General features: G+C 72.5%; 103 protein-coding genes and 1 pseudogene (1 of these 104 only partly in view). 55 read left to right on the top strand and 49 right to left on the bottom strand.

All coding sequences use genetic code 11. From position 1 onward, the window contains the following. The 5 genes from AMK25_RS14270 to AMK25_RS14250 form a co-directional block, all read left to right on the top strand. On the top strand, window positions 1-1,262 hold the 3' portion of the coding sequence (locus AMK25_RS14270) for a peptide ABC transporter substrate-binding protein (protein ID WP_073828867.1). Its footprint begins 382 nt before the window's first position; only the last 1,262 of its 1,644 coding nucleotides appear in the window; the start codon falls outside the window, past its left edge; it ends in the stop codon at window positions 1,260-1,262. Between the two features lie 147 nt (window positions 1,263-1,409). Beyond that, window positions 1,410-2,336: an ABC transporter permease gene (locus AMK25_RS14265; RefSeq protein WP_013288523.1), complete on the top strand. Its 927-nt coding sequence runs from the start codon at window positions 1,410-1,412 to the stop codon at window positions 2,334-2,336. Window positions 2,337-2,411: 75 nt separating this feature from the next. After that, the gene (locus tag AMK25_RS14260; protein ID WP_073828866.1) at window positions 2,412-3,395 is read left to right on the top strand and encodes an ABC transporter permease; all 984 of its coding nucleotides are present in this window, start codon (window positions 2,412-2,414) and stop codon (window positions 3,393-3,395) included. A gap of 25 nt (window positions 3,396-3,420) precedes the next feature. Further along, window positions 3,421-4,449, top strand: coding sequence for an ABC transporter ATP-binding protein (locus AMK25_RS14255; protein WP_073828865.1), 1,029 nt, complete (start codon window positions 3,421-3,423; stop codon window positions 4,447-4,449). Beyond that, window positions 4,442-5,458 carry an ABC transporter ATP-binding protein gene (locus AMK25_RS14250; RefSeq protein ID WP_073828864.1) on the top strand — a complete coding sequence of 339 codons (1,017 nt, stop codon included), beginning with the start codon at window positions 4,442-4,444 and terminating at the stop codon, window positions 5,456-5,458. The genes AMK25_RS14255 and AMK25_RS14250 overlap by 8 nt, the downstream gene beginning before the upstream one ends. Before the next feature lie 85 nt (window positions 5,459-5,543). On the opposite strand, the gene AMK25_RS14245 is transcribed toward AMK25_RS14250, so the two are convergent. Beyond that, entirely contained in the window at window positions 5,544-5,897 is a 354-nt protein-coding gene (locus AMK25_RS14245) for a chorismate mutase (RefSeq protein ID WP_073828863.1), read from the bottom strand. 286 nt (window positions 5,898-6,183) lie between these two features. Between AMK25_RS14245 and pcrA the strand changes: the two genes are divergently transcribed. Beyond that, on the top strand, window positions 6,184-8,577 hold the full coding sequence (pcrA, locus tag AMK25_RS14240; RefSeq protein ID WP_073828862.1) for a DNA helicase PcrA: 2,394 nt from the start codon (window positions 6,184-6,186) through the stop codon (window positions 8,575-8,577). Window positions 8,578-8,640: 63 nt separating this feature from the next. Here the strand turns inward: pcrA and AMK25_RS14235 are convergent, their stop codons facing one another. Beyond that, window positions 8,641-9,402 (bottom strand): M23 family metallopeptidase, encoded by a 762-nt coding sequence (locus AMK25_RS14235; RefSeq protein ID WP_198937521.1) that lies wholly within the window; start codon window positions 9,400-9,402, stop codon window positions 8,641-8,643. Window positions 9,403-9,661: 259 nt separating this feature from the next. Next, window positions 9,662-10,372 (bottom strand): M23 family metallopeptidase, encoded by a 711-nt coding sequence (locus AMK25_RS14230; protein ID WP_030501513.1) that lies wholly within the window; start codon window positions 10,370-10,372, stop codon window positions 9,662-9,664. Between the two features lie 403 nt (window positions 10,373-10,775). Between AMK25_RS14230 and AMK25_RS14225 the strand changes: the two genes are divergently transcribed. The 3 genes from AMK25_RS14225 (at window position 10,776) to sucD (ending at window position 13,700) form a co-directional block, all read left to right on the top strand. Further along, window positions 10,776-11,180, top strand: a complete 405-nt coding sequence (locus tag AMK25_RS14225; RefSeq protein WP_073828860.1) for a cobalamin B12-binding domain-containing protein — start codon at window positions 10,776-10,778, stop codon at window positions 11,178-11,180. A 451-nt stretch (window positions 11,181-11,631) separates the two neighbouring features. Continuing rightward, a complete protein-coding gene (gene sucC / locus AMK25_RS14220) occupies window positions 11,632-12,810 on the top strand; it encodes an ADP-forming succinate--CoA ligase subunit beta (protein WP_073828859.1) in 1,179 nt (392 codons plus the stop codon). Window positions 12,811-12,812: 2 nt separating this feature from the next. After that, window positions 12,813-13,700 (top strand): succinate--CoA ligase subunit alpha, encoded by an 888-nt coding sequence (sucD, locus tag AMK25_RS14215; protein ID WP_073828858.1) that lies wholly within the window; start codon window positions 12,813-12,815, stop codon window positions 13,698-13,700. A 58-nt stretch (window positions 13,701-13,758) separates the two neighbouring features. Here sucD and AMK25_RS14210 read toward each other — a convergent pair whose 3' ends face one another. Beyond that, complete coding sequence (locus AMK25_RS14210) at window positions 13,759-14,028, bottom strand: hypothetical protein (RefSeq protein ID WP_030501509.1); 270 nt, start codon at window positions 14,026-14,028, stop codon at window positions 13,759-13,761. A gap of 158 nt (window positions 14,029-14,186) precedes the next feature. On the opposite strand from AMK25_RS14210, the gene AMK25_RS14205 reads away from it, so the two are divergent. Continuing rightward, window positions 14,187-15,512, top strand: coding sequence for a cell division protein PerM (locus tag AMK25_RS14205; protein WP_073828857.1), 1,326 nt, complete (start codon window positions 14,187-14,189; stop codon window positions 15,510-15,512). A 77-nt stretch (window positions 15,513-15,589) separates the two neighbouring features. Here the strand turns inward: AMK25_RS14205 and AMK25_RS14200 are convergent, their stop codons facing one another. Next, window positions 15,590-16,135 carry a DUF4190 domain-containing protein gene (locus tag AMK25_RS14200; RefSeq protein WP_073828856.1) on the bottom strand — a complete coding sequence of 182 codons (546 nt, stop codon included), beginning with the start codon at window positions 16,133-16,135 and terminating at the stop codon, window positions 15,590-15,592. A 34-nt stretch (window positions 16,136-16,169) separates the two neighbouring features. Then, window positions 16,170-16,466 (bottom strand): CD225/dispanin family protein, encoded by a 297-nt coding sequence (locus AMK25_RS14195; RefSeq protein WP_073828855.1) that lies wholly within the window; start codon window positions 16,464-16,466, stop codon window positions 16,170-16,172. 181 nt (window positions 16,467-16,647) lie between these two features. On the opposite strand from AMK25_RS14195, the gene purN reads away from it, so the two are divergent. From purN to AMK25_RS14180, 3 genes are all read left to right on the top strand, one after another. Then, on the top strand, window positions 16,648-17,268 hold the full coding sequence (purN, locus tag AMK25_RS14190) for a phosphoribosylglycinamide formyltransferase (protein ID WP_073828854.1): 621 nt from the start codon (window positions 16,648-16,650) through the stop codon (window positions 17,266-17,268). After that, window positions 17,265-18,839 (top strand): bifunctional phosphoribosylaminoimidazolecarboxamide formyltransferase/IMP cyclohydrolase, encoded by a 1,575-nt coding sequence (gene purH, locus AMK25_RS14185; protein ID WP_073828853.1) that lies wholly within the window; start codon window positions 17,265-17,267, stop codon window positions 18,837-18,839. The genes purN and purH overlap by 4 nt, the downstream gene beginning before the upstream one ends. Window positions 18,840-18,990: 151 nt before the next feature. Next, window positions 18,991-19,374 (top strand): hypothetical protein, encoded by a 384-nt coding sequence (locus AMK25_RS14180; RefSeq protein ID WP_073828852.1) that lies wholly within the window; start codon window positions 18,991-18,993, stop codon window positions 19,372-19,374. Between the two features lie 205 nt (window positions 19,375-19,579). Here AMK25_RS14180 and AMK25_RS14175 read toward each other — a convergent pair whose 3' ends face one another. The 5 genes from AMK25_RS14175 to AMK25_RS14155 form a co-directional block, all read right to left on the bottom strand. Further along, window positions 19,580-20,608, bottom strand: a complete 1,029-nt coding sequence (locus AMK25_RS14175) for an ABC transporter ATP-binding protein (RefSeq protein ID WP_073828851.1) — start codon at window positions 20,606-20,608, stop codon at window positions 19,580-19,582. Then, on the bottom strand, window positions 20,592-21,629 hold the full coding sequence (locus AMK25_RS14170) for an ABC transporter ATP-binding protein (RefSeq protein ID WP_073828850.1): 1,038 nt from the start codon (window positions 21,627-21,629) through the stop codon (window positions 20,592-20,594). Before AMK25_RS14170 ends, AMK25_RS14175 begins: the two co-directional genes overlap by 17 nt. Before the next feature lie 6 nt (window positions 21,630-21,635). Beyond that, complete coding sequence (locus AMK25_RS14165) at window positions 21,636-22,592, bottom strand: ABC transporter permease (RefSeq protein ID WP_073828849.1); 957 nt, start codon at window positions 22,590-22,592, stop codon at window positions 21,636-21,638. After that, on the bottom strand, window positions 22,585-23,523 hold the full coding sequence (locus AMK25_RS14160) for an ABC transporter permease (protein WP_073828848.1): 939 nt from the start codon (window positions 23,521-23,523) through the stop codon (window positions 22,585-22,587). The genes AMK25_RS14165 and AMK25_RS14160 overlap by 8 nt, the downstream gene beginning before the upstream one ends. 89 nt (window positions 23,524-23,612) lie before the next feature. Then, entirely contained in the window at window positions 23,613-25,211 is a 1,599-nt protein-coding gene (locus tag AMK25_RS14155) for a peptide ABC transporter substrate-binding protein (RefSeq protein WP_073828847.1), read from the bottom strand. A 390-nt stretch (window positions 25,212-25,601) separates the two neighbouring features. On the opposite strand from AMK25_RS14155, the gene AMK25_RS14150 reads away from it, so the two are divergent. Both AMK25_RS14150 and AMK25_RS14145 read left to right on the top strand, forming a co-directional pair. Beyond that, a complete protein-coding gene (locus tag AMK25_RS14150; protein ID WP_073828846.1) occupies window positions 25,602-26,465 on the top strand; it encodes a bifunctional methylenetetrahydrofolate dehydrogenase/methenyltetrahydrofolate cyclohydrolase in 864 nt (287 codons plus the stop codon). A 98-nt stretch (window positions 26,466-26,563) separates the two neighbouring features. Next, the gene (locus tag AMK25_RS14145; RefSeq protein WP_073828845.1) at window positions 26,564-27,514 is read left to right on the top strand and encodes a malate dehydrogenase; all 951 of its coding nucleotides are present in this window, start codon (window positions 26,564-26,566) and stop codon (window positions 27,512-27,514) included. A gap of 111 nt (window positions 27,515-27,625) precedes the next feature. Here AMK25_RS14145 and AMK25_RS14140 read toward each other — a convergent pair whose 3' ends face one another. Then, window positions 27,626-28,435, bottom strand: a complete 810-nt coding sequence (locus AMK25_RS14140) for an MBL fold metallo-hydrolase (RefSeq protein WP_073828844.1) — start codon at window positions 28,433-28,435, stop codon at window positions 27,626-27,628. Window positions 28,436-28,574: 139 nt separating this feature from the next. Between AMK25_RS14140 and AMK25_RS14135 the strand changes: the two genes are divergently transcribed. Beyond that, a complete protein-coding gene (locus AMK25_RS14135) occupies window positions 28,575-29,792 on the top strand; it encodes an NADP-dependent isocitrate dehydrogenase (RefSeq protein WP_073828843.1) in 1,218 nt (405 codons plus the stop codon). A gap of 313 nt (window positions 29,793-30,105) precedes the next feature. On the opposite strand, the gene galT is transcribed toward AMK25_RS14135, so the two are convergent. The 4 genes from galT to AMK25_RS14115 form a co-directional block, all read right to left on the bottom strand. Continuing rightward, window positions 30,106-31,179, bottom strand: coding sequence for a galactose-1-phosphate uridylyltransferase (gene galT / locus AMK25_RS14130; protein ID WP_073828842.1), 1,074 nt, complete (start codon window positions 31,177-31,179; stop codon window positions 30,106-30,108). Beyond that, a complete protein-coding gene (locus tag AMK25_RS14125; protein WP_073828841.1) occupies window positions 31,176-31,964 on the bottom strand; it encodes a DeoR/GlpR family DNA-binding transcription regulator in 789 nt (262 codons plus the stop codon). The genes galT and AMK25_RS14125 overlap by 4 nt, the downstream gene beginning before the upstream one ends. A 166-nt stretch (window positions 31,965-32,130) precedes the next feature. After that, on the bottom strand, window positions 32,131-33,660 hold the full coding sequence (gene cysC / locus AMK25_RS14120; protein WP_073828840.1) for an adenylyl-sulfate kinase: 1,530 nt from the start codon (window positions 33,658-33,660) through the stop codon (window positions 32,131-32,133). Window positions 33,661-33,790: 130 nt separating this feature from the next. After that, the gene (locus AMK25_RS14115) at window positions 33,791-35,338 is read right to left on the bottom strand and encodes a glycosyltransferase family 2 protein (protein ID WP_073828839.1); all 1,548 of its coding nucleotides are present in this window, start codon (window positions 35,336-35,338) and stop codon (window positions 33,791-33,793) included. A 185-nt stretch (window positions 35,339-35,523) separates the two neighbouring features. Here AMK25_RS14115 and AMK25_RS14110 point away from each other — a divergent pair, with 185 nt between their 5' ends. The 5 genes from AMK25_RS14110 (at window position 35,524) to AMK25_RS14090 (ending at window position 39,562) form a co-directional block, all read left to right on the top strand. Beyond that, window positions 35,524-36,438 (top strand): ABC transporter ATP-binding protein, encoded by a 915-nt coding sequence (locus AMK25_RS14110; RefSeq protein ID WP_073828838.1) that lies wholly within the window; start codon window positions 35,524-35,526, stop codon window positions 36,436-36,438. Beyond that, complete coding sequence (locus AMK25_RS14105; protein WP_073828837.1) at window positions 36,431-37,309, top strand: ABC transporter permease; 879 nt, start codon at window positions 36,431-36,433, stop codon at window positions 37,307-37,309. Before AMK25_RS14110 ends, AMK25_RS14105 begins: the two co-directional genes overlap by 8 nt. Then, window positions 37,306-38,265, top strand: a complete 960-nt coding sequence (locus tag AMK25_RS14100; RefSeq protein WP_073828836.1) for an ABC transporter ATP-binding protein — start codon at window positions 37,306-37,308, stop codon at window positions 38,263-38,265. Before AMK25_RS14105 ends, AMK25_RS14100 begins: the two co-directional genes overlap by 4 nt. Continuing rightward, on the top strand, window positions 38,265-38,975 hold the full coding sequence (locus AMK25_RS14095; RefSeq protein ID WP_073828835.1) for an ABC transporter permease: 711 nt from the start codon (window positions 38,265-38,267) through the stop codon (window positions 38,973-38,975). Before AMK25_RS14100 ends, AMK25_RS14095 begins: the two co-directional genes overlap by 1 nt. A gap of 149 nt (window positions 38,976-39,124) precedes the next feature. After that, window positions 39,125-39,562 carry a hypothetical protein gene (locus AMK25_RS14090; RefSeq protein ID WP_198937543.1) on the top strand — a complete coding sequence of 146 codons (438 nt, stop codon included), beginning with the start codon at window positions 39,125-39,127 and terminating at the stop codon, window positions 39,560-39,562. Window positions 39,563-39,671: 109 nt separating this feature from the next. Here AMK25_RS14090 and valS read toward each other — a convergent pair whose 3' ends face one another. From valS to AMK25_RS14065, 5 genes are all read right to left on the bottom strand, one after another. Further along, on the bottom strand, window positions 39,672-42,236 hold the full coding sequence (gene valS, locus AMK25_RS14085) for a valine--tRNA ligase (RefSeq protein ID WP_073828834.1): 2,565 nt from the start codon (window positions 42,234-42,236) through the stop codon (window positions 39,672-39,674). Between the two features lie 80 nt (window positions 42,237-42,316). Beyond that, window positions 42,317-44,149, bottom strand: coding sequence for an ABC transporter ATP-binding protein (locus AMK25_RS14080; protein WP_241826381.1), 1,833 nt, complete (start codon window positions 44,147-44,149; stop codon window positions 42,317-42,319). A gap of 137 nt (window positions 44,150-44,286) precedes the next feature. Further along, window positions 44,287-46,107: an ABC transporter ATP-binding protein gene (locus tag AMK25_RS14075; RefSeq protein ID WP_073828832.1), complete on the bottom strand. Its 1,821-nt coding sequence runs from the start codon at window positions 46,105-46,107 to the stop codon at window positions 44,287-44,289. Window positions 46,108-46,144: 37 nt separating this feature from the next. Beyond that, window positions 46,145-46,657, bottom strand: a complete 513-nt coding sequence (locus AMK25_RS14070) for a methylated-DNA--[protein]-cysteine S-methyltransferase (protein ID WP_073828831.1) — start codon at window positions 46,655-46,657, stop codon at window positions 46,145-46,147. Further along, entirely contained in the window at window positions 46,654-48,105 is a 1,452-nt protein-coding gene (locus AMK25_RS14065) for an AlkA N-terminal domain-containing protein (RefSeq protein WP_073828830.1), read from the bottom strand. Before AMK25_RS14065 ends, AMK25_RS14070 begins: the two co-directional genes overlap by 4 nt. A gap of 243 nt (window positions 48,106-48,348) precedes the next feature. Between AMK25_RS14065 and AMK25_RS32720 the strand changes: the two genes are divergently transcribed. Continuing rightward, window positions 48,349-48,813, top strand: a complete 465-nt coding sequence (locus AMK25_RS32720) for a hypothetical protein (protein WP_241826359.1) — start codon at window positions 48,349-48,351, stop codon at window positions 48,811-48,813. 176 nt (window positions 48,814-48,989) lie between these two features. Here AMK25_RS32720 and AMK25_RS32715 read toward each other — a convergent pair. Further along, a pseudogene (locus AMK25_RS32715) lies at window positions 48,990-49,763 on the bottom strand (EamA family transporter); the annotation flags it as partial. A 91-nt stretch (window positions 49,764-49,854) separates the two neighbouring features. On the opposite strand from AMK25_RS32715, the gene AMK25_RS14055 reads away from it, so the two are divergent. The 4 genes from AMK25_RS14055 (at window position 49,855) to AMK25_RS14040 (ending at window position 52,898) form a co-directional block, all read left to right on the top strand. Further along, a complete protein-coding gene (locus AMK25_RS14055) occupies window positions 49,855-50,361 on the top strand; it encodes a MarR family winged helix-turn-helix transcriptional regulator (protein ID WP_073828828.1) in 507 nt (168 codons plus the stop codon). A gap of 30 nt (window positions 50,362-50,391) precedes the next feature. Then, a complete protein-coding gene (locus AMK25_RS14050) occupies window positions 50,392-51,138 on the top strand; it encodes a peptidase E (RefSeq protein WP_073828827.1) in 747 nt (248 codons plus the stop codon). Window positions 51,139-51,196: 58 nt separating this feature from the next. Then, window positions 51,197-52,282 carry a redox-regulated ATPase YchF gene (gene ychF / locus AMK25_RS14045; protein ID WP_073828826.1) on the top strand — a complete coding sequence of 362 codons (1,086 nt, stop codon included), beginning with the start codon at window positions 51,197-51,199 and terminating at the stop codon, window positions 52,280-52,282. Window positions 52,283-52,379: 97 nt separating this feature from the next. Next, complete coding sequence (locus tag AMK25_RS14040; RefSeq protein ID WP_073829334.1) at window positions 52,380-52,898, top strand: HAD domain-containing protein; 519 nt, start codon at window positions 52,380-52,382, stop codon at window positions 52,896-52,898. A 27-nt stretch (window positions 52,899-52,925) separates the two neighbouring features. Here AMK25_RS14040 and AMK25_RS14035 read toward each other — a convergent pair whose 3' ends face one another. Continuing rightward, window positions 52,926-53,420 carry a hypothetical protein gene (locus tag AMK25_RS14035; protein WP_073828825.1) on the bottom strand — a complete coding sequence of 165 codons (495 nt, stop codon included), beginning with the start codon at window positions 53,418-53,420 and terminating at the stop codon, window positions 52,926-52,928. A gap of 54 nt (window positions 53,421-53,474) precedes the next feature. Further along, a complete protein-coding gene (locus AMK25_RS14030) occupies window positions 53,475-53,987 on the bottom strand; it encodes a hypothetical protein (RefSeq protein WP_143194736.1) in 513 nt (170 codons plus the stop codon). A gap of 204 nt (window positions 53,988-54,191) precedes the next feature. On the opposite strand from AMK25_RS14030, the gene AMK25_RS14025 reads away from it, so the two are divergent. Further along, entirely contained in the window at window positions 54,192-54,437 is a 246-nt protein-coding gene (locus AMK25_RS14025) for a hypothetical protein (protein ID WP_073828823.1), read from the top strand. Next, window positions 54,427-54,765: a hypothetical protein gene (locus AMK25_RS14020; RefSeq protein ID WP_143194735.1), complete on the top strand. Its 339-nt coding sequence runs from the start codon at window positions 54,427-54,429 to the stop codon at window positions 54,763-54,765. The genes AMK25_RS14025 and AMK25_RS14020 overlap by 11 nt, the downstream gene beginning before the upstream one ends. Before the next feature lie 25 nt (window positions 54,766-54,790). Here the strand turns inward: AMK25_RS14020 and AMK25_RS14015 are convergent, their stop codons facing one another. The 10 genes from AMK25_RS14015 to AMK25_RS13970 all read right to left on the bottom strand — a co-directional run bounded on the left by AMK25_RS14015 (window position 54,791) and on the right by AMK25_RS13970 (window position 61,162). Further along, a complete protein-coding gene (locus AMK25_RS14015) occupies window positions 54,791-55,240 on the bottom strand; it encodes an NUDIX domain-containing protein (RefSeq protein WP_083664724.1) in 450 nt (149 codons plus the stop codon). A gap of 6 nt (window positions 55,241-55,246) precedes the next feature. Then, on the bottom strand, window positions 55,247-55,966 hold the full coding sequence (locus tag AMK25_RS14010; protein WP_073828821.1) for a DinB family protein: 720 nt from the start codon (window positions 55,964-55,966) through the stop codon (window positions 55,247-55,249). Between the two features lie 143 nt (window positions 55,967-56,109). Then, the gene (locus AMK25_RS14005; protein ID WP_073828820.1) at window positions 56,110-56,805 is read right to left on the bottom strand and encodes an ABC transporter permease; all 696 of its coding nucleotides are present in this window, start codon (window positions 56,803-56,805) and stop codon (window positions 56,110-56,112) included. Then, window positions 56,802-57,680 carry an ATP-binding cassette domain-containing protein gene (locus AMK25_RS14000; protein ID WP_073828819.1) on the bottom strand — a complete coding sequence of 293 codons (879 nt, stop codon included), beginning with the start codon at window positions 57,678-57,680 and terminating at the stop codon, window positions 56,802-56,804. The genes AMK25_RS14005 and AMK25_RS14000 overlap by 4 nt, the downstream gene beginning before the upstream one ends. After that, window positions 57,677-58,036 (bottom strand): GntR family transcriptional regulator, encoded by a 360-nt coding sequence (locus tag AMK25_RS13995; protein ID WP_043328406.1) that lies wholly within the window; start codon window positions 58,034-58,036, stop codon window positions 57,677-57,679. Before AMK25_RS13995 ends, AMK25_RS14000 begins: the two co-directional genes overlap by 4 nt. A gap of 166 nt (window positions 58,037-58,202) precedes the next feature. Beyond that, the gene (locus tag AMK25_RS13990) at window positions 58,203-58,697 is read right to left on the bottom strand and encodes a GNAT family N-acetyltransferase (protein WP_073828818.1); all 495 of its coding nucleotides are present in this window, start codon (window positions 58,695-58,697) and stop codon (window positions 58,203-58,205) included. A gap of 87 nt (window positions 58,698-58,784) precedes the next feature. Continuing rightward, window positions 58,785-59,516, bottom strand: coding sequence for a class I SAM-dependent methyltransferase (locus AMK25_RS13985; RefSeq protein WP_073828817.1), 732 nt, complete (start codon window positions 59,514-59,516; stop codon window positions 58,785-58,787). Window positions 59,517-59,722: 206 nt separating this feature from the next. Beyond that, window positions 59,723-60,436, bottom strand: a complete 714-nt coding sequence (locus AMK25_RS13980; RefSeq protein ID WP_073828816.1) for a SanA/YdcF family protein — start codon at window positions 60,434-60,436, stop codon at window positions 59,723-59,725. 23 nt (window positions 60,437-60,459) lie between these two features. Then, window positions 60,460-60,822 carry a PH domain-containing protein gene (locus tag AMK25_RS13975; RefSeq protein WP_018784695.1) on the bottom strand — a complete coding sequence of 121 codons (363 nt, stop codon included), beginning with the start codon at window positions 60,820-60,822 and terminating at the stop codon, window positions 60,460-60,462. A gap of 31 nt (window positions 60,823-60,853) precedes the next feature. After that, window positions 60,854-61,162, bottom strand: coding sequence for a 4a-hydroxytetrahydrobiopterin dehydratase (locus AMK25_RS13970; protein ID WP_073828815.1), 309 nt, complete (start codon window positions 61,160-61,162; stop codon window positions 60,854-60,856). 184 nt (window positions 61,163-61,346) lie between these two features. On the opposite strand from AMK25_RS13970, the gene AMK25_RS13965 reads away from it, so the two are divergent. Continuing rightward, window positions 61,347-61,787 (top strand): (deoxy)nucleoside triphosphate pyrophosphohydrolase, encoded by a 441-nt coding sequence (locus AMK25_RS13965; protein ID WP_073828814.1) that lies wholly within the window; start codon window positions 61,347-61,349, stop codon window positions 61,785-61,787. A 101-nt stretch (window positions 61,788-61,888) separates the two neighbouring features. Here AMK25_RS13965 and AMK25_RS13960 read toward each other — a convergent pair whose 3' ends face one another. From AMK25_RS13960 to AMK25_RS13940, 5 genes are all read right to left on the bottom strand, one after another. After that, a complete protein-coding gene (locus AMK25_RS13960) occupies window positions 61,889-62,998 on the bottom strand; it encodes a succinate dehydrogenase/fumarate reductase iron-sulfur subunit (RefSeq protein ID WP_073828813.1) in 1,110 nt (369 codons plus the stop codon). Then, window positions 62,998-64,911: a fumarate reductase/succinate dehydrogenase flavoprotein subunit gene (locus AMK25_RS13955; RefSeq protein ID WP_073828812.1), complete on the bottom strand. Its 1,914-nt coding sequence runs from the start codon at window positions 64,909-64,911 to the stop codon at window positions 62,998-63,000. The genes AMK25_RS13960 and AMK25_RS13955 overlap by 1 nt, the downstream gene beginning before the upstream one ends. Window positions 64,912-64,921: 10 nt before the next feature. Then, window positions 64,922-65,743 (bottom strand): hypothetical protein, encoded by an 822-nt coding sequence (locus AMK25_RS13950; RefSeq protein ID WP_073828811.1) that lies wholly within the window; start codon window positions 65,741-65,743, stop codon window positions 64,922-64,924. Window positions 65,744-65,972: 229 nt separating this feature from the next. Next, window positions 65,973-67,382 (bottom strand): TldD/PmbA family protein, encoded by a 1,410-nt coding sequence (locus AMK25_RS13945; RefSeq protein WP_073828810.1) that lies wholly within the window; start codon window positions 67,380-67,382, stop codon window positions 65,973-65,975. A gap of 76 nt (window positions 67,383-67,458) precedes the next feature. Further along, the gene (locus tag AMK25_RS13940; protein WP_073828809.1) at window positions 67,459-68,895 is read right to left on the bottom strand and encodes a TldD/PmbA family protein; all 1,437 of its coding nucleotides are present in this window, start codon (window positions 68,893-68,895) and stop codon (window positions 67,459-67,461) included. Between the two features lie 198 nt (window positions 68,896-69,093). Between AMK25_RS13940 and AMK25_RS13935 the strand changes: the two genes are divergently transcribed. From AMK25_RS13935 to AMK25_RS13910, 6 genes are all read left to right on the top strand, one after another. Continuing rightward, entirely contained in the window at window positions 69,094-70,671 is a 1,578-nt protein-coding gene (locus AMK25_RS13935) for a hypothetical protein (RefSeq protein ID WP_073828808.1), read from the top strand. Window positions 70,672-70,860: 189 nt separating this feature from the next. Continuing rightward, window positions 70,861-71,964: an ABC transporter ATP-binding protein gene (locus AMK25_RS13930; protein WP_073828807.1), complete on the top strand. Its 1,104-nt coding sequence runs from the start codon at window positions 70,861-70,863 to the stop codon at window positions 71,962-71,964. Continuing rightward, the gene (locus tag AMK25_RS13925) at window positions 71,961-72,983 is read left to right on the top strand and encodes an ABC transporter ATP-binding protein (protein WP_073828806.1); all 1,023 of its coding nucleotides are present in this window, start codon (window positions 71,961-71,963) and stop codon (window positions 72,981-72,983) included. Before AMK25_RS13930 ends, AMK25_RS13925 begins: the two co-directional genes overlap by 4 nt. Further along, complete coding sequence (locus tag AMK25_RS13920) at window positions 72,980-73,984, top strand: ABC transporter permease (RefSeq protein ID WP_073828805.1); 1,005 nt, start codon at window positions 72,980-72,982, stop codon at window positions 73,982-73,984. Before AMK25_RS13925 ends, AMK25_RS13920 begins: the two co-directional genes overlap by 4 nt. A 13-nt stretch (window positions 73,985-73,997) precedes the next feature. Beyond that, window positions 73,998-74,984 (top strand): ABC transporter permease, encoded by a 987-nt coding sequence (locus AMK25_RS13915; protein ID WP_073828804.1) that lies wholly within the window; start codon window positions 73,998-74,000, stop codon window positions 74,982-74,984. A 107-nt stretch (window positions 74,985-75,091) separates the two neighbouring features. Next, a complete protein-coding gene (locus tag AMK25_RS13910) occupies window positions 75,092-76,837 on the top strand; it encodes an ABC transporter substrate-binding protein (RefSeq protein ID WP_073828803.1) in 1,746 nt (581 codons plus the stop codon). Between the two features lie 94 nt (window positions 76,838-76,931). On the opposite strand, the gene AMK25_RS13905 is transcribed toward AMK25_RS13910, so the two are convergent. Beyond that, window positions 76,932-79,076: a prolyl oligopeptidase family serine peptidase gene (locus AMK25_RS13905; RefSeq protein ID WP_073828802.1), complete on the bottom strand. Its 2,145-nt coding sequence runs from the start codon at window positions 79,074-79,076 to the stop codon at window positions 76,932-76,934. An 85-nt stretch (window positions 79,077-79,161) separates the two neighbouring features. On the opposite strand from AMK25_RS13905, the gene mshB reads away from it, so the two are divergent. From mshB to AMK25_RS13890, 3 genes are all read left to right on the top strand, one after another. Continuing rightward, window positions 79,162-80,085, top strand: coding sequence for an N-acetyl-1-D-myo-inositol-2-amino-2-deoxy-alpha-D-glucopyranoside deacetylase (gene mshB, locus AMK25_RS13900; RefSeq protein ID WP_198937520.1), 924 nt, complete (start codon window positions 79,162-79,164; stop codon window positions 80,083-80,085). Continuing rightward, window positions 80,082-80,576: a hypothetical protein gene (locus AMK25_RS13895; protein ID WP_073828800.1), complete on the top strand. Its 495-nt coding sequence runs from the start codon at window positions 80,082-80,084 to the stop codon at window positions 80,574-80,576. Before mshB ends, AMK25_RS13895 begins: the two co-directional genes overlap by 4 nt. 85 nt (window positions 80,577-80,661) lie before the next feature. Continuing rightward, the gene (locus tag AMK25_RS13890; RefSeq protein WP_073828799.1) at window positions 80,662-81,126 is read left to right on the top strand and encodes a hypothetical protein; all 465 of its coding nucleotides are present in this window, start codon (window positions 80,662-80,664) and stop codon (window positions 81,124-81,126) included. Window positions 81,127-81,141: 15 nt separating this feature from the next. Here the strand turns inward: AMK25_RS13890 and AMK25_RS13885 are convergent, their stop codons facing one another. Then, window positions 81,142-82,176: a GNAT family N-acetyltransferase gene (locus AMK25_RS13885; protein WP_073828798.1), complete on the bottom strand. Its 1,035-nt coding sequence runs from the start codon at window positions 82,174-82,176 to the stop codon at window positions 81,142-81,144. 78 nt (window positions 82,177-82,254) lie between these two features. Between AMK25_RS13885 and fdxA the strand changes: the two genes are divergently transcribed. The 5 genes from fdxA to AMK25_RS13860 are packed head-to-tail and all read left to right on the top strand — an operon-like array spanning window position 82,255 to window position 86,002. Further along, window positions 82,255-82,581 (top strand): ferredoxin, encoded by a 327-nt coding sequence (fdxA, locus tag AMK25_RS32710; protein WP_007464872.1) that lies wholly within the window; start codon window positions 82,255-82,257, stop codon window positions 82,579-82,581. Beyond that, entirely contained in the window at window positions 82,578-83,687 is a 1,110-nt protein-coding gene (dapC, locus tag AMK25_RS13875) for a succinyldiaminopimelate transaminase (protein ID WP_083664744.1), read from the top strand. Before fdxA ends, dapC begins: the two co-directional genes overlap by 4 nt. Before the next feature lies 1 nt (window position 83,688). Beyond that, complete coding sequence (locus tag AMK25_RS13870) at window positions 83,689-84,705, top strand: prephenate dehydrogenase (protein ID WP_073828796.1); 1,017 nt, start codon at window positions 83,689-83,691, stop codon at window positions 84,703-84,705. A 5-nt stretch (window positions 84,706-84,710) separates the two neighbouring features. After that, window positions 84,711-85,355 (top strand): SIMPL domain-containing protein, encoded by a 645-nt coding sequence (locus AMK25_RS13865; protein ID WP_073828795.1) that lies wholly within the window; start codon window positions 84,711-84,713, stop codon window positions 85,353-85,355. After that, window positions 85,355-86,002 (top strand): nucleoside/nucleotide kinase family protein, encoded by a 648-nt coding sequence (locus AMK25_RS13860; protein ID WP_073828794.1) that lies wholly within the window; start codon window positions 85,355-85,357, stop codon window positions 86,000-86,002. The genes AMK25_RS13865 and AMK25_RS13860 overlap by 1 nt, the downstream gene beginning before the upstream one ends. 6 nt (window positions 86,003-86,008) lie before the next feature. On the opposite strand, the gene AMK25_RS13855 is transcribed toward AMK25_RS13860, so the two are convergent. Both AMK25_RS13855 and AMK25_RS13850 read right to left on the bottom strand, forming a co-directional pair. Beyond that, a complete protein-coding gene (locus AMK25_RS13855; protein ID WP_073828793.1) occupies window positions 86,009-88,594 on the bottom strand; it encodes a hypothetical protein in 2,586 nt (861 codons plus the stop codon). A gap of 82 nt (window positions 88,595-88,676) precedes the next feature. After that, window positions 88,677-89,243, bottom strand: a complete 567-nt coding sequence (locus AMK25_RS13850) for a sugar O-acetyltransferase (protein WP_073828792.1) — start codon at window positions 89,241-89,243, stop codon at window positions 88,677-88,679. A 176-nt stretch (window positions 89,244-89,419) separates the two neighbouring features. On the opposite strand from AMK25_RS13850, the gene AMK25_RS13845 reads away from it, so the two are divergent. Then, window positions 89,420-92,734: a S8 family serine peptidase gene (locus AMK25_RS13845; RefSeq protein ID WP_241826358.1), complete on the top strand. Its 3,315-nt coding sequence runs from the start codon at window positions 89,420-89,422 to the stop codon at window positions 92,732-92,734. Between the two features lie 53 nt (window positions 92,735-92,787). Here AMK25_RS13845 and dapD read toward each other — a convergent pair whose 3' ends face one another. Then, window positions 92,788-93,747, bottom strand: coding sequence for a 2,3,4,5-tetrahydropyridine-2,6-dicarboxylate N-succinyltransferase (gene dapD, locus AMK25_RS13840; RefSeq protein WP_073828790.1), 960 nt, complete (start codon window positions 93,745-93,747; stop codon window positions 92,788-92,790). Between the two features lie 104 nt (window positions 93,748-93,851). Between dapD and dapE the strand changes: the two genes are divergently transcribed. Next, window positions 93,852-94,925 carry a succinyl-diaminopimelate desuccinylase gene (gene dapE, locus AMK25_RS13835; RefSeq protein WP_073828789.1) on the top strand — a complete coding sequence of 358 codons (1,074 nt, stop codon included), beginning with the start codon at window positions 93,852-93,854 and terminating at the stop codon, window positions 94,923-94,925. A gap of 48 nt (window positions 94,926-94,973) precedes the next feature. Here dapE and AMK25_RS32410 read toward each other — a convergent pair whose 3' ends face one another. Next, window positions 94,974-95,135 (bottom strand): hypothetical protein, encoded by a 162-nt coding sequence (locus tag AMK25_RS32410; protein ID WP_166457212.1) that lies wholly within the window; start codon window positions 95,133-95,135, stop codon window positions 94,974-94,976. Between the two features lie 154 nt (window positions 95,136-95,289). Between AMK25_RS32410 and AMK25_RS13830 the strand changes: the two genes are divergently transcribed. The 7 genes from AMK25_RS13830 to AMK25_RS13800 all read left to right on the top strand — a co-directional run bounded on the left by AMK25_RS13830 (window position 95,290) and on the right by AMK25_RS13800 (window position 106,654). Then, window positions 95,290-96,171: a TIGR00730 family Rossman fold protein gene (locus tag AMK25_RS13830; RefSeq protein WP_073828788.1), complete on the top strand. Its 882-nt coding sequence runs from the start codon at window positions 95,290-95,292 to the stop codon at window positions 96,169-96,171. A 2-nt stretch (window positions 96,172-96,173) separates the two neighbouring features. Then, a complete protein-coding gene (locus AMK25_RS13825) occupies window positions 96,174-96,719 on the top strand; it encodes a TIGR00730 family Rossman fold protein (protein ID WP_073828787.1) in 546 nt (181 codons plus the stop codon). A gap of 896 nt (window positions 96,720-97,615) precedes the next feature. After that, window positions 97,616-100,936 (top strand): ATP-dependent helicase, encoded by a 3,321-nt coding sequence (locus AMK25_RS13820; RefSeq protein ID WP_443189915.1) that lies wholly within the window; start codon window positions 97,616-97,618, stop codon window positions 100,934-100,936. Further along, on the top strand, window positions 100,933-104,337 hold the full coding sequence (locus AMK25_RS13815) for an ATP-dependent helicase (RefSeq protein WP_073828786.1): 3,405 nt from the start codon (window positions 100,933-100,935) through the stop codon (window positions 104,335-104,337). Before AMK25_RS13820 ends, AMK25_RS13815 begins: the two co-directional genes overlap by 4 nt. A 204-nt stretch (window positions 104,338-104,541) precedes the next feature. Further along, entirely contained in the window at window positions 104,542-104,745 is a 204-nt protein-coding gene (cspE, locus tag AMK25_RS13810; RefSeq protein WP_013288421.1) for a transcription antiterminator/RNA stability regulator CspE, read from the top strand. A gap of 177 nt (window positions 104,746-104,922) precedes the next feature. Beyond that, a complete protein-coding gene (locus AMK25_RS13805) occupies window positions 104,923-106,176 on the top strand; it encodes a DEAD/DEAH box helicase (protein ID WP_073828785.1) in 1,254 nt (417 codons plus the stop codon). A gap of 292 nt (window positions 106,177-106,468) precedes the next feature. Next, window positions 106,469-106,654 carry a hypothetical protein gene (locus tag AMK25_RS13800; RefSeq protein WP_073828784.1) on the top strand — a complete coding sequence of 62 codons (186 nt, stop codon included), beginning with the start codon at window positions 106,469-106,471 and terminating at the stop codon, window positions 106,652-106,654. 158 nt (window positions 106,655-106,812) lie between these two features. Here the strand turns inward: AMK25_RS13800 and AMK25_RS13795 are convergent, their stop codons facing one another. Genes AMK25_RS13795 through AMK25_RS13780 form a run of 4 tightly spaced genes read right to left on the bottom strand, consistent with a single transcriptional unit; the run spans window position 106,813 to window position 109,972 of the window. Then, window positions 106,813-107,256, bottom strand: a complete 444-nt coding sequence (locus AMK25_RS13795) for an RrF2 family transcriptional regulator (protein ID WP_073828783.1) — start codon at window positions 107,254-107,256, stop codon at window positions 106,813-106,815. A 4-nt stretch (window positions 107,257-107,260) separates the two neighbouring features. Further along, complete coding sequence (locus tag AMK25_RS13790) at window positions 107,261-108,145, bottom strand: ABC transporter permease (RefSeq protein WP_073828782.1); 885 nt, start codon at window positions 108,143-108,145, stop codon at window positions 107,261-107,263. After that, window positions 108,135-108,914: an ABC transporter ATP-binding protein gene (locus AMK25_RS13785; protein ID WP_073828781.1), complete on the bottom strand. Its 780-nt coding sequence runs from the start codon at window positions 108,912-108,914 to the stop codon at window positions 108,135-108,137. The genes AMK25_RS13790 and AMK25_RS13785 overlap by 11 nt, the downstream gene beginning before the upstream one ends. After that, entirely contained in the window at window positions 108,911-109,972 is a 1,062-nt protein-coding gene (locus tag AMK25_RS13780) for an ABC transporter substrate-binding protein (protein ID WP_073828780.1), read from the bottom strand. The genes AMK25_RS13785 and AMK25_RS13780 overlap by 4 nt, the downstream gene beginning before the upstream one ends. A gap of 229 nt (window positions 109,973-110,201) precedes the next feature. On the opposite strand from AMK25_RS13780, the gene AMK25_RS13775 reads away from it, so the two are divergent. Genes AMK25_RS13775 through nudC form a run of 3 tightly spaced genes read left to right on the top strand, consistent with a single transcriptional unit; the run spans window position 110,202 to window position 113,796 of the window. Then, window positions 110,202-111,512 (top strand): M16 family metallopeptidase, encoded by a 1,311-nt coding sequence (locus AMK25_RS13775; RefSeq protein WP_073828779.1) that lies wholly within the window; start codon window positions 110,202-110,204, stop codon window positions 111,510-111,512. Beyond that, the gene (locus AMK25_RS13770; protein WP_073828778.1) at window positions 111,509-112,852 is read left to right on the top strand and encodes a M16 family metallopeptidase; all 1,344 of its coding nucleotides are present in this window, start codon (window positions 111,509-111,511) and stop codon (window positions 112,850-112,852) included. Before AMK25_RS13775 ends, AMK25_RS13770 begins: the two co-directional genes overlap by 4 nt. Further along, window positions 112,849-113,796, top strand: a complete 948-nt coding sequence (gene nudC, locus AMK25_RS13765) for an NAD(+) diphosphatase (RefSeq protein WP_073828777.1) — start codon at window positions 112,849-112,851, stop codon at window positions 113,794-113,796. Before AMK25_RS13770 ends, nudC begins: the two co-directional genes overlap by 4 nt. Window positions 113,797-113,920 lie beyond the last annotated feature (124 nt).

Below are 113,920 nucleotides of genomic sequence, written 5' to 3'. Positions count from 1 at the left end.
CGGCGTACGGCCCGAACGGCGCGCAGAACGCCTCCTTCTTCTCCGACATCCAGGGCTTCGACGAGGTCTACACCGAGGACCCGGACGGCCCGGACGGCCCGCAGAAGGCTCCGGACCCGGCCAAGAAGGACATGTCCGGCCTCAAGGTCGTCGACGACTGGAACTTCGAGGTCACGCTGAACGCGCCGACCGCCGTGTTCCCGACCAAGCTCGGCTACAGCGCCTTCGTGCCGCTGCCGGACGCCTTCTTCTCCACCACCCCGGCGGAGTTCGGCAAGAAGCCGATCGGTAACGGCCCGGTCAAGCTCGTCTCCTGGCAGGACGACGTCGAGATCAAGCTGACCCGCTTCGACGACTACAGCCTGCGCGACAAGATGAAGGTCAAGGACGTCACCGTCAAGATCTACCAGGACGACACGGCGGCCTACAACGACCTGCTCGCCGGCAACCTGGACTTCCAGCAGCAGGTTCCGGTCTCCGCGCTGGCCGGTGAGAAGTGGAAGACCGACCTGGGCGAGCGGGCGATGTCCTCGACCACCCCGTCGACCGGCATCATCGCCTTCCCGATCTACGACAAGCGCTTCCAGAACCCGAAGCTGCGCAAGGCGATCTCGCTGTCCATCGACCGGCAGGCGATCACCGACAAGATCTTCTTCGGTACCCGTAAGCCGGCCGACAGCTGGGCCAACCCGCTGACCCCGGGCGCCGAGCCGGGCAACTGCACCGCTTGCAAGTTCGACGTGGCCGAGGCCAAGAAGCTGTACGCCGAGTCCGGTGGCTTCAAGGGCAAGCTGACCCTGTCGTACAACGCGGACGCCAGCCACAAGGAGTGGATGGAGGCCGTCGCCCAGCAGATCAAGACCAACCTGGGCATCGACGCGGTCGCCGTCGGCGTGCCGACCTTCGCGGTCTTCCGCGCCAACATCAACGCCTACAAGATGACCGGCGCGTACCGGGCCGGCTGGCAGCAGGACTACCCGGACGTGGAGAACTGGATCAACCCGCTCTACGTCACCGGTGGTTCCTCGAACGACGGCAAGTACAGCAACACGCAGGTGGACGCCCTCTCGAAGGAGGCCACCGCGGCCCCCAGCATCGAGGAGGCCCACAAGAAGTTCGCTGAGGCCGTCAAGCTGATCGACCAGGACGTTCCGTCGATGCCGATCTACTTCGGTGGCCAGCAGTCCGGCCACTCGGAGAAGATCAAGAAGCTGGAGCTGACCAACGTCGGCGAGCTCGACATCACCTCGGTCGAGCTCTGATCCGAACGCTCTGACCCCGGGTCGGGCTCGCCTACCGGTGAGCCCGACCCGGGGCCGTTCCGCGAGGGGGTGTACAACGAACCCCTCGCAAACGTTGTCGCCGCCGCGCCGGCCCGCCCCGGCGCTCCCTGTCTGGAGGACCACCCCATGGGCCGTTATCTCTTGAGACGGCTGCTGCAACTCGTGCCGGTGTTCATCGGTACGACGTTCCTGATCTACTGGCTCGTCTGGTCAGTACCCGGTGACCCCTTCGCCGGCAAGTGCGGCGACCGCGGTTGCCCGCCGAACTACCGCGCCATGATGACCGAGAAGTACAACCTCGACGAGTCGATCTGGGTGCAGTACGCCAGCTACATGAAGAACCTTCTGCAGGGTGACTTCGGTATCACGTTCGGCGGTCGCGAGATCAGCGACATCATCGCCACGTCGTACCCGAACACCCTGAAGCTGGCGGTGGTCGCCCTCGCCATCGAGGCCGTGATCGGTCTCGGCGCCGGCATCCTCACCGGCCTGCGGCGCAACGGCTTCCTGGACAACCTGGTCCTGGTCTCCACCCTCTTCCTGATCGCCCTCCCGGTCTTCGTCATCGGCTTCGTGCTGCAGTGGCTGCTCGGCGTGAAGTGGGGCATCATCAACCCGACCGTGTCCAACGAGATGCGGTTCAGTGAACTGATCGTGCCGGGCTTCGTGCTCGGAAGCGCATCGATGGCGTACATCGCCCGGGTGGCGCGTACGAGCATCGCCGAGAACCGGCGTGCCGACTACGTCCGCACCGCGATCGCCAAGGGCCTCCCGATGCGCCGCGTGGTCGGCGTGCACCTGCTGCGCAACTCGCTCATCCCGGTGGTCACCCTGCTCGGCACCGACCTCGGCGCGCTGATGGGTGGCGCGATCGTGACGGAGGGCATCTTCGGCATCAACGGCATCGGCCGGCAGGTGCTCCGCTCGATCGTCACCAAGGAGAGCGCTACCGTTGTCGGCATCGTCGTGGTGTTGGTGCTCGTCTATCTCATCATGAACCTGGTGGTGGACCTGCTCTACGCCGCCCTCGACCCGAGGATCCGCTATGAGTGACGGCCGCAGCGTACGAAACGTCCCAGCAGTCTGCGCGGGCAACCACGCCCGTGCCGAGCGCAGCGAGGTACGGGCATGAGTGACCCGAATACCGCGTCGATCGTGTCGACGCCGCCCGCGACCATGCCCACCGAGGCGGGGTCGGGCGCGCCCACCAACGCGGGCCTGCCGGAGAGCGCGAAGCAGAACAAGCCGCGTGGCCTGCTCGGTGACGCCTGGATCGACCTGCGCCGCAAGCCGCTGTTCTGGATCTCGGCGACGATCATCCTGGTCTTCCTCGTGATGGCGGCCTTCCCGTGGCTGTTCACCTCCGGCGACGCGGTGAACGGCTCGCTGGACCGCAGCCGGGTCGAGCCGTCGTCGGCCGCCTGGTTCGGCTACGACGTGCAGGGCCGCGACGTCTACGCCCGGGTCATCTACGGCGCCCGCGCCTCGATCGTGGTGGCAGTGGTCTCCACCCTCCTGACGCTGCTGGTCGGCGGCACGATGGGCATCATCGCCGGCTACCGCGGCGGCTGGGTGGACGCGCTGCTGTCCCGTGTCGCGGACATCTTCTTCGGCCTGCCGTTCGTGCTCGGCTCGATCGTCATCCTGACCACGTTCAACGGGTCCGGCAGCGACAACGGCGAGTGGACGATCATGGGTCTGGTCATTCTGTCCCTGAGCGTGCTGAGCTGGCCGGTGGTGATGCGGCTGATGCGGTCCTCGGTGCTCTCCACCAAGGAGGCCGACTACATCGTCGCGGCCCGCGCGCTCGGCGCCAGCACCGGCCGGATCATCCTCAAGCACCTACTGCCGAACTGCCTGGCCCCGCTTCTGGTCTACGGCACGATCATGGTCGGCTCGTTCATCGGCGCGGAGGCCACGCTCTCGTTCCTGGGCATCGGCCTGAAGAGCCCGGTCGTCTCCTGGGGCATCATGATCAGCGAGGCGCAGAACTACATCCGGGTCTCGCCCTACCTGCTGTTCTTCCCCGCCGCGTTCCTCGTCGCCGCCGTGCTGAGCTTCGTCATGCTCGGCGAGGCGGTCCGCGAGGCCCTCGACCCGAAGCTCCGATAGGGGAACTGAGTTGTCCGACATTCTCGTGTCCGAGCAGTCCTCGCCGGGCGCCGACGGATCCGGCCGCCCCTCGGGCCGGCTGCTCGAGGTCGACGACCTTCGGGTGGAGTTCCGTACCCGGGACGGCGTCGCCAAGGTCATCAACGGAGTCACGTACCACGTCGAGGCGGGGGAGACCCTCGCCGTGCTCGGCGAATCGGGCTCCGGCAAGAGCGTCACCGCGCAGACCATCATGGGCATCCTGGACACCCCGCCCGGGTTCGTCACCGGTGGCCAGGTGCGCTTCCACGGCAAGGACATGCTCACCATGTCCCCCGAGCAGCGGCGGCGGATCCGGGGCGAGGGCATCGCCATGATCTTCCAGGACTCGCTCTCGGCCCTCAACCCGGTTTTCACGGTCGGCTTCCAGATCGCCGAGCAGTTCCGCATCCGGCGCGGCATGAGCCGCTCGGACGCCAAGAAGCGCGCGATCGAGATGCTCGACCAGGTGAAGATCCCCAACGCCAAGGGCCGGTTCAGCAACTACCCGCACCAGTTCTCCGGCGGTATGCGGCAGCGCGCCATGATCGCCATGTCGCTGGCGCTGGACCCCGAGGTGCTGATCGCCGACGAGCCGACCACCGCCCTGGACGTGACGGTGCAGGCCCAGATCATGGACCTGCTCGGTGAGCTCCAGCGGGAACGGCAGATGGGCATGATCCTGATCACCCACGACCTCGGCGTGGTCGCCGACGTCGCGGACCGGATCGCGGTCATGTACGCCGGCCGGATCGTCGAGGAAGCCGACGTCTACGACCTGTACCGCAAGCCGGGACACCCGTACACGCTCGGCCTGCTCAACTCGATCCCTCGGATGGACGAGAAGGGGCAGGAGCTCCGCACGATCAAGGGCCTCCCGCCGAACCTGATGAACATCCCGCCGGGCTGCGCGTTCAACCCGCGTTGCCCGATGGCGCAGCCGGTGTGCCGGGAGAAGGTCCCGCCGCTGCTGCAACTGGGCAACGGCCGGGCCAGCGCCTGCCACTTCGCCGAGGAACTGGTGAACCGTGACTGAGAACATCATCGAGGTTCGTGACCTGGTCAAGCACTACCCCGTGACCCGGGGCGTGGTGTTCAAGAAGACCATCGGCCAGGTCAAGGCGGTCGACGGAGTCTCCTTCGACCTCAAGGCCGGCGAGACGCTCGGCGTGGTCGGCGAGTCCGGCTGCGGCAAGTCGACGCTGGCCCGCGTGCTGATGAACCTGGAGAAGCCGACCGCCGGTCAGGTGCTCTACAAGGGCCAGGACATCTCCAAGCTCTCCGGTGGCGCGCTGCGGCGACTGCGCCGGCAGATCCAGCTGGTGATGCAGGACCCGTACACCTCGCTCAACCCCCGGATGACTGTGGGTGACCTGATCGGCGAGCCGTTCGAGATCCACCCCGAGGTGGCTCCGCGCGGCAGCCGGCGCACCAAGGTCAAGGAGCTGCTCGACCTGGTCGGCCTCAACCCGGAGCACATCAACCGGTACCCGCACCAGTTCTCCGGCGGCCAGCGGCAGCGCATCGGCATCGCCCGGGCGCTGGCGCTGCGGCCCGAGGTGATCGTCTGCGACGAGCCGGTGTCGGCGCTCGACGTCTCCATCCAGGCGCAGGTGATGAACCTGCTGGAGAAGCTCCAGGGCGAGTTCGGTCTCTCGTACGTCTTCATCGCCCACGACCTGTCGGTGGTGCGTCACCTCTCCGACCGGGTCGCGGTGATGTACCTGGGCAAGATGGTGGAGATCGGCACCGAGGACGAGATCTACGAGCGGCCGACCCACCCGTACACCCAGGCGCTGCTGTCGGCGGTGCCGGTGCCGGACCCGACCGTGCGCGAGAGCAAGGCGATCATCCGGCTCCAGGGCGACGTCCCCTCGCCGATCAGCCCGCCCTCGGGCTGCCGGTTCCGGACCCGGTGCTGGAAGGCGCAGGACGTCTGCGCCCAGGAGGTGCCGCTGCTCCAGATCCGGCCGGGCTCGGATCACCCGAGCGCCTGCCACTTCGCGGAGAAGCGGGAGATCGTCGTCACCCACGACGCGGCCTGACCCGAACCGGACCGCCTGCCGGCGTCAGCTCGACGCCGGCAGGCGGTTCGTCGTCTCCGGGCGCGTCACGGCGTCTCCGCGCACGTCACAGCGGGCCACGGCCGGCGCGCAGCAGCAGGAGCGCGAGCTGGGTGCCGTCGGCGCCGAGTTCGGCGCGGAACCGCTCCAGGATCTCCCGTTCGCGGGACAGCACGAGCCGGGTCCCACCGGAGGCCATCCGGGTCGCGCCGACCTCCTGGGAGAGCGCGGCCCGCTCCTGCCAGAGCGCGATGAGGGTGCTGTCGATCTCGTCGATCCGCCGCCGGATCTCGCCGATCCGCTCGGCCGCCGCCGCGTCGTCGGTGCCGGTACGGGCCGCCGCGGCGCCGGTCGGATCGGCGTCGGCCGGCCGGCCGTTGCGCGCCAGGCTGCCGCTGGACTCCACCACGTCAGTCATCATCGTCGTCCCTCTCGGGGCTCGGGCCCGGTACCCGGATCCCGGGACGAAAACGCCCCGGGCTCGGGGAGCCCGGGGCGTTTCGTAGGTCTGTGATCAGGCGCGACCCACGGCTGCCGGACTCCCGGTGCCGTAGTAAAAGTAGAAGCGCTGATCGAACACGTCGTCGAGTATGCCGACCACCCGGGCGGGCGCGCAAGAAGACGCACCAACAGGTGAGACGTGCCGCCGCGCGCCGACCGGCCGCGGGCGGGGAAGTGTCCGGCCGGCGGCATAGACTCGGGCTGCGATGCATCCTCTCTTCGACATCCCCGCGTCCCCGCCCGCGCCGGAGTCCCGGCCGACCCCGCCGCGCCGCCCCGGGGCCGCCGGGTCGGACCCGCAGGCCCTCCTCGACGGCCTGAACGGCCCCCAGCGGGACGCGGTGACCCACGCCGGCTCCCCGCTGCTCATCGTGGCCGGCGCCGGCTCCGGCAAGACCCGGGTGCTGACCAACCGGATCGCCTACCTGCTCGCCGCCCGGGACGTGCACCCCGGCGAGATCATCGCGATCACCTTCACCAACAAGGCCGCCGGTGAGATGAAGGAACGGGTGGCCGCGCTGGTCGGCCCGCGCGCCCGGATGATGTGGGTGTCGACGTTCCACTCGGCGTGCGTACGCATCCTGCGGGCCGAGCACGAGCACGCCGGCCTGAAGTCGACGTTCTCGATCTACGACGCGGACGACTCGCGCCGGCTGATGCAGATGGTCGCCCGCGAGCTGGACCTGGACCCGAAGCGCTACCCGGCCCGGGGCCTGGCCGCCCAGGTGTCGAACCTGAAGAACGAGCTGGTCGACCCGGAGGAGTTCGCCGGCCGGGCCAAGGGGCCGAACGAGCGGGCGCTTGCCGAGGCGTACACGCTCTACCAGCGGCGGCTGCGCGAGGCCCACGCGCTGGACTTCGACGACCTGATCATGACCACGGTGCACCTGCTCCAGTCGCACCCGCACGTGGCGGAGAGCTACCGGCGGCGGTTCCGGCACGTGCTCGTCGACGAATACCAGGACACCAACCACGCCCAGTACGTGCTGATCAAGGAGCTGGTCTCCGGGACCGAGGGGATCCCGCCGGCCGAACTCTGCGTGGTCGGCGACGCCGACCAGTCGATCTACGCGTTCCGCGGCGCGACCATCCGCAACATCCTGGAGTTCGAGCGGGACTTCACCGACGCCCGCACCATCCTGCTGGAGCAGAACTACCGCTCGACCCAGACCATCCTCAACGCGGCGAACGCGGTCATCGACCGCAACACCTCCCGCAAGCCGAAGCGGCTGTGGAGCGACGCCGGGTCCGGCGAGCAGATCGTCGGGTACGTCGCCGACACCGAGCACGCCGAGGCGGACTGGGTGGCCCGGGAGATCGACCGGCTGGTCGACGACGGCGAGACCCGCCCGGGCGACGTGGCGGTCTTCTACCGCACCAACGCCATGTCACGCGTGTTCGAGGAGGTGTTCATCCGGGTCGGTCTGCCCTACAAGGTGGTCGGCGGGGTGCGCTTCTACGAGCGCAAGGAGGTCCGCGACGCGCTCGCGTACCTGCGCGCGGTGGTGAACGACGACGACACGGTCAGCCTGCGGCGGGTCCTCAACACGCCGCGCCGGGGCATCGGCGAGCGGGCCGAGGCGTGCGTGGAGGCGCTGGCCGCGCGGGACCGCATCTCCTTCGGGGCCGCGCTGCGCCGGGCCAAGGACGCGCCCGGCATCTCCACCCGGGCGGCGAACGGCATCGCCGAGTTCGTCGCGCTGCTCGACGCGGCGCGGGAACTGGCCGACACCGGCACGCCGGAGGAGGTGCTGGAGGCGGTGCTGACCCGCTCGGGCTACCTGGCCGAGTTGGAGGAGAGCCTCGACCCGCAGGACGCCGGCCGGGTGGACAACCTCCAGGAGCTGGTGAGCGTCGCCCGGGAGTACACCGAACGGATCGAGGCGCTCGGCGCCGACGACGAGCGGGCCACCCTGGCCGGGTTCCTGGAGCAGGTGGCGCTCGTCGCCGACGCCGACCAGATCCCCTCCGACGACCCGGACCACCAGGGCGTTGTCACGCTGATGACGCTGCACACCGCGAAGGGCCTGGAGTTCCCGGTGGTCTTCCTGACCGGCCTGGAGGACGGCGTCTTCCCGCACCTGCGGTCGCTCGGCGACACCCGCGAGCTGGAGGAGGAGCGGCGGCTGGCGTACGTCGGCATCACCCGGGCCCGTCAGCGCCTCTACCTGTCCCGCGCGGTCACCCGGTCGGCGTGGGGCGCGCCCGCGTACAACCCGCCGTCGCGGTTCCTGGAGGAGTTGCCGCCGGAGCTGGTCCGCTGGGAGCGCACCGAGGGGTCGTACACCTCGTGGGGTGGCGGGGGCGGCGGCGTCGGCGGCCGGGCGGACCGCCTGGGCCGCGGCGGCTTCGCCGGCGGCACGCCGAAGGCGACCGAGCTGGCGAAGCGGCTGGGCGTGGACGCCAGCCGCCTGTCCACGGCGAGCGAGCTGAAGCAGGCCCCGAAGGTCTCGGCCGGGGACCGGGTCAACCACCAGCGGTACGGCCTGGGCCGGGTGCTGGCGGTGGAGGGGGCCGGTCCGGGCGCCCGGGCCCAGATCGACTTCGGCGACCAGACCATGTGGCTGGTGCTGCGGCACGCGCCCATCGACAAGCTCTGAGCGTGAGCGGGCCCGGTCCGGCTTGTGGCCGGACCGGGCCCTCCTCCTCCTGCCGTGGCGCGGTCAGCAGGCCACGTCGATGCCCCGCGCGCGCAGGAACGGAGCCGGGTCGATCTGGTTCCACATGGCACCCTGGTGCACCTCGAAGTGCAGGTGCGGGCCGGTGGAGTCGCCGGTGGAGCCCTCGTAGCCGATGACCTGACCGGCCTTGACCTTGTCGCCCACGGCGACGGCGAGCCGGCTCTGGTGGGCGTAGTGGGTCAGGTAGCCGTTGTGGTGGTCGATGAAGACCGAGATGCCGTAGCCGTCGCCCACGTCGCCGGCCTTGACCACGGTGCCCGCCGCGGCGGCGTGGATCGGGGTGCCGGCCGGCATGGCGAAGTCGATACCGGCGTGCTGGGTGCCCCAGCGGGGCCCGTAGCAGGACGTGATGCCGGCGCCCTTCATGGGGATGACCCAGGCCGGCTTCTTCGCCACTGTCGTCTTCTTGGGCTTGGGCTTGGGCTTGGGCTTCGCGGTCGCCGACTTCCTCGGCGCCGGGGTGGTCGCGCTCGGGCTCGGCGACGGGCTGGCCGGGACGGCGGACGGGGTGAGCGGCTCGCGGGCCGAACGGTCGGCGCGGGCCGCGTCGTCGACGCGGGCCTGTACGCCGAGGTCGACGGCGGCGGGCGTCGGTGCGGAGCGGTCGGCGACGGTGACCACGCCGCCGATGCCGAGGCCGAGCAGGGCCACCGCGCCGGTGACCACGTATGCGGTGCGCCGGGCGCGGCGTGGGCGCCGGTGCCGGGCGGGAGCGTTGTCCGGGGTGGGGCTGCTGTGCTGCACGGGATCCTTCACCAGTCGAGGGGCACGTGACCACGAAATACTGGTGTCGGCGCAGGTGGCGGCGGGTATCGGGTGGCCGGGGCAAGGGGCGCCGGGCGTCGCCTCGTGCCCGGTTCCCGACCGGACGGGCGGTTCCGCGGCGAAGACGATCACCGATGGCTGTGGTCCCGCTCACACCGGCGGGTGTGACGTGGCAGACTTCGGCCAAACGAAACCGCCCGGATCGTGTGATCCGGGCGGTGACGGGGCGTACTGAGCGTCAGGAGGCGGCTACGTCGCCGTAGATCGCTTCGATTTCGAGCTGGATGTCCACTCCGCGCTCCTTGAGGAACGCCACCGGGTCCTGCGGCTGGCCCTTGACATGGATCTCAAGGTGCAGGTGGGAGCCGTAGGAGTGGCCGGTGTTGCCGACCAGGCCGAGCTGGTCGCCGGCCTTCACCTCCTGGCCCTCCTTGACCGACACGGCGGAGGAGTGGCCGTAGATGGCCTCGGTGCCGTCGGAGTGCTTCACGATCACCGCGTAGCCGTAGCCGCCGAACCAGCCGGCCTTGGTGACAGTGCCGGCGTGGACCGCCTTGTAGGGCGTGCCCTCCGGCGCGACCAGGTCGATGCCGGTGTGCAGCTTGCCCCAGCGCACGCCGTAGGGGGACTTGAAGTCGTAGCCGTGCAGTGGCAGGAGCCAGGGGTCCTGCTCGGTGATCTTGCTGTCGGTGCGGTCGGACCGGGACGCGCGGTCGGCGCTGTCGGCACGGGCCGCGGCGTCCTGGCTGGCGACCGAGGCCTGCCGGAGCTCGTCGAGGACCGAGGGGTTGACGCTCTTGGCGTCGGGCAGGGCGTTCGCGCCGATGGCGACGATGCCGGCGCCGACGAATGCGGTGGTGACCACCGCCGCGTAGCGGCTCCGCGGGGGGGTGGGCACGCGGCGGCGGCCGCGATAGCGATCGGGCTCAGACGACAGGCGCTGGCGCACGCACACCCTCCGTTGTCGGGGATCCGATGCGACTCCGGACCGTTCGGTGAAGCTCGGTTGAACCTCCGGTGTCGCGTCGTCACCCGTCCGTGGACCTGATGACAACCGTGGACACGTTAGCCAACCGCCACTCCTGTCACAAGCCGAAGCGCCGAACTGGCGTTTCTTTATGTCCGTTTCCATCCTGGCTTGTCATATCTCGTGCCGCCGGTCGGGTGGGGCTCCGACTGTCCATTCGTCGCGGACAGTGACCGATCGGCGGAGGTGTCCGGCTTTCCGCGTACGCGCATGAGCGGTAGGGGCAGTGGCCCGTGCGTGGGACGGTCCGGGCCCCGCTTTCCGCCCCCCGCTCCGCCGGGTTACCGTTCGTTCAGGTCAGTGTCCTGGTGAAAGGTGTGCGCAGATGAGCTCTCGTATCCGGGTCGTCGTCGCGAAGCCCGGCCTGGACGGCCACGACCGGGGCGCGAAGGTCGTCGCGCGTGCCCTGCGTGACGCGGGCATGGAGGTCATCTACACCGGCCTGCACCAGACGCCCGAGCAGATCGTGGAGACGGCCATCCAGGAGGACGCGGACGCGGTCGGCCTGTCGGTGCTCTCCGGCGCGCACATGACGCTGTTCAAGCGCGTCCTCGAACTGCTCGCCGAGCGCGACGCCACCGACATCGTGGTGTTCGGCGGCGGCATCATCCCCGACGCCGATCTGCCGGAACTGGAGCGGCTCGGCGTCGCGAAGATCTTCACCCCCGGCGCCACCACCGGGTCGATCGTCGAATGGGTGCGGGAGAACGTCGCTCAGCCGGTCGGCTGACCCGCCGCATTTCCGGCTCCGGGCACGGGGGAGGGGCCGGACGCACCCCTCACACGCCCGGCCCCTCTATGCACGATGCCCCGCCGCCACCCCTCGACCGACAGGGCATCGGCCGCTCCCGTCGTCGCGCTTGACCAGCGCTCCGACATCACACTCAACGACGCCCCCGACCGGCGGTTACGCCCGGTCCGGCACATCCCCCGGACGGCTGACGTCGGCGGTCGCCGACGCGTGCCGCCCGCCCGTCGCGGCGGCGTGCTGGCCGGAACCAGCCCGGCCGGAGACGGCTGTGCATTACCGCACACCCCGCACCCGCTCGGTTGCCGCCGGTTCCCATCTCGTTAGGCTGCGGCAAATGGCCTGTCTCTTCTGATGACAGGCGTCAAACTGATTTTCCAACGCTGGTGGCGGCGCGACGGCGCGCCGCGGAGACGGGACGGGACGCGCAAACGTGGACCTGTACGAGTACCAGGGGCGGGACCTGTTCGAGCGGCACGGCTTGCCCGTGCTCGCCGGCGGCGTCGCCACTACCCCGGAGGAGGCCCGCGCGATCGCCGAACGCCTCGGCGGCCGGGTGGTCGTCAAGGCGCAGGTGAAGGTCGGTGGCCGCGGCAAGGCCGGCGGCGTGAAGCTGGCCGAGGGCGCGGAGGAGACGGTGGCCCGGGCCACCGACATCCTCGGCATGGACATCAAGGGTCACACCGTCCACAAGGTCATGATCACCGTGACCGCGGACGTGGCTGAGGAGTACTACTTCTCTTACCTGCTCGACCGGGCGAACCGCACCTTCCTCTGCATCGCCAGCGTGGCCGGCGGTATGGACATCGAGCAGGTGGCGGCCGAGACCCCGGAGCGGGTCGTCAAGGCCCCGATCGACGCCAACACCGGCGTCGACGAGGCGAAGGCCCGGGAGATCGTCACCGCGGCCGGCTTCCCGGCCGAGATCGCCGACCAGGTCGTCGACGTCGCGGTGAAGCTGTGGCAGGCGTTCGTCGCCGAGGACGCCACGCTCGTCGAGGTGAACCCGCTGGCCACCACCAAGGACGGCAAGCTGCTGCTCCTGGACGCCAAGGTCACCCTGGACGAGAACGCCGCGTTCCGGCACCCGGACCACGAGGCCCTGGTCGACCAGGCGTCGGTGGACCCGCTGGAGCAGGCCGCCAAGGCCAAGGACCTCAACTACGTCAAGCTCGACGGCGAGGTCGGCATCATCGGCAACGGCGCCGGCCTGGTCATGTCCACGCTCGACGTGGTCGCGTACGCGGGCGAGCGGCACGGTGGCGTCAAGCCGGCCAACTTCCTCGACATCGGCGGCGGCGCGAGCGCCGAGGTGATGGCGAACGGCCTGGAGATCGTCCTGTCCGACCCGTCGGTCAAGAGCGTCTTCGTCAACGTCTTCGGCGGCATCACCGCCTGCGACGCGGTCGCCAACGGCATCGTGCAGGCGCTGGCGCTGCTGGAGCAGCGCGGCGAGAAGGCCACCAAGCCGCTCGTCGTCCGCCTCGACGGCAACAACGCCGAGGCCGGTCGGGCGATCCTCGACGGCGCGGCCAACCCGCTGATCCAGCGGGTCGACACCATGGACGGCGCGGCCGAGCGGGCCGCCGAGCTGGCAGCTGCGGGGGTCTGACAATGGCTATCTGGCTGACCAAGGACTCCAAGGTCATCGTGCAGGGGATGACCGGTTCCGAGGGTTCCAAGCACACCCGGCGGATGCTCGCCGCCGGCACCAACGTGGTCGGCGGCGTGAACCCGCGCAAGGCCGGCACCACTGTCGACTTCGACGGCACCGAGCTGCCGGTCTTCGCCTCCGTCGCGGACGCGATGAAGGACACCGGCGCGGACGTCACAGTCATCTTCGTGCCGCCGCAGTTCACCAAGGCCGCTGTGGTCGAGGCGATCGACGCCGGCATCGACCTGGCCGTGGTCATCACCGAGGGCGTGCCGGTGCACGACACCGCCGCGTTCTGGGCGTACAACAAGTCCAAGGGCGAGCGCACCCGCATCATCGGCCCGAACTGCCCGGGCATCGCCTCGCCGGGCGCGTCCAACGCCGGCATCATCCCGGCCGACATCACCGGCTCCGGCCGCATCGGCCTGGTCAGCAAGAGCGGCACGCTGACCTACCAGATGATGTACGAGCTGCGCGACATCGGCTTCTCCACCTGCGTCGGCATCGGCGGTGACCCGATCATCGGCACCACCCACATCGACGCCCTGGCCGCCTTCGAGGCGGACCCGGAGACCGACGCGATCGTCATGATCGGTGAGATCGGCGGCGACGCCGAGGAGCGGGCGGCCGAGTTCATCAAGGCCAACGTCACCAAGCCGGTGGTCGGCTACATCGCCGGCTTCACCGCCCCGCCCGGCAAGACCATGGGTCACGCCGGCGCGATCATCTCGGGCTCGGCGGGCACCGCCGACGCCAAGAAGGCCGCGCTGGAGGCGGTGGGCGTCAAGGTCGGCAAGACCCCGACCGAGACCGCCAACCTGATGCGGGAGCTCATGTCCGGCCGCTGAGCGGCCGTACGACGCGTGCCGAGGGGGTCGACCGGGAAACCGGTCGGCCCCCTCGCGTTCAGCGGTACCAGTACGGGTAGTACGAGTTGCCCCGGGCCCGCACGATGGCGCTGGCGACGATGTTGATCACGCCGAACGCGATGCCCAGCCAGCCGAGCAGCTGCGACTTGCCGTTGCGCCGCGCGTCGCGGATCGACAGCGCGCCGAAGACGATGCCCAGGATCCCGCAGCAGAACAGGCCGAAGACGATGCCGAGGACGCCCCAGAGCGTGGTCCGGTCCCGGCCGACGGCCGGCGGCGGCGGTGGTGGCGGATACGGAGCGTGCACGGCTTCCTCCGAGCGGTAGGCGCCGCGACGGGAACGGTCGCGTCTGAGGCCGAGGCTAGACCGGATCACCGCCGTGGGGCCGGGGTTCGGCGAACTCGCCACGCTGCCGACCGGGTATCGGACTGCCGTCCTCCGCGCGGCGTGCCAGAGTAGACACGATGTCACGCGTCACCCCTGACCAGCCACGCCGCCCGGCCACCGGTCCCCGCGCCGGGGACCGGCCACCCGGCCGCGCCCGTCCGGCCGCACGCGTGCCCGCGCCGCGCTCGGGCGAGGAGCCGCGCAGCCGGGCGCCACTGCCCGTCGCGGCCGGGGTGGCGGCGCTCTGGGCGGCGCTGACCTCCTGGCTGCCGGTCTCCGTCGTGCTGGGCCTGGCCCAGCTCAGCGAGGACGCCGGCTCGCTCGGCGGGGCGCTGCGCGCCGGCCTGGCCGGCTGGCTGCTCGGGCACGGCGTGCCGCTGCAGACCACCGCCGGGCCGCTGGGCCTGATCCCGCTCGCGCTGAGCGCGCTCGCCGTCTGGCGGCTCACCCGCGCCGGGGTGCACGTCAGCCGGGCCGTCGGCGCGCGGGGGGCCGGCTCGCCCCGCCAGGCGCTCACCGTCGCGGTCGCCGTCGGGATCGGGTACGCGCTGATCGGCGCGCTCGCCGCGTTCGCCGTCGACGCGGGCGGCCTGCGGGTCTCCCCGATCACCGCCGCGCTCATGTTCGCCGCGTTCGGCGTGCCGGCCGCCCTGGTCGGGGCGCTGCGCACCACAGGCGTCTGGGCGCTGCTGACCGCACGCTGCCCACCGCCGCTGCGCGACGGCCTGCGTACCGGGCTGGTCGCGGCGCTGCTGCTGCTCGGCGCGGGCGCGGGCGCGGCCGGACTGGCGGTGGCCACCGGCGGCGGCGACGCGGCCGACATGATCGGCGCCTACCGGACCGGGGTGGCCGGTCAGGCCGGCATCACCCTGGTCAGCCTCGCGTACGCGCCGAACGCCATCGCCTGGTCGGCCGCCTACCTGCTCGGTCCCGGGTTCGCCGTCGGCACCGACACCGCCGTCCGCACGAGTGAGGTGTCGGTCGGCGCGCTGCCGGCCGTACCGCTGCTGGCCGGCCTGCCGCGCGGGCCGATGGACGGGCTCGGCGCCGCGCTGCTCGCGGTGCCGGTGCTGGCCGCGATGGCGGCCGGCTGGCTGCTGGCCCGGCGGCTGATCCGGGCCGCCGCCGAGGAACGGGCCGCTGTGGGCTGGCCGGCGCTGCTCGGGCCGGCCGCGCTCGCCGGACCGGTCGCCGGCGCGCTGCTGGGGCTGGTCGCGGCGGCGTCCGGCGGGCCGCTCGGCGGCGGGCGGCTGGCCGAGGTCGGCCCGTCACCCTGGCCGGTGGCGGTGGTGGCCACCCTGGTGATCGCGGTGGGCGCGGTACTCGGCGCGGCCGCCACCCGCACCCTGACCCGCCCGGCGCGTCCGACGCCCCCGCCTCGCGCCACCCCGGCTCCGCGCTGACCCGTCCGGCGCCGCCTGGGGGAGAGACGCGCGAGGGGCGCCCGGCGGTCGCCGGACGCCCCTCGTTCGAACGACGGTCAGGCGCCGAAGTTGTTCATGTTGATCGCAGCGCCGGCGATGGCGCTGATGATGCCGACGACCACGCCGACGGCGCCGCAGATCAGGGCGGCCCGCGCCTGGCCGGCGTTGTTGGCCTCGCCCGCCTGGACCTTCTTCTGGCCGAGCACGCCGAGGACGACCGCCACGATGCCGGCCGGGACACCCAGCAGCGGGCAGCACAGGCCCAGCACGATCGAGGCGATGCCGACGATCATGCCGGCGAGGCCCATGGTGTTGCTCTGGCCCTGACCCGGAGCCGGGCCGGTCGGGTAACCGGCGGCCGGGTACTGCGGCGCCGCGCCGTACGGCTGCTGCTGCTGGGCATACGGGTCCTGGCCGTAGGCGGGCTGACCCGAGGTGGGCTGGCCGTACGGCTGGCCCGAGGTCGGCTGCTGGCCGTACTGCGGCTGCTGGCCGTACTGCGGGGCCTGCGGCGGCTGGGCGTACGGGTCGTTCGGCTGAGCGGTCGGGTCCTGGTTCGGCTGCTGGCCGTACGGGTCCTGTCCGGGGTAACCGGGCTGCATGTCTGGGTGCTCCTCAGTTCGGTTCGGTTGTGCGTCAGTTGGTGCCGCTGCTGCCGGCGAGGCCAGCCAGGCCGCCGAAGAGGCAACACATCACCACGATGATGCCGAGCCAGACCAGGCCGGCGATGAGGGCCCACTTGGACCACTTCTTGGACTCGGCGGCGGCGGCCTGGGCGCCGGCGTAGTCACCCTGCTGGATCAGCGGGTTGACCTTCGACGCGTTGATGATGGCCGGGATCGCGAGCGGCCAGAACAGGAAGATCGCGACGATGGACATCGTCATGTTGTTGTCGATCTGCTGCGGCTGCTGCGGGGGGTATCCGGGCTGCATGCGAAGTACTCCTCGGTCCGGCGGCACGCGGGTGCCGGTTTTCTTCGTGGGGGTGCGGGCCGGGGGAGAGACCGGACACCGGGCGACCGGCAGCGTACCGCGAGCACGCCATCCCCGAGGTGACGCGACCGGCCCGCCGCCCCGTGGCCGGAGCGCCTGACCTGCCCGATAGGGTTGCCGCGTGACCGAGCCCGCGTCCGTCGCCCGCCTCGTCGTCCTCGTCTCCGGTTCCGGCAGCAACCTCCAGGCGCTGCTGGACGCCACCGCCGACCCCGGCTACGGCGCCCGGGTCGTCGCCGTCGGCGCCGACCGGGACGGGATCGCCGGCCTGGACCGGGCCGCCGCCGCGGGCGTGCCGTCCTTCGTCGAGCGACTCAAGGACCACCCCACCCGCGCCGACTGGGACAAGGCGCTCACCGCGCGGGTCGCCGAGCACCGGCCCGACCTGGTCATCAGCGCCGGGTTCCTCAAGCTGGTCGGGCCGGAGTTCCTGGCCGCGTTCGGCGACCGCTACCTCAACACGCACAACACGCTGCTGCCGGCGTTCCCCGGCATCCACGGCCCCCGTGACGCGCTGGCGTACGGCGTGAAGGTCACCGGGGCCACGCTGTTCTTCGTCGACGCCGGGATGGACACCGGGCCGATCGTGGCCCAGGTCGCCGTGCCGGTGCTCGACGGCGACGACGAGGACACGCTCACCGAGCGCATCAAGTCCGCCGAGCGGCGCCAGCTCGTCGAGCAGGTCGGCCGGCTGGTCCGTGAAGGCTGGACGATCACCGGAAGAAAGGTCACCATCCCGTGAACGCCACTGAGGACGCCGGCCGCCGCCCGATCCGGCGCGCGCTGGTCAGCGTCTACGACAAGACCGGCCTGGCCGAGCTGGCCCGCGCCCTGCACGAGGCCGGCGTGGAGATCGTGTCGACCGGAAGCACCGCGTCGACGATCTCCGGCGCCGGGGTGCCGGTCACGCCGGTCGAGCAGGTCACAGGCTTCCCGGAGATCCTCGACGGGCGGGTCAAGACGCTGCACCCGAAGATCCACGGTGGTCTCCTCGCCGACCTGCGCAAGGACGCGCACGCTGCCCAGCTCGACGAGCACGGCATCGTCGGCATCGACCTGCTGGTCTCCAACCTCTACCCGTTCCAGGCCACCGTCGCCTCCGGCGCCGACACCGACGAGTGCGTGGAGCAGATCGACATCGGCGGTCCGGCGATGGTGCGGGCCGCGGCGAAGAACCACGCCTCGGTGGCGGTGGTGACCGACCCGGCCGCGTACCCGGCGGTGCGGGCCGCGCTGGCCGACGGCGGTTTCACCGTTGCCCAGCGCCGGGCGCTCGCCGCCCGGGCCTTCGCCGACATCGCCGACTACGACGTGGCGGTGGCCGACTGGTTCGCCACCACTGTGGCGCCGGCCGAGGACGGCTGGCCGCAGTTCGCCGGCCTGGCGCTGCGCCGCCAGGCCGTGCTGCGGTACGGCGAGAACCCGCACCAGGCCGCCGCGCTCTACACCGACCCGGGCGCGCCGGCCGGGCTGGCCCAGGCCGAGCAGCTGCACGGCAAGGAGATGTCCTACAACAACTACGTCGACGCGGACGCCGCCTGGCGGGCCGCCAACGACTTCCCGGACCAGCCGGCGGTGGCGATCATCAAGCACGCCAACCCGTGCGGCATCGCTGTGGGCGCGGACGTGGCCGAGGCACACCGCAAGGCGCACGCCTGCGACCCGGTCTCCGCGTTCGGTGGCGTGATCGCGGTGAACCGGCCGGTGAGCGTGGAGCTGGCCGGTCAGGTCGCGGAGATCTTCACCGAGGTGCTGGTGGCGCCGGGCTTCGACGAGGGCGCGCTGGAGGTGCTGCGGGCCAAGAAGAACATCCGGCTGCTGCGGGCGCCCGCGTTCGCCACCCGGCCGGCGGAGTGGCGGCAGGTCAGCGGCGGCGTGCTGGTGCAGATGCGGGACGCCGTCGACGCGCCCGGCGACGACCCGTCCGGCTGGACGCTCGCCACCGGCGACCCGGCCGACGAGGCAACGCTGCGCGATCTGGCGTTCGCCTGGCGGGCGGTCCGCGCGGTCAAGAGCAACGCCATCCTGCTGGCCCGCGACGGCGCCACCGTCGGCGTCGGCATGGGTCAGGTCAACCGGGTGGACTCGGCGCGGCTGGCCGTCAGCCGGGCCGGTGACGAGCGTGCCCGCGGCTCGGTCTGCGCCTCGGACGCGTTCTTCCCGTTCGCCGACGGCCCGCAGATCCTCATCGACGCCGGGGTGCGGGCGATCGTCCAGCCGGGCGGTTCGATCCGGGACGAGGAGACCATCGCGGCCTGCAAGGCGGCCGGCGTCACCATGTACCTCACCGGGACCCGGCACTTCTTCCACTGACGAGTCCGGCCCGACCCGTCCGGGTGCGCCTGTCGTCCACACGGCGGGCGCACCCGGACGTCGCGCCGTTGCCCGCCGCCGGAACCGGTTGCTAGCGTGTGCGCGGCGACGATCGACCGTCTCCGCCGCCCGTGAGACCGGCAGGTGTGCCATGCGCGTTCGCGACCGGTTGACCGCCGTCGTCGTCACGCTGGCGTTCGTCCTGGCCGGGCTGGGATCGGCCGCCGCACCCGCCGTCACCGCACCGGCCGCCGCGCTCGCCGCCGCGGCCGCCGCCTCGGCGAGCGGAACGAGCCCGGCCGCGCTGCGTGCCGCGTACCCCGAACGGTCCTGGTCGGAGCTCGCCGCCGGGCCGTGGCACGACCACGGCGGCGGCCTCGGATACGCCGACGGACCGGACGACCTGGCCCCGGCCGCGCTCCCGCGCGTGGCCGGTCCGGCCGTCCCGGAGCCCGTCGTGCCCGCGCCCCGGCCGCCGGTCGTGCCGCTGCCGCCGCGCGGCCCGCTCGCCGCGCGCGCCCCGCCGGCCGCCTGAGCCGCGCCGGACCCGGGACCCGCACGCCGGGACACCTCACCCGAGCCGCACCGAACCGCCGCGTCGACCCGGCGGTTCCGTCGCGGGACACCGATCACGTACGGCGGCGCGCCTCAACGCCGCCGGGATCGCCCGGGTCCATGCTTACCCGCCGCAGCGGAGGCCCCGCCCCCTCTTCCTCCGGGGGACGGGGCCTTCGTCGCGCTCACACGTCGGCGCGGACCTCGGCGAAGTGGCAGGCGCTGGGGTGCGGGTCCGCCGCCCGGGGCACGGTCTGCGGGTCCTGGACTGCGCAGACCTCCTCGGCCTTCCAGCAGCGGGTCCGGAAGTGGCAGCCGGACGGCGGCTCGGCCGGGCTGGGCACGTCGCCGCTCAGCCGGATGATGGTCTGCCGGTCGCGGGCCTCCGGGTCGGGCACCGGCACCGCCGACAGCAGTGCCTGGGTGTACGGATGGGTGGCCCGCTCGTAGATCTGCTCCTCGGTGCCGATCTCGACTATCCGGCCCAGGTACATCACCGCGACCCGGTCGGAGATGTGCCGCACCACCGACAGGTCGTGGGCGATGAAGATGTAGGACAGCCCGAACTCGTCCTGGAGCTGCTCCAACAGGTTGATCACCTGGGCCTGGATGGACACGTCCAGGGCCGACACAGGTTCGTCGCAGACGATGATCTCGGGGCGCAGCGCGAGCGCCCGGGCGATGCCGATGCGCTGCCGCTGACCGCCGGAGAACTGGTGCGGGTACCGGTTGACGTGTTCCGGGTTGAGCCCGACCACGTCCAGCAGCTCCTGCACCCGCTGCCGCCGGCTGCGCTTGGGCGCGACATCCGGGTGGATCTCGAACGGCTCGCCGACGATGTCGCCGACTGTCATCCGCGGGTTCAGTGAGGTGTACGGGTCCTGCATCACCATCTGCATGTTGCGGCGCAGCCGGCGCAGTTCGGCGCCCTTGGCGCGGAACAGGTCCCGTCCCTCCAGCGTGGCCCGCCCGGCGGTCGGGGTCTCCAGCCGCATGAGCAGCCGGGCCAGCGTGGACTTGCCGCAGCCGGACTCGCCGACCACGCCGAGCGTCTCGCCGCGCCGCAGTTCGAACGAGACGCCGTCGACCGCCTTGACCTGGCCGATGGTCTTCCTGAACAGCACGCCCTGACTGATCGGGAAGTGTTTGACCAGGCCGTCGACGGCGAGGATGGTCTCGCCGCGCACCTTGGCGGACTCAGCCGGCGCTGTCATCGTGCACCTCCTGCGCGAAGTGGCACGCGCTGGTCCGACCGTCGCCGAGCACCAGGTCGTGCGGCACCTCGTCCACGCAGACCTGCTGGACGTACGGGCACCGGGGGTGGAACGGGCAGCCGGACGGGATCGCCATCAGGTTCGGCGGCAGCCCGCGGATGCTCGACAACGCCTGGCCGCGCACGTCCAGGCGCGGAATCGACTCCAGCAACCCCTTCGTGTACGGGTGGGCGGGCGCCCGGTACAGCGCGTGCACGTCGGCGTGCTCGACGATGCGGCCCGCGTACATGACAGCGATCCGGTCGGCCACGCCGGCGACCACACCCAGGTCGTGGGTGATCAGGATGAGCGCCGTGCCGAGATCGCGGCGCAGGTCGGCCAGGAGGTCCATGATCTGCGCCTGCACGGTGACGTCCAGCGCCGTTGTCGGTTCGTCGGCGATCAGCACCTTCGGGTCGAGCGCCAGCGCCATGGCGATCATGACCCGCTGGCGCATGCCGCCGGAGAACTGGTGCGGGTAGTCGCCGAGCCGCTTCGCCGCCGCCGGGATCCGGACCAGGTCCATCAGCTCGACAGTGCGCTTGCGCGCGTCGGCCCGGGACATCCTGGCCCGCTCACGCAGCGACTCGCCGATCTGCCAGCCGACCGGGAAGACCGGGTTCAGCGCCGACAGCGCGTCCTGGAAGATCATCGCGATCTCGGTGCCGCGTACCTGCCGGCGTTCCTCCTCCGGGCGGGTGAGCAGGTCCCGCCCCTGGTAGAGGATCTGCCCGCCGCGCACGTACGCGGGCGGGGTGTCCAGGATGCCCATGATCGCCTGCGCGGTGACGGACTTGCCGGAGCCGGACTCGCCGAGCACGGCGAGCGTCTCGCCGGCGTCCAGGTGGTACGTCACCCCGTTGATCACCCGGGCCACGCCCTCGCGGGTGCGGAACTCCACGTGCAGGTCCCGTACCTCCAGCAGGTGCCCGCCCGGCGGGGTGGGTGAGGCCGGCGTGGGCCGGACCGCGTTCTGCGTCATGAGAGTTCACCGGAGCTTCGGGTCGAAGGCGTCGCGGATCGCGTCGCCGAGCATGATGAAGGCGAGGACGGTCAGGGCGAGGAACGTCGACGGCACGATCAGCGGCGTCGCCGACTCCCGCATGTGCACCCGGCCGGCGTCGATGTCGATGCCCCAGGAGATGGTCGGCGCCTTCAGACCGATGCCGAGGAAGCTCAGCGTCGCCTCGGCCGCGATGAACGAGCCGAGCGCGATGGTGAGCACCACGATGGCCGGGGCGAGCGCGTTCGGCAGGATGTGCCGCCACATGATCCGGCCGTTGCCGGCCCCGAGCATCCGGGCGGCTGCCACGTAGTCCTGCTCCCGGGCGGTGATCACCGAGGAGCGGACCACCCGGGCCGCTGTGGTCCACCCGAGCAGCGCCAGCACGAAGATCACCGCGAATAGCCGTACCGTGTCGCCGCTGGTGCTGACCCGCTTGAGCAGGACGATCGCGGCCAGCAGCAGGGGAATGCCGAGCACGATGTCGATCACCCGGGAGAGCACCGCGTCGACCCAGCCGCCGAAGTAGCCGGCGAGCATCCCGACGACGAGCGCGATCACGCCGGTGATCAGCGCGGAGAGCGCGCCCACGAGCAGCGAGGCGCGGGCGCCGTAGACCGCGCGGGCGAACGTGTCGCAGCCCTGGAAGTCGTACCCGAAGATGGCCCCGCCGGACGGCCCGGCGTGCTGGCGGGAGAGCACGCAGTCGCGCGGGTCGTTCGCCGCGAACAGCCCGGGGGCCACCGCCATCGCAGCGACCAGCACCACCAGCAGCAGGCTGATCCAGAAGACCGGGTTGCGGCGCAGGTCCCGCCAGGCGTCCCCGGCCAGGCTGCGGGCCCGGTCCGGCCGCCCGGCCCGGCCGGGCGTACCCGGTTCGCCGGAGACGCCGCGCCGCGCCGCCTGGTTCTCCGTCGCCGCCACCGTCTCGAAGTCACTCATAGCGGATCCTCGGGTCGAGGACGGCGTAGAGCACGTCCACCACCAGGTTGGAGAGCAGGTAGACCACGACGAGCACGCTGACGATGCCGACCACGAGCGGGCCGTCCTCGGTGCGGATGCCGCGGAACAGGTTGAAGCCGACGCCGGGAACGTTGAAGACGCCCTCGGTGATGATCGCGCCGCCCATCAGGTTGCCCAGCTCGACGCCGAGGAAGGTGATCACCGGGATGAGCGAGTTGCGCAGCACGTGCACGCCGACGATCCGGCGTCGCCGCAGGCCCTTCGAGCGGGCGGTGCGGACGTAGTCGGCGCGCAGGTTCTCGGTCACCGACGTCCGGGTCAGCCGCAGCGCGGTGGCCAGGGACAGCGAGCCGAGCACGATGCCGGGTAGCAGCAGCGCGTAGAAGGACGGCTGGGCGCCGGCGGTGGGCGGGAAGATCGGCCACCGTACGCCGAGGAAGTACTGCGCCAGCGGCGCGAGCACGATTGTGGGTATGCCGAGCACCAGCAGCGTGACCACGAGCGTGGCGTGGTCGAACACGCCGGAGCGGCGGATGGCCGCGATCACGCCGGCGGTGACCCCGAAGATCACGGTGACCGCCATCGCGATCACTGCCAGCTTGAGGGTGACCGGCCAGGCGGCGGCGAGGATGTCGCTGATCTGCCGCCCGGTCAGCGACTGCCCGAGGTCGCCCCGGACCAGGCCGCCGAGGTAGTCGAAGTAGCGGTAGAAGAAGCCGCCGACCCCCGTCGCGTCCAGGTGGTACTTCTCGGTCAGGTAGGCCCGCTGCGCGGCGGTCACCGGCCGCTCCCCGGCGAGGGCCTGGATCGGGTCGCCCTGCCCGGCGAACATCAGCGCGTAGACGATCAGAGTGGTCCCGAAGAAGGCGAGGACCATCTGGAGCAGTCGCCGCAGGATGAACCGGAGCATGCTGGCAAGTCTGCCGAAAACAGGTTAAATGCGTGCCAATGCCAGGGCCGGGCCACCCGGTGGGGGTGGCCCGGCCCGTCAGCAGGGTGTCAGGCGAGTTCGATCTTCAGCAGGTCCACCCGGTCGAAGAGGTCCACGTGGACGTTCTTGACCTTGGTCGAGTGGCCGAAGTTGTTCTGCCCGTACCGCAGCGGGATCACCGGCATGTCCTGCGCGAGCAGGTCCTCCGCCGCCTGGTACTTCTTGATCGCCTCGTCCTCCGACGCCGCCCGGGCGCCCTCGGCGAGCAGCTTGTCGAACTCCGGGTTGCTGTAGCCGTAGTAGTTCGACGAGCCGGTGCTGCTGTACAGCGGGCCGAGGTAGTTCTCCATGGACGGGTAGTCCATGACCCAGCCCATCCGGAACAGGCCGACCGGCTGCTTCTGCTTGAGCTTGGTCAGCAGGTCCGCGAACTTCGGCTCGGCGGTGCCGACGCAGTCCACGCCCAGGTTGGCCTTGAGCTGGTTGCAGGTGGCGTCGATCCAGTCCTTGTGACCGCCGTCGCCGTTGTAGGACAGCTCGATCTTCTTCGGGCCGCCCGCGGCCTGGTACTCGGCCTTGGCCTTGACCGGGTCGAACGCGCCGGCGGTGCCGATGGTGTTCTCCCGGTAGCCGGCGACCACCGGCGAGACGAACGAGCGGGCCGGCTGCTGCGAGTCCTTGAAGATCGACTTGGTGATCTCGTCCCGGTCGATCGCCATCGAGATGGCCTTGCGCACCTCGGGCTTGCTGAACTCCTCCTGGAACGTCGGGAAGGCCAGCACCTGCAGCGACGAGGCCGGGCTCTGCTGGTAGCGGTCACCCAGGTCGGTCGCGGCGGTGGACAGGTTCTCGGTCGGGATGGTCTTGATCACGTCGAGGTTGTCCGACAGCACGTCGGCGTACGCGGCGGTCGGCTGCTGGTAGATGCGGAACTCGACGCCGCCGACCTTGGGCTGCTGGCCCGGGAAGGCGTCGTAGCGCTCCACCTCGACCTTGGCGTCGTGCTGCCAGCTGCCCTTCATCTTGAACGGGCCCTGACCGATCGGGGCCTGCTCGTAGCCCTCGGCCAGCACGCCCGGCGCGGAGAAGGCCGCCTCGGGCAGCGGGTAGAAGGCGGTGTAGCCCAGCATGGACTTGAAGTCCACGTACGGCTCGGCGAGCGTCACGGTGAAGGTCAGGTCGTCGACCTTCTGCAGGCCGCTGAGCGTCTTCGCCTTCGGCGTCTCGCCCTGGAGGTCGTCGTAGCCGGCCACCTTCTCGAAGAAGTAGCTGGAGTTCTGGCCGTTCGGGGCGTACGCGCCGTAGTTCCAGGCGTCGATGTAGTTGTCGGCGGTGACCTTCTCGCCGTTGTGGAACGTGTAGCCGGGCTTCAGCTTGATCGTCCAGACCTTGTTGTCCGACGTCGTCACCGAGTCCGCCGCCACCTCGTGCGGCTTGTTCGCCTCGTCGTAGTCGACGAGCGGGCTGAACAGGGCCGACAGGACCTGGGAGCCGCTCGTCTCGTTGGTGTTTGTGGGCACCAGGTGCTGCGGCTCGGCGATCTCGATCCGCACGGCCGCGTCGGGGTTGCTGGCACCGCCGCTGCCGCCGCCCGAGCCGCAGGCCGTCAGGCCCAGCGTCACCGCGAGCGGGAGCGCGGCCCAGGCCGCGAGCCTACGAACACGCATGTGGTCTCCTCATCTCCTCACGCTGCGCGGTCGTCCCGACATTGGGTGACTCTGCGCAACGAGCGGTAACGGTAGGTCGCGATCCGGCCCATCGACAACTGGCGCGTGGTGGATCGATGACGGATCGTGTTCGCCCCGCCTTGTCGCTGCCGCTCGAGCGTGCTAAATCCCGCTCCTTCCTGGCCTTTCCTTGGCCGTTGGTGTTCCGTTCGAGTGCACCCGGCAGGTTCTGGGGTGCGCGTGACCGGTGTCCGGTCCCTGCCTGCGCGGGTGCGATCGGGCCGGCGCGTCACCGTGACTGGTCACTCTCCGTGATTTAGGGCACGTTGCGCAGCGTGATCGTCGGCCGTCGTCGTCCGGGCCCGCCCGCGGCCGTGAGACGATCACGACGTGACGGCGACGATCCTGGACGGCAAGGCCACCGCGGCGGAGATCAAGGACGAGCTACGAGCCCGGGTCAAGGCGCTCGCGGAACGCGGCATCACCCCCGGCCTCGGCACGGTGCTGGTCGGGGAGGACCCCGGCTCCCAGGCGTACGTCAACGGCAAGCACCGCGACTGCGCCGAGGTCGGCATCGCCTCGCTGCGGGTCACGCTGCCGGCCGACGCCACCCAGGAGCAGCTCGACACGGCACTCGCCGAGCTGAACGCCGACCCGGCCTGCCACGGCTACATCGTCCAGCTCCCGCTCCCCGGGCACCTCGACACCCAGCGCGCGCTGGAGTCGATCGACCCGGACAAGGACGCCGACGGGCTGCACCCGGTCAACCTGGGCCGGCTCGTCCTCGGGTACGACGCGCCGCTGCCCTGCACCCCGCGCGGCATCGTGGAGCTGCTGCGCCGCCACGACGTGCCGCTTCGCGGCGCGAACGTGGCCGTCGTCGGCCGGGGCAACACCGTCGGCCGCCCGCTGGGCCTGCTGCTGACCCGGCGCAGCGAGAACGCCACAGTGACGCTCTGCCACACCGGCACGCTCGACCTCGCCGCGCACACCCGCGCCGCGGACGTCGTCATCGTCGCCGCCGGCGTGCCGGGCCTGCTCACCGCCGACATGGTCAACCCGGGCGCGACAGTGGTCGACGTCGGCATCACGCGCGTGATCGGCGACGACGGCAAGGGGCGCTACACCGGCGACGTCGACCCGGAGGTGAACGAGGTCGCCGGCAAGGTGGTGCCGATGCCCGGCGGCGTCGGCCCGATGACCCGCGCGATGCTGCTCACCAACGTGGTCGAACGGGCCGAGCGGGCGGGCTGACACCCACCCAGGTCATAACCGTCCGCCCCTGGCCCGATCGGTGCCAGGATGGCTGATACGGTCCGGAAAACCGACTGGTATCAGGGAGTGGGACGACCATGGGTAAGAAGGTCACTGTCGTCGGCGCCGGCTTCTACGGCTCGACCACCGCACAGCGCCTGGCCGAGTACGACGTCTTCGACACCGTCGTGATCACCGACATCGTGGAGGGCAAGCCGGCGGGTCTCGCGCTCGACCTCAACCAGTCCCGCGCGGTCGAGGGCTTCGAGACCACTGTCGTCGGCGTCACCACCGGCCCGAACGGCGAGGGCTACGACGCCATCGAGGGCTCGGACGTCGTCGTCATCACCGCCGGCCTGCCGCGCAAGCCGGGCATGAGCCGGATGGACCTGCTGGAGACCAACGCCAAGATCGTCCGGCAGGTCTCCGAGAACGTCGCCAAGTACGCCCCGAACGCCGTCGTCATCGTGGTGTCCAACCCGCTCGACGAGATGACCGCGCTGGCCCAGCTCGCCACCCAGTTCCCCAAGAACCGGGTGCTCGGCCAGGCCGGCATGCTCGACACCGCCCGCTTCACCAACTTCGTCGCCGAGGCGCTGAGCGTACCGGTGAAGTCGGTACGGACCCTGACGCTCGGCTCGCACGGCGACACCATGGTCCCGGTGCCGTCCAAGAGCACCGTGGACGGCAAGCCGCTGCGTGACGTCATGCCGGCCGAGCAGATCGAGGAGCTGGTCGTCAAGACCCGCAACGGTGGCGCCGAGGTCGTCGCGCTGCTCAAGACCGGTTCCGCGTACTACGCCCCGTCCGCCGCCGCGGCACGGATGGCGAAGGCCGTGGCCGAGGACTCCGGCGAGGTCATGCCGGTCTGCGCCTGGGTCGACGGCGAGTACGGCATCTCGGGCGTCTACCTGGGCGTCGAGGCCGAGATCGGCGCCGAGGGCGTGAAGCGGGTCGTCGAGACCGACCTGGACGCCGACGAGCTGGCCGCGCTGAAGGAGGCCGCCGAGGCGGTCCGCGCCAAGCAGGGCGACGTCGCCAGCATGTGACGCCCGTACCACCGCGTCGAAGGCCCGCCGGCTTCCGCCGGCGGGCCTTCTGCTGTCCGCCCCCGGTTCGCCCCGTCGATCATGAGGTTGGCGGCGGAGATGGCGATCAATTCAGCCGCCAACCTCATGATCAAGCGCGGAGGGGTGGGGGGTGAAGGGCGCGGTCAGGTGAGGGGTGGCCAGGACCGCGGGGGAGAGGGTCGCCAGCAGGTGCTGACGGAAGTGGCGGGCCTTGTCCGGGTCCTCCTCGTGGGCGTACGCCAGCTCCGGGGCGACCAGTTGGATCGCGTGCACCAGCAGGTCGCCGGTGACCAGGAGGCGCTCGTCGTCCGCCTCGATGAGCACCGACTGGTGGCCCGGCGTATGCCCGGGCGTGTGCAGCAGCCGTACCCCCGGGGTGAGGGTGGTCTCACCGTCGACCACCCGCAGCCGGCCGGCGGCGCGCAACGGCCCCAGCAGCCGGGCCGGCAGCTCCGGGTGGAACAGCTCCAGCGCGTCCAGCTCGGCGCGCTGGACCAGATGATCGGCGTTCGGGAAGAGCGGGCCGGCCCAGCCCACGTGGTCCGTGTGCAGGTGGGTGAGGACCACCGTCCGGACGTCGGCCGGATCGATCCCGGCGGCCGCCAGCTCCGCGGGCAGCCGGCCCGGCACCGGCGCCCAGCTCGCGGCGAGCGAGTCGGCCGGGCCGATACCGGCGTCGACAAGGGTGACCGGACCGTCGCCGGATCGCACGGCGAACGCGCGGAACGGCAGCCACCACCGGCCGTCGGCGGTCACCGCGCCCGGATCGAGCCGGTCGGCCGCCCGCCAGTGCGCCTCCGTGGCGCCGGGAAACGCCTCGCCGCGGGGCTGGAAGAAGGGCCCCTCGCCGTCGGAGAGCGCGGTGACCGTGATAGACCCGAGGGTGCGGCTGCGCGGCATCGGACGATGATGCCAGCGGCTCGCGGTGCGGCGCAGCCCGCTTTCCGGCGGTCCACCCCGGGCCGCCTGGGGACTGCCGACCAGTTTCCAGTACGCTCGTACTGCTTGAGCACGTGTCCCCCGAGAGGAGCGCCGGCCGATGGCGAAGATCAAGGTAAACAACCCGGTCGTGGAAATCGACGGCGACGAGATGACCCGGATCATCTGGAAGCAGATCCGGGAGCAGCTGATCCTGCCCTACCTCGACGTCGACCTGCACTACTACGACCTGTCGATCCAGCACCGTGACGCCACCGACGACCAGGTCACGGTCGACGCCGCGAACGCCATCAAGGAGCACGGCGTCGGCGTCAAGTGCGCCACCATCACCCCGGACGAGGCCCGGGTTGAGGAGTTCGGCCTGAAGAAGATGTGGCGGTCGCCCAACGGCACCATCCGCAACATCCTCGGCGGCGTGGTCTTCCGCGAGCCGATCATCATGTCGAACGTGCCGCGGCTCGTCCCGGGCTGGACCAAGCCGATCATCATCGGCCGGCACGCGCACGGCGACCAGTACAAGGCCACCGACTTCGTCGTCCCCGGCCCGGGCACGGTGACCATCACCTACACCCCGGCCGACGGCGGCACCCCGATGGAGATGGAGGTCGCCAACTTCCCCGGCGGCGGCATCGCCATGGGCATGTACAACTACGACGAGTCGATCCGGGACTTCGCCCGCGCCTCGTTCCGGTACGGCCTGGACCGCAACTACCCGGTCTACATGTCCACCAAGAACACCATCCTCAAGGCGTACGACGGCCGGTTCAAGGACATCTTCGCCGAGGTGTTCGAGAACGAGTTCAAGGCCGAGTTCGACGCCGCAGGCCTCACCTACGAGCACCGGCTGATCGACGACATGGTCGCCGCCGCGCTCAAGTGGGAGGGCGGGTACGTCTGGGCCTGCAAGAACTACGACGGTGACGTGCAGTCCGACACCGTGGCGCAGGGCTTCGGCTCGCTCGGCCTGATGACCTCGGTGCTGCTCTCCCCGGACGGCCGCACCGTCGAGGCCGAGGCCGCCCACGGCACCGTGACCCGGCACTACCGGCAGTACCAGAAGGGTGAGAAGACCTCGACCAACCCGATCGCCTCGATCTACGCCTGGACCCGGGGCCTGGCCCACCGGGGCAAGCTGGACGGCACCCCGGCGGTCACCGAGTTCGCGGACACGCTGGAGAAGGTCATCGTGGACACCGTCGAGGGCGGCCAGATGACCAAGGACCTCGCGCTGCTCATCTCGCGGGACGCCCCGTGGCTGACCACCGACGAGTTCATGAACGCGCTCGACGAGAACCTGGCGCGCCGGCTCGCCGCCTGACGTGCAAGGAAGGGCCCCTTCTTAACGCCTCGCGTTGTAGAAGGGGCCCTTTTTAACACCTCAGGGCCGTCGGGGCGGCGTGACCTCGCTCGGTGCGCCCTCGTTGACAGGGTGGACGAGATGCCAGTCGCGTCCAGGAAGGTGGGTCACGGTCGCGCGCCGGCCGGCCGACCTTCGTGGCTGCCGAGCGCAGCCAGCCGTCCCTTCCCTGCGGGGGGTCCTGTCCCGGGCCCCCCGCGCCCCCATGCCCGGGCCGCGGTTGTTAACAAGGGGCCCTTCCTCTACCGCAGGCGTTAATAGGGGGCCCTTCCTTTCACGCGGCGCGGAGCAGCTCGGCGGCTCGCTCGGGGGCGATGTCGTTGATGAACACGCCCATGCCGGACTCCGACCCGGCCAGGTACTTCAGCTTGTCCTTGGCGCGCCGGATGCTGAACAGCTGCAGGTGCAGGTGGCCCAGCTCCCTGTCGATCCGTACCGGCGCCTGGTGCCAGGCCGCGATATACGGCATGGGCATGTCGAACAGCCCGTCGAAGCGGCGTAGCAGGTCCAGGTAGAGCGGCCCGAACGCGTCCCGCTCGGCGTCGTCGAGCGCCGGAATGTCGGGCACCGGCCGGTGCGGCGCCACGTGCACCTCGAACGGCCAGCGCGCCGCCGCCGGGACGTACGCGGTCCAGTGCTCGTTGCTCGCCACCACTCGCTCCCCGGCGGCGCGCTCGGCGGCCAGCACGTCGGCGTACAGGTTGCCCCCGGTGCGTTCGGCGTGCCGCCGGGCGGCGGCCAGCATGTCGCGGGTGCGCGGCGTGACGAACGGGTACGCGTAGATCTGCCCGTGCGGGTGGTGCAACGTCACGCCGATCTCGACGCCCCGGTTCTCGAACGGGAAGACCTGCTCCACGCCGGGCAGCGCGCTCAGCGCGGTGGTGCGGTCGGCGAGCGCGTCCAGCACCGTGCGCACCCGGTGCGGGGAGAGCCGGGCGAACGAGGCGTTGTGGTCGTCGGTGAAGCAGACCACCTCGCACTTGCCGCGCCCGGGCCGTACCGGGGTGAACGGCGTGATCTCGGCCGGTTCGTCGGCCACCCGCTGGCTCAGCGACGGGAACCGGTTCTCGAACACGACCACGTCGTAGGCGGGCGCCGGGATCTCGCTGTGCCGGTCGCCCCGGGACGGGCACAGCGGGCACTGGTCGGCGGGGGGCAGGAACGTGCGGGTCTGCCGGTGCACCGCGACCGCCACCCACTCGTCGGTCAGCGGGTCGTACCGCAGCTGCGAGGCGGGCGGGGGAGGGGGCAGGTCCCGCCGGTCCGGCTGGTCGCGGACCGCGTCGTCCCGCTCGTCGAAGTAGATCAGCTCGCGGCCGTCGGCCAGCGCGATTTGCGTACGCTTCACTCCGCCCCCCTCTTCGCGGGCACCGTCACCAGCTCGCCCACCCTGTCCTCGAGTACCCGTCGTGCCTCCGGTGCCAACCGGTCGTCGGTGACCAGCGCGTCTGCCGCGTCCAGCGGCACGATCGACGAGATGCCGACGGTGCCCCACTTGGTGTGGTCAGCCAGCACCACGAGCCGGTCCGCGGCGGCCACGAGCGCCCGGTTCGTGTCCGCCTCCATCAGATTGGGCGTGGTGAACCCGGCCCGTTCGCTGATCCCGTGCACGCCGAGAAAGAGCACGTCCAGGTGGAGCGCGGCGATCGCGGCCACGGCGAGCGGACCGACGAGCGCGTCCGACGGCGTGCGTACCCCGCCGGTGAGCACCACTGTCTGGTCGGACCGGCCGCCGACGTGCAGCGCCTCCGCCACCGGCAGCGAGTTGGTGACCACTGTGAGGCCGGGCACGTCGACCAGTCGCCGGGCCAGCTCGGCGGTGGTGGTGCCGGCGGAGAGCGCGATGGCGGCGCCCGGTCGGACCAGTCCCGCAGCGTGCTCGGCGATCGCTGCCTTCTCGGCGGACTGGCGGTCGGCCTTGGCGCGGAAGCCGGGCTCGTCGGTCGAGCCGGGGCCGGCCGGCGTCGCGCCGCCGTGCACCTTGGCGAGCAGGCCCTGCTCGTGCAGCGTGTCCAGGTCGCGGCGGATGGTCATGTCGGACACGCCGAACTCGGCGGCCAGCTCGGTGACCCGGACGCCACCGGCGAGACGCAGTCGTTCCAGGATCGCCGTCTGCCGCTGCCGCGCCAGCATCCCGGGCACACCTCCGAGCGTCACCGACCGCGCGATGTCACGCGGTCGAACGTGTTCCAACAAAGACGAACACTACCGCGCAATGAGGGGCGACGCGAGACCGCCGTCGTCCAGAGGCTGGACGACGGCGGTCGGAGGCGCTGACGTGCCGGTACGCGGCCGGCGGTCAGGCGGGTTGGATGCGGGGCTCCACCCATCCGGTTTCGGTGAGGTGTTCCATCACCCGGCCGATGGCCTCCTCGACGGACAGGTCGGAGGTGTCCACCACGATTTCGGCGTCGGTGGGCTCCTCGTACGGGTCGTCGATGCCGGTCATCCCGGTGAGCAGGCCGGCCCGGGCGCGGGCGTACAGGCCCTTGCGGTCGCGCTGCTCACAGACTTCGAGCGGCGTCGCCACGTGGACCAGCAGGAAGCCCGCGCCGGCCGCCTCGGCCATCTCCCGCGCGGTGGCGCGGGCCGCCGCGTACGGCGCGATCGGGCAGCAGATGCCGACCCCGCGGTGCCGGGCGATCTCGGCGGCCACCCAGCCGATCCGGCGCACGTTGAGATCCCGGTCGGCCTTGCTGAACCCGAGCCCGGCGGAGAGTTCCCGCCGCACCACGTCGCCGTCGAGCAGCGTCACAGTGCGGTCGCCCTGCTCGCGGAGCACGTCGGCCAGGCCCCGGGCGATGGTCGACTTGCCCGAGCCGGACAGCCCGGTCAGGAAGATCACCAGACCCCGGTACCGCCGCGGCGGGCGGGCCCGGACCAGTTCCTTCGCCACCGCTGGCGGGGTGTGCCACTCGGGCAGCGGGAAGCCCCGGTCCAGCAGGTCGTCGATCTCCTCCGCGCTCAGCGCCAGCCGGCGGTTGCGCGGCGGGATGTCCTCGCGCCAGCGCCACTGCCCGTCCCGGTTGTCGTAGGCCAGCTCGCGGGGCACCAGCACGCGCAGGCCGGCGCCGGAGAGCATGCCCTCGGTGGAGAGCAGGTGGGTCACGCCGTACGCGGCGGCGACCCGCGCCCGCAGCAGTGCGTCGCTGATCTCGTCGCGCCGACGGGCCAGCGGCACCGCCACCAGCGTCGCCGGGGGCATCCGGTCGCGGGCGGCGAACACGGTACGCACCAGCGCCTCGGACGGCAGGCCACCGCTCGACCCCTCGCCCACCGGGATCAGCACCAGCAGATGTGCGCCGAGCGTGCGGGCCGCGTGCGCGATCTGCGCCAGTTGCGGGCGGTGCAGCGGACGGTCGGCGAAGACCCCGAGCACCCGGCCCGGCGGCAGCAGGCCGCGTACCTCCTCCGGGCCGCGCCGCAGGCGCTGGAACGGCCCGTGGCCGCCGTCGCCCAGGCGGCGGACGGCGCCACCGACGCCCACCATGCCCTCGCGGCCCGGCCAGACGTCTGTCACGTCCATCGCCGCCACCGGCGCGCCCTCGCCGTCGGTGAGCACCACCGCCCGGCGGGCCGGGTCCGCCGGGTCGAGCCCGTCGGCCAGCGCGGCCGGCACCTGGAGCGTCACCGGCACCGGCCACGGCGTGCCGTCGGCCAGCCGGCCGCGCCGGCTCAGCGAAGTCAGGTCGGCCCGGCTCATGAAACCGGTGAGCGGCGCGTACGCCCCACTCAGCAGCAACTGGAGATCGGCCAGCTCAGCGGGCCTGGGCGCGTACGACGGCGCATCCCGCAGAACGTCCTCGGGCAGCAGCCACCCGTTGCTCATCGAACCCCCAACTCACCGGCCGGCACACAGTTTCGCAGCCCACCGGCGATCGGTCGAGAGCGCCACCCGGCCTCCCGGTAATCGCGCGTTCCGGCGAGAGCGCCGAGGACGAACCGGGGTCACCGAATCCTTACCGGCGGGCCGCCGCCGGTCGATCGTGCGAACGGCTCCCGGCGCGCGCCGTCCGGCCGAGCGTGCGATCCCGGATCCGCCGGACCGCCCGCCGGATCCGGGCGCGGAGCCGGCGCGGGTCCTCCACCCGGGGTGTGCCGCCGTCGGCCGCGCAGCGCACCACGAGGGGCAGGTTCGCGTCCAGGGCCCACCCGGCCTGGATCACCCGGGCCCGGACCTCCCAGGTGCCCCGGGCCCGGCCTCCGTCGAGCGCCGCGAAGTCGACGGTGGCGGTGCTGCGGTGGCAGACCTGGCCGTCGGCGGCCGGCTCGGTGGTGGCGTCGACCGGCAGGAAGAACTCCTCCCGGGTCTCCCGGCGGCGGATCACGACGTCGGTTCTCGCCCCGCCGGCCCGCATCACCACACCGTCAGGCGTCGCCTCGGCCACCGGGAGCACCGGCAGCCCTCGGTCGTCGAAGCGCAGCGGCTCGTCGCCAGCGCGCAGGTGGGCGGAGACTGCGACGGTCAGCGTCCGTCCCTCCACCTGCCACCTGTCGACGGCGGCGTGGGCCCGGACGCTCACCTCCCACTCCGCCAGCCGGCGCAGGTCCGCCATCCGCCCCTGCGCGGCGAGATGGGCGATCACCTGGTACATCGGCGGCACCCCGGCGATCGCGTCCGGCGCGACACGCTCCTTCACGAGCTGCCCCACCTCGTCCGCCACCTGCTCGACCCAGTGCTCCGGCGCGCTCAGCAGGGCCTGCCCGCGCAGCCGGTTCAGCATCTCCTTGCGCAGCCAGCGCCGGTGCAGCCGGAGGCGGGCCGCGGCCGGCGGCCGGTGGGCGTCCACGATGTCCAGCGCCTCCCGGAGGGCCGCGTAGTAATCCGCCGGGTCCATCCGGGTGGCGGTGACGTTGCCCGCGTCCTGCCGGCGGGCGTGGTGGTAGCAGGGGTGGTCGGCCAGCACGCAGACCCGCTCGGCGAGCAGGTAGGCAGCCGCCATCAGCCGGTGGTCCTCCAGGCGTCGCGGACGGCCCTCCGGGAACCGCAGCCCGTGCCGGTCGAGGAAGGACCGCCGGAACAGCTTGTGGCAGGTCATGCTGTCGGCCAGCGGCGCGTTCGCCAGCGTGGCGTCGAACCGGTTCTCCCGGAACAGCTCCCGCGGTACGCCCCGCCGGTGCCCGATCATCCGCCCGATGACGATGTCCGCGTCGTGGTCGTGGGCGCAGGCGTGCAGGCGGGCCAGCGCCTCGTCGCCGAACCAGTCGTCGTCGTCGGCGAAGAAGACGTACTCGCCGCGCGCCTGCTCCAGCCCCTGGTTGCGCGGGTGCGACGGCCAGCCCGAGTGCTCCAGGTGCAGCACCCGCACCTGCGGGTCGGCGGCGGCCAGTTCGTCCAGGCGACGCGGCGTGTCGTCGGTCGACCCGTCGTCGGCGAAGATCACCTCGTATCCGCCGGGCGGTAGCCCCTGCCGCGACAGCGACGCGACAAGCGGGTCGAGGTGGGCCCAGCAGTTGTACGTGGGCACCACGACGCTCACCGCCGGCCGGTCCGTTCCCCCGCCCATACCGCCCCCTACGGTCCGATCGGACCGGGGCGCCCGGTCCGTTTCGCCCACACACGGTGGCAGCTTCCTCACGCCGCCGCTACCCCGTCCCGGGGGTCACCTAGGGGGCCCGGAGCCGAGGGATCAGGGGATCGCCCGGGTCAGGACGGGCTCCGACGCGACGCCGGAGTCCTACGCTGAACGGCGTGACACTGCTCGCGACCGAGTCGCTGACCAAGACGTACGGAGGCCGGGTCACCGCGTTGGCCGACCTCACCGTGTCGGTCGAGCCGGGGATCATCGGGCTGGTGGGCGCGAACGGCGCCGGCAAGTCCACTCTGATCAAGATCCTGCTGGGTCTGCTCCCGCCGACCAGCGGCCGGGTACAGGTGCTCGGCCTCGACCCGACCACCGATCCGGCCGCGGTCCGCGCCCGGGTCGGCTACATGCCCGAGCACGACGCCCTCCCGCCCGACCTGTCCGCCGCCGAGTTGGTCACCCACCTGGGGCGGATCAGCGGGCTGCCGCGCACCGTCGCCCGGGAACGCGCCTCCGAGGCGCTGCGCCACGTCGGCCTGCACGAGGAGCGGCACCGGGCCGTCGGTGGCTATTCCACCGGCATGAAGCAGCGGGTCAAGCTCGCCCAGGCGCTCGTACACGATCCCGATCTGCTGCTGCTCGACGAGCCGACCAACGGCCTCGACCCGGCCGGCCGGGACGCCATGCTCGCGCTGATCCACCGGATCGGCACCGAGTTCGGCATCTCGGTGGTGGTCTGCTCGCACCTGCTCGGCGAGGTGGAGCGGATCTGCGACACGCTCGTCGCCATCGACGGCGGCCGGCTGCTGCGCGCGGACCGGGTGTCGGCCATGACCACCGCCACCGACGTGCTCGCCGTCGAGGTGAGCGAGGGCACCGACGAGCTGGCCGCCCGGCTCGCCGCGCTCGACCTGCCGGTGACCCGGGACGGGCTGCTGCTGCTCGTCCCGCTCGCCGACGACGCCACCTACGACCAGATCCTCGGCGCGGTCGCCGAGCTGGACCTGCCGCTGCACCGGCTGGACCAGCGGCGGCACCGGGTGGCCGAGCTCTTCGCCACGAGGGAGCCCAGCCATGTCTGAAGCAACCGGGGTCATCCACGACATCGGCTACCAGCGCTACACCGGTCCGCGGCTCGGCCGCCGGCAGGTCTTCGGCGCGCTCTACGCGCACGGTGTGCGTACCGTCTTCGGTTTCGGCCGCAGCGCCAAGGCGAAGATCTTCCCCTGGCTGGTGGTCGCCGTGGTCACCGTCGTGGCCGCCGGGGTCACCGCGGTGCGCAGCCAGATCGGCGAGGTGGTGATGACGTACGCCCAGTTCGCCGACGCGATGAGCTGGCTCGTCATCTTCTTCGCCGCGGTGGCCGCGCCCGAGCTGGTCTCCCGCGACCTGCGCAGCGGCGTGCTGCCGCTGTACTTCTCCCGCCCGCTGCCGCGCGGCGACTACGCCCTGTCCAAGCTGCTGGCGCTCGTGACAGCGCTCTGGCTGCTGCTCGGCGGTCCGCAGCTGGTGATGTTCCTCGGCGCCGCGTTCACCACGAACCGGGGCGTACGCGGGGTGTGGGACGAGCTGCTCGACCTACTGCCCGGGCTGCTCTACGCCGGGCTGTGGGCGGTGGTGTTCGGCTCGATCGCCCTGCTGGTCGCCTCGCTCACCGGCAAGCGCGCGTTCGCCGCCGGCGGCATCGTGGCGGTCTTCCTGATGACCACGCCGGTCGTGGGTGTGCTGTCCATCCTGCCCTCGCGGACGATCAACGAGCTGGCCTTCGTGGCCTCTCCGCCGACGCTCGTCGGGGGCGTGGGCAACTGGGCGCTCGGCGACCGGCTGACCCAGGGACGCGGCGGCATGCCGATCGGCGACTTCGGGCCGGTCTACGCCGCGGTCGCCGTGCTGCTGGTCGCCGGCTGCGTCAGCCTGCTGCTCCTGCGATACCGGAAGGTGGCCGCCCGATGACGGCGATCAGCACCCAGTCGACGGCCGGCGCGCCCGCCACCGCGACGAGCACGCTCGACCTGGCGGGCGTCTCCCGCTGGTACGGCAACGTGGTGGCGGTGAACGACGTCACCATGCGGCTCGGCCCCGGCGTGACAGGTCTCCTCGGCCCCAACGGCGCCGGGAAGACGACGCTGCTGCACATGATGGCGGGTTTCCTGTCGCCGTCGCGCGGCACCGTGACGCTGGACGGGGAGCCGACCTGGCGCAACCCCGCCGTCTACCGGCGTCTCGGCCTGGTCAGCGAGCGCGAGGCGGTGCACACGTTCCTCAGCGCGTACGAGTTCGTGCTCGCCAGCGCGAAGCTGCACCGGCTGCCCGACCCGGAGGCGGCCACCCGGCAGGCGATCGAGCTGGTCGAGATGGAGGACGCGCAGACCCGTCGGATCGGCACCTACTCCAAGGGCATGCGGCAGCGCACCCGGGTCGCCGCCGCGCTGGTGCACGACCCGCAGGTGCTGCTGCTCGACGAGCCGTTCAACGGGATGGACCCGCGCCAGCGGCTGCACATGATGGCGCTGCTGCACCGGCTCGGCGACGCGGGACGGACCATCCTGTTCAGCTCGCACATCCTGGAGGAGGTCGAGCAGGTCTCCGGCACCGTCCAGGTGATGGTGGCCGGCCGGCTCGCCGCCTCCGGCGACTACCGGACCATCCGCCGCCTGATGACCAACCGGCCGCACGTCTTCGCGGTCCGCTCCACCGACGACCGCGCCCTGGCGGTGGCGCTGATGGCCGAGGCGTCGGTCTCCGGCGTCGAGCTGGGCCGCACCGGCCTGACTGTCAAGGCCGGCGACTACGGCGCGTTCACCCGGGCCCTGCCCCGGATCGCGCTCCGGCACGGCATCCGGGTCCGGCAGTTGCTGCCGGAGGACGAGTCGCTGGAGAGCGTCTTCTCGTATCTGGTGGAGGCATGATGTCGACAGTCACCTGGATCACCGCGCGCGGCCTGTTCGGCCGGAGCCGGTTCCTCATGCTGCTGCCGTTGCCGCTGATCCTGATCGGCCTGGCGGTGCTCTGCCGGTCGCTCGGCGTGGACCCGGGCCAGTGGGGGCCGCCGGTGCTCGTCGGCCTCGGCCTGGCAGTGGTGCTGCCGGTGGTCGCCCTGATCGTGGGCACCGGCGTGCTGGGCGCGGAGATCGACGACGGCACCGTGGTGCACATCCTCACCAAGCCGCTGCCGCGCTGGCAGATCGTGCTGCCGAAGCTGGCGGTGGCGGCCGGCGTCAGCGCCGTCACGGTGGGCGTCCCGATCTACGTCGCGGGCGTGCTGGCCGACTCGGTACGCCTCGGACTCGCGCTTGTCGTCGCCTCGGCGGCGGGCGCGCTGGCGTACTCGGCGTTGTTCCTGGCGCTGAGCCTGGTGACCCGGCGGCCGGTGCTGCTCGGCCTGGTCTACGTGCTGATCTGGGAGGGCCTGCTCGGCCGGTTCGTCGGCGGCACCCGGGTGCTGTCGATCCAGCAGTGGGTGATCGCCCTGGCCGACAGGATGGCGCCGACGCCGCTGCTCGGCACCAGTGTCTCGGTGCCGGTCGCGGCGGTGCTCACCGCGCTGGTGGCGGTCGGCTTCACCGTGCTGGCGATCGACCGGCTTCGCTCGTTCAGCGTGGCCGGCGAGACGAGCTGATCTGAGGGCGGAACCCGTTTTCCGACGTTCGCGACGGAAAACGGGTTCCGCCCTGCCGTGTCCGCTCTGCTAGTTTGCGGCGGCTACGACACCGACACGGGGAGAACACCTTGCGTTCAGCTCGACTCGCCCTGCTCGCTCCGGCCGCGGTGGCGATGATCGTCATGTCCGGCTGCGGCGACGGCGACGACACGCCCTCGGCCGGGTCGGCGGCACCCTCCGCGCCGGCCGCCACGTCCGTGCCGCCGGTGACCCCGGCTCCGGTGGGCCTCGACGCCGCCACCAGGACGACCTGTGCGACGGCGGAGAAGGACATCACCGCCGCCCTGAAGGAGGTGGCCGAGGCGGAGAAGATCGGCCCGCCGGCCGGCCACTCCGCGGTCAGCGCGCAGTACTCGGCCGGAGCGGCGACGCTCTACACGCACGCCTTCACCAACAGCGACGAGGTCAACAGCGCGGTGAAGGGCGTCGCGACCGAGATGGCCGACCTCGCCGACGCCTGGGCCAAGGCGCCGGGCAAGGCGCCGAGCAGGGCGGATCTCACCGCCGCCCGGGACAAGCTCAAGGCGGCCTGCGCGGCCGACTGAGCCACGTACCCCGAAGGGCCGGCCCGGCCGGCCCTTCGGGTGTTAACAAGGGCCCCTTCTACAACGCCAGGCGTTAAGAAGGGGCCCTTCCTTACATCGCCGGCGGCGCTCAGAACGCGCAGGCGATGACCAGTTCGGTGGTGCGGTCGGGCAGCAGGTCCAGCTTCGCGATCCGGCCCGCCGCCCGCAGGTCGTCGGCGACAGTGCCGAGCTGGTCGAGCACCGCCGCCGGTCCGAGCGCCTCGGCCAGCGGCACGTCCGCCTTCATGGACAGCTTCCGTTCCGACTTGGCGCGGCGCACCTGACCCAGCGCGTCCGCGGCCAGGCGCAGCAGCTCCGGATCACCGGGCGCCTCCATCGCGCGGCCGACCTCGTACGTGGTCGGCCACGGCGCGCGGTGCACCGAGCCGTACCGCCACCACGACCAGACCTCCTCGGTGACGAACGGCAGCACCGGCGCGAACAGGCGCAACTGCACCGACAGCGCGGTCGCCAGCGCCGCCCGGGCCGAGTCCGCCGCCGGGCCGGTGCCGTAGGCGCGCTCCTTCACCAACTCGATGTAGTCGTCGCAGAACCGCCAGAAGAACGCCTCCGTGGCCATCAGGGCAGCCGTGTGGTCGTACCCGTCGAAGGCGGTGGTCGCGGTCGCGACCACGCCGGACAGTTCGGCGAGCATCGCGGTGTCCAGCGGTTGCGTCGCCGCGGCCCGCAGCGCGTCGGCGGCGCCCAGCCCGAGCGCGAACCGCGACGCGTTGAGCAGCTTGGTGGCCAGCCGGCGGCCCACCTTGACCTGGGCCGGGTCGAAGGCGAGGTCCGTGCCCGGCTTGCCGTTGGCGGCCCAGTAGCGGACCGCGTCGGACCCGTTCTGCTCCAGCAGCGCCATCGGCGTGACCACGTTGCCCTTGGACTTCGACATCTTCTTGCGGTCCGGGTCGAGGATCCAGCCGGAGAGCACAGCCGTGTGCCAGGGCAGCGTGCCGTGCTCCAGGTGGGCGCGGGCCACAGTGGCGAACAGCCAGGTCCGGATGATGTCGTGCCCCTGCGGGCGCAGGTCCATCGGGAAGACCCGGGCGAACAGGTCCGGGTCGCTCTCCCAGCCGCCGACGATCTGCGGGGTCAGCGACGAGGTGGCCCAGGTGTCCAGCACGTCCGGGTCACCTGTGAAACCGCCGGGCACGCCGCGCTGCGACTCCTCGTATCCGAGCGGCGGCTCGCTGCTCGGGTCGATCGGGAGCGTCGCCTCGTCCGGTGTGAGAGGGTGGGACCAGTCCGGCTCGCCAGTGTCGTCGAGCCGGTACCACACCGGCACCGGCACGCCGAAGAACCGCTGCCGGCTGACCAGCCAGTCACCGGTGAGGCCACCCACCCAGTGCTCGTACCGGTGCCGCATGTGCTCCGGCACCCAGCGCAGCTCCCGCCCCCGGGCCAGCAGCTCCGCACGCAGGCCGGCGTCCCGGCCACCGTTGCGCAGGTACCACTGCCGGGTCGAGACGATCTCCAGCGGCCGGTCGCCGCGCTCGTAGAACTTCACCGGGTGGGTGATCGGGCGCGGCTCGCCCACCAGGTCACCCGCGTCGGCCAGCAGCTCCACCAGCGTCCGCCGGGCGCCGTTCACCGTCTGCCCGGCCAGCGCCGCGTAGGGCTCCGCCGGCACGCCGGCCGGCGGCTCCGGCAGCAGCCGCCCGTCCCGGCCGATCACCACCCGGGTGTCCAGCCGCAGCTCACGCCACCAGGTCACGTCGGTCAGGTCACCGAACGTGCAGACCATCGCGATGCCCGTGCCCTTGGCCGGGTCCGCCAGCGGGTGCGCGCGCACCGGCACCTCGACCCCGAACACCGGGGTACGCGCAGCCGCGCCGACCAGGTCCGCGTACCGCTCGTCGTCGGGGTGGCAGACCAGCGCCACGCAGGCCGGCAGCAGCTCCGGCCGGGTGGTGTCGATCAGCACCTCGCGGCCGTCCGGCCCGGTGAACCGCAGCCGGTGGTACGCGCCCGGCCGCTCCCGGTCCTCCAGCTCCGCCTGCGCCACAGCGGTGCCGAACCCGACGTCCCACAGCGTCGGCGCCTCGGCCTGGTACGCCTCGCCCCGCGCCAGGTTGCGCAGGAACGCGCGCTGGCTGGCCGCGCGGGCCGCCGACCCGATCGTGGTGTACGTCAGCGACCAGTCCACGGACAGCCCGAGCCGCCGCCACAGGGCCTCGAACGCCTTCTCGTCCTCCACCGTGAGCAGTTCGCACAGCTCGATGAAGTTGCGCCGGGAGATCGCCGTCGGGTTCTTCCGGGCCGCGTCGTCCACCGGCGCGGCCGGCGGCCGCCAGTCCCTGTCGTACGGCAGCGCCGGATCGGGGCGCACGCCGTACACGTTCTGCACCCGGCGTTCGGTGGGCAGCCCGTTGTCGTCCCAGCCCATCGGGTAGAAGACGGTGCGCCCGCGCATCCGCTGGAACCGGGCCACGGTGTCGGTGTGGGTGTACGAGAAGACGTGCCCCATGTGCAGCTCGCCCGACACGGTCGGCGGGGGAGTGTCGATCGCGTATACGTCCGACCGCTCCTTCGTGCGGTCGAACGCGTACGTCCCGTCGGACTGCCAGCGGCGGGCCCAGGTCTCCTCGAGGCCGTCCAGGCTCGGACGCTCGGGGACGCCGCCGCGGGCGCTGATCGTCGTGTCGGTCATCGTCCGATGGTAGGCAGCCCGGCCGTGCCGCTCCACGACTTTGGCCGTAAGTGCAAGATCGACGGGGGTCGGAGGGAGGGTCAGAGGAGGGAGTCGCGCCACTGGCGGTGCAGGGCGGCGTAGCGGCCGTCGGCGGCGATCAGCTCGGCCGGTGGGCCGTCCTCCACGATCCGGCCGCCGTCGAGCACCAGCACCCGGTCAGCAGTCTCCACAGTGGAGAGACGATGGGCGATCACCAGGGCGGTGCGGTCGCGCAACACGTTGTGCAGGGCCCGCTGCACCAGCCGCTCGGTCGGCACGTCCAGCGACGATGTCGCCTCGTCCAGGATCAGCACCCGGGGGTCGGCGAGGAACGCCCGGGCGAACGCGACGAGCTGCCGCTGCCCCGCGGAGAGCCGGCCGCCGCGCCGGTGCACGTCCGTGGCGTACCCGTCGGGCAGCGCGGCGATGAAGTCGTGCGCGCCGATCGCCCGCGCGGCCGCGACCACCGCCTCGTCGTCGGCGTCCGGCCGCCCGAACCGGATGTTGTCGGCCACGGACCCGCTGAACAGGTGGGTCTCCTGGGTCACCAGCACCACCGCCCGGCGCAGCTCGGCGTCGGCCAGGTCGCGCAGGTCCACCCCGTCCAGGTCGACAGCGCCCGCGTCCGGGTCGTGGAAACGGGCCAGCAGCTTCGCGACCGTGGACTTCCCGGCGCCGGTCGGCCCGATCAGCGCCACTGTCTGCCCGGGCGGCACGGTCAGGTCCAGGCCGGACAGGATCGGCGTCTGCCGTCGGTAGCCGAAGTCGACGGCGCGGAACGCCACCGCCCCGCGCGGCGGCCCGGTCGGCAGCGGCACCGGATCCGCCGGCTCGGCCACCGCCGGACGCTCGTCCAGCACCCCGGCCAGCTTCTCCAGCGCCGCGGTCGCCGACTGGAGCGCGTTGTAGAACTGGCTCAGCTCCTCCATCGGCTCGAAGAACCGGCGCAGGTAGAGCAGGAACGCGGCGAGCACGCCCACCTCCACGCCGCCGCCCAGCACCCGCCACCCGCCGTACCCGAGCACCACCGCCGTCGTCAGGTTGCCGATCAGCCGGATACCCGGCGAGTAGATCGCGATCAGCCGGAACGCGCGCAGGCTGGAGCGCCGGTAGTCGTCGTTCACGGCGGCGAAGATGCGCTCGTTGCGGGGCTCCCGGCGGTACGCCTGCACCGCCCGGATCCCGCGCAGCGACTCGACGAAGTGCACGATGACCAGCGCCACCGCCTCCCGGGTGCGCCGGTACGCGCCCGCTGACGCGCGGGCGAACCAGCGCGACAGCACGAACAGGAACGGGAAGGCGAGCAGCGTCACCGCCGCCAGCGGCAGGTCAAGCCAGAGCAGGATGCCCGCCACGGACAGCACCGACAGCCCCGCCATCACCAGCTTGTCGATGCCCCCGTCGACCAGCTCGGCGATCGACTCCAGGTCGCTCGTCAACCGGGACACCATCCGGCCGGAGGTGTAGCGCTCGTGGAAACCGACGTCGAGGCGGAGGAAATGCCCGTACACCCGTCGTCGCAGGTCCAGCAGGACGGCCTGGCCGATCCGGGCGGCGAGGGTGAGGAACGCGCGCCGGGCCGCGTACTCGACGCCGGTCGCGACGACGAACGCGGCGGCGACCGCGATCAGCGGGCCGGGATCGCCTGACCGCAACGGCCCGATGCCCCGGTCGATGCCGAGCATGACCAGGTACGGCCCGGACATCGCGGCGGCGTTCTGGGCCAGCAGCAGCGCCACCGCCAGCCCCAGCGCGCGCCGGTGCGGGCGCAGCAGTTGCCGCAGCAGCAGCCGGCTGCGGGCGCGGAGCCGGGCTACCGCCGCCGGGGAGGAGTCCTCGGCGCGGCTGCGGTCGGCGTCCGGGTCGGTGGCCCGGCCCCGCCAGCGGGACAGGTCCTCGCGTCCGCCGGTGCGGTTCGCGTCGTCGTCGCGTGCGCCGGTTGCGCCGTGCGACTTCCGGTGCCCGGCGGTACGCGCGCCGGTGTCGCGCGGCGCGTCGCGGGGCCGGGGCACCCGCGGCGCGCCGCCGGTCACGAGCGCACCAGACCGACGCCGTCGGAACGGCGCTCCGGCTCGGCGGAGAGCACCGCCCGGTACGCCGGTACCCGGGCCAGCAGCTCCGAGTGGGTGCCGACGGCGACGATCCGGCCGCCGTCCAGCAACGCCACCCGGTCCGCCAGCGCCACAGTGGACGGGCGGTGCGCCACCAGCAGCGCCGTGGTGCGGCTCTCCCGCAGCACCCGGCGCAGCGCCGCCTCCACGAGCGCCTCGGTGTGCACGTCGAGCGCGGAGAGCGGATCGTCGAGCACCAGCAGGGCGGGCCGCCCGAGCACCGCGCGGGCCAGCGCGAGGCGCTGCCGCTGCCCGCCGGACAGCGACAGCCCCTGTTCGCCGACCCGGGTGGCCAGCCCCCAGGGCAGCTCGTACGCGAAGTCCGCCTGCGCCAGCGCCAGCGCCGCCCGGACCTCCTCCTCGCCCGCGTCCGGCCGCCCCAGCGTCAGGTTCTCCCAGACCGACATGGAGAACAGGGTCGGCTCCTCGAACGCCACCCCGACCAGCCGGCGCAGCGAGCCGAGCCGCAGGTCACGCAGGTCGCGCCCGTCGACGGTGATCCGGCCGCCGGTCACCTCGTGCAGCCGGGGGACGAGCGACAGCAGCGTGCTCTTGCCGCAGCCGGTGACGCCGACGAGCGCCATCGTCTCCCCCGGCTCGACTGTCAGGTCCAGGTCGTGCAGCACCGGCGCCGAGGTGCCCGGGTAGCGGAAGGTGACCCCCTCGAAGCGGAGCCGGCCGCGTACGTCGGTGCGATTCAGCGACCGGGCGTGCGGCGCGTCCACGATCGTCGGCCGGGTGTCGAGCACCTCCTGGATCCGGTCGGCGGCGGTGGCGGCCTCCTGACCGTTGGCGATGATCCAGCCGAGCGACTGCACCGGCCAGATCAGCATGAGCTGAAGGCTGACGAACGCGACAAGCTCCCCGATGGACAGCGCGCTCTCGGCGACCGCCGCCGCGCCGGTCACCAGGACCGCGCCGAGGGTCAGGTTGGGCACCAGGTCGAACAGCGCCGAGGTGCGGGCCAGCAGCCGCGCCTTGCCGATGCCGGTGTCGTGCAGTCGGCGCGCGCCGACGGTGAACCGGGCCGCCAGTTCCGGCCCCCGCCCGTACGCCCGCATGGTGCGCAGCCCCTGCGCGGTCTCCTCGACGAGCGTGGCCACGTCGCCCTGCTGGTCCTGCATCCGGCGCGACGCCGCGTGGTAGTGCCGGGCGAAGCGGCGGCTGATCAGGAACAGCGGTACGGCGCTGGCCGCGACAAGCGACCCCAGCCAGGGGTGCAGCCGGATCAGCAGCACCACCACGGCGGCGTAGGTGATCAGGTTGAGCACCAGGAACAGCAGCCCGAAGGAGAGGAACCGCCGGATCACCGAGAGGTCGCTGGTGATCCGGGACAGCAGTTGGCCGGACTGCCAGCGGTCGTGGAAGCCGGCCGGGAGGCGTTGCAGGTGGGCGTAGATGTCGGCGCGGATGGCCGCCTCCATGCCGACCGAGGACGACGACTGGGTCCACCGGCGGATGAAGATGAGGACCGCCTCGGCCAGCCCGAGCAGCAGCGCGAGGCCGCCGAGCCGCAGCAGCCCGGCCTCGTCGTGCCGGGCCACCGGCCCGTCGACCACCCGCTGCACCACGAGCGGAACGGCCAGGCTCGCCGCGGTGGCCGCCAGCGCCGCCACCAGCAGCCAGGCGAACTCCCTCGCGTACGGGCGCAGGTAGGGCCGCAACCGCCAGAGGTTGCGCAGCGGCTGGGACCGGGCGTCGTTTTGCGCCGCGGGGTTGCCGTCGCTGGGCGCGGGCACTACCCGACGGTAGCCGCCGGGGGTGACGTTTCCGCTGTCAGCTAGCCGTCACCCGTCCCTCATGCCCGAGAAGCCACTTCTTCACGTGCAGGCCCCAGCGGTAGCCGCCGAGCGTGCCGTCGGTGCGCAGCACCCGGTGACAGGGCACGAAGAGCGCTGCGGCGTTGCGCGCGCAGGCCGCCGCGGCGGCGCGGACCGCGGCGGGGCGTCCGGCCAGTGCGGCGAACCCGGTGTAGGTGACCGGGTCGCCGGGCTTGACGTCGCGCAGCACCTGCCAGGCGTGCGTCAGGAAGAGCCCGCCGCTGTGCTGCTCCACCGGGATCGCGTCGATCGCGGCGAGGTCTCCGTCCAGGTAGGCCCGGACGGCGGCGGTGACCGGACCGAGGTCGGCCCGCTCCCGCAGGTCACCACGCAGGCTCGGGTGGGTCAACGGCGCCAGGGCCGCCGGGTCGGGCGTGAAGCCGGCCGCGCGTACCGCGCCGTCGGGGCCGGCGAGCACGCTCAACGGGCCGACCGGTGTGTCGATGACGGTGCTGTCCACAGTGCTCATGCTGCTCTCCAGAGTCGGATCGTCGCGTAGGACCGCCAGGGGCGCCATCGATCGGCGTACGCGAGCAGGGTCTTGGGGGTGTCGGGCAGGCCGAGCGCGGTTGCGCCGCGGCGTACGCCCAGGTCGGTGGTGAGGGCGACATCGGGGTCGCCGAGTGCGCGCATGGCCAGGTAGCCGGTGGTCCACGGGCCGACGCCGGGCACCGCGGCCAGGAGCCGGACCGTCTCCTCCCGGTCGCCTCCGGGTTCCAGGTCCAGCGTCCCGTCGGCGACGGCGCGGGCCAGCGCCCGGATCGTCTCCCGGCGGGCGGCCGGCATCCGGAACGCCGGGTCCGGCGCCGCGAGCACGTCGGCGGGACCCGGGAACGCCACCAGGCCGTCGGCCGGGTCGTCGGTGCCCGAACCGCTCGCCGACCGGACGGCGGAGAGCAGGCGGGTGAGCGTGGTCCGCGCCGAGGTCAGCGAGACCTGCTGGGTCACGACGGCGCGGACGGCCAGCTCGAAGCCGTCGACCGCGTGCGGAAGCCGGACGCCCGGCTCGGCGACGACCGCCGGGGCCAGCGCCGGGTCGGCGGCCAGGGTGGCGTCCACCGCGACCGGGTCGGCGTCCAGGTCGAGCAGGCGGCGGCAGCGGGCCACCGCGGGAGCCAGGTCACGCATGTCGGCCAGCCGCAACGTGGCGTCGATGTGGCCGTCGGACGGGGTCAGCGCCACCGTGCCGGGACCGTGCGGCAGGCGCAGCCCCCGGTGGTAGGTGCCGTCGCGGACCACCTCGACGCCGGGCAGCGCGCGCAGCGCGAGGAAGTCCAGCAGCGCGCCCGCGTGCAGCGGTGGCCGGTATGCCAGCCGCAGCGAGAGCGTGCCCGCGCCGGTGGCCGAGGCCGGACCGCGTCGCCCGGCGCGCAGCTCGGACGGGGTGCCGCCGTAGACCTCACGGACCGTCTCGTTGAACTGCCGGACGCTGCCGAACCCGGCGGCGAAGGCCACCTCGGCCAGGCCGAGGCCGGTGGTCTCGATCAGGATCCGGGCGGTCTGCGCGCGCTGTGCCCGGGCCAGCGCCAGCGGGCCGGCGCCCAGCTCGGCCTGGAGCATCCGGTGCAGGTGCCGCTCGGTGTAGCCCAGCCGGCCGGCCAGCCCGGGCACCCCGTCGCGGTCGACCACGCCGTCGGCGATCAGCCGCATGGCGCGGCCGACCAGGTCGGCCCGGACGTCCCACTGCGGGGAGCCCGGCGCCGCGTCCGGCCGGCACCGGCGGCACGCCCGCAGCCCGGCCCCCTGCGCGGCGGCGGCCGACGGGAAGAAGCGGACATTCTGCCGCTTGGGTGTCATCGCCGGACAGGACGGCCGGCAGTAGATCCCGGTCGACGTCACGCCGGTGTAGAACCAGCCGTCGAACCGCGGGTCGCGGCTGTCGACGGCCCGGTAACACCGTTCAAAGTCCAGCTCCATGCCCCCGATCCTGCCCCCCGGCCCGCCGGCGTGGCTGGCGGGATTCGGACATGACGTGTGGCAGTCGCGTCAGCTCGGGGAGCTGGCGGTATCCCCGCCCCCGGGACACCGCCACCTCGGCGAGATGGCGTGGATCATGATCGGCGGACCCGAGAAAGTGTCGTAAGTGGTCGGTACGGTCCCGCCACCAACTCAAGAAAAGGTGCGGGGCATGGCGAGCGTGGCCGGGCGGGGTGTCCGCTGATGCGATCGGGGCGGGCACCGTTGGACGCCGCGGTGGTGCAGGGCTTCTACGAGCGGATGAGGATGGTGGCGCCGGCCGCGTACGGCGCGATCGAGCGCGACCGGGCCGGTGACGCCGGTCGCCCCTTCCCCGACACCGCCTGCGGCCGGCTGGCCGGCTCGCTCGACCCGGACGGGCTGCGCGCGCTCGGCATGTGGGCGCACCACTGGTGCATGCGCTTCTACGACGACGACACGCGCGTCGGCCTGCGGCTGGTCCGGGAGATCGCCGCCCGCTCCGGCCTGGGCTGGACCGCCGACGAGGTGCGGTGGCTGCTCGACCGGTCGTACGAGGCCGGTCCCGCCGCCGGGCACCGGTTCACGCTGCCGCTGGCGGCCGCGGCGCAACTGCCGGCCGGTGTGCTGCCCGAGGGCGTCGCCGCCGAGGCGTGGCCGGACGACTGGCGCCGGCTGCGAGCCGGCTGACGGCGCCGCCACCAGGTGGCCCTCCCACCGCCTGCCCGAACGCCGGCCAGCGCCGCCGTCGGGCGGTCCGCGTCGCGGGTCGGCAGTGGGCGCGACGGTCGGTCCGGCAGCTGGGCCAGCACCATCGCCGCCACTGCCACCGCGAACCCGGCGAGCTGGACCGGATCCAGCGCCTCGCCGAGCACCGCCCAGCCGAGCGTCGCCGCGGTGAGCGGGCTCAACGCGCCGAGCACCGACACCTGGGCCACCGGCAGCCGCGTCGCGCCACGGAACCACAGCACGTACGCCAGCGCGGTGCCGGCCAGCCCGAGCCACGCGTACCCGAGGACTGCCGGCCCGTCGGGCACGGGCGGCGCGCCCTCGACGGCGGCGGCGACCGGCACGATCATCAGGCCACCGGCGACGAGCTGCCAGCTCGTCGCGGCCAGGACGCCCACGCCGGGCGGCCGGCCCCAGCGGCGGGTGAGCACCAGCCCGGCGGCCATCGCCACGGCTCCGGCGAGCCCGGCGGCGACGCCGAGCGGGTCGAGGCCGGCGCCGGGGCGCAGCACCACGAGGGCGACGCCGAGCGGGGCGGCCACGGCGGCGACCAGCGCCGGCCGGGTGGGACGGTCGCGGAGCAGGGCCACCGTGAGCACCGCGACGAGCAGTGGCTGCGCGGCGCCGAGCACGGCGGCGGTGCCGCCGGGCAGCCGGTACGCGGCGAGGAACAGCAGCGGGAAGAACACCCCGATGTTGAGGGCGCCGAGCAGGGCGGCCCGCCCCCACCAGAGGCCGTGTGGTCGTCTTCGGGTCAACGCGAGCAGCAGCAGGCCGGCCGGGAGGGCTCGGATCGCCCCGGCCCAGAGCGGCCGGTCCGGTGGCAGGAGTTCGGCGGTCACCAGGTAGGTGGTGCCCCATGTGACAGGGGCGGCGGCGGTCAGCGCGACGTCTGTCCAACGGCGGTTCATGGGCTCTCTTCTCATCCGTAAGTATCTTAGCGCTAAGCTAATCAGGGCCGAGCGAAAAGGGGAAGTGGGACGTGCGGCACAATCGGCAGCCGTGACAGGCGACGAGGTGGACGCGATCGTCGAGCAGTGGCGGCGGGAACGACCAGGCATGCGGCCCGAGCCGATGGCCGTGTTCGGCCGCATCTACCGGCTGGCGCGCCTGGTCGGCGACCGGCAGGAAAAGGTGTACGCGGCCTGGGGCATCGGCCGGGGCGAGTTCGACGTGCTCGCCGCGCTACGGCGCTCCGGCTCGCCGTACACGCTGGCGCCGAAGGCGCTCGCCGCCTCGCTGATGCTCACCTCGGGCGGCATGACCGGGCGGCTCGACCGCCTCGAACGGGCCGGTCTGGTGCGCCGCTCGCCGGACCCGGCCGACCGGCGGGCGCTGCGGGTCACACTCACCGACACCGGTCGCCGGGTGGTCGAGGAGTCCGCCGAGGCCGGGCTCGTGGTGCAGCGGCGGATCCTCGACGCGCTGCCCCCGGCCGACCAGGACCGGCTCGCCGATCTGCTGCGTACGCTGCTCGCCGCGGCCGACACCTCTGATCCGGCACAATGATCGTCACTGTCATCGGCCGGAAGGACGCCCGTGCCCGCCACTGAACCGACGATCGTCGCCACCAGCATGGGTTTCGCCAGCCGTCGTCGTGGCCCCTGGGACGCGCGGCCCAGCGCGCTGTTCGACCTGATGGCCGAGCTGGCCGGGGCCGGCGACGCGCCCCGCGTCTGCTACCTCGGCCAGGCCACCGGGGACCAGCCGACCGGGTTCACCGTCTTCTACGGCGCCTTCGCCGGCACCCGGTTCCGCGCCTCCCACCTGGCGCTCTATCCGATGCCGAACGTCGAGGACATCCGCGCCCACCTGCTCGCGCAGGACGTCATCTGGGTCGGCGGTGGCAGCGTGGCCAACCTCTGCGCGGTCTGGCGGGTGCACGGCCTGCCGGAGATCCTGCACGAGTGCTGGCAGGCAGGCGTGGTGCTCGGCGGGGTCTCCGCCGGGTCGATCTGCTGGCACACCGGCGGCGCCACCGACAGCTACGGGCCGACGCTGCGGCCCTTCACCGAAGGACTGGGCTGGCTCCCGTACGGCAACGGCGTGCACTACGACAGCGAGGAGCAGCGGCGACCGCTGATGCACCGGCTGGTCGCCGACGGCACGCTGCCCGCCAGCCACTGCACCGACGACGGCGTGGGGCTGATCTACCGAGGCACCCGGCTGGCCGAGGCGGTGGCCGACCGGCCGGGCGTGGCCGCGTACGAGCTGGTTCGCGCCGAGGACGGCACCGTCCGGGAGACCCGGATCGAGCCACGCCTGCTGTCCGCCGCGCCGCAGTGACCGGCTTCGCGTACCTGCCTGCCCGGCGGTGGCGGCGAGGCGCGTAAGCTGGTTCGTCGTGAGTCTCACCATCGGCATCGTCGGCCTGCCCAACGTGGGCAAGAGCACCCTGTTCAACGCGCTGACCAAGAACGACGTGCTCGCCGCGAACTACCCGTTTGCCACCATCGAGCCGAACGTCGGCGTGGTCGGGCTGCCCGACGAGCGGCTGGCCAAGCTGGCCGAGATCTTCTCCTCGCAGAAGGTGCTGCCGGCGCCCGTCTCCTTCGTCGACATCGCCGGCCTGGTCCGCGGCGCGTCCAAGGGGCAGGGCCGGGGCAACGCGTTCCTCGCCAACATCCGCGACGCCTCGGCGATCTGCCAGGTGGTGCGCGCCTTCTCCGACCCGAACGTGGTGCACGTCGACGGCAAGGTCTCCCCGGCCGACGACATCGAGACGATCAACACCGAGCTGATCCTGGCCGACATCCAGACGCTGGAGAAGGCGCTGCCCCGGCTGGAGAAGGAGGCCAAGCTCCGCAAGGACCGGGCCGCCGCCGTCGAGGCAGCCAAGAAGGCGGTCGAGGTCCTCGACAACGGCGTGACCCTGTACGCGGGCGCCGCTGCCGCGAAGGTCGAGCTGGAACACCTGCGTGAGCTGCACCTGCTCACCACCAAGCCGTTCATCTACGTCTTCAATGTCGACGAGGCGGAGCTGGGCAACGCCGAGTTCCTCGACGAGCTGCGCGGCCTGGTCGCGCCCGCCGAGGCGGTCTTCATGGACGCCAAGATCGAGTCCGAGCTGGTGGACCTGCCCGAGGACGAGGCCCGCGAGCTGCTGGAGTCGATCGGGCAGTCCGAGCCGGGCCTGGACCAGCTCGTCCGGGTGGGCTTCCGGACGCTCGGGCTCCAGACGTATTTGACCGCCGGCCCCAAGGAGGCGCGGGCCTGGACCGTCCCGGTCGGCGCGACCGCGCCGGAGGCCGCCGGGGTGATCCACAGCGACTTCCAGCGCGGCTTCATCAAGGCCGAGGTGGTCTCCTACGCCGACATGGTCGAGGCCGGATCGATGGCTGCGGCCAAGGCCGCCGGCAAGGTCCGGATCGAGGGCAAGGAGTACGTCATGCAGGACGGCGACGTGGTGGAGTTCCGCTTCAACGTCTGAACCCGGTCCGTTTCCGCAGGTCAGTACGCCGGCCTCTCGCTCTGGGGCACACCGACGGACGAGTCGACGTGTGCTCCCGATCCGTATCGTGGCAGCCATGTCGCGCGGTCTGCCTCTTCTCCTGCTGGACGTCGACGGGGTTCTGAACCCGTTCGGGGCCGACCGGTGTCCACCTGGCTACGAGGAGTTCGACTTCTTCCCTGACGAGGAGCCGGTACGACTGTGCCGCGCCCACGTGGCCTGGCTTCGGGAACTGGGTGACCGGTTCGAGATGGCTTGGGCAACCGGGTGGGGTGCCGAGGCGAACCAACTTCTCGCGCCGGTGCTACAGCTTCCACAGCTACCCGTGATCGGCTTTCCTCCGATCCCGTTCGAGCCACGGGAGAAGGTGCCTGCCATCGCCAGCTATGTCGGCTCACGACCTGCGGTGTGGATCGACGATGCGTTGACGCCGGAGGCGCATGCCTGGGCCGAGGGTCGCAAGGCACCGACGCTGTTGGTCGATGTCGATCCGGCAGAGGGGCTGACTCAAGCCGCAGTCCTCCGGGTGCTTCTTTGGGCCGAGGACCTGACAGGCGCGAGCGGAGTTGGTGACAGCAGCCCGCTTCAACGTTGAGTACGGCCCGGTGGTGGAGGCGGGCGCCTACCGGTCGGCCGTTGCGCGAGCGATCCGGGATGGCCCGTGGTCGGGCAGGACGACGATGAACTGCCACGGTCCGTACTCGACCCGGGCAAGCCCGATCGATCCGTTGACGCCAAGGGCCGCGACCATGGCGGGGCCGCCTTCGACGATCTGGTCCAGCCGGGCGTAGTGCCTGGCCAGGCTGACGGCGGGGCCGTTGATCCATAGCTTGATCCGGGCACCTCGGCGCAGAGCGTCGAGCAGTTCCTCGCGCATCGGTCCCGCCGTGGTCGCCAGGACCCGGTCGTGCAGGCGTTCCTGCGCGCAAGGCCGGGTCGGGGCGGCGGCGGCCTGCTGCCGGCAGGTCGGGCAGGCCGAGCCGTCCTCGCCGTCGAAGAGGTGCCGGTACAACTCGATCTGATCCTCGATGAGGCCGTACAGGGTTTCCTCGCCGTTCCAGGCGTGCTGCACGCCGGGTGTGAGCGGGTGGATCGCAGCGGCGAACTCGGCCGGCACCCGTGCGGTGGCGAACGACCAGCCTTCCCGATCAGCAGAAGTCACTGCGCGAGGCTACCGACACGTGCTCGACGCAGCGAACCTCTTCACGTCCTGGAGCAAGAGGTCGAGAAAGATGGCCAGGTCCGGGGCAGCCACGTCGAAGCGCGGGTCCTCCGAGGTGTAGATGCCGTCGAGGACGAGGTCGGGAGGCAGCCGGTAGACGGGTGACCCGTCCGGCGTCGCCAGCGCGTACTGTGTGCCGCCGCCGTCGCTGGCGAACACGACGACATCGGCGTCGTGGCGGCCGCGTACGCGCCAGAGGTCCCGTGCCTCGTGGACGTGGACCACGTGGGCGGCGCTGTGCAGGAAGAACCCGTTGTCGATGTCGGCCAGGTCGACGGCGTCAACCACCGCGTACAGGTCGGCAAGGACAGCGGGGACGGTGGGACGGGCGGCGGCGATCAGCGCGGCAGAGGTCGTCGTGGGCTCACTGACGACGTTCTCGCCAGGCGGGTATCCGTAGCGGTCCTCGAAGTCGAGCACCGCGGAAGCGACCGCCTTCCGCAGATCCTCCCGCCAGGTCACCAGGTCTCGTTGCATCACGGCAGGACACTGCCACCGTGAGCCAGAATCGACCAGGAGCGCTGGGAGCGGGACGACCGTCCGACCTGTCAGACGCCCGTACGCCGGATTCCGGGTCTTTGATCTCTTGGCCGGCACTGCGACGATGCAGGCCGTCGGAGGCGGCCGTGTGTGGACGTCTCGTGTCTCACCGACCGAGGAGCCGATGTGCGCCTGCCCCGTGAGCCCCACCCGGTTGACCGGCCGGGCCTGCTCATCTCCATGATCGTCTGTGGTGGCCTCGGGACCCTTGCGGCGAGCGGATGGAACGGCGACGCAGGGCGGTTCCAGCCGATCGCGGCGGTGCTCGCCGTGGTGCTGTTCGCGTGCTTCCTGATCATGTTCGCGGTGTTCTGGGTCGGCTGGCTGATGCGCGGCCACGAGTTGTGGCGCGAGGCGCGGCGTGAGCGCTGACCAGGACCGTTACCGGCATAATCGCCGGTGGCTCGAACACGCGGTGCACGAGCTTCCGGCCGGGGTGCTGTGGGGCGCCGACGGCGCGACACCCGCACAGTGCGCCGAGATGCTGGACGGTCTGGACGAGTTCGCTCGCACCTGTGCCCGCCTCGGACTCGACGACCACACCGGGTTCATCGAGGAGTGCCGGTGGCATTTCGACCACTACCCGCACTACCTGAGCCGCCGCCGTCATGTTGCGGACTACCCGACGTACATCCGCAACCGTCGCGGACCGATGCGGGTCTCGTCGCCTCCGACGCCGGACTGGCTGCGACGTCGCTGACCATCGCCGCCGTTCTCCCTGGTGGTCAGGCGCGACGTTCGGCAAGGACCCTGCGGAACAGGGCGGGGTAGTCGGCATGAGCCAGCGGTAGCGCTCCGAGCGCGTCTTCGGTGAACCAGCCGATGGCTTCGTGTTCCTCCGGCGCGAGGTTGGCCGGATACCCCGTCCACGCTTCGACCAGCCAGATCCGCATGGAGAACGTGTCGGCGTGAACCTCGTGCACGGGCGGACCCGACGGCACCGTCACGTCGATGCCCACTTCCTCTCGGAGCTCACGAGCAAGTGCGACACGGGGCGGTTCCCCGGGCTCGACGTGCCCGCCGGGCAGGTCCCAGACGTCGGGCAGCACACGACGCAGGGGAGAGCGGTGGCACAGGAGTATCCCGTTGCCGTCGCACAGCAACCCGGTGACGATGCGCGCCCTGGGAGAGCCGTCCGACGAGGCCTCCGATGCGAGGCCGGTCCACGTGGACACCGGACGCTACTCCTGCGCGTCCAGGTCGCGCACTGCGAAGCGGAGGTGTTCCCACTCCTCGTCGAAGATGACGTGGAGGCAGTGCAGGACCGGCTTCTCGTGTTCGGGTGACCACGCTGTCGGTCGAGGCTCGGCGAGCAGCTCCGGAGTGACGCCCGTGAGGAACTCCCGCACCATGGCCTGCCGCTCGGCCCGCAGATCGAGCACCTCGGCGAGACTCGGACGCGCCGCGGGGAAGATCGACATGTCGAGTCCGTCCGTCTCGTACTCGGCGTGTGGCTGCCCGAGCGGATGGAAGGGCTGCGGCAGTCGCAGGATCGCCTTGCCGAGCCAGGCGTCGGTGGCGAACGCGAGGTGGCGCAGGGTCTGCGCGAACGACCACTCGCCGTCGATCGAGATGTCGGCGGCGCCGTCGGGCATGGACACGACCCGGTCGACCGCGGCCGCCCAGGCTCGTTCGAGCGCTGCCCACGCCGCGCGCAGGCCGTCGGGATCCTCGGCATGCCTCAGCTCGCGCCCGGGGAACCGCCGGTTGAGTTCGGCCTCGACGAGCGGCACGACGTCGACACCGTTGACCAGCAGCGCGCCGTCGGTGAGCCACGGCGCGTCGATGTCGAGCCCGCGCACGTCGACGCCGCGCATCACCGCGCCGGCCAGCGTCGACCTGGTGAAGCGCGCGCTTTGCAGGTCCCGGTCCACGAACGTCGTGAGGTCGCTCTGGTCCACGGCGCACCCCTCTCGTCGGCGATCGCGGCAATGCTAGCGAGCAGGTCCGACAACAGCTGTCGATGCGACCGAACCGGGGAGCTGCGGGTGGCGGCCGACGACCCGCATCGCGCGGATCGTCGGCCGACCATCCGTGCCTGCCGTCAGGCGTTCGCCCGGCGGATGGCCGCCATCCCCCCGAGAGCGGCCACCGCGGCGATCAGGGCGGGCCACCCCACCAGCAGGCTGACCTGGTGCTGGCTGCTCAGCCACTGCCAGATGTCACCGAACCATCCCTGCCAGGTGATCAACGCGACGAGCAGGCCGGTCACCAGGATCAGGGCCGCGCCGGCCCCGAACAGGCCGTTCATGCCGAACCGGACGTACCAGACGGCGACGAAGACGGAGACGAAGTTCAGGAACAGGAACGGCACCGCGTAGACGGCGATCTGCAGCAGCCCGTTGTCGACGTCGACGTACGGGATCCGGAAGAACCGCAGCTGGATCCCGAAGCCGCCGGTGGCGCCCTCGATCAGGTTGAGCAGGTAGAGCAGGACGCCGTAGACGACCGCCTGCACCACGTTGACGAGCACCGTGGCGAGGTAGAAGGTGCGCCGGGTGACGCTCATGCCGAGCGCGAACGGGAACGCCTGGCTGATCGAGGCGGCGGCGACGATCGAGCAGACGATGTAGATACTGGCCAGACCGCCCGTGGTGTTCTTGCCCGGCGCGGCCTCGTCGATCGAGGCGAAGATCAGCAGGTTGACGCCGAGCGAGATGGCCATGATGGCCCATGGCCAGGCCAACTGGCTGACCCAGGCGATGGTGTGCATCCGGGCGACGTCGAGGATACGAGTCATCGCGCGTTCGTCCTTTCCGTCGTCAGGCGCACCACGGCCTGTTGGAGCGACACCGGCGCCAGGTCGATGCCGAGCTTCTTGGCGCGCGTCCGTTCGGCGTCGTCGAACGACCCGCGCAGCGACGCGCGGACTGCGCCGCCGAGTTGCTCACGATGCAGCGCCTGGTGCGCGGCGGCGAACTCGTCCACCGCAGCGGCCGGGCCGGACGCCTCCATTACCTCGCCGCGCAGCTCGTCGCTGGGCGCGTCGAGCAGCAGCTTGCCGCGGTCGAGCAGCAGCACGTGCTCGATCAGGTCGGCCACCTCGTCGATGAGGTGCGTGGAGAGCACGACGGTGCGCGGATTCTCGGCGTAGTCGGCGAGCAGCCGGTCGTAGAAGAGTTGCCGGGCGACCGCGTCGAGACCGAGGTACGGCTCGTCGAAGAAGGTCAGCGGCGCGCGTGCGGCCAAGCCGATCGTCACGCCCAGCGCGGACAGCATGCCGCGGGACAGTTTGCGTACCTTGCGCTTGCGCGGCAGGTCGAAGTCGTCCACCAGGGACTGCGCGAAGTCCTCGTCCCAGTTGGGGAACAGCCGCTTGGCCAGGCTCAGCACGTGCCGGACCTGGTACGCGGTCGGGTACGTCTGACTCTCCTTGATGAAGACCACCCGCGACAGCACCCGCTCGTTCTCGTACGGCCGCTCACCGAAGAGCATGAGGTCGCCGCTGGTGCCGCTGTTCTGGCCGGTGATCAGCTGCATCAGCGTCGTCTTGCCGGCGCCGTTGCGGCCGAGAAGCCCGTAGATCTTGTCGCCCGTCAACGTGAAGGTGACGTCGTCGAGAGCGGTCACCTCGCCGAACCGCTTCGTGAGTCCGGCTGCCGCCACGACGCTCATCGCTGTTCCTCCCCTGTGTCGATGAGCTTCTTCAGCTCCTCGGTGCCGATGCCCAACTTGCGTGCCTCCTCGATGAGGGGCCGCACGTACTGGTCGGAGAACTCGCGCCGGCGGCGTTCCCGGAGTGTTTCGACGGCGCCCGTTGCCACGAACATTCCGATCCCCCTGCGCTTGTAGAGAAGCCCGTCATCGACCAGGCGGTTGATCCCCTTGGCGGCGGTCGCCGGGTTGATCCGGTGGAACGCCGCAAGCTCGTTCGTCGACGGCACCTGGGTCTCCTCCGCGTACGTCCCGTCGATGATCGAGTTTTCGATCATCTCCGCGATCTGGACGAAGATCGGCCGGCCGTCATCCATCCTGGTTCTTTGGTTCATTACTCATGTAACTAACCATGGCGCTCGCGGGCCGGGGCGTCAAGTCTTCTTCGAGTACGCGCGGCCGCTCACGGCTCGCACGCCCTGGTACGCCGGCACCTGGTCGGCGGCTGACCGGCCGTCCCGGTGATCAGCGACGGCAGCCGGCTCAGGTGATGCGCGGGCTGCGGCGTTCGAGCAGAGTCACGTCGCGCCAGAGGCCGTGGTGCCTGCCGACCCGTTCCCGGGTGCCGACCACGCGGAAGCCGCACGTCGCGTGCAGTGCGAGGCTCGCGGCGTTCTCCGGGAACACGCCGGACTGGATGGTCCAGATCCCGGCCGCCTCGGTCGAGGCGATCAACGCCTCCAGCAGCGCCCGGCCGACCCCGCGCCCACGCCCGCGCGGGTGCACGTAGACGGAGTGCTCGACCACACCGGCGTAGACGCAGCGGTCGGAGACCGCGGAGCAGGCCACCCAGCCGAGCACGTCGCCGTTCTCGTCGAGCGCCACCCAGCGGTGGCCGGGCAGGCGGGTGGCGGTGAACCGCGCCCAGTCGGGCGGCTCGGTCTCGAACGTGGCGTTCCCCTCGGCGATGCCCAGGCGGTAGATCTCCAGCACGGCGTCGGCGTGCGAGTCGTCCATGGCGGCGACGGTGACGGTCATCGGTTCCCCCTGTCCGGACCCGGCGGTCGTCAGCGTAGTCGCGCGTCGAGGGGCCGGGACGGGATGCCCGGCCCCTCGACGTGAGCGCTACCGCCGCCGGTAGACGGAGATGTGCGAGCGGCTGTCCGCGTCGAACGGCGACCGGTCCCAGTCGGCGTACCGCTCGGTGAGCTGCAGCCCGGCCCGCTCCGCCAGCTCGTCGACCTGCTCCGGCCAGGCGTAGCGCATCGCGAACGGCTTCAGGTGCACGCCGGAGGCGTCGAACGTGACGGTCTGCCGCACGAACGTCTGCGCCGCCCGGTCGTACCGGTGCAGGCGGATGGTGGCCGAGTCCTCGGTCACCTCCCGCACCTGGATCTGCTCGTCCCGGTCGAAGTCCGCCGGGTCGGGCACGAAGGTCTCGATGACGAACGCCCCGCCGGGCGCGAGCACCCGGGCGACGTTGCGGAAGCAGGCCGCCTGGCGTTCCTCGGACACCAGGTTGAACAGCGTGTTGAACACCAGGAAGACCAGACGGTACGGCCCGGTGACCGGGACGTCCGCCATGTCGCCGATGGTGACGGGCAGGTCCGCGCCGCCCGGCTTGGCGCGCAGGTGCGCGACCATCTCCGGGGACGCCTCGACGCCCTCCACGGTCAGACCGCGGGCGGCCAGCGGCAGGGCCACCCGGCCGGTGCCGACTGCCAGTTCGAGCACCGGGCCGCCGTCGGCCAGCGGCGCGAGGAAGTCGACGGCCGGGGCCGGGTCGGGATTGCCGGGGCCGTCGTAGGTGTCGGCCCAGAGCCGGCCGAACAGGCCGGGATCGTCGAAGACGGACATCACACGCCCTCCCGTCGGGCGGAAGGGGCAGGACGCGGCGCGAGGTCAGCGACCTCCGCCGGAATGGGGTACGGAAACACGAAGCCTCGTTTCGGCAAGGGTGACGACGGGTCGGCTGGGCTTCGCAGCGTGTGGCATGGCGGTGCTCCCTCCGGTCGGCTTCGAGGGGTCCAGCAGACCAGGAGCCGTGCCGGGGGACAACCGGATTACGCCCGTAGCGCGTCGTCCACACCGGTCTCCCGGCGGCCGAGGTGCACCGGGTCACGCCCGCTGAGCACGTCCACGGCGGCCTTGACGCAGGCGGCGTACTCCCGGGTGGAGCTGATCCGCCACTGGTCGGCGTACCGGCGGGCGGTGTCGTCGCCGACGCCGACGGCCTCGATGCCGGCGTCCCGGCAGAGCGCCACCGCGCGCGGCAGGTGGAACGACTGGGTGACCACTGTGGCCCGCCGGACTCCGAAGACGCGGTGCGCGCGGACGCACGAGTCGTACGTGTCGAAGCCGGCGTGGTCCAGCACCGTCTTCTCCGCCGGGACGCCCCGGTCGACGAGCCAGCGCCGCATCGCGTCCGGCTCGTCGTAGTCCCAGTCCATGTGGTCGCCGGAGAGCAGGAGCACCTGGACCTTGCCGGCGGCGTACAACTGGCGGGCGATCTCCAGCCGGCCGGCGAGGAACGGCGCCGGGCTGCCGTCCGGCTCCACCTTGGTGCCCAGCACCAGTGCCACCGGCGTCTCGGGCACGTCCGCGGCGTCGAACAGGCGGCCCTCGGCGGCGCCGCGGACCCAGGTCACGCTGGCGATCGTGGCGGCGCCCAGCAGCATCACGGCGGCCGTGGCGAGCACCAGGAGGCGACGGATCAGGCGTACGGCCCGGCGATGGTCGCCCCGCCAGGCCCGCCACCGCGCCGTCAGCCCTCGCATGGCGGCGATTGTGCCAGCGCGGGTCAGGAGATGTGGTGCAGGATCACGTTGTGCACGTGGTGGCTCTTCTCCGCGCCCCGGAACTCCACCTCGTAGGTGTGCGTGCCGACGTGCACAGCGATCGACCCGGTGGAGAAGAACGAGCCGCCCCAGGACTTGTTGCTCACCACGCTCACGCTGGTGATCTTCGAGTATGGGATGCTGGTGATCGCGTAGCGCTTGCCGACGAAGGAGCGGTCCTGGATGATCACCCGCCGGTCGGTCAGGCCGATGAAGCCGGTGCCGGTGCCCACCGCGTCGTAGACGGCGATGATCTGCTCACCGGGCAGCAGCCCGCTCTGGATCTGCTGGAACTGTTCCTTGCGGTCGTACGTGGGGCCAGACATGTACCCGAGGGTAGGCGGGGCGCGCCAGCGCTCAGGTCTCGGTGACCGCGCGGACCGCGTCCTCGATGCGCGCCGCGAGCAGCACCTCACCCTCGGTGAGTGGCTCGCCGTCGCCGTGGCCCAGCCGGATCTGGGTACGATCGGCCCGGCGGCTGATCTCCGGGCGCAGCCGCAGCGCGTCGGCGACCACCGCGACCCGCTCGGTGAGCGCGGCGTGCTGGGTGTCGTCGAGGACGATCGTGCGGCGGATCTGTTCGCCCTCGCGCGTCCATCCCGACAGCAGGGCGAGTGCGTCGCTGAGGTAGTCGTGCTTCGCACGGCCGCTGAACAGCACGCGCATCACCGCACCTCCCAGGCGTCGTTGCCGGCTTGTGGCCAAATCGTCGCCATCCCGTGTCCCAGTCGACGCCCTCTAGTCTCTCGCCACTCAGATGGTGTGTCCACGCCCACACTTCCGTGTTCTGCTGACCTGACGGCCGACGCGGCTACCCAAACCGCCGATTGATCTGGCACGCTGGTGGCCCGTGCGGACCGAACGGATTAGCGGGAACGGGCAGGCCGACCGGCGGGAGCCGAGGGTGGTCGTCGGAGCCGCGATCATCGAGGGCGGCCGGGTGCTGGCGTGCGAGCGCTCCGCGCCCCCCGAGGTGGCGGGCCGGTGGGAGTTCCCCGGCGGAAAGGTCGAGCCGGGTGAGGCCGAGACCGACGCGCTGGCCCGCGAGTGCGCCGAGGAACTGGGCGTACGGGTGGCTGTCGGCGCCCGCGTCGGCCGCGACGTACGGATGGCTCATGGCCGGTCCGTGCTGCGCGTCTACGCCGCCCGGCTGCTCCATGGCGACCAGCCGAAGGCCCTGGAGCACGCGGAGCTGCGCTGGCTCTCCGCCGCCGAGCTGGACAGCGTCGACTGGCTGCCGGCCGACGTGCCGATCGTGGCCGCGCTGCGCCCGCTGCTCGCCGCCGACTGAGTGCGGCGGGCCGAACCGGGCGTCGAGTCGGACAGCCCGGCCGAAACGGGACGAGGGCCGGCGGCGTGTGCCGCTGGCCCCCGTCGTCGTCGCGCTGCTGCTCAGTGCTTCGGCTCGTCCTGCTGCGGGTGAGCGAAGTTGAGGTGCTCCGGGGGCAGCGGGAACGTCACGTCGTCGCCGAACGGCGACGGCGCGGCGGCCCGGTTGAACGTCAGCTCGGTCAGCGGCAGCTTGCCGTTGGCGTCCACCGCCGGGGCGGTCGGGTGCGGCACCTCACGGTGCCAGTTGACGCCCTGCTGGGCCTGCCGCTCGGCGGCGCTGTCGTGCGAGCCGCCCGCGTGCGAGTGCACCCCGCCGTGCGAGTGCGTCCCGCCGGAGTGCGCGTGCGCCCCGCCGTGCGCCCCTCCGGACGTGACGGCACCGCTGGAATGCCCGCTGGTCGCGCTGGTCTGAGGCACCTGACCCCTCCGGAAGATCTTGTTACCGAGCCACACAAGGGGATCGTACCTGCGGTCGACGACCCGTTCCTTCATGGGGATGATCCCGTTGTCGGTGATCTTGATGTGCTCGGGGCAGACCTCGGTGCAGCACTTGGTGATGTTGCAGAAGCCGAGTCCCATGTCGGACTGCGCGTACTCCCGGCGGTCGGTACGGGCGTCCAGCGGGTGCATGTCCAGCTCGGCCGCCCGGATGAAGAACCGGGGGCCGGAGAACGCCGGCTTGTTCTCCTCGTGGTCACGGATCACGTGGCAGACGTTCTGGCACAGGAAGCACTCGATGCACTTGCGGAACTCCTGCGAGCGCTCCACGTCGACCTGCTGCATCCGGTAGTCGCCGGGCGCCACGTCGGCCGGCGGCGCGAACGCCGGGGTCTCCCGGGCCTTCTCGTAGTTGAACGAGACGTCGGTGACCAGGTCCCGGATCACCGGGAACGTGCGCAGCGGGGTCACCGTGACGGTCTCGGCCTCCTCGAACGTCGACATCCGGGTCATGCAGCCCAGCCGCGGCTTGCCGTTGATCTCCATGGAGCAGGAGCCGCACTTGCCGGCCTTGCAGTTCCACCGGCACGCCAGGTCGGGCGCCTCGGTGGCCTGGAGCCGGTGGATCACGTCGAGGACCACCTCGCCCTCGTTGACCTCGACCGTGTAGTCCTTCAGGTCGCCGCCGGTCTCGTCGCCCCGCCAGATGCGGAACTGGCGCTTGTTTCCCATCAGTTGTTCGCCTCCTCGGTGAGGGCGTCGAACTCGGCGAGTTCCTCGTCGGTCAGGTACTTGGCCAGCTCGGCCCGGTCGAACAGCCCGATCAGCTCCGGCCGCATCTTCGGCAGCGGCTTGTGGGTCAGCCGGACCGTCTCCCCGTCCAGCGAGCAGACCAGGTTGACGCCGCGCCACTTCGGGTCCATCGCCGGGTAGTCCTCCCGGGTGTGCCCGCCGCGCGACTCCTGCCGCTCCAGCGCCGCCATCGCGGTGCACTCCGAGACCACGAGCATGTTGCGCAGGTCCAGCGCGAGGTGCCAGCCCGGGTTGTAGCGCCGGCCGCCGACCGCGCTCACCTTCGCCACCCGTTCCCGCAGCTCGGCCAGTCTGCGCATGGCGTCTGCGAGCTCGCCCTCCCGGCGGATGATGCCGACCAGGTCGCCCATGACCACCTGGAGGTCCTGCTGGAGCTGGTAGGGGCTCTCGCCGGTGTCGCGCTGCAACGGCGCCAGCGCCGTCTCCACGGCGGCCTCCACCGCCGCCACCGACACCGCCGGGCGGCTGGTGAGCTGATCGGTGTACGTGGCCGCGTGCCCGCCCGCGCGCTTGCCGAAGACCAGCAGGTCGGACAGGGAGTTGCCGCCGAGCCGGTTGGAGCCGTGCATGCCGCCGGACACCTCGCCGGCGGCGTAGAGCCCGCGCACCGTGCCGAACGCCGCGCCGGAGTCCGGGTCCACCTCGACGCCGCCCATCACGTAGTGACAGGTCGGGCCGACCTCCATCGGCTCCTTGGTGATGTCGACGTCGGCCAGCTCCTTGAACTGGTGGTACATCGACGGGAGGCGGCGGCGGATCTCCTCGGCCGACTTGCGGGAGGCGATGTCCAGGTAGACGCCGCCGGCCGGCGTACCCCGGCCTTCCTTGACCTCGCTGTTGATCGCGCGGGCGACCTCGTCACGGGGCAGCAGCTCCGGCGGACGCCGGTTGTTGTCCGGGTCGGTGTACCAGCGGTCCGCCTCCTCCTCGGTCTCCGCGTACTGCTTGCGGAACACGTCGGGGACGTAGTCGAACATGAACCGCTTGCCCTCGGAGTTCTTCAGCACCCCGCCGTCGCCGCGTACCGATTCGGTGACCAGGATGCCCTTCACCGAGGGCGGCCAGACCATGCCGGTCGGGTGGAACTGGAGGAACTCCATGTTGATCAGCGTCGCCCCGGCGCGCAGCGCCAGCGCGTGACCGTCCCCTGTGTACTCCCAGGAGTTCGAGGTGACCTTGTAGGACCGTCCGACGCCGCCGGTGGCGAGCACCACGGCGGGCGCCTCGAACAGGACGAACTCGCCGGACTCGCGGTAGTAGCCGAACGCGCCGGCGACGCGGTCACCGTCGAGCAGCAGCTCGGTGATCGTGGTCTCGGAGAAGACCCGGATCCGCGCGTCGTAGCTGCCGAACTCCTGCTTGTCCTCCTGCTGGAGCGAGACGATCTTCTGCTGGAGCGTACGGATCAGTTCCAGGCCGGTCCGGTCGCCGACGTGCGCCAGGCGCGGGTACTCGTGGCCACCGAAGTTGCGCTGCGAGATCTTCCCGTCCTTGGTGCGGTCGAACAGCGCGCCGTACGTCTCCAGCTCCCAGATCCGCTGCGGCGCCTCCTTGGCGTGCAACTCGGCCATCCGGAAGTTGTTGAGGAACTTGCCGCCGCGCATGGTGTCCCGGAAGTGCACCTGCCAGTTGTCGCGCGAGTTCACGTTGCCCATCGCGGCGGCGGCGCCGCCCTCGGCCATCACCGTGTGCGCCTTGCCGAACAGCGACTTCGAGATGATCGCGGTCTTCTTGCCGGCCAGCCGGGCCTCGATCGCCGCGCGCAGGCCGGCGCCACCGGCCCCGATCACGACGACGTCGTAGTGGTGTCGTTCGATTCGCGTCTCAGTCATGTCCAGGCTCTCAGTTGATGAACCGCAGGTCGTTGATCCAGCCGGCGGCGACCGCCATCACGTAGAAGTCGGTGAGGGCCAGGGTGCCCAGGGTGATCCAGGCGAGCTGCATGTGCCGGACGTTCAACCAGGACACCCCGGTCCACGCCTTGTAGCGCATCGGGTGCTTGGAGAAGTGCTTGAGCCGCCCGCCGATGATGTGCCGGCAGGAGTGGCAGGAGATCGTGTACGCCCACAGCATCACCACGTTGCCGACCAGGATGATGTTGCCCAGGCCGAAGCCGAAGCCCTCGGGGGAGTGGAAGGCCAGGATCGCGTCCCAGGTGTTGACCAGCGAGATGATCGCGGCGGCGTAGAAGAAGTAGCGGTGCAGGTTCTGCCCGAGCAGCGGGAACCGCGTCTCGCCGCTGTACGACTGGTGCCCGTCCGGCACCGCGCAGGCCGGCGGCGACAGCCAGAACGACCGGTAGTACGCCTTGCGGTAGTAGTAGCAGGTCAGCCGGAACAGCAGCAGGAACGGCAGGGTGAGCGCCGCGTCCGGGATGATCCACCAGCCGGGCAGGAACTGGCCGAAGTGCGAGGAGCCCTCGACGCAGCGGTCGGTGACACAGGGGGAGTAGAACGGTGTCAGGTAGTGGTACTGCTCGACCCAGTACCACTTGTGCATGAAGACCCGGACCGTCGCGTAGATGACCCAGGCGCTGAGCCCGACCACGGTGATCAGCGGAGCGAACCACCACCTGTCGGTCCGCAAGGTCTTCGCCGCGATGGCGGCGCGCGCCCGCCCTCCCCGCGGCTGCGATCTCGGCGTCTTGGCCGACGTAGTTGTCATTCGAGTCATCTCCCTGACGTCACTGTCACGTCTTGCGCACGCACGAGGCCACACCGGCGAACCGGTGCGGCTAAGTGACACACGTTACGCCGATCTTCACGGCCCGGCCGCGCAACGCAGTGTCCCGTGTGTCCCGCAGCTTGGAAAGAGTCACTTCATGATCAATGTGGCGGGTCGGTCGAACGGTGCGCCGGACCGGCGCCGCGGTGCGCCCGGCGGCCCGCCGGGATCACCCGGACGCGCCGCCGGTGAAGTGCCAGGAGGACAGCCGCAACGCCGGCGCCTCGTACCAGGACCCGTCGACCCGGCCCGGCTGCCGGACCGGTGCCCGGCCCAGGCCCAGCACCCGCCCCGGCCCCAGCGCCCGCGGGTACGACTCGGTGAACCGGAAGTCGCGCACCGCCCGGGTCGGCACGCCGTCCTCGACCAGCCACACCCCGTTGCGGGTCAACCCGGTGACCACCAACTGCTTCGGGTCCAGCACCCGCGTGTACCAGAAGTCGCTCACCAGCAGCCCACGCCGCATCCCGGCCACCAGCGCGGCCGTGTCCGGGTCGCCCACCGCTCCGGTGACGCCCGCGCTCACCGGCCCGGCCGCGACGGTCGCGCCCGCATCGGCGACGCCCGGGTCCGCCAGCAGGCGGATGTTGTGCGGGATCGGCCCGAAGGTCGCGCTACCCGGCATACCGTGGCCGGTGGACCCGGCACCCGCCTCCGCGCCGCCGCGCCTGTCGTACGCCACCGCCCGGGTGGTGCCCGCCTGCACCAGCGGCAGCGCCCGCCGGGGCGTGCCCTCCAGGTCGAACGGCAGCGTGCCGGCGTGCAGCGGGTCGTCCACCAGCGTCACCAGCGGGTCGAACTGGGCGGTGCCGGGCTCGGCGAAGGACTGCCGTTCTGCGTACCGCTTGCCGTTGAAGCCGAACCAGGCGAGGTTCTGCAGCAGGTCGGCGACGGCGGCCGGTTCGAGCACCACCTCGTAGTGTCCGGGCGGCAGCTCGACCGGGTCGGCCGCGGCCCGTGCATTCGCCGCCGCGTGCGCGCCGAGCGCCGCGCCGTCGAGGTCGGCGAGCCGGTCGGCGCAGAGCCGCGCCACCCCGTCCGCCGCGCCGGCGCGGGCGATGCCGTCCATGGCCGCCTCGGCCGCGCTTCCGGCCGCCGTGTGCCCGGCCGAGTTGGCGAACGCCCCCGACCGGTACGCGGTGCGGCAGTAGCCGGCCGCCTCCAGCCCGTCGACCGCGTCCACGAACGCGCGTACCCGCTCGGCCCGCTCGTCGGGTGAGGCGAACGCGGTGGCCTCGTCGACGGCCGGGCCGGACGGCGTCGCGGTCGGCGCGGTCAGCCCCGGCCAGGCCGGGTCGGGCGGCGCGAGCCGGGCCGCGGCCCGGGTCCGCTCGACGAGCGCGGCCAGCCCGTCGGCGTCGGCCCGGCTGCCGCTGCCGGTCGCGGTCCGCCCGTCGACGTGCAACCGCAGGTGTACGGCGACGCCGGTCTCGGCCACGTTCTGGTGGATGAACGAGTTGGCGAACCGGGTCAGCGCCAGATCGGAGCGGGTCACCAGCACCTCGGCCTCGGCATCCGCCCCGGCCGTACGCCGGACCAGGTCCACCACCCCGGCGGCGATCCCCAGTTCGGCGCTCATGCCGGCACTCCGCTTCGCTCCGTGCCGTCATGAGGCACTGCCGCCCTGAGCCTGCTGATTCGCTCGCTGCGCTCGCTCATGCGCGCACCCCCACCCGGACGCCGCGGAACCGGGCCGGCGCGGCCGGATGGCCGGTGTGCCCGACCTGGCCGGGCTGCCCCTTGCCGCAGTTGGGCGTGCCCCAGGCGACGGTCTCGGAGGAGAGCATGTCCATCGAGCGCCAGAAGACCGGCCCGATTCCGGTGTACGTCGGGTTGCGCAGCATCCGCCCCCGACGGCCCTTCTTCACCTCCCAGCCGACCTCGCAGCCGAACTGGAAGTTGAGCCGCTTGTCGTCGATCGACCAGGACCTGTTGATGTCCATCAGCACCCCGTCGTCGGTGGCCGCGATGATCTCGTCCAGCGTGTGCGGGCCGGGCTCCAGGCCCACGTTCGTCATCCGCACCATCGGCAGACGCGCCCAGCCGTCGGCCCGTACGCTGCCGCCGTAGTCCAGGCCGGCGACGGCGGCCGAGTCCCGGCCGGCGAGCACCCCCACCCACCGCCCTTCGCGGACCGCGTCCCGGGCCACCGCGGGGGAGCCCTCGTCGTCGTAACCGAAGCTGCCCAGCGCGCCGGGGATGGTCGGGTCGATGGTCACGTTCATCAGCTCCGAGCCGTAGCGCAGCGACCCGAGCCGGGCGAGGTCGAGCCAGGACGTGCCGGCGAACGCCGCCTCCCAGCCGAGGATGCGGTCCAGCTCGATGGCGTGCCCGACCGACTCGTGGATCTGCAGGGCGAGCTGCTCGCCGCCGAGGATCAGGTCGGTCTCGCCGGCCGGGCAGAGCGGGGCGGTAAGCAGCTCGCGGGACTCCTCGGCGATCCGGGCGGCGTGCGCGGCCAGGTCCAGCGAGGTGACCAGCTCCCAGCCGGTCGTGCCGTACTGCCCCCGGTAGCTCGGGTAGGACCGGCGCTGCGTCTCGCCGTCGCCGATCGACGTGGCGGAGATGCCGCCGCCGCACTCCCGGATGTGCTGGTCGATCCGATGGCCCTCGCTGGAGACGAACCACTTCGTGGTGTCCCAGATCTGGTAGAGCCCCTCGGCCAGGTCGGCGCCGTGCTCACGCATCGTGGCGGTGGCGCGGACCAGCAGGTCACCCTTGTCCGACAGCGGCACCCCGAGCGGGTCGACGGCGCACTCCGAGACCCAGCTCGCCACCGCCGCCTCGGCCGGCACCAGGTCGATCGGCGGGCCGGGAACCCGCGCGCTCGCGGTGGCGATCGCCGCGGCGCGCCGGCCGGCGTCGCGGGCCGCCGCGTCGGACAGATCGGGTACGGCGTGGAAGCCCCACCCCGATCCGACGAGCGCGCGTACGCCCAGCCCGATGCTCTCGTCCTGGCTCAGCTCCTCGATGTCGCCGTTGCGCGCCGACATCGACTCGTAGCGGCGGTGCATGACCCGGGCGTCGGCGTACCGGGCGCCCGCGTCGAGGGCGGCCTGGACGGCGGCGGTCGCCGCGTCGAACTCGCTCATGCGCCCGACCTTAGGCCAGCGCACCGACATCCGTCAGGGGACGACGTCATCCGACCGGCTCCGAGGTGGGCTGTGGTGAAATCGATGCCGACCTGCGCGTGAACGGGACAACCCGAGTCGCCGGACGCTGATAAGTAATGGTCCATGTCTGCCACTTCCGGGCACCGACTACTCCGCGGTGCGTTGACGCTCGTCGTCATGGTCGCCGCAACCATGTTCGGTGCCACTGCCGCCCACGCCGCGGCCCCGCGACTCAAGCTCACCGCCCTCGCCTTCACCAACGACACGGTCGACGCCACCGGCGACTACGCCAGCAACAAGCTCACCTGGACGGTCACCAACACCGACCCGGAGGCCGGCTCCATCTTCGGCACCGTCACCATGCGCATGCGCAGCACCGTCAGCGGTGAACTGGTCGGTCACGACATGGTCGCGCGCTACGCGTACCAGGAGACCTGCTGCGGTGACGGTGTGTACGAGTCGGGCACGCCGCAGGAGTCCACCTACTCCTTCGACCTTCCGGTGCGGGCCTACTCCGACGCGGACACCGCGATCTGGGAGGTCACGAAGGTCACCATAGGTTCCCAGGGCACCACCATCACGGTCTCGGGCACCCGCCTCCAGGCGTTCGGTTACCGGTTCACGGCCCGGACGCTGATCGACTCGTCGGGGCCGAGCGCCGACTCCATCTCGCTGAGCTCCCCGGTGCGCCGTCCCTACTTCTACGTGGGGAACGGCGCGGCCACTGTGACCTACGACTTCACCGTGCAGGACGGGCAGTCCGGCTTCTGGAAGGGCACCATCCGGCTGGCCGGTCCGGGCGGCGCGAGCGTCACCACCGCCTTCACCTGGGAGCGGGACGAGTACAGCACCGGGCTGCGATGCGGCCGGGTCACCGGCGGCCAGCAGGACGGCATCTACATGCCGTGCGTGCTCGACGTGACCGTGCCCGCGGATGCCGCCACCGGCAACTGGCGGGTTGCCGCGTTGGTGCTGCGCAACAACGCCGGCGGGACGACCACCTACAAGAACCCGACCGCGCCGTCCGTCACCACGACGACCAACTCGACAGTACGGGCCAGCGACTTCGCGATCGAGCCGAACCCGGTGGACAACTGGCGTGACTCGGTGATGACCGACATCACCATGGTCGTGACCGACACCCGCAAGGGTCTGTCGACAGTGCAGCTCGATCTCGTCGGCGGCTGCCAGCAGTGGGGTCTCCCGACCACCAGGGCGGACGGTCGTGTCGCCGTCAAGGTCATGGTGTATCAGCAGACCGCGCAGTGTGAGGTCGAGGGCTTGGCGGTGATCGACGGTGCCGGCAACGTCGCGCTCTACGGAAGCATGTACGGCGCGCCGGATCCGGATCTGACGATCACGCGGGTGCCGAGCACCGAGCCGCCGACGGCCCGCAGCGCCAGCCTCGACCCGTCCTCGCTGCCGGTGAGCGAGGTGGGGCAGACCTCGATCAAGCTCACCATCGACGCCGATGTGAAGGTCGCACCGATCACCGGCGTGAGCGTCTACGTGTACGACGCCAACGGCGAGGTGGTGTCCCAGTCGGGTGGGGGTAGCAGCCAGGCCCCCGACGGGACGCTTACCGCGTGGCTCTACCTTCCGTGGTGGCAGGATCTGCCCGCCGGGGCGTACACGGTGGGCTTCGAGCTGAGCGACGCCGCCCGGAACAGCACCGCCTGGAACATGCCGGATCGCTCGAACAGCCGCACGCTTCCCGGCGGCCCGGTGGTCCTCACCCTCACCGCCGCAGGCTGATGTCTCCCGGTGGGCGGGCCGAGCCCCGCCCACCGGGAGCGCGGGTGGTGGGTCTGGCTCTGCGGCAGGATCGGCGGACCAGAAACCATGTCGTTACGCTACGGCCGCTGACAGACCGCTCGATGTAGCTTATTTTCGCCTCCTGGGTTTTCCTGTAGGTTCTCTTCATCACCGAAGGGGAGGCGGTCAATGGGCAGGTCGGAGGCGGTGCCGTCCGGGGAGCCGGACCGTCCGGAGGTGCCGGAGCAGCGCTCCGGCGACGGGCCCTATCTCCAGGTCAGAGACCTGCGGGTGCGGTTCGACACCGAGGACGGCGTGGTCAAGGCCGTGGACGGCGTGTCGTTCGCTGTTGAGCGGGGCCGCACGCTCGGGATCGTGGGGGAGTCCGGGTCCGGCAAGAGTGTCACGTCGCTGGCGATCCTGGGTCTGCACAACGCGAAGCGCACGACCATCTCCGGGGAGATCTCCGTGGGTGGGCGTCAGTTGGTCGGGCTGGCCGAGGAGGAGATTCGTCGGTTGCGGGGCCGGGACATGGCGATGATTTTTCAGGATCCGTTGTCGGCGTTGCATCCGTACTACTCGGTCGGGCGGCAGATTGCCGAGGCGTACCGGGTGCACCATCCGAGGGCCGGGAAGCGGGAGGCGCGGGCTCGGGCGGTGGACATGCTGGACCGGGTCGGTATTCCGCAGCCGGCGAAGCGGTTCGATCAGTACCCGCACGAGTTCTCGGGTGGGATGCGGCAGCGGGCGATGATCGCGATGGCGTTGGTGAACGATCCGGATCTGTTGATCGCTGACGAGCCGACGACGGCGTTGGACGTGACGGTGCAGGCGCAGATTCTGGATCTGCTGGCGGATCTGCAGGAGGAGTTCCGGTCGGCGATCATCCTGATCACGCATGACCTGGGTGTGGTGTCGCAGGTCGCCGATGACGTGCTGGTGATGTACGGCGGGCGGGCGGTGGAGCACGGGAGTGTGGAGCGGGTGTTGCGGGCGCCGCAGCATCCGTACACGTGGGGGTTGCTGTCGAGCGTGCCGTCGTTGCACGGCGACGCGGACGCGGATCTGGTGCCGATCCCCGGCAACCCGCCGTCGTTGATCAACCTGCCGTCCGGGTGCGCGTTCCACCCGCGCTGCCGGTACGCCGACGTCAACGGCGACCGGTCTCGCACCGACGTGCCCGAGCTGGGGCCGGCCGGAGCACCCGGTCACCTGGTGGCCTGCCACCTGTCGGCGGCCGACCGGGAGCGGATCTACCGCGACGAGGTCGCACAGGTGGGGGTGGCCCGATGAGCGCCGAAACCGAGCCGCTGCTGCGGGTACGCGGGCTGACCAAGCACTTTCCGGTGCGGCAGGGCCTGCGGGCGCGGGGTGCGGTGCGGGCGGTGGACGGGCTGGACTTCGACGTGCGGCCGGGTGAGACGCTCGGCCTGGTGGGGGAGTCGGGGTGTGGGAAGACCACGACCGGGCGGATGCTGGTCCGCCTGCTGGAACCCACCTCGGGCAGCATCATGTTCGCGGGGCGGGACATCACCCACGGCGGGCGGCGTGAGTTGCGCGCGCTGCGGCAGGACCTGCAGATCATCTTCCAGGACCCGTACGCCTCGCTGAACCCCCGCCACACGGTCGGGCGGATCGTGGCGATGCCGTTGCAGGTCAACCGGATCACCCCGCCCGGCGGCGTGAAGAAACGGGTCCAGGAGTTGCTGGAACTCGTCGGGTTGAATCCGGAGCATTACAACAGGTATCCGCACGAGTTCTCCGGCGGGCAGCGCCAGCGCATCGGCATCGCCCGCGCCCTGGCGCTCAAACCGAAGCTGATCGTGGCCGACGAGCCGGTCTCGGCGCTGGACGTGTCGATCCAGGCGCAGGTCATCAACCTGCTGCGCGACCTGCAACGCGACCTCGACCTGGCGTTCGTGTTCATCGCCCACGACCTGGCCGTCATCCGCCACTTCTGCCACCGCGTCGCCGTCATGTACCTCGGCAAGATCGTCGAGATCGGCGACCGGGACGACATCTACAACCGCCCTCAGCACCCGTACACCCGGGCGCTGCTGTCCGCGATCCCCGACGTCACCACGCTCGGCCCGGCCGGCCGTATCCGCCTCACCGGTGACGTGCCCACCCCGCTGAACCCGCCGTCGGGCTGCCGCTTCCGTACCCGCTGCTGGAAAGCCACCGACCACTGCGCCGCCGAAGAGCCGGCGCTGGTCACCCGGGACGGCGGCGGGCAGCTCACCGCCTGCCACTACCCGGAGAGCGGACCGGTCGGCGTGCCGACCGGCGAACCCGTGGAGGTGTCGAAATGAGCCTGTCGCCGGTCGAGGGCGTGGCGCTCGCCGAGATCGAGTCCCCCGGGCAGGAGCCGGACGAGAAGAAGCGGCTGGTCGGCCGCTCACCGGGCCAGCTCGTCTGGGCCCGCCTGCGGCGCGACCGCACCGCCATGGTCAGCGGCATCGTGCTGGCCCTGTTCATCCTGGTGGCGGTTGCCGCGCCGCTGATCCAGCGGCTCTACGGCGTGTCGCCGAACCAGCAGTTCGGTGAGCTGCTGGACGCCACCGGCATGCCGCTGGGCTACGTGGGCGGCGTCAGCGGCGACCACTGGTTCGGGCTGGAACCGGGCCTGGGCCGGGACATCTTCATCCGGATGATCTACGGCATCCGGACGTCGCTGCTGATCGCGCTCGGCGCCGCGCTGGTCACCACGACGATCGGCGTGGTGCTCGGGATCGTCGCCGGCTTCCTGGGCGGCGTGGTCGACTCGGTGATCAGCTGGATCACCGACGTCGCGCTGGCGCTGCCGTTCCTCATCTTCGCGCTCGCCGTGGTGCCGACGTTCTCGCTGCGCTTCTACGGCCCCCGGGACGCGGTGCCGACCTGGTTCGCGGTGACCACGCTGATCGTGGTCTTCGCCGCGTTCGGCTGGACCGGAACGGCCCGCCTCGTCCGGGGCCAGGTGGTCTCGCTGCGCGAGCGGGAGTTCGTGGAGGCGGCGCGGGCCAGCGGCGCCGGGCTCGGGCACATGCTGTTCCGGCAGTTGCTGCCGAACATCTGGGCCCCGATCCTGGTGGCGTTCTCGCTCGCCGTGCCGTCGTACGTCACGGGCGAGGCGGCGCTGTCCTTCCTCGGCGTCGGCCTGCCCGAGTCGGTGCCGAGCTTCGGCCGGATGATCTACCGGAGCATCGACTACCTGCAGACAGACCCGGCGTACGTCTTCTTCCCCGGCATCACCATCTTCGCGCTCGTGCTGGCGTTCAACCTCTTCGGCGACGCGCTGCGCGACGCGCTCGACCCGAAGTCGTCACGGTAGGGGGTTCGACGCCATGGTGCGGTTTCTGCTGAAGCGGCTGCTGCTCGCCGTCTCGGTGCTGCTGGCGGTGAGCATCGTCAGCTTCCTCATGTTCTTCGCGCTGCCCCGCGACCCGGTGACCGGCATGTGCCCGAAGAACTGCAACGCCGAGCGGCTGGAACGGGTGCGTACGGAACTGGGGCTCAACGACCCGAAGCCGACGCAGTACGTCAACTACATGAAGGGCATCTTCGTCGGCCGTGACCTCGGCAGCGCGCAGGGCGGCAAGTGCGAGGCGCCCTGCCTCGGCTACTCCTACGTCAACAGCGAATCGGTGACCGACACGTTCGCCCGGGTGCTGCCGGTGACGCTGAACATCGTGCTCCCGGCGGCGGTGCTCTGGCTGGCGCTCGGGGTCGGACTCGGGATGATCTCGGCACTACGGCGGGGCTCGCTGCTCGACCGCATCTCGATCGGGTTGACGCTGACGTTCGCCTCGCTGCAGCTCTACTTCGTCGGCGCCGTGCTGCTGCTGGTCTTCGTGTACTCGCTGAAGATCCTGCCGACACCCCGCTACGTGCCGTTCCTGGAGAATCCGATCGAATGGGCGCGCGGCCTGGTGCTGGCGTGGGTGACGCTCGCGCTGCTCTTCTCCGCGATCTACGCCCGGCTGTCGCGGGCGCAGATGCTGGAGACGCTCTCCGAGGACTTCGTGCGGACCGCGCGGGCCAAGGGCGTGGCGAAACGCAATGTGTACGGACGGCACGCGCTGCGCGCGGCGATCACGCCGATCGTGACGATCGCCGGCATCGACGTCGGCGCGGCGCTGGGCGGCACTGTCATCACCGAGACGACGTTCGGCATCCAGGGGCTGGGGCGTACGGCGGTGGAGGCGGTCCGGCAGGGCGACCTGCCGACCATCATGGCCACCGTCCTGGTGTCGGCGCTGTTCGTTGTGGTGGCGAACATCGTTGTCGATCTGCTCTACGCGTTCATCGATCCGCGAGTGCGTCTGGGCTGATCCGGGCGTCGCCGGTGGTCGATCGTTGTGGCCCCGTTACCTGCTCGAAATTTACCGCGAGCGAAAGCTAGGCGAAGCTTTCCTTCATCGGACCCGAGGAGTTGAGTATGCGAGCAAGACTCGCCACCGCCGTGGGCGGTGCGATGGCACTGGTGGTCGCCCTCAGTGCGTGCAGCAAGAACACCGGCGACAACGGCGACACCGCGGACACGAACAAGCCCCGCAGCGGCGCCATCGCGACCGACCCGAAGGACTCGCTCGGCCCGGCGGCCGACGTGCCCGGCGCGGCCAAGGGCGGAACCTTCTACATCCTGCGCGAGAGCAAGATCTCCCACCTGGACCCGCAGCGGGTCTACTCGTTCGCCGGCCTGATGGGCAGCCAGCTCTACGCCCGGTTCCTCACCACCTTCAAGGACGACGGCAAGGGCAACGTCACGCTGGTCGGCGACCTCGCCGAGACGCCCGGCAAGAACGTGAACAACGACTGCAAGGTCTGGGAGTTCACGATCAAGGAGGGCGTCAAGTTCGAGGACGGCCGTCCGATCACCTCCAAGGAGATCGCGTACGGCATCGCCCGCTCGTTCGACCCGGACCTGACCGGCGGCCCCACCTATCTGCAGGAGTGGCTGGCCGACAGCCCGCAGTACGACACCAAGTGGGACTTCAAGAAGAACAAGACCTCGCTGCCGCCCGGCCTGACCACGCCGGACCCGCGCACGCTGCGCTTCGAGTTCAACAAGCCCCGCTGCGACCTGCCGTTCGCGGTGTCGCTGCCGGCCACCGCGCCGCTGCCGCCGGACAAGGACACCGGCGTCAACCTGGACAACATGCCGTTCTCGTCCGGGCCGTACCGGTTCACGAAGATCCAGCCCGGCGTGGAGATGGTGCTGGAGCGCAACACGAACTGGGACCCGGCCACCGACCCGGTGCGGCACGCATACCCGGACAAGTTCGTCTGGGCGCTCGGCTCGGACAACACCACCCAGACCAACCGGGTCCTCGCCGGCACCGGCAACGACGCGGCGGCGGTCGCCACCGGCGGCGTACCGCCCGAGCTGATCGCGAAGGTGACCGGCGACCCGGCGCTCAAGGCGCGGATGATCGTCGCGGCGACGCCCAACGCGTACCGGCTGAGCATCAACACCACCCGGGTCACCGACCTGACCGTGCGGCAGGCGATCAACTACGCGATCGACCGCAGCAGCATCACCAAGAACCTCGGCGGACCGTACGGCGCGGTGCCGCTGACCACGCTGCTTCCCCCGACCACGCTCGGGTACAAGAAGTTCGACGCGTACCCGGCCGGTGAGAGCGGCGACCCGGCGAAGGCGAAGGAGACGCTGGGCGGCAAGTCGGTGAACCTGGTGCTCGGCACCTCTGACGACACCGCCTCGCAGGAGACCGCCACCCAGGTCAAGAACGCGCTGGAGAAGGCCGGCTTCACGGTGACCGTCAAGCCGATCCCCGAGGACGGCTACCTCGACTTCGTGAAGAAGAAGAGCAACCCGTGGGACCTGTGGGTCGACTCGTGGGCGGCCGACTGGCCCAGCGGCGCCTCGATCCTGCCGGTGCTCTTCGACGGCCGCAGCCTCAAGGCCGAGGGCAACAGCAACACGTCCCAGCTCAACAACGAGGCGATCAACGCCGAGTTCGACCGGGTGCTGGCGCTGGACCCGGCCAAGCAGGCCGAGGAGTGGAGCAAGCTGGACGAGAAGCTGATGAAGGAGTCCGCGCCGGCGGTGCCGCTCTACAACGAGGTGGTCTCCGTGGCGCACGGCGAGAAGGCCGGTGGCATCTTCATCGGCAGCATCTTCGGCTGGCCCAGCTTCGTCGACGCGTACGTCAAGCAGTAGCCCGCAGCTGAGCTGTAAGGAAGGGCCCCTTCTTAACGCCAGGTGTTAAGAAGGGGCCCTTCCTCTACCGCAGGCGTTAAAAGGGGGCCCTTCCTTACAAGTAGCGGCGGAGGAAGTCCAGCTCCAGCCGGAGCAGGCGCTCGGACACCCCGCCCGCAGCCAGGTGGCTCGCCCCGGTCAGCGGCAGCACCGCGTGCGGGCGGCCGGTGGACAGCAGCGCCGCCGACAGCCGCAGCGTGTGCGCGGCCAGCACGTTGTCGTCGGCCAGGCCGTGCACCAGGAGCATCGGCCGGGCCTGCGCCGGGTCGCCGAGCGGCTCGGCGGCCAGCTCGACCAGCGAGTGGTGGGCGTAGACGTCCATGGCGTCGTCGGGCATGCCCAGGTAGCGCTCGCTGTACGCGGTGTCGTACAGCGCCCAGTCGGTGACCGGCGCGCCGACGATCGCGCACTTGAACAACTCCGGATGGCGCAGCACCGCCAGCCCGGCCAGCCAGCCGCCGAACGACCAGCCGCGCACCGCCACCCGTTCCAGGTCCAGGTCGGGGTGCTTGTCGGCGAGCGCGGTGAGCGCGTCCACCTGGTCGGTGAGGATCACGTCGGCGACCCGGCGGTGGATCGCCTTCTCGAACGAGGGCGCGATGCCGGGGGTGCCCCGGTTGTCGATGGTGACCACCGCGAAGCCCTGCTCGGCCCACCACTGCCGTTCCAGCCAGACGCTGCGGGCCGCGACGACCTCCTGGTGGCCGGGGCCGCCGTAGACGTCCAGCAGCACCGGAAGCCGGGTGCCCTTGACGTGCTCGGCCGGGTAGAGCACCGCGCTGGGCAGCCGCCGGTCGGTGACCCGGACCATCGTCGGCCGCGGCGCGTACGAGCAGGTGGCGGCCAGCGAGCGCAGCTCACCCACCTCGCGGTCGCCGTGCCACACCCGCCAGCGGACCCCGGGGTGCTCCAGCGACGCGACGCCCACCGCCAGCGTGGAGCCGCCGATCGCGGCCGTGTGCCAGCCGGGGTCGCTGCCCATCCGGCGGGCGTCCATGCCGCCGCCGATGGTGGTCCGCACCCGGTAGAGGTGGCGCTGGCTCGGCTCGCCCTCGCTCGCCTCCACCAGCAGGTCGGCGGTCGTGCTCGGGCCGTTCGGCAGCCGCCCGACCACCCGCCGCACGTACAGCGAGGGCGGGGTGAGCAGGGTGCCGTCGGCGAACAGGCAGCGTGCGTCGTACCCGTCGTGCGCCAGTTCGCCGCCGACCAGCACCCGCCCGTCGGGCAGGTGGGCGGGGGTGCCGGGGATCGGTTCCACCCAGCGCGGGTCGGCCAGCTCCGCGTGCACCTGCGTCTCCCCGGTGCGCGGGTCCACCGCGAGCACCAGGCCGTGCTGCTGCGAGCGGCGCAGCACGGTGATCAGCGGCCCCCCGTCGGCCCAGTCCGCCGAGCTCAGGTAGGGGTAGGTCTCCCGGTCCCAGTGCACGTCGACCCAGCCGCCGTCGAGGTCGAGCAGGTGCAGGCTGACCTCCGCGTTCGGGCCACCCGCGACGGGGTACGCCAGCGACGTCGGCGGGCTCGCCGGGTCGGCCGGGTCGTGCAGGTACCAGCGTTCCAGCCGGGAGTCGTCGACCCGGGCGGCCAGCACGCTGCGCCCGTCCGGCGCCCACCAGTAGCCGCGGTAGCGGTGGAACTCCTCGGCGGCGATGTGCTCGGCCAGCCCCCAGGTCACGCCGCTGTCCTCACCGGCGAGCAGGTTGTCCGTACCGTCCGGCTCCACCACCCGCAGCTGGCCCCGGCGTACGCCCTCGGCGGCGTCGGTGACGTAGGCCAGCCGCTCGCCGGTCGGGTCGGGCCGGGGGTCGATCACCGGCCCGCCGGCGGCCACCTCGACCACGTCGCCGTGCACCAGGTCGGCCCGGAACAGTCGCCCGGCCAGCGCGAACGCGGCCACCCGGCCGGCCGCGTCCAAGGCGTACGAGCCGATGCCGCCGGAGCTGAGCCGCAGCCGCTCGCGCAGCGCCCGCTCACCGGGGGCCAGACGGGCCGGATCGGCGTCCGTGCCCAGCAGCACCGCCGGATCGGCTACCAGGTGTTCCTCGCCGCTGTCGATGTCGAGCAGCCAGAGCGCGTCGGCCGGGTCCTCCGGTCCCGCGGAGCGCAGGAAGACGACCCGGGAGCCGTCGCCGGAGACGGTGACGGCGCGCGGCGCCCCGTGGCTGAACCGACGGGTACGGGCGGCCAGCTCGGGAAAGTCCACGCCTGCAGCGTAGGCGGGCACCGGAGGTGATGTGGCCGACCTGCGCGGACGCATCACCGTCGAGCGGGCAGGACCGCCGGTTAGAGTGACGGGCGTGACGACGCTGCCCGACCGACGCCTTCTGCTGGTCCACGCGCATCCCGACGACGAGTCGATCGGCACCGGCGCGACGATGGCGCACTACGCCGCCACCGGCGCCCACGTCACGCTCGTCACCTGCACGCTGGGCGAGGAGGGCGAGATCCACGTCCCCGAGCTGGCCCAGCTCTGCGCGGCCGAGGCGGACCAGCTCGGCGGCTACCGGATCGGCGAGCTGGCCGCCGCCTGCGCCGCGCTCGGCGTCACCGACCACCGGTTCCTCGGTGGCGCGGGCCGCTACCGCGACTCGGGCATGATGGGCATGGCCACCAACGAGCATCCGCGGGCGTTCTGGCAGGCCGACCTGGACGTCGCCGCCGGCCATCTGCTGGAGGTCATCCGCGAGGTCCGCCCCCAGGTGCTCGTCACGTACGACCCGCACGGCTTCTACGGCCACCCGGACCACATCCAGGCCCACCGGGTGGCGATGCGGGCGGTCGAGCTGGCCGCGGCCGAGGGGATCGCCCCGGCGAAGGTCTACTGGACGGCGATGCCGCGCAGCGTGCTCGACGCGGGGCTGGAGACGTTCACCGAGTCCTCGGACAACCCGTTCGCCGGCATCGAGAGCGCCGACGAGCTGCCGTTCGGCACGCCGGACGCGGAGATCGCCGCCCGGATCGACGGCACCGAGCAGCACGTCGCCAAGGAGGCGGCGATGCGGGCCCACGCCACGCAGATCCCGGCGAACTCCTGGCTCTACTCGATCGCCGGCAACTTCGGCGGCGAGTTCATGGGCGTCGAGTACTTCACGCTCGCGGTGGGCGAGAAGGGGCCGGGCCACGGCCCGTACGGCTGGGAGGACGACCTCTTCGCCGGAATCGCCCTGGACGCCCCGGACCGGTCCCCGGTCGCGGCGGCCGGTGTCCGGTGACGCTGCCGGCCGTACCCGTGTCGACAGTTGCCGCGCCGCCGCCGGAGGCCGCGCCGCCGAGCCGGGCGGAGCGGACGCTCGACCGCGCGCTGCGGGTGACCGGCGGCGTGTTGACGGTCTGGGGCGGCGTGCTGCTCGCGCTGCTCGAACTGATCTTCTCGACCTGGGCCTGGGAACTCGTGCAGGGCCGCTCCGGCGCGGCGCAGGCGCTGGTCGGGGTGGGCGCGGTGGTCGTCGGCGTGCCGGCGGTGGTGGCGGCGACGGTGCTGCTGGGCTCGTTCGGGCACCGGTCGACAAACGGCCGCTGGGCGGTGGTGCTTGCGGCGCTGCCGTGGTTCGTGGTGATCGTGGCGGGCGGCGTCCGGACCGTCGAGGGTGATCTCGCGCTGGTCGGCGACAACGTGCTCGGCCTGGCGCTGATCGTGGCCGGCGCGGTCACGTTCGCCGTGGTCGGTTTCCGGCACCTGGTGACGCCACCGCCTGGCCGATGAGGTGCTGACGCCACACAGGCGACGGTGGTAGACATTCCTGCCAGAGGCCCGCGGAGGGAGCGGGCGGTACGGCGGGAGGCGTGCGATGGGTCAGCGGTGGCGTGCGGTCGGCGTGCTGGCGGCCGCGTTGTTCGTGGTGAACGTGGTGGCCCGGCTGGTGACCAGATTCGCGTTCCCGGACGACGACGCCGCGTCCGACCGGGTCTCGCTGGTGATGTTCCTGGTGATCGGGCTGATCCTGGCGGGTGCCGCGTTCCGGTGGGGGGCCGACCGGCCGCTCGGCCGCCTGGCCGGTGACCTGGCCGCCGCGGTGGGGGTGGCGCTGGCGCTCACGGTGTTCGTCGGTCCGCTGGTGGTCGGGGAGAACCCGTTCGGCGGGGGCGCCGGTCTCTTCTTCGCGCAGATCTGGCTCTATCTCGCCGCCACCGCGGCCGGTGTGCTCGTCGGCTACCTGATCCTCACCGCGCTCGGCCGGGACTACCGGTCCCGCCAGCTCAAGCGGTACGCCGAGATGCGGCGTTCCCGGCCGCGCCGGATCGTCCGCCGCTGACCGACCGCCCGCCGCTCAGGGGGCCGGGGCGACCCGGGTCAGGTAGGTGTGGTGGGTGGTGAACCCGAGCCTGCGGTAGAGCTCGACCGCGCCGGTGTTGCTCTGCTCCACCTGCAGGAACGCGCGCGTTGCGCCCTCGGCCGCACCCCAGCCGGCCAGGGCGCGGACGACCGCGACGGCGAATCCGCGCCGACGCGCCTCGGGCAGCACTTCGAGCAGGCTGACTCCGAGCCAACGGCCCTCGCCGGTCACCGTGCCCCGGCCGACCGCGAGCAGCCGGCCGTCGATCCGCAGCTCCGCGAAGCGGACCCGGTCGACGGCCGTGAGCACGTGCCGCGCGGCGTCCGGCAGGCCACCCTTGCGGCCGGCCGCGATCGCCAGCCAGTCGTCGGCCGGCGCGTCGGCAAGCGTCACCGGCGGCGTGCCCGCCGGACCGCCGAGCGGCGGGCCGTCCGGGCCGGCGAGCGGCGGCGTGTCGGCGTCCGGCGGCGTGTCGGCGAGCCCGGCGTCCGGCGGCGCGGCCAGGGCGCGCAGCGGGACGGTCTGCACCAGCACCGGTGGCCGGGCCGTCCAGCCGCGCGCGTCCAGCTCGGCGCCGACCGGGGCGGCCAGCGGCAGCGGGGTGTTCACCAGGGCGGTGCCGCCGCGCTCGGCGTACCAGCGCTGCACGGCGTCCAGCGCGGCGGGCAGGGGACGGTCCGGGTCGCCGACCGGCAGCGCGCTGTTCGCCCGGCCGGTCCAGCCGTCGGCCCAGCGCAGCCGCCAGTCGCCGAGCCGTCCGCGTACCGGTGCGGGCCACGCCTCGTCGGCGGCCAGCTCCAGCGCGACCACGGCGGCTGCGGTGGGCCGGCGGGCCGGTGGCACCCGCTTGGCCCGGTGCACCTCGGCGACCGGTACGCGCAGCGGACCGGCGTCGGTGGAGAGGGTGATGTGGGTCTCGCTCAGCTCGACGAGCTCGCCGAGCGCGTCGGAGAACAGCGTGCGGCCCTCACGAATCCCCACAATCCGGCGGACCACGATACGGTGTCCCACGTCCTGCTGTCGGAGCACGATCGACCCCCTCCCCGGCGAGATACTAGGCTCTTACCGTTGCGGGTGATCGCGACGAGTCTGCGGAGGAGAAGACCGGTGACCTACATCATCGCCGAGCCGTGCGTGGATGTGCTCGACAAGGCTTGCATCGAGGAGTGCCCGGTCGACTGCATCTACGAGGGCAACCGGATGCTCTACATCCACCCCGACGAGTGCGTCGACTGTGGTGCCTGTGAGCCGGTCTGTCCGGTGGAAGCGATCTTCTACGAGGACGACGTCCCGGAGCAGTGGAAGGACTACACCGGGGCCAACTACGAGTTCTTCGAGGACCTGGGCTCGCCCGGGGGCGCCTCGAAGATCGGCAAGGTGGAGAAGGACGCCACCTTCGTCGCCGCGCAGCCGCCGCGCGGCGAGGGCCACTGAACCGGCCCACGCCGGTCTCGGCGCGGCTGCCCGACTTCACCTGGGACACCCTGGACGCCGCGGCCACCACGGCCGCGGCGCACCCGGGCGGTCTCATCAACCTGTCGATGGGCACGCCGGTCGACCCGGTGCCACAGCTGATCCGGCAGGCGCTGGCCGACGCGTCGAACGCGCCGGGTTACCCGCTGACCGCCGGCACCGCCGTCCTGCGGGACGCGATCAGGGCCTGGGTCGCGCGGGCCTGCGGCGCGGGCGTCGACGGGCTCGGCGTGCTGCCCACGATCGGCTCCAAGGAGCTGGTGGCCTGGCTGCCCACGCTGCTCGGGCTCGGCCCCGGCGACGTGGTCGTGGTGCCGTCGGTGGCCTACCCGACGTACGAGGACGGGGCGCGGCTGGTCGGCGCGACCACCGTACGCACCGACTCGCTGACCGCGCTGGGCCCGGATCCCCGGGTACGGCTGGTCTGGGTCAACTCGCCGGGTAACCCGACCGGCCGGGTGCTGCCCGCCGCCCACCTCCGCAAGGTGGTCGAGTGGGCGCGCGAGCGCGGGGCCGTGGTCGCCAGCGACGAGTGCTACCTGCCGCTGGGCTGGGACGCCGAACCCGTTTCGGTGCTCTCGCCCGAGGTGTGCGGCGGCTCGTACGACGGCGTGCTGGCGGTGCACTCGCTGTCCAAGCGCTCGAACCTGGCCGGATACCGGGCCGGGTTCGTCGCCGGTGACCCGGCGCTGGTGGCCGAGCTGCTCAAGATCCGCAAGCACGCGGGCCTGATCGTGCCGGCCCCGGTGCAGGCCGCGATGGTGGCCGCGCTCGGGGATCAGGAACACGCCGACGCCCAGCGGGAGCGCTACCGGGTCCGGCGGGAGAAGCTGCGTGCGGCGTTCACCGGCGCCGGCTTCACCGTCGAGCACTCGGAGGCCGGGCTCTACCTCTGGCTGACCCGGGACGAGGACTGCTGGGACACCGTGGACTGGCTGGCCCGCCGGGGCATCCTGGTCGCGGCCGGGGTCTTCTACGGCCCGGCCGGCGCCCGGCACGTCCGGGTGGCGCTCACCGAGTCCGACGAGCGTGTCGACGCGGTGGCCGGGCGGCTCGCCGGGTTCTGACATGGCGGGCGAGCTGGCACGGGCGGCGGTGCTCGGCACCGGGCTGATCGGCGGTTCGGTGCTGCTCCGGCTGCGCGACGCCGGGCTCGACGTCACCGGCTGGGACCCGGACCCGGCGATCCGCGGGCGGGTACGCGAACGGGGCGTCGCGGTGGCCGACACGGTCGAGGACGCGGTGGCCGAACGGGACGTGGTGTTCCTCTGCGGCCCGCTGCCCACGTTGCCGGCGACGCTGACCCGGGTCGCCGCCGTCACCGACGACAGCTGCGTGCTCACCGACGTGGGCAGCGTCAAGGCCGAGGTGAGCACCGCCGCCACAGTGCAGGGGCTCGGGCACCGGTTCGTGCCGGGCCACCCGATGGCCGGGGCCGACCGGGCCGGGCCGGACGCGGCCGCTACGGACCTGCTCGCCGGCGCCGCCTGGGTGCTCTGCCCGGGGCCGACCGGGCTGGACGCCTTCCGGCGGCTGGCCGCGCTGCTCGTGGACGTCTTCCAGGCCCGGGTGGTGCCGATGTCCGCCCCGGAGCACGACGGAGCGGCGGCGCTCGCCTCGCACGTGCCGCACGTGCTCGCCGGGGCGCTGGCCGGCGCCGTGCACCGGTCGGCGCTGCGGGACGCGGTGCTGACGCTCGCCGCCGGGAGCTTCTCCGATGGCACCCGGGTCGCCGGCGGGCCGCCCGAACGGACCGCGAACATGCTGCTCGGGAACCGGGACCGCGTACTCGCCGAGCTGGACGCGCTCGGCGTCTTCCTGGGCGAGCTGACCGAGGCGCTGCGCGCCGGCGACGCCGGCACGCTGGCCGACCGGCTCGCCGAGGGGCGGCAGACCCGGTCCACGCTGCGGGCGCGCGAGTTCACCGCGCACCGGCGGGAGTTCCCGTGCGCCGCCGACCACGTCGGCGAGCTGGCGTACCTGCGGGAGCTGGGCGCCGCGGGCGGCCACCTGACCGAGGTACGCGAGGCGGGCGGCGCGGTCACCTACACGGGGCACCTGCCGGCCACCCCGCCGTTAGGCTGATCGGCATGGCGGACGCACCGGTCGTGGCGGTACGCGGTGAGGCGTACCGGGAGGTGGCGCCCGAGCTGGCGCGCTTCACTGTGACGGCGACGGCCCGGGACCGGGATCGCGAGACCACGCTGACCCGGCTGGCCGAACGGGCCGCCGCGGTGCGGGCGCTGCTCGACGCGGCGGAACCGGCCGTGGAGCGGCGGGAGACCGGCCAGGTCCACGTCTGGCCGGTGACGAAGCGTTCCGGCGACCGGGTGGTGGCCTACCAGGGCAGCGTGAGCACCACGGTCACGACGAGCGACTTCACCGCGCTCGGCGAGCTGATGCTCCGTCTGGCCGATCAGGATCAGGTCGAGGTGGCCGGCCCGGTGTGGTCGCTGCGGCCGGACAGCCCGGCCTACCGGGAGGCGCGGCAGGCCGCGATCGCGGACGCGCTGGTCCGGGCCCGGGAGTACGCCGAGGCGCTCGGCGCCCGGGTGACAGCGCTGCGGGAGTTGGCCGACACCGGGCTGAGCGCGTCCCCGCCGATGATGGTCAAGGCGGCGTACGCACGCTCCGGCGAGCAGCCGGAGCTGGAGTTGGAGCTGGACCCGGCGCCGCAGCCGGTGCAGGCGGCGGTCGAGGCGCGGTTCACCATCAGCGAGCCGGTGCTGGACTGATGCCGCCGGCACAGGTGCTCCCGTTCGACGAGCTGGTCGCCCGGGCGCGGACGCTGGCCGGGGCGGGCCCACGGCAGCTGCTCGGCATCGCGGGCGCGCCGGGGGCGGGCAAGTCGACGCTCGCCCAGCGGGTGGTGGCCGCGCTCGGCCCGGTCGCCCGGCTGGTCCCGATGGACGGCTTCCACCTGGCCGGGACGGCCTTGGAGCGGCTCGGCCGGTCGGGGCGCAAGGGCGCGCCGGACACGTTCGACGTCAACGGGTTCGCCTCGATGCTGCGCCGGTTGCGCCGGCTCGAACCGACGTCGGTGTGGGCGCCGGAGTTCCGCCGTGACCTGGAGGAGCCGGTCGCCGGGGCGATCGAGGTCCCGCCCGAGGTGCGCCTGGTGGTCACCGAGGGCAACTACCTGCTGCTGCGGGACGACCCGTGGGAGGAGGTGCGGACGCTGCTGCACGAGGCCTGGTTCCTCGACCTGGACGCGGAGGTGCGGGTGCGCCGGCTCACCGCGCGGCACGAGGCGTACGGGAAGTCGCCGGAGCAGGCCCGCGCCTGGGCGCTGGGCAGCGACGAGGAGAACGCCCGGCTGGTCGCGGGCACGGCGGTGCACGCCGACCTGGTGGTACGCCTGGCCGACCCGGCGCCGGAGTGACGCGCGTCAGCCGGCCCGCTGCCGGGGCGACGGCACGGTGCGGCGCAGCAGCCGGGCCACCACGGCGCGCTCGCGGGTGAACTCCGCCGCCTCCGGGTAGCCGCTGTGGCTGCGGATGGGCGGGTCGGCCACCTCGCCGCCGGTCGGGTGCAGCGCCTCCGGGTCCACCACCGGTACGTCCCGCTGCCCGGCACTGACCTGCCAGCCGAGCGGGTCCGTGTCCCGCCAGAAGTTCGTCCAGGCCACGTGGCCGCCGGGCCAGGTGAGCGCGCCGGCCAGCGTACGTAGCCGCTCCGGGCCGAAGTAGGACGGGAAGACCCGCCCGTAGAGCCGGGTGAGCTGGCAGCCGTAGGAGAAGAACCAGGTGCGCATCCGCCACCGGCGGGGCAGTTGCAGCAGCACCGCGGCGCAGATGACGGTGCCCTGGCTGTGCCCGGAGAGGATGACGCCGTCCATCCGGTCGCTGTGGTGTGGCGGTAGCGCCAGCAGGCCCGCGACCCGGGTCTGGAGTTCCGGTACGGCGCGTTCGGCATAGCTGGGCGGGGCGAGCGGGTGCGCGGCCCGGGGCCAGAACGTGCACACGTCCCAGATCACGCCGACCGAGCGGCGTACCGAGTCGGTGCGGTAGACCAGCAGCCCGAGCGCCGCCATCACGACCGGCAGCCAGCCGAGGATGGCGTCCCCCCGTTCGGCGGTCCAGTGGATGGCGATCTGCCAGCCGGAGGGGGACAGCGGGCTGGGCCGTTCGCCGGAGAGCGCGGCGGCGCAGCAGAGCGTGACCAGGACCGCGCAGAACGCGGCGTAGCAGCCCATCAGCCGGACCGCGTGCTCGCCGACCAGCCGGTGCAGCGCCCGGTACGTGCTGACGTCACGGCAGCGTCGCCGGTCGTGCGCGGACAGGCGGGGGTTGGCGGTGAGCCGGGCGTACTCCACCCGGCGCAGGCGGTGCAGCAGGACCGCGACCCGGATCAGCAGCCCGAGCAGCGCGAGCAGGCCGACCGCGCAGGCCAGCCCGGCCCAGAAGACGGCGAGCGGCGGAACCACCCGGCTCGGGCCGCTCGGCTCGGCCGACGCGTCCAGCCGGTCGCTGACCCAGTAGAGCAGCCCGGCGCAGTAGGCCACCGCCATCATCCAGCCGAAACCGGCGATGACCGCCGGGGCGCACCCCCGCCAGGCGAGATCGGTGTACGCGCCGAGCGGCTGGGTCGGCACCGCCGGGCGCAGGCGGGGCAGGAGCAGTCCGACGCCGGCCAGCACGGCGGCCGGGCCGACGAGCATCCAGGTGTGCAGCGCGTCCGGCGCGTCGGGCAGGCCGGGGAGCCCGTGCTCGATCCAGACCGCGCCCAGCGGCAGCAGCAGCGCACCGGCGGCCGGACCGGCCAGTGCCCGCCGGCCGGAGCGGTTCGCCGCGGCGATGGCCACCAGCAGCAGCACCTGGTAGGCGACGAGCCAGGCGGTGGCGGTGTCGTACCCGGGCAGTGACCGGTCGGCCCGGCAGCCGGCGGCCTCCGGCTGCTCCGCGCACCCGAGCGGTGGCCGGTACGTCGACAGCGGTTCGCCGGCCGGGCTCTCGGGCGCCAGCAGCAGGACGAACGTGCCGACCAGGCCGAGCGCGGTGAGCGCCGCGACCGCAGCGCTCCACCGGCCGAGCGGGGTCGCGCCCTGGCGCCGGCTCAACCAGGGCCGGCCCACCGCGACCACGGCGATCGCCACCACGGCGGCGAGCAGCGCGACGGTCGGCCAGGCGACAGCGGCCCGCAGGCCGCGCGGCGGATCCATGATCAGGGCCGCGGTGACGGGTACGGCGGCGGCGGTGACCGCCCCGGTGCACAGGTGCAGCACCGCGGCTCGGCGCAGTTGCCCTTCCCCGTTCCAGAACGTCGGGTCCTGGAGCGGGTTCTCCGGCGGCTCGCGCGGCTCGGGTCGTTCGGCCGGTTCACCGTTCTCCCGGACAGGGGCGTGGTGGTGCGGGTCGGCGGGCATCTGCGCCTCGTACTGGTAGGTGCGGAAGGCGACGAGTCCGATCGCGGCCAGGACGAGCAGCGGCAGCAGCAGCCCGAGCGCCAGCGTCCGGGTGCCCTGCCGCCACCAGGAGTCGCCGAGGAATTCCCACGGGCCGGGGAGCCGGCCGAGGCAGTCCGCCTCGACGCACTGCCAGCCGACCAGGTCCACGCCGACGCCGGTGACGGTCATGACGAGCGTGCAGGTCAGGCTCAGGCAGAACAGGCGGATGAGCCAGGCGGTGATGCCGGACCGGCTGCCCCAGCGCTCCTGGTCCGGGTCCGGCGGGATGCCCGCGCGGGCGTGCAGCGCGACGTTCGCCAGCGCAAAAGGGAGCATCAGCGTCCACAGCGCCCGTTCCACGTCCCGCCGGGTCCGCGCGCCGGAGGTCAGCTGCCCCCAGCTGTACGCCTCGACGGTGATCGGGTCGTCCCGGCCGGCCGCTGTGGACCGGTAGAAGCCGGTCACCTGACCGCCGGCGACAAGTGCTGGTTGCCCACCGTCACCGTTCGCGCCGGCCCTCAGGCCGAGCAGCTGATCCGGCGGGGTGTTGGAGACTCCGTGCACCCGCAGTTCGAGGACCCGCTCCATAGTGCCTCCCGGTAAACGCTCTACTACTAAGAGTGCATGCCGGTTCCGCAATCCGCATCCGCTGGAACGGTGTTTCCGCAGCTCAGGATGGTTTGGCCAGGCTCCTGATCGGACGAGCGGGGTTGCCTACCGCTACGACATCGGCCGGCAGGTCGCGGGTCACCACCGCGCCGGCGCCGACCACCGTGTTCTCGCCGATGGTCACCCCGGCCAGGACGATCACCCCGCCGCCGAGCCAGACGTTGTCACCGATGGTGATCGGCTGTGCGGATTCCCACTTGGCCCGGCGTGCCTCCGGTTCGACCGGGTGGGTGGCGGTGAGCAGTTGCACGTTCGGTCCGATCTGGACGTCGGCGCCGATGGTGATGCGGGCGACGTCGAGGAGGACCGCGTTGAAGTTGACGAACGTACGCGGGCCGATGTGCGTCTGATATCCGTAGTCGCAGTACAGCGGCGGCCGGACCCAGGCGTCCTCGCCGAGCGAGCCGAGCAGTTCGCGCAGCGCGGCGAGGCGGCCCGCCGGGTCGTCGGCGGAACTGCGGTTGAAGCGTTCGCTGAGCCGGGCCGCGCGCTCCAGGTCGGCGATGATCGCCGGATCGTCGGCGATGTACTGCTCGCCCGCCAGCATCCGGTCCTTCATGGAGGTCATCGCTCGATCGTCCCGGCCGGGTCGGGAGCGTGCTGGCGGTTCCGTCGGATCAGCGACTTCCCGTTGCATACGCGGTATGTAATGCTGATACCCGCATCGATGTGTCCCTCATCGATGAAACGTTCGACGAAGGAGGAAGGTTGCTCCGGAATCGCAGAAAACTGGGCGCGCTGGGCATGGCCCTGGCGCTGGCGCTCGGTCTGCCAGTGCCCGCGCAGGCCGCCGCGCCCACCGGCCCGGCCGGCCCGTCCGCGCTCACCGGTCCGTCCGACCGGGCCGGCAGCCGCGCGACCACAGTCACCCTGATCACCGGGGACCGGGTCACCGTCGCCGCCGGAGGCCGCGCCGCGGTACGCCCCGGCGCCGGCCGTGCCGGCATCGAGTTCATGGTCCGCCGCGAGCGCGACCGCCTCACCGTGCTGCCGCAGGACGCGCTCCCGCTGGTCCGCTCCGGCAAGCTCGACCGGCGGCTGTTCGACGTCACCGGGCTGATCGAGGCCGGCTACGACGACGCGCGGCGCGACACCGTACCGCTGCTCGTGTCGTACCGGCCGGGGGTGAACCGGCGGACGGCGGCCCCGCTCGCCGGCGCGCGGGTGACCCGCGACCTGCCGGCGATCACCGGCGCGGCGGTCGTCGCGTCCAAGAGCGACACCGGCGCGCTCTGGAACGCGGTCAGCGCCGACCGTTCCGGAGCCCGGCTCGACGCGGCGGGGGGTGTCGAGCGGATCTGGCTCGACGGCCGGCGGCGGGTGACGCTCGACCACAGCGTGCCGCAGATCGGCGCGCCGACCGCCTGGGCCGCCGGATACACCGGCAAGGGCGTCCGGGTCGCGGTGCTCGACACCGGCGTCGACCTCACCCACCCGGACCTGGCGGGCAAGGTCGCCGAGTCGCGCAACTTCACCGAGGAGACGAACCCGGACGACATCGTCGGGCACGGCACCCACGTGGCCTCGACCATCGCCGGCAGCGGGGCCGCATCCGGCGGGAAGTACCGGGGCGTCGCGCCCGACGCCACGCTGCTGTCCGGAAAGGTGTGCGAGATCTACGGCTGCACCGACTCGGCCATCCTGGCCGGCATGCAGTGGGCCGCCGCCGAGCAGCACGCCACGGTGGTCAACATGAGCCTCAGCGGCGGCGACACCCCCGAGGTGGACCCGCTGGAGGAGGCGATCGGGACGCTCACCGAGCAGCACGGGACGCTCTTCGTGGTCGCCGCCGGCAATGCCGGCGCCGACGGCTCGGTCGGCTCGCCGGGCACCGCCGACGCCGCGCTCGCGGTCGGCGCGGTGGACCGCGACGACGCGCTCGCCGACTTCTCCAGCCGCGGCCCCCGCGTCGGCGACGGGGCGATCAAGCCGGACATCACCGCGCCCGGCGTGGAGATCGTGGCCGCCCGGGCCGCGAACGGCCAGATCGGCGACCCGGTGGGCGACAAGTACGCCTCGCTGTCCGGCACGTCGATGGCCACCCCGCACGTGGCCGGCGCGGTCGCGCTCCTCGCCCAGCAGCACCCCGGCTGGACGCCCGCCCGCTACAAGGCGACGCTGATGGCCTCGGCGAAGCCGCACCCGGAGCAGACCGCGTTCCAGCAGGGCGCGGGCCGGGTCGACCTCGCTCGCGCGATCACCCAGCAGGTGACCAGCGACCCGCCGTCCGTCTCGTTCGGCGTGGCGACCTGGCCGCACACCGACGACCAGCCGATCAGCCGGACGGTCACCTACCGCAACGGCGGGAACGCCGCGATCACGGTGGACCTGAGCAGCGAGTTCACCGGTCCCGGCGGGCGGTCCGCGCCGGCCGGCATGCTCACCCTCAGCACCTCCCGGCTCACCCTCCCGGCGGGCGGCAGCGCCCAGGTGACAGTGGTCGTGGACACCCGGCTCGGCGGCGCCGACGGCTACTGGACCGGCCGCCTGACCGCCCGTGCCGGCGATGCGGTGGCGGTGACCCCGCTCGCTGTCGACCGCGAGGTGGAGAGCTACGACCTGACGGTGACGCACCGCGACCGCTCCGGCGCCCTGACCGGTGACTACTTCACGAGCCTGCTCGGGCTCGACGACGGCAGCTACCGCGACGTGTACGACGCCGACGGCGAGGCCCGGCTGCGGGTGCCCAAGGGCCGGTACGGCGTGCAGAGCCTGATCTTCGCAGCCGGCGACGAGGGCTGGTCGGAGGTCTCCTTCCTCGCCCAGCCGGAGCTGGTAGTGACCGGCAACCAGCGGCTCGTGCTGGACGCGCGGGCGGCGAAGCCGATCCGTACCACCGTGCCGCAGCGCGGCGCGGCGCCACTGCTGATCGACCTCACCGCGGCCTGGAAGCTCGACGACTTCCAAGCCAGCTTCGGGCTGTGGGCCGACACGTTCGACGGTCTCTACTCGGCCCAGGTCGGCCGCAACGTCTCCGGCGACCTCTTCGTCGGCGCGGTCGCGAGTCAGTGGACCGAGGGGAGGGCGCCCGAGCGCAGCCCGTACTTCTACGGCCTGAACGAGCTGTTCCCGGGCCGGTTCCCGACCGGGTTCGTCCGGCACTACCGGCCCGCCGACCTCGCCACCGTCACGAGCCGGTTCGCCGCCGGCTACACCGGGATGGAGAACGAACGGGTCGTGTTCCCGGAGTCCGACTACGACATCGGCGGCTCGGCGATCGTCCTGCCGGTCCAGGTGCCCGGCAAGCGGATCGAGCACCTCTCCACCGCCAAGACCCGCTGGAGCACCGAGCTGAACTTCGGTGAGCGGGACGAGGACGGCTGGCTGGAGGCGCGGGCGGTGCTGCAGTCCGGGCCCACCCGCTACCGGGCCGGGCACACCTACACCGAGGAATGGAACAAGGGCCCCTTCGGCCCGTCGTTCCCGCAGCCGCGCTGGCCGGAGGAGAGCATCACCCGTATCGGCGACACCATCGTGGTCGCGCTGCCGGTGCACAGCGACGCGGCCGGCCACCCGGGCGGTTCGCTCAACGACACCGAGCACACGCGGCTGTTCCGCAACGGCAAGCTGGTCGGCGAGTCGCCCTACCCGGGCTACGGCGAGTTCACAGTGCCGCCGGGCGCGGCGAACTACCGGCTGGAGACCGTGGCGAAGCGCGGCTTCACCGACCTGAGCACCGAGGTCTCGGCGAGCTGGACGTTCCGCTCCAAGCGGGTGCCGGGTGACGTGCCGGCCCGGTTGCCGGCCATGGCGGTCCGGTTCACCCCGCCGCTGGCGGTGGACAGCTCGGCCCCGGCGGGCCGGACGTTCACCGTGCCGGTGGCGGTGCAGCGCCAGCCCGGCGCGCCGTCCGGCCGGGTCGTCGCGCTCACCGTCGACGTCTCCTACGACGGCGGGAAGACCTGGCGCAAGGCGGCCCTGAAGAAGCAGGGCGGGGCGTGGACGGCCACCGTCCGGCACCCGGCCGGCCCGGGGTACGCGTCGCTGCGGGCCACCGCCCGTGACGACGCCGGCAACACCGTGACCCAGCGGATCATCCAGGCGTACCGCCTGCGGTGAGCCGGCCGTCCGGGTCCGCGACGGCCGTCGCGGACCCGGACGGGGGTACGGGCTCAGTCGTTGGCGTGCAGCGCCGCGTTCAGCTTGATGCCCTGGCCGGTACGCGGCTTCGCCTCCAGCGCGCCGGTCACCGAGTTGCGCCAGAACAGCAGCCCGTCGACGCCGGACAGCTCGCGGGCCTTCACGGCCCGGCCGTCCGGCAGGGTGATCTTCGAGGCGGCGGTGATGTAGCAGCCCGCCTCCACCACGCAGTCGTCGCCGAGCGTGATCCCGACGCCCGCGTTCGCGCCGACCAGGCTCCGCTCACCGATGCGCACCCGCTCGGTCCCGCCGCCGGAGAGCGTGCCCATGATCGAGGCGCCGCCGCCGATGTCGGAACCGTCGCCGACCACCACGCCCTGCACGATGCGGCCCTCGACCATCGAGGTGCCGAGCGTGCCGGCGTTGAAGTTGACGAAGCCCTCGTGCATCACAGTCGTCCCGGAGGACAGGTACGCGCCCAGCCGGACCCGGTCCGCGTCGGCGATCCGCACCCCGGACGGCACCACGTAGTCGGTCATCCGGGGGAACTTGTCGACCCCGTACACGGCCAGGTGGCGGCCCGCCGCCCGCTCGATGACACGCAGCTCGTCCACCCGCTCCGGCGGGCACGGCCCGGCCGACGTCCAGGCGACGTTCGCCAGCTTGCCGAAGATGCCGTCGAGGTTCAGCTCGTTGGGCCGCACCAGGCGGTGGGAGAGCAGGTGCAACCGCAGGTACGCGTCGGCGGCGTCCTTGATCGGGTCGTCCAGCGAACCGATCACCGTGGTCACCTCGACCGTGCGCAGGCCGGGCAGCGCACGCGCGCCGATCGCGCCCGGCGGCAGGTCGAGCACGTCGGCCTGGTCCTCGCCGGGCACCAGCGGCAGCTCGCCCAGGCCCAGCTTGCCGGTCGGGTACCAGGTGTCGAGCACCTGGTCCTCGGCGGTGACGGTGGCCAGGCCGATGCCCCAGGCGGATGGTGCGGACGTCACGATGTCACCTTTCGTTCCGGCAACGGCGTCCGCCGCTGCTCGCGGCCGCGGGCCTCGCCGAACGTGTTCCCTGGCCCGCCGAGGTTGACGGTACCGTGCGAGACATGCAGAACCCGTTGACCCCCGAGGTCCTGGCCGATCCGGTGGCGCTGACCCGCGCCCTGGTCGACATCGAGTCGGTCTCCCTCAACGAGAAGGCGATCGCCGACTGCGTCGAGGAGGTGCTGCGCCGCGTGCCGCACCTGACCACGTACCGGCACCAGAACACCGTCATGGCCCGTACCGACCTGGGCCGGGCACAGCGCGTGGTGCTCGCCGGCCATCTGGACACCGTCCCGCTCAACGGCAACTTCCCCTCGACCATGCGCGGCGACCTGATGTACGGCTGCGGCACCTCCGACATGAAGTCCGGCGTGGCGTTCGCGCTGCACCTGGCGGTCACGCTGCCCGACCCGCGCTACGACGTCACGTACTTCTTCTACGAGGCCGAGGAGATCGAGTCGAAGTACAACGGCCTCACCCTGGTCGCGCAGAGCCACCCGGAGTGGCTGGAGGCCGACTTCGCGGTGCTGCTGGAGCCGACGTACGGGATCGTCGAGGCGGGCTGCCAGGGCACCATGCGGGCGGTGGTCACGACGCACGGGGAGCGGGCCCACGCGGCGCGCTCCTGGCACGGGGTGAACGCCATCCACGGCGCGAGCGAGGTGCTGCGGCGCCTGACCACGTACGAGGCGCGCCGGGTGACGATCGAGGGCTGCGACTACCGCGAGGGCCTCAACGCGGTACGGATCACCGGCGGGGTGGCCGGCAACGTCATCCCCGACCGGTGCGAGATCGAGATCAACTACCGGTACGCCCCGGACCGCGACCCGGCGGGCGCCGAGGCGCACCTGCGCGAGGTCTTCGCCGGCTTCGACCTGGCGGTCACCGACGCGGCGGCCGGCGCGCCCCCCGGGCTGGACAACCCGGCGGCGCAGGAGTTCCTGGCGGCGGTCGGCGCCGCTCCGATCGGCAAGCTGGGCTGGACGGACGTGGCGCGGTTCGCGGCCATGGGCATCCCGGCGCTGAACTTCGGCCCCGGCGACCCCAACCTGGCGCACCACAAGGACGAGCACGTCGAACTGACCAAGATCCGGGACGGCGCGGCCACCCTGCACCGCTGGCTCGCCCCCGCCTGACGCGCGCCACGATCCGGGGCCCGCACCCGCCTGGCGGGCCCCGGATCGTCAGACGCTGGTCGTCAGGGGCGCATCCGCCTCGCCGGTCTCCCCGGTGAGGTCGGTGCGGTGGGTCTCCATCATCCGGGCGCGGCGGCGCTCGGCCACCACGTCGCGGATCCGCCGCTGCATCTGACGGCGGATCCGGATCATCTCGCTGTTACTGATCAACGCTGGCTCCTCCCCCGAAGGCGCGTCGCCCGGGGTATACCGGGTATGTGAATAGTAAGACGTACGAGCCAGCGATTTAGTTGCCCGTATCCCAGATTTTCTCGGGCTCCCGGGCCAGCGCGTCGCGCCGGATCCGCTCCATTACGGTGACCACATGGGCGAGAGCAGCGGGAAGTCGGCCGGGCAGGGGCAGCGGGAGGATCGGCGCCGGGGAGAACGGCACCGCGGTGCGGTGACGCTGCGCAACCGGGCGCTTCCGACGAGTACCGCCGATCAGCGACTGCTCGACTCCCGGGGACGCAGTGACTGGAAGACCAAGGACGCCTGGCGGGCCCTGCGGATCCTGTCCGAGTTCGTCGAGGGCTTCGACACCCTCGCCGACCTGCCCCCGGCGGTGAGCGTCTTCGGTTCTGCCCGCAGCAAGCCGGACAGCCCGGAGTGCCGGCTGGCCGAGGAACTGGGCGCGGCACTGGCCCGGGCCGGCTACGCGGTGATCACCGGCGGCGGCCCCGGCGTGATGGAGGCGGCCAACCGCGGCGCCGGCGAGGCCGGCGGTCTCTCCGTCGGGCTCGGCATCGAGCTGCCGTTCGAGCAGGGCCTCAACGACTGGGTCGACCTGGCCATCGACTTCCGCTACTTCTTCGCCCGCAAGACCATGTTCGTCAAGTACGCCCAGGCGTTCGTGGTGCTGCCCGGTGGCTTCGGCACCCTGGACGAGCTGTTCGAGGCGCTCACCCTGGTGCAGACCGGCAAGGTGACCCGGTTCCCGGTCGTGCTGATGGGCACCGACTACTGGCGCGGACTGCTCGACTGGCTGCGCGCGACGATGGCCGCCGAGGGCAAGATCGGCCCGGCCGACCTCGACCTGATCCGGCTCACCGACGACGTCAACGAGGCGGTCCGGCACATCGTGGAGGCCGAGGCCGTGCTCTCCGCCGAACAGGAGGCGGTACGCGAGGAGGCGGTCGCCCGGGTCGCCGCCGACCAGCGCGCCGCCGCCGAGGCCGCCCCCGAGGGCCCGGCCGGACGGAGCTGAGCATGGCGAACGTCTGCGTCTTCTGCGCGTCCTCCCGTACCCTCGACGCCCGCTGGCTCGCGTTGGCCACGGAGACCGGCGAGGAACTGGCCCGGCGCGGTCACACGCTGGTCAGCGGCGGTGGCTGCGTCGGGATGATGGGCGCCGTGGTGGAGGGCGCGCGGGCGGCCGGCGGCCGGACCATCGGCGTCATCCCGCAGTCCCTGGTCGACCTGGAGGTCGCCGACCTGGCCTCCGACGAACTGCTCGTCACCGACAGCCTGGCCGACCGCAAGACGCTGATGGACGAGAAGTCCGACGCGTTCGTGGCGCTGCCCGGCGGCCTGGGCACGCTGGACGAACTGTTCGAGGTGTGGACCACCGCCACCCTGGCCCTGCACGCCAAACCGATGGTGATCGTGGACGTCGACGGCTTCTACCGGCCGCTGCTCGACTGGATCCGTGGGCTCGGCGAGCAGCGTTTCCTCAAGCCGGCCGCGCTGGACCTACTGATGGTCGCCGACAGCGTGCCCGCCGCGCTGGACCTGATCGACGCCCGCCTGACCTGACGCGCGCCCGGCCGGCCCGCGCTTGTTCGCCACCATTTCGGCGTGCTTGATCGTCACCATTTCGGGGAGGCGGTGGTGTCCGGGTGTGTGTGATGTGGCCATTTCCCCGTGGTGGTGTTGATCTAGGGGTGGGATGTGGCCACTTCGCCGAAGTGGCGCGGACGCGCTGGTGCCGGGGGTGTGGGTGCGTTGCTCGCTGTGGTGGCGGGGTTCGGTTCGCGTTCGTCCGGTCGGCCCCGTGCTTGTTCAACACCGTCTCGGCGAGCTTGATCGTCACCATTTCGGGGAGGTGGTGGTGTCCAGGCTGGTGTGATGTGGCCACCTCGCCGTGGTGGTGTTGATCTAGGGGTGGGATGCCGCCACTTCGCGGAAGTGGCGTGGACGTCCGGGAGCCGGGCGTGGGCGGAGCCTGGCGGTGGTGCACGCTGCGGGCGGGTTAGCTGGTGGCGGCCGGGACGGCGGGCGGTTTCCGGGTGTCGTACCGGCGTGGTGGGATGTCGGTGATGCAGGCGTACCGGTTGGTGCGCCGGCCCGGCGGCGCGGGGGCGGGGGTCACCCACGACGCCGGGGCGGGGCAGGGGGTGGGTCGGCCCGGTGGGCCGGCCGATGCGGAGCCGCGATCCGGGGGGTCGGCGGGCGATGCCGCGCACCCGCAGACCGCCACGCCGCCCGGAAACGCCTCGCCGCAAACCGAGACCGGAGCATGCCCGCCGTCGAGCGGGGGTGGCACGCCGCGAACCGGAGCGCCGTCCCCGTCGTCCGAGAGTGGCACTTCGCGGGCGGGGGTGTCGCCACCGTCGGCCGTTTCGGCGCGGAACGGGTCTGGGGAGGGCACTAACGTTTCGCGCCGGGTTGATCCGGTGCAGGCCGAGGTGGTCGCGCACACCGACGGGCCGATGCTCGTCGTGGGTGGTCCCGGCACCGGCAAGACGTCCACGCTCGTCGAGGCGGTCGCCGCCCGGGTGGCCGAGGGCGTCGACCCGGAGCGGATCCTGGTGCTCACCTTCGGCCGGCGGGGCGCCACCGAGCTGCGCCACCGGATCGAGGCGCGCATCGCCGGGGACGGACACCGCGTGATCCGCGAGCCGCTGGTGCGCACGTTCCCGGCGTACGCCTTCGGGCTGCTGCGTCGCGCCGCTGCCGAACGAGGCGAACCCTCGCCCCGGCTGCTCACCGGCCCGGAGCAGGATCTGATCATCCGCGAGCTGCTCGACGTGGTGGGGGAGGAGCCCGGCGACGACCCGGTCGGCTGGCCGGAGGACCTGCGCCCCGCGCTGCGTACCCGGGCTTTCGCCCAGCAGCTGCGCGACCTGCTGATGCGGGCCGCGGAACGCGGTGTCGGGCCGGTGGAGCTGGCCCGGCTGGGCGAGAAGCTGGGCCGCGCCGACTGGCCGGCCGCCGCGCGTTTCCTGCGGGAGTACGTCGCCGTGCTCGCCCTGCGCGACGTGAGCAACAGGGGCTCGGTGGCGTACGACCCGGCGGAGCTGGTGCGCGCCGCCACCGGCATGCTGCTCGACGATCCCGACCTGCTCGCCGCCGAGCGCCGCCGCCTGACCCACGTGTACGTCGACGAGCTGGCCGACACCGACCCGGCCCAGCTCGACCTGCTCGCCGTGGTGGCCGGAGGCGGGCGGTCCCTTGTTGCGTTCGCCGACCCGGACTCGTCCACGTACGCCTTCCGGGGCGCCGACCCGGCCGGCGTCGCCACGTTCCCGCACCGCTTCCGCACCGCCTCCGGCGCGCCGGCGGCCCAGGTCACGCTCACCACCTCGTACCGGGCCGGGCCGGAACTGCTCGCGGCCACCGCCCGGCTGGCCCGCCGGCTGCGCGGCCCGGCGGCGCACCGGCGGCTGCGCCCGCTGCCCGGCGCGCCGGCCGGATCGGTGGAGGTACGGACGTTCCGCTCCGCCACCAGCGAGTCGGCCTGGCTGGCCCACGCGCTGCGCGAGGCGCACCTGCTCGACGGCGTGCCCTGGTCCCGGATGGCGGTGCTGGTCCGCTCCACCGGCCGACAGCTGCCGTCGCTGCGGCGCGCGCTGCACACGGCCGGAGTGCCGACAGTCGTACACGGCGAGGACCTTCCGCTGCACCTTCAGCCGGCGGTCGCCCCGCTGCTGCTCCTGCTGCGCTGCGCGCTCGAACCGGACCGGCTGGACGAGGAGGCCGCTGTCGCGCTGCTGCACTCGCCGCTGGGCGGGGCCGACCCGCTGGCCGAGCGACGGCTGCGTCAAGGGCTGCGGGCGCTGGCGCTGGCCGGCGGCGACCGCCGTCCCTCCGGCGACCTGCTGGTGGAGGCGCTGCGCGACCCGGCCGAGCTGTCCACCATCGAGCGCCGCTGGGCGGCCCCCGCGCAGGCGGTGGCGCATCTGCTGGAGACCGCCCGGCAGTCCGCCGCCACCCCGGGCGCGACAGTCGAGGACGTGCTCTGGGCGGTGTGGCGGGAGAGCGGGCTGGCCGAACGCTGGGCCGGGGCGATCACCCGGGGGCGGGCGGCCACCGGCGAGCACGAGACCGCCCAGCGGTGGCGGGCCGAGGCCGCCGACCGGGACCTGGACGCCGTACTCGTGCTGTTCGACGCGGCGGCCCGGTTCACCGACCGGCTGCCCGGCGCGCGTACCGAGGTGTTCCTCGACCACGTCCTCGGGCAGGAACTGCCCGCCGACACGCTCGCCGCCGCCGCCGACCGGGGCGACGCGGTACGCCTGCTCACCGCGCACGCCGCGAAGGGCCTGGAGTGGGACCTGGTCGCGGTGGCCGGGGTGCAGGAGGGCGTCTGGCCTGACCTGCGCCTGCGCGGCAGCCTGCTCGGCTCGGAGCGCCTGGTCGACGTGCTGGCCGGCCGGGCCGACGGCGCCGGCCTGCGCGCCAGCCTGGTCGGGCAGACGTCGGCGCTGCTGGACGAGGAGCGGCGGCTGTTCCACGTGGCGATCAGCCGGGCACGGCGGCGGCTGCTGGTCACCGCTGTGGCGTCGGCGGCGGTCGGCGGGGACGACCACGAGGAGCAGCCGAGCCGCTTCCTGCACGAGCTCGCCGCCGCCGACCCGCCCGCCACCGGCGGAACCGGCCCGGCTCCGACCGGCCCGAACCCGACCGGCCCGGCCTCGAACGGCCCGGCGGGGAACGGTCCGACAGGCCAGGCCACGCGCGGGCAAGCCGCAGACGGGCCGGTGCCGCACGGGGACGAGCATCCGCAGGACGGGCCGCCGACCGCGCTCCCGGTCACCCTGCCGCCGCGCGGGCTCACCCTGTCCGCGCTGGTGGCGGAGCTGCGTACCGCTGTCACCGACCCGGCGGCGCCGGTCACCCGGCGGCACGCGGCGGCGGGTGAGCTGGCGCGGCTGGCCGCCGCCGGGGTGCCCGGCGCGCACCCGGACGACTGGTGGGGACTGCGCGGTCTCTCCGACGACCGGCCGCTGGTCGACGAGGGCGAGCCGGTGCGGGTCACCCCGTCGGCGATGGAGAGCGCGTTGCGGTGCAGCCTGCGCTGGCTGCTGGAACGGCACGGCGGCAGCGGGCCGGCCAGCGCCGCGCAGGGCGTCGGCAACCTGGTGCACGCCGCGGCGATGCTGGCCGAGGACGCGAGCGTCGACCGGGAGGCGTTGCTGGAGTACGTGGCTGCGCGGTTCGACGCGATCGAGCTGGCCGCCCGGTGGATGGCCGGCCCGGAGCGGCAGCGCGCCGAGGCGATGGTGGACAAGCTGCTGCGCTGGCTGGCGGGCAACCCGCGCCGGCTGCTCGCGATCGAGCACGAGTTCGCGGTCCGCCTCGACGACCCGGCCCGCCCGATCCAGCTGACCGGCCGGGTCGACCGGCTGGAGGTCGACGCCGAGGGGCGGCTCGTGGTGATCGACCTGAAGACCGGCAAGTCGACGGCGGTCACCGAGCGGGAGGTGGCCGAGCATCCGCAGCTCGGCGCGTACCAGGCGGCGGTGGAGGCGGGCGGGTTCGCCGAGTTCGGCGAGGAGCCGGGCGGGGCCGCGCTTGTGCAGCTCGGCACCGGCGCGCGGGACGCGAAGGAGCAGACCCAGGCAGCGGCCGGGGAGGGGCCGGAGGCCGGGTGGGCCACCGCGCTGGTACGCCGTACCGCCGAGACCATGGCCGCCTCGACGTTCGCCGCCGTGGCCAACTCCAAGTGCCGGGTCTGCCCGGTCCGCACCAGCTGCCCGGTCTCCGGCCAGGGCCGCCAGGTGGTCGAGCCACCCCCGGAGAACTCGTGAGCGTTCAGCCGGCGCTGTTCGGCGCCTCCGCCACGCCCGCGCCGCGTACCGCCGACGCCGGGCCCCGCTACACGCCTGTCGAGCTGGCCCGGCTGCTGCGGCTGCCCGCGCCCACCCGGGAGCAGGCCGCGATCATCGCCGCGCCGGTGGAGCCGCTGCTGGTGGTCGCGGGCGCCGGCTCGGGCAAGACCGAGACGATGGCGGCGCGGGTGATGTGGCTGGTCGCCAACTCCTACGTACGCCCCGAGCACATCCTCGGCCTCACCTTCACCCGCAAGGCGGCCGGTGAGCTCGCCCACCGGGTCCGGACCCGCCTCGACCAGCTCATCCGGCGGCTCGGCCGGCAGGGGCGGGACCCGCACGACGACCCGCTGGCGGGCGAGCCGACGGTGTCCACGTACCACTCGTACGCGGGGCGGATCGTCACCGAGCACGGGTTGCGCGCCGGGTACGAGCCGACCACCCGGCTGCTCACCGAGGCGTCCCGCTGGCAGCTTGTCGACCTGCTGGTGCGCAACTACGACGGCGACATGTCCGAGGTGGACCGGATGCCGTCCACGATCACCGACGCCGTACTGGCGCTCGCCGGTGAGCTGGACGAGCACCTGGTCGACCCGGACGAGCTGGCCGCCTGGACGGGCCGCTTCTTCGCCGAGGTGCAGTCCCGGCCGGGCCGGGTCTACGCCGACGTGCGCAAGGCGCTCCAGCTCCAGCGGACCCGGCTGAAGCTGCTGCCGCTGGTGCGCGCGTACGCCCGGCGCAAGGACGACTTCGAGGCGATGGACTTTGCCGACCAGCTGGCCCGCGCCGCCCGGGTGGCCCGCGACCACCCCGGCGTCGGTGTGATCGAGCGGGACCGGTTCCGGGTGGTGCTGCTCGACGAGTACCAGGACACCAGCCACGCCCAGGTGGTGCTGCTCAACGCGCTCTTCGGCGGCGGCCACCCGGTCACCGCGGTCGGCGACCCGTGCCAGTCCATCTACGGCTGGCGGGGAGCAAGCGCCGGCACGCTCGACCGGTTCCCCGCCGAGTTCGCCCGCGCCGACGGCAGCCCCGCCGACGTGCTCAGCCTGACCACGAGCTGGCGCAACCGGCCGGAGATCCTCGGCGTCGCCAACGCGCTGTCGGTGCCGCTGCGGGCGGCCGGCGCGCGGGTGCCGGAACTGCACGCCGCGCTCAGCGTCCGCGACCCGATCCCGCACCGCACTCCGGGCGGGCAGGCCGCCGGGACCGTGCACTGCGCGCTGCTGGAGACGTACGCCGACGAGGCCGACTGGATCGCGGACAGCGTGCTGGCGGCGTGGCGGGGCGCGGCCGGGATGCCCGGCGCGCTGCCCGAGCACATCCCGGCCGACCGCCGCCCCACCACAGCGGTGCTGGTACGGGTGCGCAGCCAGATCCCGGCGATCGAGGCGGCGTTGCGTGCCCGCGGGCTTCCTGTCGACGTGGTCGGCCTGGGCGGGCTGCTGGACACCCCGGAGGTACGGGACGTGGTGTGCACGCTGCGCGTGCTCGCCGACCCGACCGACGGCGCGGCGCTGCTGCGGCTGCTCACCGGCGCGCGCTGGCGGATCGGCCCGCGTGACCTGGTCGCCCTGCACCGCCGGGCCCGCGCGATCGCCCGCGGCCGCCGGGAGCTGACCGGGGACGAGGGCCCGGAGATCACCGTGGACGCGCTGGACGAGGCGACGCTCGTGGAGGCGCTGGCCGACCTGGGGCCGGCGCAGGCGTACTCGGCCGAGGGCTACGCGCGGCTGCGCTCGTACGGGATGGAGCTGGCGCTGCTGCGCTACCGGCTGGACCAGTCGCTGCCGGAGCTGATCGCGGACATCGAGCGGACCATCGGGCTCGACGTCGAGGTGGCGGTCCGGGCCGGCCGGGACGGCGCGGGCGACGCCGGGCTGGCCCGCGCGCACCTGGACGCGCTCGGTGACGTCGCGGCCCGGTTCAGCGGTGAGACGCCCGGCGCGACGCTCGCCGGTTTCCTCGCCTACCTGGCCGCGGCCGAGGACGAGGAGCGCGGGCTGGCGCCCGGTGAGGTCGAGGTGGTGGCCGGCGCGGTGCAGGTGCTCACCGCGCACGCCGCGAAGGGCCTGGAGTGGGACGTGGTGGCGGTCGCCGGGATGACCCGGGGCGTCTGGCCGGGGCCGGTCCGCAACTCCGACCACTGGCTGGGCGGGCTCGGCGTGCTGCCGTTCCCGTTGCGCGGCGACGCGGATGGCCTGCCCGAGCTGGCCCTGCCGGAGGCCGAGGACCAGCGCGGGGTGGCCCGGGCGCTGACCGAGTTCACCGACGCCTGGCGGGCGCACGACGAGCGGGAGGAGCGCCGGCTGGCGTACGTGGCGGTGACCCGCCCTCGCCGCCTGCTGCTCTGCTCGGGCTACTGGTGGGGGGAGGGGACCAAACGGTTCCGGGGCCCGTCGGTCTTCCTGCGCGAGGTGCACGACGCCTGCCTGGCCGACCCGGACGGCCACGTGGTCGACGCCTGGACGCCCGAGCCGGCCGGCGACGCGGTGAACCCGACCACCGAGACCGTGCTGCGGGCCGAGTGGCCGGCCGACCCGCTGGGCGCCCGCCGGCCGGCGCTCACCGAGGCGGCGGCGCTGGTCCGCCGGTACCTCGCCGACCCGGAGGTGGCCCGGCGCGAGGCGGCGCTGCTCGCCACGACCGGCGCGGTGGAGGACGCCGAGGTGGCGCGCTGGCGGCGCGAGGCCGAGCTGCTGCTCGCCGAGCGGGCGGAGCTGGCCCGGCAGGCCGAGGCGGTCGAGGTGGAGCTGCCCGGCCAGCTCTCGGTGACCCAGCTCGTGGCGTTGCGCCGCGACCCCGAGGCGCTGGCCCGGACGCTGCGCCGCCCGATGCCCACCGAACCGACGCCGTACGCCCGGCGCGGCACCGCGTTCCACGCCTGGCTGGAGCAGCGCTTCGGCGCCGACCGGCTGCTCGACGTGGACGAGCTGCCCGGCGCGGCGGACGAGGACGCGGCCCCGGACGAGGCGCTGGTCGAGTTGCAGGAGCGCTTCCTGGCCAGCGAGTGGGCCGACCGGGTGCCGGTGGAGGTGGAGGTGCCGTTCGCCACAGTCGTCGCCGGGGTGGTGATCAGGGGCCGGATGGACGCCGTCTTCGCCCGCCCGGGCGGGCGCTACGACGTGGTCGACTGGAAGACCGGGCGGCAGCCCACCGGCCGGGAGGCCGACGCGGCGGCGGTGCAGTTGGCGGTCTACCGGCTGGCCTGGGCGGAACTGGCCGGGGTGCCGGTGGAGCGGGTCGGCGCCGCGTTCCACTACGTCCGGGACTCCGCCACCGTCCGCCCGGCCGACCTGCTCGACGCGGAGGGGCTGGCCGATCTGGTGGCCGCCGTGCCGGAAATCCCGGGGGATCTACCGCAGGGCACGAGTCCGTGATACGTTGTCCGGGTTGCAGTTTTGGTTTCCAGAGACTCTGTGTGCGCCTGGCGGATTGTGGCCCCAGGCGCTCTTTGTTGTGTCCGGAGTTCTCCGGGCGGGGCGACCAGCAGCGACAGGCACGCCGCGTATTCCACGCGCGGGGTGCTCCTCTCCGGCCCGCAACACGTGCGGGCCGACCGTTCCGTCAAGGAGACGAAACACATGGCAATTGGCACCGTCAAGTGGTTCAACGCTGACAAGGGCTTTGGCTTCATCACCCCGGACGACGGCGGCGCCGACGTCTTCGCCCACTTCTCGGCGATCCAGACCTCCGGCTACCGGAGCCTGGACGAGAACCAGCGGGTCGAGTTCGAGGTGACCCAGGGCCAGAAGGGCCCGCAGGCGGAGAACATCCGCCCGCTCTGATCTTCGGATCAACCGGCACCACCACCGCGCCCTCTCGGGCGCGGTGCACGGGCCGGCCCGCCTCTGCTGGGCCGGCCCGTCCCTTCGGTTCGTGCTTGTGACCACCGGTTACGCCGGTGACGCGCCGCAGCCCGGCGCCCTTCCTCGACACGTGCCGCCTCGAGGAAGGCTTTCCGCATGACCACGACCCTGCCCACGTTCGCCGCCACCGGCCTGGCTCCGGCGCTCATCTCCGAGCTGGCCGCGCAGGGCATCTCCGCGCCGTTCCCGATCCAGGCGGCCACGCTGCCGGACTCCCTGGCCGGCCGGGACGTGCTCGGCCGGGGCCGTACCGGTTCCGGCAAGACTCTCGCGTTCGGGCTGCCGCTGCTGCACCGTACGGCCGGTCGCCGGGCCCGCCCGGGCCGCCCGCTCGCGCTGGTGCTCGTACCCACCCGGGAACTGGCCGCGCAGGTCACCGCCGCGCTCACCCCGTACGCGGCCACGCTCGGGCTGCGCTGCGCGACAGTGGTCGGCGGGCTCTCCCTGACCCGGCAGGCGGCCGCGCTGCGGGCCGGCGCCGAGGTGCTGGTGGCCACCCCGGGTCGGCTGCACGACCTGATCGACCGCGGGGACGCCCGGCTGGACCAGGTGACCATCACCGTGCTGGACGAGGCCGACCAGATGGCCGACATGGGCTTCCTGCCGCAGGTGACGAAGCTGCTGGAGCAGGTCGCGCCGGGTGGGCAGCGGATGCTCTTCTCGGCCACCCTGGACGGGGGCGTGGACCGGCTGGTCCGCCGCTTCCTGGCCAATCCGGTGACGCACTCCGTGGACCCGGGCACCGCCACCGTCACCGCGATGACCCACCACGTGCTGCACCTCGAGGCGGACGACAAGCAGGCCGCGCTGGCCCACATCGCCGCCCGCGAGGGCCGCACCATCGTCTTCATCGCCACCAAGCACCGCGCCGACCGGGTGGCCCGGCAGTTGCTCGCCAAGGGCGTACGCGCCGCGGCGCTGCACGGCGGCAAGTCGCAGCCGCAGCGCACCCGCATCCTGGAGCAGTTCCGCACCGGCCAGGTCACCGCGCTGGTGGCCACCGACGTGGCGGCCCGGGGCATCCACGTCGACGGGCTGGACCTGGTGGTCAACGCCGACCCGCCCGCCGAGGCCAAGGACTACCTGCACCGGGGTGGCCGGACCGCGCGGGCCGGCGAGTCGGGCACCGTGGTCACACTGGTGCTGCCGGAGCAGCGCCGGGACGTCGCCCGGCTGATGAGCACCGCGGGCATCAACCCCAAGAACACCCGGGTACGCGCCGGCGACAGCGAGCTGAGCCGGCTCACCGGCGCCCGCGAGCCGTCCGGTGTGCCGGTGACCATCACCGCGCCCGCCGCCGCGCACCCCGCCCCGGCGACCCGCCCTCGCCGGCGTCCGCGCCGCCGCTGACCGCGGCCCGTCGCCCGACCGGCCTCCCGTCTGTGCGGGCCGCGCCCGACCGCCCTCGCGTCCGGTCGGCCCGCGTCTGTGCGGGCCGCGCCCGAGCGGCCTCGCGTCCGGTCGGCCTGCGTTGTCCGGGCCCCGCCTGACCGGCTCGCCTCCGATCGGGCCGAGCGTTCGTTCCTGAGTCGGGAATCAGTCGATGTTCGGTCGGCTGCCCGACTGTGCGACCGCCGCGTGACGGTGATGCTGTCGCGCGGAGAACCGGTCGGGGGGTCGGCCGGACGCGGAGGGAGCGGTCATGGCGGGGGACGTAGGCCCAGGCGGAGCACGGGAAGTGCTGCTGGTGCTCGCGGTCGCGGGCGCCGGCCTGGCGCTCGCCGCGGTGGCCGCGTTCGGGCCGTGGCAGCCGTCCGACGACGGCCCGCAGGACCGTGGTGCCGCCCGCAGCTTCACCCCCGGAATGAGCGCCCCTCACGCTCCGTAACGGTCGCGGAGGGGCGATGCCCGAATACCGATATGACTCTGAGGCATGAATATGCCCCAGAGTCATATCGGTCGGAAGTCATACCTTCTCCGGCCGGGCAGCGGGCGGCCGGGCGGAAAGCCGGTGGACCAGAGCCCGGGCGGCCCCGAACCCGCGCGTCAGGGTGCCGTCGCCCGGTCGCTCAGCAGGTCGGCGAGCGTGGTCCGGTCCACGACCAGGGCGATCGCGCCGTCCACCGCCAGCCACACGTCCCGCAGGCCGGTGGCCACGCCGTGGTAGCCGGCCCGGTCGGCGGGAATGCCCCGGACACTGGTGATCGCGCCACCCACCGCGCGCAGCACGTCACCGACGCTGATCTCGTCCGGCGGACGGGTGAGCGCGTACCCGCCCTCGGTGCCGCGGTGGCTGTGCAGCAGTCCGGCCCGCCGCAGGTCGAGCAGGATCCCCTGGAGGAAGCTGAGCGGGATGTCCTGACTCTCGGCCAGGCTCGCCGCCTTGACCAGCTCGCCGCCACCGACCCCCGAGTCACCCGTGGTGTCGGCGACGTCGGCGACGGCGAGCATGGCCCGGAGCGCGTAGTCGGCGCGCGCGGAGATGTACACGGCGTCAGTTGCCGGCCTGGTCCAGCACGCCCCAGCGGCGGCGGATCGCCTTGTCGGCGGCCCCGAACGCGGTGTCCACCAGCAGACCCACCACCAGGATGACGATCATGATGGCCATCAGCCGCGGCGCCTCGCTCAGCTCGCGCGCGTAGGTGAGCTGAGCGCCGATCGAGGTGCGGGTGGCGATGACCACCAGCAGCTCACCGGCCATCAGGCTGCGCCAGGCGAACGCCCAGCCCTGCTTGAGCCCGGCCACGATGGCTGGTAGCGCGGCCGGCGCGATCACGTACCGGTAGAGGTTCAGCCCTCGCGCGCCGAGGTTGCGGCCGGCGCGGACCAGCAGCGGCGGCACGTAGTCCACGCCGTGGATGACGCCGTTGGCGACCGACGGTGCGGCGCCGAGCACCACCACGAAGAAGATCGCCTGCTCACTGAGCTGGAACAGCAGGATGGCCAGCGGGAACCAGGCGATCGACGGCATGGTCTGCAACGCGGTGATCATCGAGCCGAGCGCGGCCCGGAGCACCTTGACCCGGGCCACGCCCAGGCCGAGCAGCAGACCGACCGCCACCGCGGCGGCGAAGCCGACCGCCGCCCGCCGGGCCGTGGTGGCCAGGCCCTCCCAGAGCGCCGAGCTGAGCAGGTACTCCCCGAGGTCGCCGAAGACCACTGCCGGGCCGGGCAGCGCCCACGGCTCCTTCCACCCGGACCAGACCACCGCCTGCCAGATCGCCACCGCGAGCGCGAGCGCGGCGAGCTTGGGCCAGGTGGCCGACCACAGGCGGCGTACCCGGGACGGGCCCTTCTCCCGGCCGGCGATCTCCAGCGCGTCGAGCCCGGAGATCTCCGCGTCGGCCCGCGCCGCCGCGGACAGGGTGTCACTGGCCATGCCGGCCCACCTCCTTGCGCAGCCGGTCGGTGACCTCGGCGGCGATGGCCGAGACCTCCGGCGAGTCGATCCGCCGGGGGCGCGGCACGGCGACCTCGGTGGAGTAGATGATCCGGCCGGGCCGGCTGGAGAGCAGCACGATGCGGTCGGCGAGCCGGGCCGCCTCGCGGACGTTGTGCGTGACGAACAGGACGGTGAGCTTGCGCTCGGTCCAGATCCGCTCCAGCTCGTCGTGCAGGATGTCGCGGGTCATCGCGTCCAGCGCGCCGAACGGCTCGTCCATCAGCAGCACCGACGTCTCCAGCGCGAGCGTGCGGGCCAGCGCGACGCGCTGCCGCATGCCGCCGGAGAGCTGGTGCGGACGCTTGCGGCCGAACTCGGACAGGTGGACCGTGCGCAGCAGCTCGGCCACCCGCTCCTTGCGCTGGTCGCGGGGCAGGCCGCGCAGCTTCAGCGGCACCTCGACGTTGCCCTCGACTGTCAGCCACGGGAACAGCGCCGGCTCCTGGAACATCAGTCCCGGGTTGACGCCCTCGCCGAGCTCGATCGTGCCGCCGCTGGCCCGGTCCAGGCCGGCGACCAGGTTGAGCAGCGTGCTCTTGCCGCAGCCGGACGCGCCGACCATGCAGACGAACTCGCCGGGCGCGACGTCCAGCGACAGCCCGTCCAGTGCCAGGACGGCCTGATCGCCCTGGCCGTACACCTTGGTCACGCCGCGCAGCGCGACCGAGCCGGTCGCGCTGCGCGGGGTCGTGGTCGTCGACGTCACGGCTGACTGACCTCGGCCTTGCCCTGCGCCTTGAGGACCTCGTTGAGGAACTTCAGGTCGTAGAGGCCGTTCAGGTCGACCGGCTGGGTCAGCCCGACCGCGACGGCGTGGTCCAGGCCGGTCTTCAGCGAGGCCGGGATCGGGTCGTTGGTGAACTCCAGCGTCGGCCAGGCCTGCTTGATCAGCTTGAGGTCCAGCGGCTTGCCGGTGATCTTGCCGATGTGGTCGGAGATGGCCTGCTGCGCCTCGTCCGGCTTGGTGTTGACGAACTCGTTCGCCGCGACCTGGCCCTCGACCAGCTTCTTCACCACGTCCGGGTGCGCGTTGAGGAACTTGGTGCTGACCAGCAGGTTGGTGATGACGAACTTCTTGTCCGGCCAGAGGTCACGCTCGTCGACGAGCACCTTGCCGCCGGCGTTGATCAGCCGGGAGACGAACGGCTCGGGCACCCACGCGCCGTCGATGGCGCCGCTGCCGAACGTCTCGATCGTCTGCGCGTTCTCCTGCGGGACGATCTTGACGTCGCCGCCGCCCTCCTTGGTGGTCTCCAGGCCCTTCTCCTTGAGCCAGAAGCGCAGCGCCACGTCCTGGGTGTTGCCGAGCTGCGGGGTGGCGATCTTCTTGCCGCGCAGCTGCTCCACCGAGGTGATGCCGGGCTTGACCACGAGCGCGACGCCGCCGGACGCCGCGCCGGAGATGACCCGGACGGCCTCGCCCTTGGACTTGGAGAAGGCGTTCACCGTCGGGTTCGGGCCGATGTACGTGGCGTCGAGCGCGCCGGAGAAGACGGCCTCGATGGCGGCCGGGCCGGCGTTGAAGGTCTTCGTGTCCAGCTCGACGTCGCTGCCGAGCTTCTCCTTGAAGATCCCCTTCTCCACGCCGACCACGGCCGGGGCGTGCGTGATGTTGGGGAAGTAACCCAGGCGCAGCGTCACCGGGCCGGACCCGCCGGCGGCGTCGCTGTCCTCGCCGCAGGCGGCAGTGGTGCCGAGCGTGGCCGCGCCGACCGCGGCCAGGGTCGCCAGGGTGACCAGGCGGCGCAGGGGAAGCCCTCTCATCGAATGTCCAATCCGCAGTATTCCTATTTAGTTGGTAGGAAGACTGGGGCAGACGTCGAGCGGCGTCAAGACCCGATCCGGGCGTCGGGACCGCGACCTCGGCTTTCCCGATAATTCCCACCTGTTCGGTGGAGAAGGCGTGGCCGGTCGGTCGGCCCCCGGCCCCGCCGTCCGGCGGGCCGCCGCACACCGGCGGTAGAGCCGGTACGGAAGCGCTAATGTCGATCTCGTGCCCACGCCGAGAGCGAAGATCCCAGCGACGAAGTACCCGGTCGAACGACTCACCCTCGACAACGGCCTGCGTGTGGTGCTCACGCCGGACCGCAGCGCCCCGGTCATCGGGGTGGCGGTGGTCTACGACGTCGGCATCCGCTCCGAGCCGGAGGGACGCACCGGGTTCGCCCACCTCTTCGAGCATCTGATGTTCCAGGGCTCGGAGAACCTGGAGAAGCTGGCCCACTTCCGGCACGTCCAGGGCGCGGGCGGAACGTTCAACGGCTCCACCCACCTGGACTACACCGACTACTTCGAGACGCTGCCCGCCAACGCCCTGGAACGCGCGCTGTTCCTGGAGGCCGACCGGATGCGCGGCCCCCGGCTGACCGAGGAGAACCTGCGCAACCAGGTCGACGTGGTCAAGGAGGAGATCCGGGTCAACGTGCTGAACCGGCCGTACGGCGGGTTCCCCTGGCTGACGCTGCCCCCGGTGATGTTCGACACCTTCCCCAACGCGCACGACGGCTACGGCTCCTTCGTCGACCTGGAGTCGGCGACAGTTGCCGACGCCGCCGACTTCTTCCGCCGCTACTACGCCAGCGGCAACGCCGTACTGGCGGTCAGCGGCGACATCGACGTGGCCGAGGCGACCACGCTCATCGAGCGGCACTTCGGCGACGTGCCGGCCCGTCCCGCGCCGCAGCGGCCCGACTTCGCCGAGCCCGACCTGACCACCGAGCGGCGCAGCACGTACACCGACGCGCTGGCCCCGCTCCCGGCGGTGGCCGGCGCGTGGCGGGTGCCCGACCCGATCAGCGACTTCGCCGGCTACCTGCCCTATGTGGTGCTGGCCGAGGTGCTCACCGACGGCGACGCCTCGCGGCTGGTCGAGCGGCTCGTGCAGCGCGACCGGTCGGTCACCAGCCTCGGCGGGTACGTCGGTTTCATGGGCGACCCGTTCGACGTGCGCGACCCCACCGCGCTGCTGCTCCAGGCGCACCTGCCGCCCGGCGGCGACGTCGACAAGGTGCTGCGCACGATCGACGAGGAGCTGGACCGGCTGGCGACCGACGGGCTGACCGAGGGGGAGCTGGCGCGTACCCAGGCCCGGATGGCCACCCACCTGCTGCGCGACACCGACGCGGTGCTCGGCCGGGCGTTGCGGATGGCGGTGCTGGAACAGCAGCGCGGCGAGCCGGGCCTGCTCAACGAGCTGCCCCGGCTGGTCGGCGCGGTGACCGAGGACCAGGTCCGGGCCGCCGCCGCCACCCTGCGGCCCGAGCGCCGCGCGTCCGTCGAGGTCGTCGCCGGAGGAGCCCGATGAGCACGAGTACGACCGCCGCCACCACCGTCCGGCCGCTTCCGGCGCTGCGCCCGAACCGCCGTCTCAAGGTGCCCAAGCAGGCCGAGCGCACGTTGCGCAACGGCCTCACCGTGATCGCGGTACGCCGCTCCGCCGTGCCGCTGGTGGAACTGCGGCTCTGGATGCCGTTCGGCCGTGCCCACCTCGCGCGCGGCGCGATGCTGGCGCAGACCATGCTCGCCGGCACGCAGGCGCACAGCGCCACCGAGATCGCCGCCGAGCTGCAGAAGGTCGGCGGAGGGCTGACCGCCGGTCTCGACCCGGACCGGCTGATGCTCTCCGGCGCCGGTCTGGTCACCGGGCTGGACCGGATGCTGGAACTGCTCGCCGAGGTGCTCACCGGCGCCAACTACCCGGCCGACTGGGTGGAGACCGAACGGGACCGGCTCGTCGACCGCATCCAGGTCGCCCAGAGCCAGCCGTCGCACCTGGCCCGCACCGCGCTGCTCAAGCGGATGTACGGCCGCCACCCGTACGCCGTGCAGACCCCCGACCCGGACCAGGTCCGGGCGGTCCGGCCGGCCGCGCTGCGGCGGCTGCACGCCGAGCGGGTGCACCCGGCCGGGGCGGTGCTCGTGGTCGTCGGCGACGTACAGCCGGAGCGGGCGCTGGACGCGGCCGAGCAGGCGCTCACCGGCTGGCGCGGCGACGGGCACGTCGCCGAACTGCCGCCCGCGCCGCCGCTGGAACCCGGACCGCTGCTGCTGGTCGACCGGCCCGGCTCGGTGCAGTCCTCGCTGCGCCTCGCCCTGCCCGCGGTGCCGCGCACCCACCCGGACCACGCCGCGCTGCAACTGGCGAACCTCATCTTCGGCGGCTACTTCTCCTCCCGCTGGGTGGAGAACATCCGCGAGGACAAGGGCTACACGTACGGGCCGCACTCGCTCGTCGAGCACTCGGTGGCCGGTTCGGTGCTCATCGCCGGCGCCGAGGTGGCCACCGAGGTGACCGCGGCGGCGCTCGTGGAGACGAACTACGAGCTGGGCCGCCTGGCCACGGTGCCGCCGAAGGCCGACGAGCTGGAGCAGGCCCGCCAGTACGCGCTCGGCACGCTTCAGCTCGGCATGTCCACCCAGGCCGGGCTCGCGTCGCTGACCAGTGCGTACGCCGGCAACGGGCTGCGGCTGGACTTCCTCGCCGAGCACGCCGCCCGGCTCGCCGCCGCGACGGTGGACGACGTGGCCGAGGTGGCCGCCCGCTACCTGGCGCCGGCCCGCGCGGTCACCGTCGTGCTCGGCGACGCCGAGCGGGTGGCCGACTCGCTCGCCACGCTCACACCGGTGCGTACGGAATCCGCATGAGCGGCGAGCCCGCGCCCCCGCTGGCCCGGTCCACGCTCGACCGGGCCGCCCACCGGCGTACCGACCCGGCCTGGCTGGCCGAGGCGTGGGAGCGGTCGCGGGTGCTGGTGCTCGACTCGGCGGCCGAGGGGCGTGCCCTGGTCCGGGGCGTGGCGGCCCCGCCGGAACTGGTCCTGGTCGGCCCCGGCGACCTGCCGGAGGTGCCGCGCTCGGTGCCGATGTTCCTCGGCGTCGAGCCGGACGGCGTGCCCGTCTTCGCGGTGGACGGGCCGCTGCCGGCGCTGCCGGAGACCCGCCCGGCGCACCTGCGCGAGGTGGGCCACCTGATGACCGACCGGGACGCCGGCCTGTTCACCACCGCGCTGGCGCTGCTCAACTGGCACCTGCGGCACGGCTACTCGTCCACGACGGGGAAGGCGACGCGGGCCGACGAGGCGGGTTGGTCGCGGATCGACCCGGGCGGCGACCGGGTCTGGCCGCGTACCGACCCGGCCATGATCGTGCTGGTGCACGACGGTGCGGACGGCGCGGACGGCCGCTGCCTGCTCGGCAACAACGCGGCCTGGCCGCGCACCCCCGGGCAGCGCCGCTACTCCTGCCTGGCCGGATACGTCGAGCCCGGCGAGTCGGCCGAGGCCGCCGTGCTCCGCGAGGTCCGTGAGGAGGTCGGCGTCCCGGTCGAGGAGATCATGTACGTCGGCAGCCAGTCCTGGCCGTTCCCCGGCTCGCTGATGCTCGGCTTCCTGGCCCGCGCCGACGCGGAGGCGCCGATCCGGGTCGACCTGGCCGAGATCGCGCACGCGCGCTGGTTCACCCGCCGGGAGATCGGGGCCGCGCTGGCCGGCGAGCCGGTACCGGTGGGCGGGGGAGACCGGCTGGTCCTGCCGCCGCCGTCGTCGATCGCGTTGTTCCTGGTGCACCGCTGGCTCGACGGCCACTGCTGACCCACCCGACGTCTGCCTGCCAGTCGGGCTGCAGGTTTCGGCTGGTGCCGCGGCGCCAGCTCGGGGAAGTGGTGTGGTCAAGGCCGGTGGGATCCCGCCACCTCCCCGAACTGGCGGGGTCGGG

It is taken from the genome of Micromonospora sp. TSRI0369, from assembly GCF_001905625.1.
GTDB lineage: Bacteria > Actinomycetota > Actinomycetes > Mycobacteriales > Micromonosporaceae > Micromonospora > Micromonospora echinospora_A.
Note: the sequence above shows the minus strand (reverse complement) of the source record. Positions and strands in the feature narration are given on the sequence as shown.

Excerpts from the sequence above, each read along its gene's own strand:
- AMK25_RS14265 (WP_013288523.1), top strand. The coding sequence starts at position 1,410 with ATGGGCCGTTATCTCTTGAGACGGCTGCTGCAACTCGTGCCGGTGTTC.
- AMK25_RS14260 (WP_073828866.1), top strand. The coding sequence starts at position 2,412 with ATGAGTGACCCGAATACCGCGTCGATCGTGTCGACGCCGCCCGCGACC.
- AMK25_RS14245 (WP_073828863.1), bottom strand. The coding sequence starts at position 5,897 with ATGATGACTGACGTGGTGGAGTCCAGCGGCAGCCTGGCGCGCAACGGC.
- pcrA (WP_073828862.1), top strand. The coding sequence starts at position 6,184 with ATGCATCCTCTCTTCGACATCCCCGCGTCCCCGCCCGCGCCGGAGTCC.
- AMK25_RS14225 (WP_073828860.1), top strand. The coding sequence starts at position 10,776 with ATGAGCTCTCGTATCCGGGTCGTCGTCGCGAAGCCCGGCCTGGACGGC.
- sucD (WP_073828858.1), top strand. The coding sequence starts at position 12,813 with ATGGCTATCTGGCTGACCAAGGACTCCAAGGTCATCGTGCAGGGGATG.
- AMK25_RS14205 (WP_073828857.1), top strand. The coding sequence starts at position 14,187 with ATGTCACGCGTCACCCCTGACCAGCCACGCCGCCCGGCCACCGGTCCC.
- AMK25_RS14200 (WP_073828856.1), bottom strand. The coding sequence starts at position 16,135 with ATGCAGCCCGGTTACCCCGGACAGGACCCGTACGGCCAGCAGCCGAAC.
- AMK25_RS14195 (WP_073828855.1), bottom strand. The coding sequence starts at position 16,466 with ATGCAGCCCGGATACCCCCCGCAGCAGCCGCAGCAGATCGACAACAAC.
- AMK25_RS14180 (WP_073828852.1), top strand. The coding sequence starts at position 18,991 with ATGCGCGTTCGCGACCGGTTGACCGCCGTCGTCGTCACGCTGGCGTTC.
- AMK25_RS14175 (WP_073828851.1), bottom strand. The coding sequence starts at position 20,608 with ATGACAGCGCCGGCTGAGTCCGCCAAGGTGCGCGGCGAGACCATCCTC.
- AMK25_RS14170 (WP_073828850.1), bottom strand. The coding sequence starts at position 21,629 with ATGACGCAGAACGCGGTCCGGCCCACGCCGGCCTCACCCACCCCGCCG.
- AMK25_RS14165 (WP_073828849.1), bottom strand. The coding sequence starts at position 22,592 with ATGAGTGACTTCGAGACGGTGGCGGCGACGGAGAACCAGGCGGCGCGG.
- AMK25_RS14160 (WP_073828848.1), bottom strand. The coding sequence starts at position 23,523 with ATGCTCCGGTTCATCCTGCGGCGACTGCTCCAGATGGTCCTCGCCTTC.
- AMK25_RS14155 (WP_073828847.1), bottom strand. The coding sequence starts at position 25,211 with ATGCGTGTTCGTAGGCTCGCGGCCTGGGCCGCGCTCCCGCTCGCGGTG.
- AMK25_RS14145 (WP_073828845.1), top strand. The coding sequence starts at position 26,564 with ATGGGTAAGAAGGTCACTGTCGTCGGCGCCGGCTTCTACGGCTCGACC.
- AMK25_RS14140 (WP_073828844.1), bottom strand. The coding sequence starts at position 28,435 with ATGCCGCGCAGCCGCACCCTCGGGTCTATCACGGTCACCGCGCTCTCC.
- AMK25_RS14135 (WP_073828843.1), top strand. The coding sequence starts at position 28,575 with ATGGCGAAGATCAAGGTAAACAACCCGGTCGTGGAAATCGACGGCGAC.
- AMK25_RS14125 (WP_073828841.1), bottom strand. The coding sequence starts at position 31,964 with ATGCTGGCGCGGCAGCGGCAGACGGCGATCCTGGAACGACTGCGTCTC.
- cysC (WP_073828840.1), bottom strand. The coding sequence starts at position 33,660 with ATGAGCAACGGGTGGCTGCTGCCCGAGGACGTTCTGCGGGATGCGCCG.
- AMK25_RS14115 (WP_073828839.1), bottom strand. The coding sequence starts at position 35,338 with ATGGGCGGGGGAACGGACCGGCCGGCGGTGAGCGTCGTGGTGCCCACG.
- AMK25_RS14105 (WP_073828837.1), top strand. The coding sequence starts at position 36,431 with ATGTCTGAAGCAACCGGGGTCATCCACGACATCGGCTACCAGCGCTAC.
- AMK25_RS14100 (WP_073828836.1), top strand. The coding sequence starts at position 37,306 with ATGACGGCGATCAGCACCCAGTCGACGGCCGGCGCGCCCGCCACCGCG.
- AMK25_RS14095 (WP_073828835.1), top strand. The coding sequence starts at position 38,265 with ATGTCGACAGTCACCTGGATCACCGCGCGCGGCCTGTTCGGCCGGAGC.
- valS (WP_073828834.1), bottom strand. The coding sequence starts at position 42,236 with ATGACCGACACGACGATCAGCGCCCGCGGCGGCGTCCCCGAGCGTCCG.
- AMK25_RS14070 (WP_073828831.1), bottom strand. The coding sequence starts at position 46,657 with ATGAGCACTGTGGACAGCACCGTCATCGACACACCGGTCGGCCCGTTG.
- AMK25_RS14065 (WP_073828830.1), bottom strand. The coding sequence starts at position 48,105 with ATGGAGCTGGACTTTGAACGGTGTTACCGGGCCGTCGACAGCCGCGAC.
- AMK25_RS32720 (WP_241826359.1), top strand. The coding sequence starts at position 48,349 with ATGCGATCGGGGCGGGCACCGTTGGACGCCGCGGTGGTGCAGGGCTTC.
- AMK25_RS14040 (WP_073829334.1), top strand. The coding sequence starts at position 52,380 with ATGTCGCGCGGTCTGCCTCTTCTCCTGCTGGACGTCGACGGGGTTCTG.
- AMK25_RS14005 (WP_073828820.1), bottom strand. The coding sequence starts at position 56,805 with ATGACTCGTATCCTCGACGTCGCCCGGATGCACACCATCGCCTGGGTC.
- AMK25_RS14000 (WP_073828819.1), bottom strand. The coding sequence starts at position 57,680 with ATGAGCGTCGTGGCGGCAGCCGGACTCACGAAGCGGTTCGGCGAGGTG.
- AMK25_RS13995 (WP_043328406.1), bottom strand. The coding sequence starts at position 58,036 with ATGGATGACGGCCGGCCGATCTTCGTCCAGATCGCGGAGATGATCGAA.
- AMK25_RS13990 (WP_073828818.1), bottom strand. The coding sequence starts at position 58,697 with ATGACCGTCACCGTCGCCGCCATGGACGACTCGCACGCCGACGCCGTG.
- AMK25_RS13985 (WP_073828817.1), bottom strand. The coding sequence starts at position 59,516 with ATGTCCGTCTTCGACGATCCCGGCCTGTTCGGCCGGCTCTGGGCCGAC.
- AMK25_RS13980 (WP_073828816.1), bottom strand. The coding sequence starts at position 60,436 with ATGCGAGGGCTGACGGCGCGGTGGCGGGCCTGGCGGGGCGACCATCGC.
- AMK25_RS13975 (WP_018784695.1), bottom strand. The coding sequence starts at position 60,822 with ATGTCTGGCCCCACGTACGACCGCAAGGAACAGTTCCAGCAGATCCAG.
- AMK25_RS13970 (WP_073828815.1), bottom strand. The coding sequence starts at position 61,162 with ATGCGCGTGCTGTTCAGCGGCCGTGCGAAGCACGACTACCTCAGCGAC.
- AMK25_RS13960 (WP_073828813.1), bottom strand. The coding sequence starts at position 62,998 with ATGGGAAACAAGCGCCAGTTCCGCATCTGGCGGGGCGACGAGACCGGC.
- AMK25_RS13955 (WP_073828812.1), bottom strand. The coding sequence starts at position 64,911 with ATGACTGAGACGCGAATCGAACGACACCACTACGACGTCGTCGTGATC.
- AMK25_RS13950 (WP_073828811.1), bottom strand. The coding sequence starts at position 65,743 with ATGACAACTACGTCGGCCAAGACGCCGAGATCGCAGCCGCGGGGAGGG.
- AMK25_RS13945 (WP_073828810.1), bottom strand. The coding sequence starts at position 67,382 with ATGAGCGCCGAACTGGGGATCGCCGCCGGGGTGGTGGACCTGGTCCGG.
- AMK25_RS13940 (WP_073828809.1), bottom strand. The coding sequence starts at position 68,895 with ATGAGCGAGTTCGACGCGGCGACCGCCGCCGTCCAGGCCGCCCTCGAC.
- AMK25_RS13935 (WP_073828808.1), top strand. The coding sequence starts at position 69,094 with ATGGTCGCCGCAACCATGTTCGGTGCCACTGCCGCCCACGCCGCGGCC.
- AMK25_RS13930 (WP_073828807.1), top strand. The coding sequence starts at position 70,861 with ATGGGCAGGTCGGAGGCGGTGCCGTCCGGGGAGCCGGACCGTCCGGAG.
- AMK25_RS13925 (WP_073828806.1), top strand. The coding sequence starts at position 71,961 with ATGAGCGCCGAAACCGAGCCGCTGCTGCGGGTACGCGGGCTGACCAAG.
- AMK25_RS13920 (WP_073828805.1), top strand. The coding sequence starts at position 72,980 with ATGAGCCTGTCGCCGGTCGAGGGCGTGGCGCTCGCCGAGATCGAGTCC.
- AMK25_RS13915 (WP_073828804.1), top strand. The coding sequence starts at position 73,998 with ATGGTGCGGTTTCTGCTGAAGCGGCTGCTGCTCGCCGTCTCGGTGCTG.
- AMK25_RS13910 (WP_073828803.1), top strand. The coding sequence starts at position 75,092 with ATGCGAGCAAGACTCGCCACCGCCGTGGGCGGTGCGATGGCACTGGTG.
- AMK25_RS13890 (WP_073828799.1), top strand. The coding sequence starts at position 80,662 with ATGGGTCAGCGGTGGCGTGCGGTCGGCGTGCTGGCGGCCGCGTTGTTC.
- AMK25_RS13870 (WP_073828796.1), top strand. The coding sequence starts at position 83,689 with ATGGCGGGCGAGCTGGCACGGGCGGCGGTGCTCGGCACCGGGCTGATC.
- AMK25_RS13865 (WP_073828795.1), top strand. The coding sequence starts at position 84,711 with ATGGCGGACGCACCGGTCGTGGCGGTACGCGGTGAGGCGTACCGGGAG.
- AMK25_RS13860 (WP_073828794.1), top strand. The coding sequence starts at position 85,355 with ATGCCGCCGGCACAGGTGCTCCCGTTCGACGAGCTGGTCGCCCGGGCG.
- AMK25_RS13855 (WP_073828793.1), bottom strand. The coding sequence starts at position 88,594 with ATGGAGCGGGTCCTCGAACTGCGGGTGCACGGAGTCTCCAACACCCCG.
- AMK25_RS13850 (WP_073828792.1), bottom strand. The coding sequence starts at position 89,243 with ATGACCTCCATGAAGGACCGGATGCTGGCGGGCGAGCAGTACATCGCC.
- AMK25_RS13845 (WP_241826358.1), top strand. The coding sequence starts at position 89,420 with ATGGCCCTGGCGCTGGCGCTCGGTCTGCCAGTGCCCGCGCAGGCCGCC.
- dapE (WP_073828789.1), top strand. The coding sequence starts at position 93,852 with ATGCAGAACCCGTTGACCCCCGAGGTCCTGGCCGATCCGGTGGCGCTG.
- AMK25_RS13830 (WP_073828788.1), top strand. The coding sequence starts at position 95,290 with ATGGGCGAGAGCAGCGGGAAGTCGGCCGGGCAGGGGCAGCGGGAGGAT.
- AMK25_RS13825 (WP_073828787.1), top strand. The coding sequence starts at position 96,174 with ATGGCGAACGTCTGCGTCTTCTGCGCGTCCTCCCGTACCCTCGACGCC.
- AMK25_RS13820 (WP_443189915.1), top strand. The coding sequence starts at position 97,616 with ATGCTCGTCGTGGGTGGTCCCGGCACCGGCAAGACGTCCACGCTCGTC.
- cspE (WP_013288421.1), top strand. The coding sequence starts at position 104,542 with ATGGCAATTGGCACCGTCAAGTGGTTCAACGCTGACAAGGGCTTTGGC.
- AMK25_RS13805 (WP_073828785.1), top strand. The coding sequence starts at position 104,923 with ATGACCACGACCCTGCCCACGTTCGCCGCCACCGGCCTGGCTCCGGCG.
- AMK25_RS13800 (WP_073828784.1), top strand. The coding sequence starts at position 106,469 with ATGGCGGGGGACGTAGGCCCAGGCGGAGCACGGGAAGTGCTGCTGGTG.
- AMK25_RS13790 (WP_073828782.1), bottom strand. The coding sequence starts at position 108,145 with ATGGCCAGTGACACCCTGTCCGCGGCGGCGCGGGCCGACGCGGAGATC.
- AMK25_RS13780 (WP_073828780.1), bottom strand. The coding sequence starts at position 109,972 with ATGAGAGGGCTTCCCCTGCGCCGCCTGGTCACCCTGGCGACCCTGGCC.
- AMK25_RS13770 (WP_073828778.1), top strand. The coding sequence starts at position 111,509 with ATGAGCACGAGTACGACCGCCGCCACCACCGTCCGGCCGCTTCCGGCG.
- nudC (WP_073828777.1), top strand. The coding sequence starts at position 112,849 with ATGAGCGGCGAGCCCGCGCCCCCGCTGGCCCGGTCCACGCTCGACCGG.